The organism is Sphingobium sp. MI1205 (assembly GCF_001563285.1).
Lineage (GTDB): Bacteria > Pseudomonadota > Alphaproteobacteria > Sphingomonadales > Sphingomonadaceae > Sphingobium.
The window spans coordinates 401,323-512,417 of the sequence record NZ_CP005189.1 but is presented as its reverse complement, the minus strand read 5'-3'; the positions used below and the strand labels follow the sequence as shown (position 1 = coordinate 512,417).

General features: G+C 63.4%; 113 protein-coding genes, 1 pseudogene and 2 riboswitches (2 of these 116 only partly in view). Of the genes and pseudogenes, 27 read left to right on the top strand and 87 right to left on the bottom strand.

Translation table 11 applies throughout. From position 1 onward, the window contains the following. A protein-coding gene (gene ectB / locus K663_RS18900; protein ID WP_062121594.1) for a diaminobutyrate--2-oxoglutarate transaminase crosses the window boundary here: on the bottom strand, window positions 1–240 show its 5' end (the start). 1,068 nt of this gene lie to the left of the window's left edge; 240 of the gene's 1,308 nt are visible here — the first part of the coding sequence; it begins with the start codon at window positions 238–240; its stop codon lies beyond the left edge, outside the window. Next, window positions 237–773, bottom strand: coding sequence for a diaminobutyrate acetyltransferase (ectA, locus tag K663_RS18895; protein WP_083536046.1), 537 nt, complete (start codon window positions 771–773; stop codon window positions 237–239). The genes ectB and ectA overlap by 4 nt, the downstream gene beginning before the upstream one ends. A 283-nt stretch (window positions 774–1,056) precedes the next feature. Between ectA and K663_RS18890 the strand changes: the two genes are divergently transcribed. Next, a complete protein-coding gene (locus K663_RS18890; RefSeq protein WP_062121593.1) occupies window positions 1,057–1,545 on the top strand; it encodes a MarR family winged helix-turn-helix transcriptional regulator in 489 nt (162 codons plus the stop codon). A gap of 67 nt (window positions 1,546–1,612) precedes the next feature. Next, on the top strand, window positions 1,613–2,929 hold the full coding sequence (locus K663_RS18885) for a chloride channel protein (protein ID WP_062121673.1): 1,317 nt from the start codon (window positions 1,613–1,615) through the stop codon (window positions 2,927–2,929). A gap of 28 nt (window positions 2,930–2,957) precedes the next feature. On the opposite strand, the gene K663_RS18880 is transcribed toward K663_RS18885, so the two are convergent. The 7 genes from K663_RS18880 to K663_RS18850 form a co-directional block, all read right to left on the bottom strand. Then, the gene (locus tag K663_RS18880; protein ID WP_063619090.1) at window positions 2,958–3,263 is read right to left on the bottom strand and encodes a formate dehydrogenase subunit delta; all 306 of its coding nucleotides are present in this window, start codon (window positions 3,261–3,263) and stop codon (window positions 2,958–2,960) included. Next, complete coding sequence (fdhF, locus tag K663_RS18875; RefSeq protein ID WP_062121592.1) at window positions 3,260–6,121, bottom strand: formate dehydrogenase subunit alpha; 2,862 nt, start codon at window positions 6,119–6,121, stop codon at window positions 3,260–3,262. Before fdhF ends, K663_RS18880 begins: the two co-directional genes overlap by 4 nt. After that, window positions 6,118–7,710, bottom strand: coding sequence for an NADH-ubiquinone oxidoreductase-F iron-sulfur binding region domain-containing protein (locus tag K663_RS18870; RefSeq protein WP_062121591.1), 1,593 nt, complete (start codon window positions 7,708–7,710; stop codon window positions 6,118–6,120). The genes fdhF and K663_RS18870 overlap by 4 nt, the downstream gene beginning before the upstream one ends. Further along, entirely contained in the window at window positions 7,707–8,159 is a 453-nt protein-coding gene (locus tag K663_RS18865) for an NAD(P)H-dependent oxidoreductase subunit E (protein WP_062121590.1), read from the bottom strand. The genes K663_RS18870 and K663_RS18865 overlap by 4 nt, the downstream gene beginning before the upstream one ends. Before the next feature lie 95 nt (window positions 8,160–8,254). Continuing rightward, the gene (locus tag K663_RS18860; RefSeq protein ID WP_062121589.1) at window positions 8,255–9,157 is read right to left on the bottom strand and encodes a LysR family transcriptional regulator; all 903 of its coding nucleotides are present in this window, start codon (window positions 9,155–9,157) and stop codon (window positions 8,255–8,257) included. 156 nt (window positions 9,158–9,313) lie between these two features. Then, on the bottom strand, window positions 9,314–9,766 hold the full coding sequence (locus K663_RS18855; protein ID WP_062121588.1) for a YaiI/YqxD family protein: 453 nt from the start codon (window positions 9,764–9,766) through the stop codon (window positions 9,314–9,316). Window positions 9,767–9,842: 76 nt separating this feature from the next. Further along, on the bottom strand, window positions 9,843–10,544 hold the full coding sequence (locus tag K663_RS18850) for an arylesterase (protein WP_145902374.1): 702 nt from the start codon (window positions 10,542–10,544) through the stop codon (window positions 9,843–9,845). Window positions 10,545–10,561: 17 nt separating this feature from the next. Here K663_RS18850 and K663_RS18845 point away from each other — a divergent pair, with 17 nt between their 5' ends. The 3 genes from K663_RS18845 to K663_RS18835 all read left to right on the top strand — a co-directional run bounded on the left by K663_RS18845 (window position 10,562) and on the right by K663_RS18835 (window position 15,366). Next, on the top strand, window positions 10,562–11,251 hold the full coding sequence (locus tag K663_RS18845; protein ID WP_062121586.1) for an ABC transporter ATP-binding protein: 690 nt from the start codon (window positions 10,562–10,564) through the stop codon (window positions 11,249–11,251). Then, window positions 11,248–13,773, top strand: coding sequence for an ABC transporter permease (locus K663_RS18840; protein ID WP_062121585.1), 2,526 nt, complete (start codon window positions 11,248–11,250; stop codon window positions 13,771–13,773). The genes K663_RS18845 and K663_RS18840 overlap by 4 nt, the downstream gene beginning before the upstream one ends. Window positions 13,774–13,869: 96 nt before the next feature. Next, window positions 13,870–15,366, top strand: coding sequence for a CoA-acylating methylmalonate-semialdehyde dehydrogenase (locus tag K663_RS18835; protein WP_062121584.1), 1,497 nt, complete (start codon window positions 13,870–13,872; stop codon window positions 15,364–15,366). 16 nt (window positions 15,367–15,382) lie between these two features. Here K663_RS18835 and K663_RS18830 read toward each other — a convergent pair whose 3' ends face one another. The 3 genes from K663_RS18830 to K663_RS24970 form a co-directional block, all read right to left on the bottom strand. After that, window positions 15,383–16,720: an HlyD family type I secretion periplasmic adaptor subunit gene (locus K663_RS18830; RefSeq protein ID WP_062121583.1), complete on the bottom strand. Its 1,338-nt coding sequence runs from the start codon at window positions 16,718–16,720 to the stop codon at window positions 15,383–15,385. Between the two features lies 1 nt (window position 16,721). Beyond that, the gene (locus K663_RS18825; RefSeq protein ID WP_063619115.1) at window positions 16,722–18,467 is read right to left on the bottom strand and encodes a type I secretion system permease/ATPase; all 1,746 of its coding nucleotides are present in this window, start codon (window positions 18,465–18,467) and stop codon (window positions 16,722–16,724) included. Between the two features lie 594 nt (window positions 18,468–19,061). Next, window positions 19,062–19,340, bottom strand: coding sequence for a hypothetical protein (locus tag K663_RS24970; protein WP_235589588.1), 279 nt, complete (start codon window positions 19,338–19,340; stop codon window positions 19,062–19,064). A gap of 241 nt (window positions 19,341–19,581) precedes the next feature. On the opposite strand from K663_RS24970, the gene K663_RS18810 reads away from it, so the two are divergent. Then, window positions 19,582–20,397, top strand: a complete 816-nt coding sequence (locus K663_RS18810) for a DUF1206 domain-containing protein (protein WP_158511235.1) — start codon at window positions 19,582–19,584, stop codon at window positions 20,395–20,397. Between the two features lie 20 nt (window positions 20,398–20,417). Here K663_RS18810 and K663_RS18805 read toward each other — a convergent pair whose 3' ends face one another. The 6 genes from K663_RS18805 to K663_RS18780 all read right to left on the bottom strand — a co-directional run bounded on the left by K663_RS18805 (window position 20,418) and on the right by K663_RS18780 (window position 28,327). Continuing rightward, window positions 20,418–20,693: a hypothetical protein gene (locus tag K663_RS18805; RefSeq protein ID WP_062121579.1), complete on the bottom strand. Its 276-nt coding sequence runs from the start codon at window positions 20,691–20,693 to the stop codon at window positions 20,418–20,420. Next, a complete protein-coding gene (locus tag K663_RS18800) occupies window positions 20,690–22,276 on the bottom strand; it encodes a PepSY-associated TM helix domain-containing protein (protein WP_062121578.1) in 1,587 nt (528 codons plus the stop codon). Before K663_RS18800 ends, K663_RS18805 begins: the two co-directional genes overlap by 4 nt. Next, on the bottom strand, window positions 22,273–22,578 hold the full coding sequence (locus K663_RS18795; protein ID WP_062121671.1) for a hypothetical protein: 306 nt from the start codon (window positions 22,576–22,578) through the stop codon (window positions 22,273–22,275). Before K663_RS18795 ends, K663_RS18800 begins: the two co-directional genes overlap by 4 nt. 97 nt (window positions 22,579–22,675) lie before the next feature. Then, on the bottom strand, window positions 22,676–24,037 hold the full coding sequence (locus K663_RS18790) for an efflux transporter outer membrane subunit (RefSeq protein ID WP_443019026.1): 1,362 nt from the start codon (window positions 24,035–24,037) through the stop codon (window positions 22,676–22,678). Continuing rightward, window positions 24,037–27,174, bottom strand: a complete 3,138-nt coding sequence (locus K663_RS18785) for an efflux RND transporter permease subunit (RefSeq protein ID WP_062121576.1) — start codon at window positions 27,172–27,174, stop codon at window positions 24,037–24,039. Before K663_RS18785 ends, K663_RS18790 begins: the two co-directional genes overlap by 1 nt. Window positions 27,175–27,181: 7 nt before the next feature. Beyond that, the gene (locus tag K663_RS18780) at window positions 27,182–28,327 is read right to left on the bottom strand and encodes an efflux RND transporter periplasmic adaptor subunit (protein WP_201026711.1); all 1,146 of its coding nucleotides are present in this window, start codon (window positions 28,325–28,327) and stop codon (window positions 27,182–27,184) included. Between the two features lie 261 nt (window positions 28,328–28,588). Here K663_RS18780 and K663_RS18775 point away from each other — a divergent pair, with 261 nt between their 5' ends. Together K663_RS18775 and K663_RS18770 are read left to right on the top strand one after the other, a co-directional pair. Beyond that, complete coding sequence (locus K663_RS18775) at window positions 28,589–29,323, top strand: response regulator (RefSeq protein WP_062121575.1); 735 nt, start codon at window positions 28,589–28,591, stop codon at window positions 29,321–29,323. After that, a complete protein-coding gene (locus tag K663_RS18770; protein WP_062121574.1) occupies window positions 29,320–30,690 on the top strand; it encodes an ATP-binding protein in 1,371 nt (456 codons plus the stop codon). The genes K663_RS18775 and K663_RS18770 overlap by 4 nt, the downstream gene beginning before the upstream one ends. Here K663_RS18770 and K663_RS18765 read toward each other — a convergent pair. The 13 genes and pseudogenes from K663_RS18765 to yaaA form a co-directional block, all read right to left on the bottom strand. Beyond that, window positions 30,671–31,306 carry an ATP-binding cassette domain-containing protein gene (locus K663_RS18765; RefSeq protein ID WP_062121573.1) on the bottom strand — a complete coding sequence of 212 codons (636 nt, stop codon included), beginning with the start codon at window positions 31,304–31,306 and terminating at the stop codon, window positions 30,671–30,673. The two genes, K663_RS18770 and K663_RS18765, sit on opposite strands and share 20 nt — an antisense overlap. Then, window positions 31,296–31,994, bottom strand: a complete 699-nt coding sequence (gene modB, locus K663_RS18760; RefSeq protein ID WP_062121572.1) for a molybdate ABC transporter permease subunit — start codon at window positions 31,992–31,994, stop codon at window positions 31,296–31,298. The genes K663_RS18765 and modB overlap by 11 nt, the downstream gene beginning before the upstream one ends. Before the next feature lie 5 nt (window positions 31,995–31,999). Next, complete coding sequence (modA, locus tag K663_RS18755) at window positions 32,000–32,764, bottom strand: molybdate ABC transporter substrate-binding protein (protein ID WP_062121571.1); 765 nt, start codon at window positions 32,762–32,764, stop codon at window positions 32,000–32,002. Window positions 32,765–32,856: 92 nt separating this feature from the next. Further along, entirely contained in the window at window positions 32,857–33,402 is a 546-nt protein-coding gene (locus K663_RS18750; RefSeq protein ID WP_062121570.1) for a septal ring lytic transglycosylase RlpA family protein, read from the bottom strand. 337 nt (window positions 33,403–33,739) lie between these two features. Continuing rightward, on the bottom strand, window positions 33,740–33,925 hold the full coding sequence (locus K663_RS18745) for a hypothetical protein (protein WP_062121569.1): 186 nt from the start codon (window positions 33,923–33,925) through the stop codon (window positions 33,740–33,742). 117 nt (window positions 33,926–34,042) lie between these two features. Further along, the gene (locus K663_RS18740; protein WP_062121568.1) at window positions 34,043–34,270 is read right to left on the bottom strand and encodes a hypothetical protein; all 228 of its coding nucleotides are present in this window, start codon (window positions 34,268–34,270) and stop codon (window positions 34,043–34,045) included. Next, entirely contained in the window at window positions 34,260–34,475 is a 216-nt protein-coding gene (locus K663_RS18735; protein ID WP_062121669.1) for a hypothetical protein, read from the bottom strand. Before K663_RS18735 ends, K663_RS18740 begins: the two co-directional genes overlap by 11 nt. A gap of 304 nt (window positions 34,476–34,779) precedes the next feature. Next, window positions 34,780–35,427, bottom strand: a complete 648-nt coding sequence (locus tag K663_RS18730; RefSeq protein ID WP_062121668.1) for an NAD-dependent dehydratase — start codon at window positions 35,425–35,427, stop codon at window positions 34,780–34,782. 142 nt (window positions 35,428–35,569) lie between these two features. Further along, a pseudogene (locus K663_RS25160) lies at window positions 35,570–35,824 on the bottom strand (pentapeptide repeat-containing protein); the annotation flags it as partial. A 231-nt stretch (window positions 35,825–36,055) separates the two neighbouring features. Beyond that, complete coding sequence (locus K663_RS18715) at window positions 36,056–36,379, bottom strand: hypothetical protein (protein ID WP_062121565.1); 324 nt, start codon at window positions 36,377–36,379, stop codon at window positions 36,056–36,058. A 280-nt stretch (window positions 36,380–36,659) separates the two neighbouring features. Then, window positions 36,660–36,800, bottom strand: a complete 141-nt coding sequence (locus K663_RS25325) for a VOC family protein (RefSeq protein WP_158511234.1) — start codon at window positions 36,798–36,800, stop codon at window positions 36,660–36,662. A gap of 85 nt (window positions 36,801–36,885) precedes the next feature. Next, window positions 36,886–37,596, bottom strand: a complete 711-nt coding sequence (locus tag K663_RS18710) for an SDR family NAD(P)-dependent oxidoreductase (RefSeq protein ID WP_062121564.1) — start codon at window positions 37,594–37,596, stop codon at window positions 36,886–36,888. Beyond that, entirely contained in the window at window positions 37,593–38,345 is a 753-nt protein-coding gene (gene yaaA, locus K663_RS18705) for a peroxide stress protein YaaA (protein WP_062121563.1), read from the bottom strand. Before yaaA ends, K663_RS18710 begins: the two co-directional genes overlap by 4 nt. 250 nt (window positions 38,346–38,595) lie before the next feature. Between yaaA and K663_RS18700 the strand changes: the two genes are divergently transcribed. After that, window positions 38,596–39,372 (top strand): transglutaminase-like domain-containing protein, encoded by a 777-nt coding sequence (locus K663_RS18700; RefSeq protein ID WP_062121562.1) that lies wholly within the window; start codon window positions 38,596–38,598, stop codon window positions 39,370–39,372. Window positions 39,373–39,397: 25 nt separating this feature from the next. On the opposite strand, the gene K663_RS18695 is transcribed toward K663_RS18700, so the two are convergent. Together K663_RS18695 and K663_RS18690 are read right to left on the bottom strand one after the other, a co-directional pair. Next, window positions 39,398–40,834, bottom strand: a complete 1,437-nt coding sequence (locus K663_RS18695; protein ID WP_062121561.1) for an alginate export family protein — start codon at window positions 40,832–40,834, stop codon at window positions 39,398–39,400. Between the two features lie 65 nt (window positions 40,835–40,899). Beyond that, window positions 40,900–42,240, bottom strand: a complete 1,341-nt coding sequence (locus K663_RS18690; RefSeq protein ID WP_083536044.1) for a dicarboxylate/amino acid:cation symporter — start codon at window positions 42,238–42,240, stop codon at window positions 40,900–40,902. Window positions 42,241–42,442: 202 nt separating this feature from the next. On the opposite strand from K663_RS18690, the gene K663_RS18685 reads away from it, so the two are divergent. Together K663_RS18685 and K663_RS18680 are read left to right on the top strand one after the other, a co-directional pair. Beyond that, complete coding sequence (locus K663_RS18685; protein WP_062121560.1) at window positions 42,443–44,194, top strand: sensor histidine kinase; 1,752 nt, start codon at window positions 42,443–42,445, stop codon at window positions 44,192–44,194. Next, window positions 44,191–45,504: a sigma-54-dependent transcriptional regulator gene (locus tag K663_RS18680; RefSeq protein ID WP_062121559.1), complete on the top strand. Its 1,314-nt coding sequence runs from the start codon at window positions 44,191–44,193 to the stop codon at window positions 45,502–45,504. Before K663_RS18685 ends, K663_RS18680 begins: the two co-directional genes overlap by 4 nt. A gap of 30 nt (window positions 45,505–45,534) precedes the next feature. Here K663_RS18680 and K663_RS24455 read toward each other — a convergent pair whose 3' ends face one another. Genes K663_RS24455 through K663_RS18660 form a run of 4 tightly spaced genes read right to left on the bottom strand, consistent with a single transcriptional unit; the run spans window position 45,535 to window position 49,796 of the window. Continuing rightward, complete coding sequence (locus tag K663_RS24455; protein ID WP_062121558.1) at window positions 45,535–45,864, bottom strand: DUF3325 family protein; 330 nt, start codon at window positions 45,862–45,864, stop codon at window positions 45,535–45,537. Continuing rightward, window positions 45,861–47,381: a PepSY-associated TM helix domain-containing protein gene (locus K663_RS18670; protein ID WP_062121557.1), complete on the bottom strand. Its 1,521-nt coding sequence runs from the start codon at window positions 47,379–47,381 to the stop codon at window positions 45,861–45,863. The genes K663_RS24455 and K663_RS18670 overlap by 4 nt, the downstream gene beginning before the upstream one ends. Further along, window positions 47,381–47,665, bottom strand: a complete 285-nt coding sequence (locus tag K663_RS24450) for a hypothetical protein (RefSeq protein WP_062121556.1) — start codon at window positions 47,663–47,665, stop codon at window positions 47,381–47,383. The genes K663_RS18670 and K663_RS24450 overlap by 1 nt, the downstream gene beginning before the upstream one ends. Before the next feature lie 4 nt (window positions 47,666–47,669). Further along, window positions 47,670–49,796, bottom strand: a complete 2,127-nt coding sequence (locus tag K663_RS18660) for a TonB-dependent receptor (protein ID WP_062121555.1) — start codon at window positions 49,794–49,796, stop codon at window positions 47,670–47,672. A gap of 221 nt (window positions 49,797–50,017) precedes the next feature. After that, window positions 50,018–50,265, bottom strand: a riboswitch (cobalamin riboswitch). 205 nt (window positions 50,266–50,470) lie between these two features. Between K663_RS18660 and K663_RS18655 the strand changes: the two genes are divergently transcribed. Further along, the gene (locus K663_RS18655; protein ID WP_062121554.1) at window positions 50,471–50,848 is read left to right on the top strand and encodes an SDR family NAD(P)-dependent oxidoreductase; all 378 of its coding nucleotides are present in this window, start codon (window positions 50,471–50,473) and stop codon (window positions 50,846–50,848) included. Between the two features lie 56 nt (window positions 50,849–50,904). Here the strand turns inward: K663_RS18655 and K663_RS18650 are convergent, their stop codons facing one another. Then, on the bottom strand, window positions 50,905–52,500 hold the full coding sequence (locus K663_RS18650) for an isocitrate lyase (protein ID WP_062121553.1): 1,596 nt from the start codon (window positions 52,498–52,500) through the stop codon (window positions 50,905–50,907). Between the two features lie 91 nt (window positions 52,501–52,591). Continuing rightward, window positions 52,592–52,762 (bottom strand): hypothetical protein, encoded by a 171-nt coding sequence (locus K663_RS24700; RefSeq protein ID WP_201026710.1) that lies wholly within the window; start codon window positions 52,760–52,762, stop codon window positions 52,592–52,594. 144 nt (window positions 52,763–52,906) lie between these two features. Between K663_RS24700 and K663_RS18645 the strand changes: the two genes are divergently transcribed. Beyond that, window positions 52,907–54,310, top strand: coding sequence for a helix-turn-helix domain-containing protein (locus tag K663_RS18645; RefSeq protein WP_062121552.1), 1,404 nt, complete (start codon window positions 52,907–52,909; stop codon window positions 54,308–54,310). A gap of 37 nt (window positions 54,311–54,347) precedes the next feature. After that, window positions 54,348–54,494, top strand: coding sequence for a hypothetical protein (locus K663_RS25155; protein WP_158511231.1), 147 nt, complete (start codon window positions 54,348–54,350; stop codon window positions 54,492–54,494). Window positions 54,495–54,777: 283 nt separating this feature from the next. Here K663_RS25155 and K663_RS18640 read toward each other — a convergent pair whose 3' ends face one another. The 15 genes from K663_RS18640 to K663_RS18575 all read right to left on the bottom strand — a co-directional run bounded on the left by K663_RS18640 (window position 54,778) and on the right by K663_RS18575 (window position 67,633). Beyond that, entirely contained in the window at window positions 54,778–55,407 is a 630-nt protein-coding gene (locus K663_RS18640) for a glutathione S-transferase family protein (protein ID WP_062121551.1), read from the bottom strand. Window positions 55,408–55,541: 134 nt separating this feature from the next. Next, on the bottom strand, window positions 55,542–56,240 hold the full coding sequence (locus K663_RS18635) for a spermidine synthase (RefSeq protein ID WP_062121550.1): 699 nt from the start codon (window positions 56,238–56,240) through the stop codon (window positions 55,542–55,544). A gap of 76 nt (window positions 56,241–56,316) precedes the next feature. Next, window positions 56,317–56,526 carry a hypothetical protein gene (locus tag K663_RS18630; protein WP_062121549.1) on the bottom strand — a complete coding sequence of 70 codons (210 nt, stop codon included), beginning with the start codon at window positions 56,524–56,526 and terminating at the stop codon, window positions 56,317–56,319. A gap of 60 nt (window positions 56,527–56,586) precedes the next feature. Next, entirely contained in the window at window positions 56,587–56,730 is a 144-nt protein-coding gene (locus K663_RS24960; RefSeq protein WP_235589587.1) for a hypothetical protein, read from the bottom strand. 283 nt (window positions 56,731–57,013) lie between these two features. Continuing rightward, a complete protein-coding gene (locus tag K663_RS18625) occupies window positions 57,014–57,220 on the bottom strand; it encodes a cold-shock protein (RefSeq protein WP_037468133.1) in 207 nt (68 codons plus the stop codon). Between the two features lie 257 nt (window positions 57,221–57,477). Then, complete coding sequence (locus tag K663_RS18620; protein ID WP_062121548.1) at window positions 57,478–57,762, bottom strand: hypothetical protein; 285 nt, start codon at window positions 57,760–57,762, stop codon at window positions 57,478–57,480. Beyond that, on the bottom strand, window positions 57,759–57,983 hold the full coding sequence (locus tag K663_RS18615) for a hypothetical protein (RefSeq protein WP_145902372.1): 225 nt from the start codon (window positions 57,981–57,983) through the stop codon (window positions 57,759–57,761). The genes K663_RS18620 and K663_RS18615 overlap by 4 nt, the downstream gene beginning before the upstream one ends. Window positions 57,984–58,097: 114 nt before the next feature. After that, the gene (locus K663_RS18610) at window positions 58,098–58,367 is read right to left on the bottom strand and encodes a DUF6894 family protein (protein ID WP_062121546.1); all 270 of its coding nucleotides are present in this window, start codon (window positions 58,365–58,367) and stop codon (window positions 58,098–58,100) included. A gap of 118 nt (window positions 58,368–58,485) precedes the next feature. Continuing rightward, on the bottom strand, window positions 58,486–58,674 hold the full coding sequence (locus tag K663_RS18605) for a hypothetical protein (RefSeq protein ID WP_062121545.1): 189 nt from the start codon (window positions 58,672–58,674) through the stop codon (window positions 58,486–58,488). A gap of 145 nt (window positions 58,675–58,819) precedes the next feature. Continuing rightward, window positions 58,820–59,518: a CDP-alcohol phosphatidyltransferase family protein gene (locus K663_RS18600; protein ID WP_062121544.1), complete on the bottom strand. Its 699-nt coding sequence runs from the start codon at window positions 59,516–59,518 to the stop codon at window positions 58,820–58,822. 729 nt (window positions 59,519–60,247) lie between these two features. After that, a complete protein-coding gene (locus tag K663_RS18595; protein ID WP_062121666.1) occupies window positions 60,248–61,672 on the bottom strand; it encodes an efflux transporter outer membrane subunit in 1,425 nt (474 codons plus the stop codon). 10 nt (window positions 61,673–61,682) lie between these two features. Continuing rightward, window positions 61,683–64,868 carry an efflux RND transporter permease subunit gene (locus tag K663_RS18590; RefSeq protein WP_062121543.1) on the bottom strand — a complete coding sequence of 1,062 codons (3,186 nt, stop codon included), beginning with the start codon at window positions 64,866–64,868 and terminating at the stop codon, window positions 61,683–61,685. Between the two features lie 163 nt (window positions 64,869–65,031). Continuing rightward, window positions 65,032–66,288: an efflux RND transporter periplasmic adaptor subunit gene (locus tag K663_RS18585; RefSeq protein ID WP_062121542.1), complete on the bottom strand. Its 1,257-nt coding sequence runs from the start codon at window positions 66,286–66,288 to the stop codon at window positions 65,032–65,034. After that, a complete protein-coding gene (locus tag K663_RS18580) occupies window positions 66,285–66,680 on the bottom strand; it encodes a hypothetical protein (protein WP_062121541.1) in 396 nt (131 codons plus the stop codon). The genes K663_RS18585 and K663_RS18580 overlap by 4 nt, the downstream gene beginning before the upstream one ends. Window positions 66,681–67,024: 344 nt before the next feature. Beyond that, window positions 67,025–67,633, bottom strand: a complete 609-nt coding sequence (locus K663_RS18575) for a TetR/AcrR family transcriptional regulator (RefSeq protein WP_062121540.1) — start codon at window positions 67,631–67,633, stop codon at window positions 67,025–67,027. A gap of 142 nt (window positions 67,634–67,775) precedes the next feature. Between K663_RS18575 and K663_RS18570 the strand changes: the two genes are divergently transcribed. Next, the gene (locus K663_RS18570) at window positions 67,776–69,098 is read left to right on the top strand and encodes an Hsp70 family protein (protein WP_062121539.1); all 1,323 of its coding nucleotides are present in this window, start codon (window positions 67,776–67,778) and stop codon (window positions 69,096–69,098) included. A 23-nt stretch (window positions 69,099–69,121) separates the two neighbouring features. Here K663_RS18570 and K663_RS18565 read toward each other — a convergent pair whose 3' ends face one another. The 3 genes from K663_RS18565 to K663_RS24440 form a co-directional block, all read right to left on the bottom strand. Next, a complete protein-coding gene (locus K663_RS18565; protein WP_062121538.1) occupies window positions 69,122–69,373 on the bottom strand; it encodes a hypothetical protein in 252 nt (83 codons plus the stop codon). Window positions 69,374–69,583: 210 nt separating this feature from the next. Beyond that, on the bottom strand, window positions 69,584–71,140 hold the full coding sequence (locus tag K663_RS18560) for a hypothetical protein (RefSeq protein ID WP_062121537.1): 1,557 nt from the start codon (window positions 71,138–71,140) through the stop codon (window positions 69,584–69,586). A 101-nt stretch (window positions 71,141–71,241) separates the two neighbouring features. Beyond that, entirely contained in the window at window positions 71,242–71,412 is a 171-nt protein-coding gene (locus K663_RS24440) for a hypothetical protein (RefSeq protein ID WP_158511230.1), read from the bottom strand. 144 nt (window positions 71,413–71,556) lie between these two features. Between K663_RS24440 and K663_RS18555 the strand changes: the two genes are divergently transcribed. Beyond that, window positions 71,557–71,958: a hypothetical protein gene (locus K663_RS18555; RefSeq protein WP_062121536.1), complete on the top strand. Its 402-nt coding sequence runs from the start codon at window positions 71,557–71,559 to the stop codon at window positions 71,956–71,958. Here K663_RS18555 and K663_RS18550 read toward each other — a convergent pair. Beyond that, window positions 71,955–72,506, bottom strand: a complete 552-nt coding sequence (locus K663_RS18550) for an rRNA large subunit pseudouridine synthase E (protein ID WP_062121535.1) — start codon at window positions 72,504–72,506, stop codon at window positions 71,955–71,957. The two genes, K663_RS18555 and K663_RS18550, sit on opposite strands and share 4 nt — an antisense overlap. Before the next feature lie 4 nt (window positions 72,507–72,510). Then, window positions 72,511–73,659: a cupin domain-containing protein gene (locus K663_RS18545; RefSeq protein ID WP_062121534.1), complete on the bottom strand. Its 1,149-nt coding sequence runs from the start codon at window positions 73,657–73,659 to the stop codon at window positions 72,511–72,513. Window positions 73,660–73,793: 134 nt separating this feature from the next. Here K663_RS18545 and K663_RS18540 point away from each other — a divergent pair, with 134 nt between their 5' ends. Continuing rightward, the gene (locus K663_RS18540; protein ID WP_443019011.1) at window positions 73,794–75,848 is read left to right on the top strand and encodes a TonB-dependent siderophore receptor; all 2,055 of its coding nucleotides are present in this window, start codon (window positions 73,794–73,796) and stop codon (window positions 75,846–75,848) included. A 54-nt stretch (window positions 75,849–75,902) separates the two neighbouring features. On the opposite strand, the gene K663_RS18535 is transcribed toward K663_RS18540, so the two are convergent. Beyond that, the gene (locus K663_RS18535) at window positions 75,903–76,502 is read right to left on the bottom strand and encodes a TetR/AcrR family transcriptional regulator (RefSeq protein WP_062121533.1); all 600 of its coding nucleotides are present in this window, start codon (window positions 76,500–76,502) and stop codon (window positions 75,903–75,905) included. Between the two features lie 164 nt (window positions 76,503–76,666). On the opposite strand from K663_RS18535, the gene K663_RS18530 reads away from it, so the two are divergent. Then, window positions 76,667–80,059, top strand: a complete 3,393-nt coding sequence (locus K663_RS18530; RefSeq protein WP_235589586.1) for an acyl-[ACP]--phospholipid O-acyltransferase — start codon at window positions 76,667–76,669, stop codon at window positions 80,057–80,059. Between the two features lie 16 nt (window positions 80,060–80,075). On the opposite strand, the gene K663_RS18525 is transcribed toward K663_RS18530, so the two are convergent. Continuing rightward, the gene (locus tag K663_RS18525) at window positions 80,076–80,546 is read right to left on the bottom strand and encodes an Lrp/AsnC family transcriptional regulator (protein ID WP_062121663.1); all 471 of its coding nucleotides are present in this window, start codon (window positions 80,544–80,546) and stop codon (window positions 80,076–80,078) included. 94 nt (window positions 80,547–80,640) lie between these two features. Between K663_RS18525 and phhA the strand changes: the two genes are divergently transcribed. Both phhA and hppD read left to right on the top strand, forming a co-directional pair. Continuing rightward, a complete protein-coding gene (gene phhA, locus K663_RS18520) occupies window positions 80,641–81,513 on the top strand; it encodes a phenylalanine 4-monooxygenase (RefSeq protein ID WP_062121532.1) in 873 nt (290 codons plus the stop codon). Beyond that, complete coding sequence (gene hppD, locus K663_RS18515; RefSeq protein ID WP_145902371.1) at window positions 81,510–82,547, top strand: 4-hydroxyphenylpyruvate dioxygenase; 1,038 nt, start codon at window positions 81,510–81,512, stop codon at window positions 82,545–82,547. The genes phhA and hppD overlap by 4 nt, the downstream gene beginning before the upstream one ends. A gap of 15 nt (window positions 82,548–82,562) precedes the next feature. On the opposite strand, the gene K663_RS18510 is transcribed toward hppD, so the two are convergent. Then, window positions 82,563–83,216, bottom strand: a complete 654-nt coding sequence (locus K663_RS18510; protein WP_062121530.1) for a glutathione S-transferase family protein — start codon at window positions 83,214–83,216, stop codon at window positions 82,563–82,565. A 130-nt stretch (window positions 83,217–83,346) separates the two neighbouring features. Further along, window positions 83,347–83,880, bottom strand: a complete 534-nt coding sequence (locus tag K663_RS18505) for a hemerythrin domain-containing protein (RefSeq protein WP_062121529.1) — start codon at window positions 83,878–83,880, stop codon at window positions 83,347–83,349. Window positions 83,881–84,218: 338 nt separating this feature from the next. On the opposite strand from K663_RS18505, the gene K663_RS18500 reads away from it, so the two are divergent. Together K663_RS18500 and K663_RS24435 are read left to right on the top strand one after the other, a co-directional pair. After that, on the top strand, window positions 84,219–84,779 hold the full coding sequence (locus K663_RS18500) for a CC0125/CC1285 family lipoprotein (RefSeq protein ID WP_062121662.1): 561 nt from the start codon (window positions 84,219–84,221) through the stop codon (window positions 84,777–84,779). Window positions 84,780–84,857: 78 nt separating this feature from the next. Next, the gene (locus K663_RS24435) at window positions 84,858–85,016 is read left to right on the top strand and encodes a hypothetical protein (protein WP_158511229.1); all 159 of its coding nucleotides are present in this window, start codon (window positions 84,858–84,860) and stop codon (window positions 85,014–85,016) included. On the opposite strand, the gene K663_RS25105 is transcribed toward K663_RS24435, so the two are convergent. The 13 genes from K663_RS25105 to K663_RS18440 form a co-directional block, all read right to left on the bottom strand. Then, a complete protein-coding gene (locus K663_RS25105) occupies window positions 85,009–85,137 on the bottom strand; it encodes a hypothetical protein (protein ID WP_256382209.1) in 129 nt (42 codons plus the stop codon). The genes K663_RS24435 and K663_RS25105 overlap by 8 nt on opposite strands. An 11-nt stretch (window positions 85,138–85,148) precedes the next feature. Then, window positions 85,149–85,535 carry a TadE family protein gene (locus K663_RS18495; protein WP_235589584.1) on the bottom strand — a complete coding sequence of 129 codons (387 nt, stop codon included), beginning with the start codon at window positions 85,533–85,535 and terminating at the stop codon, window positions 85,149–85,151. Between the two features lie 61 nt (window positions 85,536–85,596). Then, window positions 85,597–85,779 (bottom strand): Flp family type IVb pilin, encoded by a 183-nt coding sequence (locus K663_RS18490; protein WP_062121527.1) that lies wholly within the window; start codon window positions 85,777–85,779, stop codon window positions 85,597–85,599. Window positions 85,780–85,845: 66 nt separating this feature from the next. After that, entirely contained in the window at window positions 85,846–87,603 is a 1,758-nt protein-coding gene (locus tag K663_RS18485; protein ID WP_062121526.1) for a TadG family pilus assembly protein, read from the bottom strand. After that, window positions 87,600–87,815, bottom strand: a complete 216-nt coding sequence (locus K663_RS18480; protein ID WP_062121525.1) for a hypothetical protein — start codon at window positions 87,813–87,815, stop codon at window positions 87,600–87,602. Before K663_RS18480 ends, K663_RS18485 begins: the two co-directional genes overlap by 4 nt. After that, window positions 87,815–88,432, bottom strand: a complete 618-nt coding sequence (locus K663_RS18475) for a tetratricopeptide repeat protein (protein WP_062121524.1) — start codon at window positions 88,430–88,432, stop codon at window positions 87,815–87,817. Before K663_RS18475 ends, K663_RS18480 begins: the two co-directional genes overlap by 1 nt. After that, window positions 88,429–89,322, bottom strand: coding sequence for a type II secretion system F family protein (locus K663_RS18470; RefSeq protein ID WP_062121523.1), 894 nt, complete (start codon window positions 89,320–89,322; stop codon window positions 88,429–88,431). Before K663_RS18470 ends, K663_RS18475 begins: the two co-directional genes overlap by 4 nt. Beyond that, window positions 89,322–90,224, bottom strand: a complete 903-nt coding sequence (locus K663_RS18465) for a type II secretion system F family protein (RefSeq protein ID WP_062121522.1) — start codon at window positions 90,222–90,224, stop codon at window positions 89,322–89,324. The genes K663_RS18470 and K663_RS18465 overlap by 1 nt, the downstream gene beginning before the upstream one ends. Then, window positions 90,218–91,552, bottom strand: coding sequence for a CpaF family protein (locus K663_RS18460; protein WP_062121521.1), 1,335 nt, complete (start codon window positions 91,550–91,552; stop codon window positions 90,218–90,220). The genes K663_RS18465 and K663_RS18460 overlap by 7 nt, the downstream gene beginning before the upstream one ends. Further along, on the bottom strand, window positions 91,549–92,709 hold the full coding sequence (locus K663_RS18455) for an AAA family ATPase (RefSeq protein ID WP_062121520.1): 1,161 nt from the start codon (window positions 92,707–92,709) through the stop codon (window positions 91,549–91,551). The genes K663_RS18460 and K663_RS18455 overlap by 4 nt, the downstream gene beginning before the upstream one ends. Window position 92,710: 1 nt before the next feature. Next, window positions 92,711–93,844 (bottom strand): pilus assembly protein N-terminal domain-containing protein, encoded by a 1,134-nt coding sequence (locus tag K663_RS18450; protein WP_062121519.1) that lies wholly within the window; start codon window positions 93,842–93,844, stop codon window positions 92,711–92,713. Between the two features lie 17 nt (window positions 93,845–93,861). Continuing rightward, window positions 93,862–94,743 (bottom strand): Flp pilus assembly protein CpaB, encoded by an 882-nt coding sequence (cpaB, locus tag K663_RS18445; protein WP_335339099.1) that lies wholly within the window; start codon window positions 94,741–94,743, stop codon window positions 93,862–93,864. A gap of 302 nt (window positions 94,744–95,045) precedes the next feature. Beyond that, complete coding sequence (locus K663_RS18440) at window positions 95,046–95,861, bottom strand: universal stress protein (RefSeq protein WP_062121518.1); 816 nt, start codon at window positions 95,859–95,861, stop codon at window positions 95,046–95,048. Between the two features lie 253 nt (window positions 95,862–96,114). On the opposite strand from K663_RS18440, the gene K663_RS18435 reads away from it, so the two are divergent. The 4 genes from K663_RS18435 (at window position 96,115) to K663_RS18420 (ending at window position 101,314) form a co-directional block, all read left to right on the top strand. Continuing rightward, entirely contained in the window at window positions 96,115–98,058 is a 1,944-nt protein-coding gene (locus tag K663_RS18435) for a PrkA family serine protein kinase (protein WP_062121517.1), read from the top strand. A gap of 36 nt (window positions 98,059–98,094) precedes the next feature. Next, window positions 98,095–99,405 (top strand): YeaH/YhbH family protein, encoded by a 1,311-nt coding sequence (locus tag K663_RS18430; protein WP_062121516.1) that lies wholly within the window; start codon window positions 98,095–98,097, stop codon window positions 99,403–99,405. Continuing rightward, window positions 99,402–100,943, top strand: a complete 1,542-nt coding sequence (locus K663_RS18425) for a SpoVR family protein (protein ID WP_062121515.1) — start codon at window positions 99,402–99,404, stop codon at window positions 100,941–100,943. Before K663_RS18430 ends, K663_RS18425 begins: the two co-directional genes overlap by 4 nt. 164 nt (window positions 100,944–101,107) lie before the next feature. Continuing rightward, the gene (locus tag K663_RS18420) at window positions 101,108–101,314 is read left to right on the top strand and encodes a hypothetical protein (protein WP_062121514.1); all 207 of its coding nucleotides are present in this window, start codon (window positions 101,108–101,110) and stop codon (window positions 101,312–101,314) included. A 7-nt stretch (window positions 101,315–101,321) separates the two neighbouring features. Here K663_RS18420 and cobF read toward each other — a convergent pair whose 3' ends face one another. From cobF to K663_RS18395, 5 genes are read right to left on the bottom strand one after another with little or no spacing between them, the layout of a single operon-like run. Then, window positions 101,322–102,083, bottom strand: coding sequence for a precorrin-6A synthase (deacetylating) (gene cobF / locus K663_RS18415; protein ID WP_062121513.1), 762 nt, complete (start codon window positions 102,081–102,083; stop codon window positions 101,322–101,324). Continuing rightward, a complete protein-coding gene (locus K663_RS18410) occupies window positions 102,080–103,387 on the bottom strand; it encodes a cobyrinate a,c-diamide synthase (RefSeq protein WP_062121512.1) in 1,308 nt (435 codons plus the stop codon). The genes cobF and K663_RS18410 overlap by 4 nt, the downstream gene beginning before the upstream one ends. Next, window positions 103,384–104,169 carry a precorrin-4 C(11)-methyltransferase gene (cobM, locus tag K663_RS18405; protein ID WP_062121511.1) on the bottom strand — a complete coding sequence of 262 codons (786 nt, stop codon included), beginning with the start codon at window positions 104,167–104,169 and terminating at the stop codon, window positions 103,384–103,386. The genes K663_RS18410 and cobM overlap by 4 nt, the downstream gene beginning before the upstream one ends. Beyond that, window positions 104,166–104,522, bottom strand: a complete 357-nt coding sequence (locus tag K663_RS18400; protein ID WP_062121510.1) for a cobalamin biosynthesis protein — start codon at window positions 104,520–104,522, stop codon at window positions 104,166–104,168. Before K663_RS18400 ends, cobM begins: the two co-directional genes overlap by 4 nt. Continuing rightward, complete coding sequence (locus tag K663_RS18395; RefSeq protein ID WP_062121509.1) at window positions 104,519–105,721, bottom strand: bifunctional cobalt-precorrin-7 (C(5))-methyltransferase/cobalt-precorrin-6B (C(15))-methyltransferase; 1,203 nt, start codon at window positions 105,719–105,721, stop codon at window positions 104,519–104,521. Before K663_RS18395 ends, K663_RS18400 begins: the two co-directional genes overlap by 4 nt. Here K663_RS18395 and K663_RS18390 point away from each other — a divergent pair. Continuing rightward, window positions 105,720–106,469: a cobalt-precorrin-6A reductase gene (locus K663_RS18390; RefSeq protein ID WP_062121508.1), complete on the top strand. Its 750-nt coding sequence runs from the start codon at window positions 105,720–105,722 to the stop codon at window positions 106,467–106,469. The two genes, K663_RS18395 and K663_RS18390, sit on opposite strands and share 2 nt — an antisense overlap. Here the strand turns inward: K663_RS18390 and cobJ are convergent. From cobJ to cobO, 6 genes are all read right to left on the bottom strand, one after another. Next, window positions 106,445–107,194: a precorrin-3B C(17)-methyltransferase gene (gene cobJ / locus K663_RS18385; RefSeq protein ID WP_062121507.1), complete on the bottom strand. Its 750-nt coding sequence runs from the start codon at window positions 107,192–107,194 to the stop codon at window positions 106,445–106,447. The two genes, K663_RS18390 and cobJ, sit on opposite strands and share 25 nt — an antisense overlap. After that, the gene (cobI, locus tag K663_RS18380; protein ID WP_062121506.1) at window positions 107,191–107,913 is read right to left on the bottom strand and encodes a precorrin-2 C(20)-methyltransferase; all 723 of its coding nucleotides are present in this window, start codon (window positions 107,911–107,913) and stop codon (window positions 107,191–107,193) included. The genes cobJ and cobI overlap by 4 nt, the downstream gene beginning before the upstream one ends. Continuing rightward, complete coding sequence (locus K663_RS18375; protein ID WP_062121660.1) at window positions 107,910–108,539, bottom strand: precorrin-8X methylmutase; 630 nt, start codon at window positions 108,537–108,539, stop codon at window positions 107,910–107,912. Before K663_RS18375 ends, cobI begins: the two co-directional genes overlap by 4 nt. Next, window positions 108,539–109,588: a cobalamin biosynthesis protein CobG gene (locus K663_RS18370; protein WP_062121659.1), complete on the bottom strand. Its 1,050-nt coding sequence runs from the start codon at window positions 109,586–109,588 to the stop codon at window positions 108,539–108,541. Before K663_RS18370 ends, K663_RS18375 begins: the two co-directional genes overlap by 1 nt. 210 nt (window positions 109,589–109,798) lie before the next feature. Beyond that, a riboswitch (cobalamin riboswitch) is annotated at window positions 109,799–110,024 on the bottom strand. Between the two features lie 105 nt (window positions 110,025–110,129). Further along, window positions 110,130–110,768, bottom strand: coding sequence for a 5,6-dimethylbenzimidazole synthase (gene bluB / locus K663_RS18365; RefSeq protein WP_083536030.1), 639 nt, complete (start codon window positions 110,766–110,768; stop codon window positions 110,130–110,132). 1 nt (window position 110,769) lies between these two features. Continuing rightward, window positions 110,770–111,095, bottom strand: partial view of a cob(I)yrinic acid a,c-diamide adenosyltransferase gene (cobO, locus tag K663_RS18360; RefSeq protein ID WP_062121505.1) — the 3' portion only. Its footprint extends 280 nt past the window's final position; 326 of the gene's 606 nt are visible here — the last part of the coding sequence; the start codon falls outside the window, past its right edge; its stop codon occupies window positions 110,770–110,772.

Genomic DNA, 111,095 nt, shown 5'->3' with positions numbered 1-111,095 from the left:
CATCACATAATCAAGCAGCGCCTGCTTCAGAACCGGGTGGTTATGGCCATAGTTCAGCGTGGAACAACCGGACAGGAAATCCAGGTAACGGCCGCCCTGATTGTCGTGCATCCACACATTTTCCGCCTTGTTGAACTGGCGGGGCATGGATCGCGCATAGCTGCGGACCACGGACTCGCGCCGTTCATAAATGGCCGTGTCGGGTTTGCGGTTTGTCGGCTTGGGAAGGGTCGTAATCATATCGCCGTTTCTCCCTGTTTTGAATTGGTTGATGTCGCGCTGCCCGATGATCCGGGAAGTGAGCGGGGCAGCGGGCCGATGCGCGCCAGCCATTCGGTGGCATGGGCGCCGGCAAAATGAGTGTCGCGGTCGAACAGCGCGCTTTTGTCGAGCGGGGCGTTCCACCGTTTCGCGAGGCCTTCGAACAAGGCCCAGGACGCATCATTGTCGTCCGTGACTGTGGTGATCAGGTGGGTGACGCCCTGCGCCGATGGGCGGTTCAGCAGTTCCTCGATCATGCGGCCGCCCAGCCGCCGCCCGCGCGCGATCGGCGCGACGGCGACCTGCCAGACGAAGAAGCTGTCCGGCTCCGAAGGCGGGCGGTATCCTGAAACCCATCCCGCGATCGCGCCATCGCACTCGGCGATCACGCAGCTGTCGGCGAAATGCGTGCACTGAAGCAGGTTGCAATAGGCCGAATTGGAATCGAGCGGCGGACATTGCGCGATCAGCGCGGTGACGGCCGGGCCATCGGCGGCAACGGGCCTGCGCAGCTGGAAGCTGGATTGGCGCTCCGGCAAAGGATGCGCGAACGTCCGTGGCGGCGCGCTGGCCGCATCGGATTTTGACTCAAAGATGCTTTATCTCCCGAATTATAATTCTATGCAGATTATGGTCATCCCCTCGTTCTGCGCAGCTATTTAGGCTGTTTTTGTGCGTTTTTCAACCGCTGGCCGACGATTTTGATTCTTCATCGCATAAAGAACCCATAAAAATGCTTTGTCTATCAAAGGAATTTGGATGGCGTAAAACACCGATCTTTTCTATGTTTCTTTCATGAGTTCAGACATCGCTTCCCTCACGCTCCGCGCACTCCGCCGCGTCCTCCGCGCCACCGACATCGGCAGCCGCCGCCTCGCCACCGCGACGGGACTCACCCCTTCGCAATGGCTCGTCCTGCGTGAAATCGCCTCCCGCGATTCGCCAACGCCCGGCACGATCGCCACCGCGCTCAAATTCAGCCAGGCGACCATCACCGCGATCGTTGATAGACTTGAGGAACGGGGCTTCGTTCAGCGCCAGCGGAGCGACAAGGACAAGCGGCAGTTCATTCTCTCGTCCCTCCCGCCCGGAGATGCCGCGCTGGCCGAAGCGCCGGACTTGTTGCAGACCAGCTTCACCAAGCGTTTCGCCAATCTGCCGCAATGGGAACAGGCCATGATCCTGGCGGCGGTCGAGCGGCTGGCGATGTTGCTGGACGCCCAGGACATAGACGCCGCGCCACTGCTCGACAGTGGCGCTATCGATCGATCCGAGCCTGTCTGACATGGCAGCGGCGCGGCTGGTGCGCATCGCCGCCGCGCTCACAGGCGCACCCGCAGAAGGATATTTCATGCCCCGGTCCAAGCTCTCCCTGCGTCGCCTGCGCGCGCTCCTGCGTCGGCATGGCCCGGAAGCATTGGTGTGGCGCCGTCGCATCGCCATTCTTAGCGGCGCAGTCCTGATCGGCCTTGTCGCCTTGTTGTTCGCCTGGATAGCGGACGAGGCCAGCGATCTGTTCGTCGACATCGCGACGCGCTGGCCGGGCGCGCCCCTGCTCATCACGCCGCTGGGATTTGCCGCCATCGTCTGGTTGACCCGCAAGCTTGCGCCCGCGGCCAGTGGATCGGGCATCCCGCAGGTCATGGCCGCCTCTCGCGATCCCGACCACGGGTTAAACCGGCTGCTGTCGGCCCGCATCGTGTGCGTGAAGTTCGTCATGACGATCTTTGGCCTGTTGTTGGGCGCTTCTGTCGGCCGGGAAGGGCCAACGGTGCAAATCTCGGCTTCCATCATGGCCTATGCGCATCGCGTGATGGCTATCCCCCTGCGCGCTTCGGTGTACATCGCCGGCGGCGCGGCGGGAGTGGCCGCTGCGTTCAACACGCCCTTGGCCGGCGTTGCCTTCGCCATAGAGGAACTTGCGGCAGCCTATGAACAGCGGATGGCCCTGCTGGTCATGGCGGCTGTCCTGATCGCCGGGATGGTCAGCCTGGGGTTGGCGGGCGACTATGTCTATTTCGGCGTGATGCATCAGACGCTCAATGTCCGCGAAGCGCTCATCGCCGCTCCCATTGCTGGCGTGATCGGCGGGCTTGCGGGGGGCTGCTTTTCCCGGCTGATGCTTTCAGCCGCAAGATCGACGACGCGGCCATGGCGCTTGCTGCAGAAAAGGCCGCTCCTGTTCGCGGCGGGATGCGGACTTGTGGTGGCCCTGCTTGGCACGGCAACGGGCCTGACCTGGGGCACCGGCTATCAAACCGCCAATGCGGTCATAACCGGTTCGGATGTGCCGATCTGGTTCGGAGCAGCGAAGTTCGTCGCCACCCTCGCTACGGCGGTGTCGGGCATTCCGGGCGGCATATTCGCGCCTTCGCTGTCGGTCGGGGCCGGGATCGGCGACGTTCTTCGCAGCATGTTGCCCAGCTATCCATCGGGCGCGATCATATTGTTGGGGATGGTCGCTTACTTCACTGGCGTCGTGCGCGCCCCGCTGACGGCAGTGATCATCATTTCAGAAACGACGGCGAGCCGTGGACTGATGCTGCCTCTGCTGGCTACTGCGCTGATCGCGGATTTTGCGGCGCAGTTCATCAGCAAGGAACGGCTCTATCATGGCCTTTCCCAGCGTTTTGTAACAGGGATGGAAAGCACTCAAAAAGCGCCTTGAACAGCTGCCGGTGCGGCCTCCCATCCGTTCAGCCTGCGTCGCAACGTCCCGCTTCACCCACCGCATTGAATTGCATCGCGCGCGTCTTGTGCTCCGGCGCGCCGTGCGCCATCAGCGCCACGGCCTGCGCCACGACCGGCGAAAGCCGTTCGGGTTCGTCACGGGCGATCGCGATGATCTGCGCCTTCATCCGGGGGTCCCAGAAGCTCGTGAGATGATCGGCAACCGCTTCAATTGCCGCCGTTTCGCCCAGGGTCGCCAGGTTACGGGCGATCTGATGCGCCATATAGACCAGCCGGTCGGTGGTGGACATGACGTGCGTGTCATCGCTCATCTGGACTGCCTCTTATCCGCCGCTTCGGCCGCAGCGATCCGGCGACTGCGCCGGGCCTGCTCGGCGTAAGCCTGCTGCCACTCGCTAGGGCCGTTCGATGCCGAAACCTGTACCGCCGTCACCTTATATTCAGGGCAGTTGGTGGCCCAGTCCGAATAGTCGGTGGTGATCACATTCGCCTGCGTTTCAGGGTGGTGGAAGGTGGTGTAAACGACGCCCGGCGCGACCCGGTCGGTAATGAGTGCACGCAGCGTGGTCTCGCCAGCCCGGCTACGCAGCGTCACCCAATCGCCGTCCTTCAGGCCGCGATTTTCCGCGTCGCTGGAATGGATTTCCAGACGATCCTCGGGATGCCAGGCGGTGTTGTCCGTGCGCCGCGTCTGCGTCCCGACATTATAGTGGCTCAGAATGCGTCCGGTGGTCAGCAACAGCGGAAAACGCGGGCCGGTCTTTTCATCGGTCGGCACATAGTCGGTGACGACAAATTTCCCCTTACCCCGCACAAATCCTTCGATATGCATGATTGGCGTGCCGGCAGGCGCGGTGTCGTTGGCCGGCCATTGCAACGACCCTTCCTGTTCCAGCCGATCATAGTGAACGCTCGCGAACGTCGGGGTAAGCGCGGCGATCTCGTCCATGATCTGTGATGGGTGGGCATAGTCCCACTCAAGGCCCATGGCGTTCGCCACCTGTTGCACGATCTCCCAATCGGCATAGCCGTTGAGCGGGGCCATCACCTTGCGCACGCGCTGGATGCGGCGTTCGGCGTTGGTAAAGGTGCCATCCTTCTCCAGAAAGGTAGAGCCGGGCAGAAAGACATGGGCGTAATTGGCGGTTTCGTTGAGGAACAGGTCCTGCACCACCACACATTCCATCGCGGCCAGCCCCGCCGCGACATGATGGGTATTGGGGTCGGACTGAAGAATGTCCTCGCCCTGGATGAAGATGCCCTTGAACGTCCCGTCAGTCGCGGCGTCGAGCATGTTGGGAATGCGCAATCCCGGCTCGGGGTCGAGCGTTACGCCCCATGCTCGTTCGAACAACGACCGGGTGGCGTCGTCGGACACATGGCGATAGCCGGAAAATTCATGTGGAAAGCTGCCCATGTCGCAGGCGCCCTGGACATTATTCTGTCCCCGCAGCGGGTTCACACCCACGCCCTCGCGCCCAATATTGCCGGTCGCCATGGCGAGATTGGCGATGGCCATGACGGTGGATGACCCCTGGCTATGTTCGGTTACGCCCAGACCATAATAGATGGCAGCATTGCCCCCGGAGGCGTAGAGCCGCGCAGCGGCGCGAACATCCTCCGGCTTTACGCCGGTCAAGGGCTCGATCGCCTCGGGGGATCGGCTGGTTTCGGCAGCAAACTCCGCCCAGTCGGCAAACTCGTCCCAATCGCACCGTTGCCGGATGAAAGCCTCGTCATACAGCTTCTCGGTGACGATCACATGCGCCATCGCCGTCAGCATCGCGACGTTGGTGCCAGGACGCAGCGGCAGGTGATGCTCCGCCTCCACATGGGGCGACTTCACCAGATCGATGCGGCGCGGATCGATGACGATCAGCTTTGCACCCTGCCGCAATCGCTTCTTCATGCGCGATGCGAACACCGGATGGCCATCGGTTGGGTTGGCGCCAATGACCAGGATGACATCGGCCTGGGCGACGCTGTCGAAATCCTGCGTGCCCGCCGATGTGCCGAAGGTGGTCTTCAGGCCATAGCCGGTCGGCGAGTGACAGACGCGTGCGCACGTATCGACATTATTGTTGCCAAAACCCTGACGGATCAGCTTCTGGACCAGGAATGTTTCTTCATTGGTGCAGCGGCTGGACGTGATGCCGCCGATCGACCGCGTGCCGTATTTCGCCTGGATGCGACGGAACTCAGCTGCGGTATGCCCGATCGCTTCCTCCCACGATACTTCACGCCATGGCTCATCGACAGACGCGCGGATCATGGGTTTCAGGATGCGATCCTGATGCTGGGCATAGCCCCAGGCGAAGCGGCCCTTGACGCAGCTATGGCCACGATTGGCCTTGCCTTCCTTCCACGGCACCATGCGCACCAATTCTTCGCCCCGCATTTCTGCGCGGAAGGTGCAGCCAACGCCGCAGTAAGCGCAGGTGGTGACCACCGCGCGGTCCGGCGTGCCGACCTCCACGACCTTTTTCTCGATCAGCGACGCGGTAGGGCAGGCCTGCACGCACGCGCCGCACGACACGCATTCCGATCCCAGAAAATCCTCGCCCTGCGACGGCGCGACCCTGGATTCAAAGCCCATATTCTCGATCGTAAGTGCGAACGTGCCCTGCACTTCGTCACAGGCGCGCACGCAGCGCGAACAGACGATGCACTTGCTGGGATCGAAATCGAAATAGGGGTTCGACTGGTCCTTCGCCTGCCCCATGTTCGTCGCGCCGTCATAGCCGTAGCGCACATCGCGCAGACCGACCGCGCCCGCCTGGTCCTGCAGCTCGCAATCGCCGTTTGCCCCGCAGGTCAGGCAGTCCAGCGGATGATCGGAGATATAGAGTTCCATAACGCCGCGCCGCAGTTGCTTCAACCGCTCGGTCTGGGTGCGTATCACCATGCCTTCGGCGATCGGCGTGGTGCAGGATGCGGGATAACCGGCGCGCCCCTCCACCTCCACCAGGCACAGCCGACAGGAACCGAAGCTTTCCATGCTGTCGGCGGCGCAAAGTTTCGGGATGGAACAGCCCGTCAGCGACGCCGCGCGCATGATGCTGGTGCCTTCGGGCAGGGTGACGCGCTGGCCGTCGAGGGTGAAGGTCACGGACCTGCCGGTGGCGACGACGGGCGGGGTGCCATGGTCGATTTCGCGGGTGAAGGTCATTGGGCAGCCTCTTTCACCGGCGTCATCGCGTCGAAATCTTCGGGGAAATGATCAAGCGCGCTTAACACCGGGTAGGGGGTGAAGCCTCCCAGGGCGCAGAGAGAGCCGAACTTCATCGTGTCGCAAAGGTCGCGAAGCAGTTCAACTTCCTGATCGAGCGAACGCTCCGCAGCGCTGGGTGCACGGGAATAAAGCGCCTTGCTAAGCCCTGCCGGAAGTGAAGCATCCGGGCGCACGACATCATGATCGCGATCTGCGATGATCCGGTCCATCAACTCCACGCCGCGCGTCGATCCGATACGGCAGGGCGTGCATTTGCCGCAGCTTTCCGCCGCGCAGAATTCCATGGCGAAGCGCGCCATGTGGGCCATGTCCACGCTGTTGTCGAAAACGGTGATCCCTGCATGGCCGATAAGGCCGCCCGCCGCCGCGAAGGTTTCATAATCGAAGGGCAGGTGAAACATCGAAGGCGGGAAATAGGCGCCAAGCGGTCCGCCAACCTGCACCGCCCGCACTGGCCGGCCGCTGGCCGTGCCGCCGCCGATCTCGTTCACCAGTTCACCGAGCGTGATGCCGAAGCCAATCTCGTAAAGGCCGCCATTCTGCACATTGCCCGCAAGCTGCACCGGCATGGTGCCCCGCGACCTTCCGAACCCCACCGCCGCATAGGCGTCCGCACCCTCGGCGAGGATGAAGGGCACTGCGGCCAGGCTCAGCACGTTGTTGATGACCGTTGGCTGGCCGAACAACCCTTGCAGCGCGGGCAAGGGCGGCTTGGCCCGAACCTGGCCACGCTTGCCCTCAATACTGTCGAGCAGCGCGGTTTCCTCGCCGCAGACATAGGCGCCCGCGCCCTCGCGCATCTCCAGCGTGAAGGGCGCGATCCTGCCCGCGGACACTTCGATTGCCGCCCGCATCGTCGCGATCGCAAATGGATATTCCGACCGGATATAGACATAGCCATGCCCCGCACCCACCGCATGAGCGGCGATCGCCATTCCTTCGATAAGGCAATAGGGGTCGCCCTCCATCAGCATCCGGTCGGCAAAAGTGCCGCTGTCGCCCTCATCAGCGTTGCAGACGATGAACTTCTGCCCTGCCGCCGCGTCCAGCACGGTTTGCCACTTGATGCCAGTCGGGAACCCCGCTCCGCCACGGCCGCGCAGGCCCGACGCCTTGACCTCATCGACCACGGCCCGCGGCGTCATGCCCCGCGCCGCATCGAGCCCCTTCCAACCGCCATGGGCGGCATAGTCGGTCAGGCTCAGCGGGTCGGTGATGCCGCAGCGGGCAAAGGTAAAGCGTTGCTGACTGGTGAAGAAAGGCAGATCCTCGATCCGCCCAAGTCGCGAGGAATGCGTGCCGTCCAGCACGGCCGCGACATCCTGAGGCCCGACCGGGCCATAGCCCACGCGGCCATCGACTGTCTCTAATTCGACAAGCGGCTCTATGCTGAAAAGGCCGCGCGAACCGGTGCGTATCACTTCGCACCCCGCCTCTGCGAAAGCGCGCGCGACCGCATCCGCGCCCAAGGCGACCGAAGCCATGTCGCGACTAATATATATCTTGATTTTGGGGGCCGGGTTCATGCCGCCACCTCCGCCGCGATCCGCTCCAGCGCGGCGGCGTCGATCCTTGCCACCGGTCGCCCATCGACCAGCGCATTGGGGCCGATCGCGCAAAGACCAAGGCAATAGACCGGCTCCAGCGCGATCTGGCCGTCCCTGCGCGTTTCGCCCATGGCAACGCCCAGCCGCTGCTCTGCCTGACGCTCTATCGCAGCGCCTCCGCGCGCCTGGCAGCTTTCTGCCCTGCACAGCTTCACGACATGACGACCGGGAGCCGAGCGGCGGAAGTCGTGATAGAAGGTGACGACTCCATGCACATCGGCGCGGCTGAGGTTCAGCGCTCTCGCGATGGCTGGCACGAGTGCATCGTCGATATGGCCGGCTTGCTCCTGCAAAGCGTGAAGCAGCGGCAACAACTGGTCCCGCGTCGCCCCATAGCGCGCAGTCCATGCGACGATAAACTCTTCCATTTCACCCTGCCTTCAGCGCTTTTGTGCCAATAATGGTGAAGCGAAGTCCCCCGTCGGTCAAATCGAAGCACTACATGTTTGATAGATATTCCCTATCAGACTGAGCGGAAGCCCGGCGGCAACCGCAGGTCGCGCGCGACGCTCAGCACGGCCTGTGCAAGCGGCCCCATCGGCGCACTGTTGGACACGATCACCCCCACGCGGCTGCCTTCCTCCATATTGGGCAAGGGCTGCGTCCGGGCCCAGCTCAGGCCTTGCAGCAAGGTCGCATGGCTGTCCGGAATGATCGAGCAGAGCCGTCCATGCTGCACCAGCCCAAGCAAGGCTATATAGCTGTCCGCCGTCACCAGCGGGCGGAGCGCAAGGCCCCGCTCGGCCAACCGCGCGTCGAGTATGCGCCGGTTCTGCATACCCTGATGCAGCAGGCAGAGCGGCAACCGCGCCAGGTCATCCCAATCGAGGGGATCGGGAATCGTCAGTTCACCCAGGGCGCTCACCAACATCGTGCGTTCGACATAAAGCGGGACGGCCAGGGCGTGAGCCGGTGGTTCAAAATCCAGGTAGGTCAGGCCAGCGTCAAGCTCGAACGCGGCAAGATCCCGCTCGATCTGGCGCGACGTCAGGGCGCGGACGGAAATGTTCAATCCCGGATGCCGCGCTAGCATTGCTTCCGCGAGGCAGCCGATGGCGGGCATGGCGGCAGGGATCGAACCGAGCCGCAACTCGCCCTTCAGCGGGCCGCGTGCGGTTTCTGCCGCCTGCCCCAGCGCTTCTGCCGCCGCGACCAATTGCCGCGCCCATGGCAATATCGCCTCGCCCTCGGCCGTCAGCCCCCCATATTTGCGGTCCCGCCGGATAAGTCGCTTGCCCAATTGCGCCTCCAGCATGGCAATGCCAGCGGAAAGCGTTGGCTGCGACACATTGCATTGCGCGGCTGCACGCGCGAAATGGCGTTCGCGCTCCAGCGTCAGAAAATATTCGACGAGGCGGGTCTGCATGTCGGCCGTATAGCAGTGGAGCAACAAATCTCATAGAGAAGTGCTATCTATTCCAACGGTTGCTCCGGCTGGTGAAAGCGCTGGTGGGTTAGGTTGAAAACAGGAAAGGGCAAGAAATCAGCGTCTTTGTGACCGGCTCAGGCCACTTCGGCGATGTTACCGGAGCCGCACGACGGTTTCATCCAGAACCGAAAGAAAACGCGACCGATCCGCCTTGCCAAAAGGTGCTGGTCCACCCAACCCATCGTTGATCGCCCCTGCACGCAAATCCGCCATGATGGCCCGAACCGCGACGGCGTTGCCGATGGAGGCTTTAGTGAACGGCTTGCCCGTCGGCGCGATCACCGCTCCGCATCCGGCCTTCAAGCATCGGTCGGCCAGCAATATGTCGGCGGTCACGACGATGGATTTCGCGTCCACATGCTCGACGATCCAGTCGTCCGCCGCATCGAACCCGTCGCTTACCACCACGCGGGAGACGAGCGGGTGGGCTGGCACCCTTATGGGGCTGTTGCTGACGACAATGACAGGCACGTCGTAACGCCATGCGACCTTGTAGCTTTCTTCTTTCACCGGGCAAGCGTCGGCATCTATCAGTATCTGGGGCATGCTGGCGATGTAGACAGGAACTCTGAAGAAGGGGAGGGGTCTTGTCCCAGCGGGGCAAGAGACAGCGCCAAATGCTTTAATTTCGCGAGGCGAGGCTATCGAGGACCAGCGGCGCGACTTTGCCGACGATGACGTCCACGCCAGCCGGATTGGGGTGGAGCGAGTCCGGCTGCATATATTTGGGATCGCCAACCACGCCATCGAGGAAGAACGGGTATAGCGGAACGTCATAATCCTTGGCCAATGCCGGGTAGATGGCGTTGAAACGGGCGGCATAGGGTTCGCCCATATTCGGTGCGGCAAGCATGCCCGTCAGCACGACCGGCAGCTTCCTCTCGGCCAACATGCCCAGCATCGCTCGCAGGTTTTTCTCGCTCTCGGCCGGGTCCAGGCCACGCAGCATGTCATTCCCGCCCAGCCCCAAAAGCACCAGATCGGGCTTCCTTGGCAAGCCGTCCAGCGTAAAGGCCAGTCGTTGAAGGCCGCCCTGCGTCGTTTCTCCCGATACGCCCGCATTGCGGACCTCGACCGCGCCGCCCTTCGCCCTCAGGGTCTTTTCCAGTTCATGGGGAAAACTTTCATTCTGGGCGACGCCATAGCCAGCATACAGGCTGTCGCCGAACGCCAGGATCAGCTTTTCATCGGCGTTGGGCGTAGCGTGGCGTTCCTCCCGCACCGTTGGCGCGGCGGCGCTGTTGGATGCCGGTTCATCGGAACATGCGGCAAGCATTTGCACAATCAGTCCACAGACCACATATGTCGGCCACTGTCGCGCCATCAGGATCTCCTTCATTCATGCACGGTTCGTCCGATCCCACCCATATCGCCATCGTGGCGCGCCATGTCACCCTGTCGCTGGGCCAGACGGAAATATTGAAGGGTGTCGATCTGTCGATCCGGCAGGGAGAAAGCCTCGCGATACTTGGACCATCCGGGTCGGGCAAGTCGTCGCTGATGGCGATCCTGTCGGGGCTGGAGCGCGCAAGCGGGGGCGAGGTGCTGGTTGCGGGCATAGATTACGGCCCGCTGGACGAAGACGGGCTGGCGCGGGCGCGGCGCGGGCGGATCGGCATCGTGCTTCAGAGTTTTCATCTGCTACCCACGATGACGGCCATCGAAAATGTCGCTGTCCCGCTGGAACTGGCAGGAACAGCTGATCCGTTCGCGCGGGCCGCGACGGAACTGGAGGCCGTGGGGCTTGGCCACCGGCTGCATCATTATCCCACGCAATTGTCGGGCGGCGAGCAGCAGCGCGTCGCCATCGCCCGCGCGGTCGCGCCCGGACCCGATATCCTGTTCGCCGATGAACCCACCGGCAACCTTGATGGCGGAACGAGCGAGGCGATCATCGACCTGCTCTTCGCGCGGCAGGCCGCCAATGTCGCGACGCTGGTCATCATCACCCATGATCCTGCGCTCGCCGAACGGTGCGACCGCATCGTCGAAATGCGCGACGGCCTGATCGTCGCCGAACGGCTGCCATGAGCCAGAACCTCGACTGGCGCGGCTGCTGGCGGATCGCCCGGCGCGACCTTCACCGTGGGCTGCGCGGCCTGCGGCTGCTGTTCATCTGCCTGTTCCTGGGCGTCGCGACATTGGCGACGATCGGCAGCCTGACGGCGGCCATCACGGGCGAGATCGCCAGCAAGGGGCAGTTGCTGCTGGGCGGCGACGTCGAAGTCGCGATGTCGCAACGGCAAGCGAGCGAGGATGAGAAGGCCGCCTTTCGCCGTGCGGGGCAGATGAGCGAGACCATCCGTCTGCGCGCCATGGCGCAAGGGCCGGGCAGGGATAGAGGCCCCGCCGCCGTGTTGACCGAATTGAAGGGCGTTGACCGCGCCTATCCGCTTTATGGCAGGTTGATGCTGCAATCCGGTATCGCCGGATCGCTCAGCGCAGACGAACTGGTGATCGGACAGGCGCTGGCGGACAGGCTGGCGCTGAGGCCGGGGCAGCATCTGCGCTATGGCAATGCGGATTTCCGCATCCGGGATATCATCGTCGATGAGCCGGACCGCGTCGGCGAAGGGTTTACGCTTGGCCCCGTGGCGATCACTTCGCTGGAAGCCCTGCGACGCACGGGGTTGATCCAGCCTGGCAGCCTTTATGAAAGCAAATACCGCATCCGGGTGACGCCTGGCACGGATGTCCGCGCGACGGGCGAGGCGCTGAAGCGCGCCTTCCCGGCCGGAGCGTTTGAGATCAAGGATCGCGATCGCGCGGCGCCGGGAACAAGCCGCTTTTTCGAGCGCATGGGACAATTTCTCTCGCTCATCGGGCTGAGCGCCCTTGCCATTGCGGGGATCGGCGTCGGCAATGGCGTCACATCCTATCTGGCGATCAAGCGGGACGGCATTGCGACGCTGAAGATTCTGGGCGCGTCGGCAAGCGACATATCACGCATCTACCTGATGCAGGTCGGCATGGTCGCGCTATTGGCGACGGGCTGCGGTTTACTGGTGGGCGCGGCATTGCCCGCGTTGCTGCTGGCGGCGGTGGGCGACCTGCTGCCCGTCCAGCCCGCCTTCGCGTTGACCCCATGGCCCTTCCTGACGAGCGCGGCTTATGGGTTGCTGGTCGCCTTCATCTTCATCATGCCACCGCTTGCGCATGCGCGCGCCTTACCCGCCGCAGTCCTGTTTCGTGAGACGGTCGACCGGCGGCGCGTGATCGACAGGCGCAGCGGGATCGCCGTCGCGGTTGCAGCGTTCGCCATGGTGACGCTCGCCCTGGGAACGGCGCGCGAGCCGCTCTTCGCCGCCGCCGTGCTGGGCGCTGTGGGGGCGATGCTGCTGATCCTGCTGGGCATCGGCCTGCTCGTGCAAAGGATGGCGCGGCGGGTGCGCCGGCCCAAAGCGCCGCTGCTACGGCTGGCCGTCGCCAACCTCCACCGACCCGGCGCGCAGACGAGCGCGCTGGTCGTTGCATTGGGGCTTGGCCTCACCCTGTTCGTCACTCTGGCCGCGATCCAGTCGAGCCTTAGTGCTGAAATCCGCAACACCGTGCCGCGCACCGCACCCGACCAGTTCGTGCTCGATATTCCGATCGAACAGAAAGGCGCGTTCCAGCGCCTGATCGCGCGCGAAGCTCCCGGCGCGGAGGTCAACATCGTCCCAACATTGCGCGGCACCATCGTCGCCTATGACGACACGCGGGTCGCGGATCTCGATGAATTGCCGAAGGACGCATGGTTCCTGCGCGGTGAGCGCGGCGTCACCTACAGCGACAGCCTGCCCGAGGGGTCCCAACTGACAGAGGGCGAGTGGTGGCCGCGCGGCTATGACGGTCCGCCGCTCGTTTCGCTCGATCGGGACGCGGCGAAAATCATGGACGTCGGCGTCGGCGACCGGCTGGTCGTGTCCATTCTGGGCCGCGAGATCGAGGCACGCATCGCTTCCCTGCGACAGGTGAATTGGGAAACGATGGGCTTCAACTACATCATGGTCTTTTCGCCCAACAGCTTGGCGGGCGCGCCGCATAGTCTGGCGGCGACGATCACGACCAAGTCCGTCAATCCACCGGACGGACGGCTGTCCCGCTCGCTGCTGTCCGCCTTCCCATCAATCTCGATCATAGAAGTCGGCGAAGTGGTGGGCCAGGTCACATCCCTGCTGGGCCAGATGGCGACGGCGATCATCCTGGCGGGGTCCGTCGCGATCCTTGCCGGTATAGCGGTGCTGATCGGCGCGATCGCGGCATCGCGGCAGACACGCGCCTATGACAGCGTGATCCTCAAGACGCTGGGCGCAACGCGATGGCAGATATTGGGGAGCCAGGGGATCGAATATGCACTGTTGGCGACGGTGCTCGCCGCGGTGGCGCTGGGATTGGGTCTTGGCGCAGCCTGGTTCGTGATCGTGCAGATTTTCGAATTCAACTGGTCGCCGGATTGGCTGTTGGTAGCAATCACTCTGTCAGGTGGCGGGGGCCTGACGCTGGCGATAGGATTGTTGGGGTCAATACCGCTCATGTCCGTGCGTCCCGCCCGCGCGCTCCGATCGCTTTGATCTTGCGTAGGCGCCAACGGCCGCAAAGCCCATCTGGATGTTGAACGCCATATCGCATTCGGCCATAATATTGGCAAATTTGAGAGAGGCTTGCTGATGCGCGACATTAATCACAAACTGGCTTTTGACCATGACGGGAAAGCCCAGCGTTACAGCGACGTTTTTGATCCGAACAATGGCGGCGTTCAGGCCCGCGTGGCTTTGGGCGATGCCGCTCTGCTCGACAAGGCGGTGGAAGCCGCGAAGAAGGCGCAACCCGCTTGGGCGGCCGTCAATCCGCAGCGCCGCGCGCGGGTCATGTTTAACTTCAAGACCCTGGTCGAGAAGCATATGGACGAGCTGGCGCATCTGCTCAGCTCCGAACATGGCAAGGTGATCGCGGATTCGAAGGGGGACATTCAGCGCGGCCTGGAGGTCATAGAATTCTGCTGCGGCATCCCGCACGTGCTGAAGGGTGAATTTACCCAAGGTGCGGGCCCTGGCATTGATGTCTACAGCTTCCGCCAGCCGATCGGCATCGGCGCGGGCATTACGCCCTTCAACTTTCCGGGCATGATCCCGCTCTGGATGTCGGGCGTCGCCATTGCGACCGGCAACGCCTTCATCCTGAAGCCTTCGGAGCGCGACCCATCGGTGCCCGTCCGTCTGGCGGAGCTTTTCCTGGAAGCGGGCCTGCCGGAAGGCATATTGCAGGTGGTTCACGGCGACAAGGAAATGGTCGACGCCATTCTCGACCATCCCGACATCGGCGCGATCAGCTTTGTCGGTTCGTCTGACATCGCCCATTATGTCTACAAGCGCGGCGTCGACAACGGCAAGCGCGTGCAGGCAATGGGTGGGGCCAAGAACCACGGCATCGTCATGCCCGACGCTGATCTCGATCAGGTGGTGAACGATCTTTCGGGCGCGGCTTTCGGTTCGGCCGGCGAACGCTGCATGGCGCTCCCCGTCGTCACCCCGGTGGGTGAGAAGACGGCGATGGCGCTGCGCGAGAAGCTGATCCCCGCGATCGAGGCGCTGCGCGTTGGCGTTTCCACCGATCCCGACGCCCATTATGGTCCGGTCGTCACCGCCGCGCACAAGGCGAAGATCGAAAGCTATATCCAGATGGGCGTCGATGAAGGCGCGGAACTGGTCGTCGATGGACGCGGCTTTACGCTTCAGGGGCATGAGGAGGGCTTTTTCGTCGGCCCGACGCTGTTCGACCATGTGAAGCCGTCTATGCGCTCCTACAAGGAGGAGATTTTCGGCCCCGTGCTACAGATGGTGCGCGCGGAGAGCTTCGAGGAGGCACTCGCCCTCCCCAGCCAGCATCAATATGGCAATGGCGTCGCGATCTTCACCCGCAACGGCCACGCCGCCCGCGAATTTGCAGCGCGCGTCAATGTCGGCATGGTCGGCATCAACGTGCCGATCCCGGTGCCGGTCGCCTATCACACCTTCGGCGGATGGAAGCGGTCGGCCTTTGGCGACACCAACCAGCATGGCATGGAAGGCGTGAAGTTCTGGACCAAGGTCAAGACCATCACCCAGCGCTGGCCCGACGGCGGCGCCACCAGTGACAGCGCCTTCGTCATCCCGACAATGGGATAAGCTGGCGCGCAAAGGCTCAGTTATCCCGGAATGCCCGCTCGAACTGGTCGCGCAACGGCTTGGTAAGGTAGGAGATCATCATCCGGCTGCCGGTGTCGATGAATAAATCGGCCGGCATGCCGGGCTTTAGCGCCAGTTCGGGATATTTCCGCAGCTGGGCTTCGTCGATTTCCACCCGCACCGGGTAGAAGCTCAGCCTTCCTTCTGGATCGGCTGCCCTGTCGGCAGCCACGAAGGTCACTTTGCCCCGGATTTCGGGCGTGGCGCTGTTGTTGAAGGCGGTGAAGCGGATGCGCGCCGCTTGGCCGACATGGACCTGATCGACATCAGCGGGCGAAACCGCCCCTTCGACCAGAAGCCGGTCGCTGTTCGGCACAATTTCCATAATGATTTCGGCGGGGCGTACGACGCCGCCAATCGTGTTGAAGGCCAGCTTGTCGACTACTCCCTCATAAGGGGCGCGTACGACGCTGCGATCCCGCGCATCGATGGCGGAAACGCTGCGCACTTGCTGCTGGTTGAGCGCGCCGTTCAACTGGGCAAGGTCGGCTCCCGCCTGTGACCGGCGGCTTTCCCCGAGCTGAATCATCTGTTCACGCGCCTCGCTGATACGCGCCTCTGCCTGCGCTATGTTGGCGCGCAACGCGCCGATGCCGCCCTGCAGATCCACGGCGGTCCGCTCCAACTGATTGAGGCGGCTGATGGTAACTAGCCCCTTGTCCCACAGAGCCCTTACCCCCTTTCGTTCAGGTTCGATAAGGGCGGCCTGCTGCTGGAGCGCGCGGATTTGCGATTCATAAGCGTTGATCTGCTGGCGATACTGGCGGATGCGCGACTGGATCTGTGCGGCGAGCCCCGCCTGTTCGGACTGCCTGATCTGGAACAGATTGGCTTCGTCAGCCATCGCACGGCGCGCGGCGCCGTCAGCGCGCATCAATTCACTGGGGAAAGTGACGGAGCGAGCGCCCAGCCGTTCCGCTTCCAGACGGGCGCGTTGCGCTCGCATCTGATCGACGCTCAGGCTGGAATATTCCGCATCCGCCCCTGTCACCCTGTCGTCGAAGCGCATCAGCACCTGTCCCTTGCGGACAGGCGCGCCGTTTTCGACCAGTATTTCCTTGATCACGCCTCCTGAAGGATGGGCGACCTTCTTGATGTGCGATGCGAGGCCGATCTGACCGGCTGCAATTACCGCGCCCCCGATCGGGATCAAAGTGCCAGCCACGCCGAAACTCACAATGAGTATCGCCATGGCGATGAGGGCAGCGCGCACCTTGTTTTGGGCATGTTCGGCCGGGTCATAATCCACGGCGAAACTGTCATCGGCGATGAACGGGGCAAGATGAGTGTTCATTTCACGCTGTTCCAGTAGCGGTGGCTTGCATCGCCACGACATTTTCCCGGGGCACATTTTTTCTATGTCGTAAGCGCGTCATGACTTCCGCAGCCGGACCGAATATTTCCATGCGACCCTCTCGCATCAGCAGGACATGGCTGACCTGCCCCAGCGCCCGGTGAGAAATCACGACCACGATACCTCCGCGCTCGCGCACCGATGCGATCGCGGCGACCAGTGCAGCCTCCCCCTCGCTGTCAAGATTGGAATTGGGCTCGTCGAGCAGGACGAAGAACGGATCCTTGTACAAGGCGCGAGCCAAGCCGATGCGCTGCCGCTGCCCTCCCGAAAGCGCTTGGCCATCTGCGCCGACGCGGGTGTCATAGCCTTGCGGGAGGCCGGTGATCAGGTCGTGCACCGCGGCAACCCTTGCCGCCGCGACGATCGCTTCCGATGTCGCGGAAGGATCGAAACGCGCGATATTTTCCGCGATGGTGCCGTCCAGCAGTTCGATAGTCTGAGGCAGATAGCCGATAAATTCGCCGAAATGTTCGGGATCCCACTGGTCCTGCGTCGCGCCGTCGAGACGGATCGTCCCGCGTGACGGTCGCCAGGCTCCGACCAAGGCGCGGCCCAGCGATGATTTTCCCGCACCGCTTGGACCGATGACGGCGCAGGCGTCTCCTGCATTCAGGCGGAGCTCCACGCCGTTGACGGTAATCTGCCGCGTGCCGGGCGGCGCGACGACCAGCTTTTCCACTTCCAGCTTCTGTACCGGCGCAGGCAAACGCAGCGAAACGCCCGCCGTTGCCGGGACACATTTCAACATCTCCGTCAGGCGCATCCATCCAACGCGTGCGCTGATCAGGCTCTTCCAGTTCGCGATCGCCTGATCGACTGGCGCGAGCGCGCGTGCGGACAGGACGGATGCGGCGAAGATGACCCCGGCGCTTGACTTCCCTTCGATGACCAGCAGCGCGCCGACGGTCAGGATGATCGACTGAAGCGCCAGCCGCAATATCTTGCTCAGGCCGCCAAGCGCAGTGCCAGAGCGCGCCAGCTTGTTCTGAGCGGCGGTGTACAGGGCGTTCAGCCGGTCCCAGCGCTGCTGCATGCGCCCGGCCATGCCGAGCGCCGTCAGCAGTTCCACATGACGCAAATTGCTTTCCGCCGCGCCATTGCGATAGGCGGAAAGCTGCAAAAGCTGTTCGGCTGGCCGTTTCATGGCCCGGTTCGTGAACAGCGTCAGGGAAAACAGGATGATCGCGCCCACCAGCGCCGTGATGCCCAGCCAGATATGCAGTATGGACAATATGGCCAGAAAGAAGATGACCCAAGGCAGATCGAGCAGGGTCGCGACCCCGTTCGACATGAAGGCGCGGACGTTTTCGAGATCGTGCATGGGGCTGAGCCCATCACCGGGCATCTTCCGTCCGGCCAGCGCCAATTGGGACATCGCGTTCTGGACCCTGCCGGACAGTTCACGTTCGACGGAATTTGCAACATCCGCCAACATGCCTGCCCGCATATTTTCGAAGAAGCCCTGGAACAGGTACACGATCATCACCAGGATCATCAGCCCGGCCAATGTCGGGATGGAATGACTCGGCAGAACCGAATCATAAACCATCATCATGTAAAGGGATCCGCCCAGCAGCAGCACGTTGAGCGCTGCGCTGACGCACAGGACAACAATGAACACTTTCTTGTAGTTGCTGACAACTTCCAACAATTCGCTGTCACGTTCGCCGAACGCACTTGCCACCTGGAACCCCCTGGGTCTGCTGGACTCAAGCACACCGCCCAGCGTCAGATGAGGCATGCTGCTCGGCTGTTCACTTCTACAATGGATGTGAGGTGAAGCGTTTTAAAACATGGACGAGAAATGGGCAGGCGAGGGAACAAAATCGCATCTACGCTACACTATCGCCGCGCACGCCGAGGAAATTTATGGCGGCGCAGTTGAAGTCAAGGGGTAGCGAATATTGCTGGAACGCCAGGATATTTTATCGTAACATTAAGAATTTACAATAAAATATTCACCAACGGGCGTGGGGGCGAATGTTGGATAGACGGGCAGGCGTCGCTACGCGACATTGCCCGTCATACTTGCGGCAGCGACATCGATGGCCGAACCGGTAATATGCCGGCCTTCATCGGACAGGAGGAACAGGATACTGTCGCTGACGTCGGACGGCTCGACCCCAGGCGCGGCTTGCAGAGAGAAGGGATCGGCGCGTATCTTTGCTTTAAATATCGCTTGGGTGGGCTCAGGGTCTCCGGGAAGCACCCCCGTTTTCAGGCACTGGATTATTGAGCAACGGCGTGTTGACGGCGGTGGGGCAGACGCAATTTACCGTCACGCCGCTCCGGTGACGTTGAGCGCCGTTGCCTTCACCATCCCATGACGCCCCATTTGGACGCGCAGTAGGCGGCCGAGTTCATCCGGCCAGTCCGGGCGGCGAGCGATGCAATCGCGACGATACCGGCCCGAACGGCGCTCCACAATGCCGGGAAGGACCGAGCGAATGCTGTGAAGCAGCCGGATCCGTGTCGCGAGCGTCTTTGCGTCCGTCACCATCGGATTGTGGGAGGACCGTCTGTTGATCACCGGCGGCTTGCGACTCCAGCAGATCAAGACCCGATCATTCGCCTACGCCGACGGCTCGCCTCAGGGTGTCTAACAGAAGGATGCCATAACACCTGTCGTCGGCCTGGTTGTCAAACCTGTGGATGGCCTGTCGCCTTATGCCAACCGGATCGAGGGTCTGGCGACCGGTTCATCGACTTTGAACCATTTCGCTCAGTTCTGATTGCTTCTCGCCCCCATGGCAACTTCGTGGCCCCGTCCGCGTTTACGGCAGCGGAGGCGCGATTATATGATGAAGAGTTCCCCGGCGGGCTGGCTGACCGCTTTTGCCCGACTGGGCTTCGCCGCGCGCGGCCTGGTCTATTTGCTGGTCGGGGGCGTCGCGATAGACGCCGCTCTAAATGGCGGAAGGCCCAGCGATAATCAGGGGGTGATGGGAACATTGGCTGACAAGCCGGGCGGCCAGTTGTTACTGATACTCTGCGCCATCGGCTTTGCTGGCTATGCCTTCTGGCGGCTGACCGAAGCGGCGCTTGACCCCGAGCATCGCGGACGGACCATGAAAGGCAAGTTCGACAGGGTCGGCTATGCGTTCAGCGGTGTCATTCATATTGGCCTTGCTTTTGCGGCCTTGAGGCTCTCCACGCGCCAGGGTTCGTCGCCAAACGGCGCTCCGGGCGATGAAACCATGCGGGATTGGTCAGCTTGGCTGATGGATCAGCCTGCGGGTTTGGTTCTTCTGATGGCCGTAGCCGTGATGCTGTTAGCCACTGCAGGTGCGCAGGCCATCAAGGCCTATAAAGCAAACTTTGATGAACTCGGCGGCGATGTCCCCGCCCCGGATAAGGTTCGCCTGTTGGGGCGAATAGGCTATGCCGCGCGGGCGCTTGTCTTTGCCATGATGGCATGGTTTCTGGCGAATGTGGTGCTGCATCGCAATCCAGAAGAAGCAGGCGGATTGGGCGCGGCATTAAGGCAACTGCGGGCGGAGGACCAAGGGCCATTGTTGCTGCTCATCGTTGCTGCGGGGCTGGCACTTTTTGGCGTTTTCAGTATCGTGGAGGCGCGCTATCGCCGCCTCCATGTCGCCACGCCCTACATGTAGCATCTGACAAACCGATAGTTTTAGCGCTTGTGCAAAGGAAGGCTGGCGAGCCAGAGTGCGATAAGCCATCCTGCCACCGCACAGCCACCGAACCATATCAGCCACATTGCCGCGTCGCCGGACAGGGCGATGACTATGCCGGGTAGAATAGCGCCAATTAGATATGCGTGGCGCTTCACCTTACCAAGGCTGTTCGGCAAGCCATTAGCACGCCTTCGCTTGGGATCGCCGAGCGCGAGAAGGACGACGAAGAAGATTGAGGCCGCAGTGGCGGCCACGGTCAGCGCCGCTATCATTCCGCTGCCTGAAACACGATAGTTTGACCCGCGCTGCGGTCGCTTCGCTGCGAGGCGATCCGGGCAATTATCCAGCTCCCTGCCAACAGTAGGGCAATATCGACCGCTACTATTATCGGCTGCCCCTCGTTGAGTGCGACGCCCCAGCCCGGACCACCCATGAACAGGCGGAGCAGCGGAAGAATGAGCATCAGCACACCAGTCGCGGCCTCCAGAAGGGTGTTGAGCCTTAACCGGTCGGGTAAGAGAAGCCCGCCCAGGATGATCGCCGCCGCCGCGATCAGAAATCCGGCGGGTGTCCAGAACAACGCCTGTCCTGAGGATGTGGTCAGGAAAAACGCGACGGCGGTGCACAGGAGCGCGAGAGGTAATCCAAGGCCGATGATGGTCACGACACGATCCAGCCATCCCAACGATCGAGCCTCGGACGCTCGCCGCGCTACCCAAAGGCGAAGCCCAGTCAAGGTCACGTAACACATTGCAAATCCAAGGCCGAACCAGATCGCCTTTGACAACAGGCCAGCGAAGTTGCCGAAATGCAGGGGCGACATGATCGCCGCGAGGGTGCCCCCCGCGGAAGGTTTGGCGCCGATCAGCGGCTTGACCTGTTCAAAGCGACCGTCCGCGCCCTGATACAGCAGGCTGATTGGAACGATGCCGCCGTCTTCGGGGGGGTGAAAGGTCGTCACCTTGGCATCGGCCCGTGCGAAATTTTCGACCGTGACGAATGTTGGGATTTCACCCGTCCGCCGGATCGCGTCGCTGGTGATCCGGTCCAGGCCGCTTGTCGCTACGGGGCGGGGGTCCGCCTTGCCGGGATTGCCGAAGACGGTCTCGTTCAGCGCCTGAACATCCCCGCCAAATGCTGCCATCGCTACAATAGGAACGCCAACCGTCCCGAAAAAGGAGAAGAAGCTGCCCGTGAAGGCGAGGATGAAAGCGAAGGGCAGGCTCCAGGTGCCTGCAACGCTGTGACGATCCCGGTTGAAAAGCACGGGATTGGCCTTGCGTCTGAGGGTGAAGATATCCTTGAAAAGATGGCGGTGGATCATCAGCCCGGAGATCGCCGCGACCAGCATGGCGAGGCCCAATATCCCGGTCAGCAACAATCCCCAGGGATCGGGGACGTGCAGGCGGACATGGGTGTCCACCAGGAAATGGCTCAAAGCGTTGTCGTTGCGCGGGCCGAATACCTCTTCGCCCGTGCCAGCCCGGCGATCCACCACTCGCCCATCGCGATCTACCTGATAATAAATGCCGCGACTGACGAAGGTGCCATCGGGTTCGGTTTCGTGGCGATGGAAAAAGGCCCCGAGCTCATGGTCGCCGACTTCGAAAAGATCGACGCCTTCATGATATTTCGATGGCGTCTGAGCGCCCAACGCTTCCACCGTGGGTCCGATTGGTCTTTCGAAGGCTGAACTGGTCGAGACATGGCCGCCCGACCATATTCCGATCTCTTCCGCGAATACGGCCGCCGTTCCGGTCAGGATCACCGCATAGAGCACAAGACCAAGCAGGATGCCGGACCAGCCATGGACCGCCACCATCAGCTTCGTTTCATTTTTGGCGAGATGAATCATCTTCCTGCCACCTCCGTTGCCGATGGGCGATCGAGAAATTTGTGTGCAAGCAGCCCGCCATGGATCAGCAGAAGCGCGAGCGCGACGAGCGCAACACGTCCTATACGGCGGTCGAGACAGGCGTGAAAGAAGAGCACCGCCCAGATCAGCGGCGCCAGCACAAGCGGCAGGACCAGATTATCTATCCCCGCCCGACCCCCGGGCAGCCATAGCGCCATGCCAGCCATCATGATGATCGTCACGACGATCGCGCCCGGTCCTGCGAGGAGGATGCGAGCCCAACGGGCTTTGCGTCTGGCCATGGCTTTCCCTGTCATGAGTCCCTAATAAACACAGGTCATCATGATGCAAGTCATTAGCATTAAGCCCAGCTATAAGCCGTGTCCGAACGCGTGATCCTCAAAAATCCGCGCCGATGACGCGATAAAGCGTTATCCGGTTCTGGATAAGCGCCAGGTCCGTCGCGATTGCGCTGCGCCGCGCAGAGTAGAGCGAACGCTGGTTGACCAGGGTGGTCAGGAATGGGTCGATGCCTGCGCGGTAACGCTGCTCGGTCAGGACGTAGGCTTGCTCGTTGGCAGCTACGAGCGCCCGTTGCGCGCGCTGCTGGTCGGTGATCGTTCCCGCACGGGCCAGCGCGTCCGCCACTTCCCGGAACGCGCTCTGGATAGTGCTTTCATAGCTGGCGAGTGCGGCGTCGCGCTGCGCCTTGCTATACTGGACATTGGCCTGCACGCCGCCGCCAAAGATTGGCAGGCTGGCCGACGGCGTCGCCGACCAGCTGAAAGCATCGCCAGTGAAAAGGGAGGATAGAGCCGAACTGGCAACGCCGATTGCGCTGGTCAGGCTGATCTTGGGGAACATGGCTGCGCGGGCAGCGCCAATATCGGCATTGGCGGCCTGCAACCGATGTTCGGCCTGGAGCACATCGGGCCGTTGCAACAGAATGTCGGAGGACAGGCCTGCGGGCGCCTGCGCGGTGGACCCGATCAGCGCGTCCAACGATAGGGGCAGCAACGCGTCCTCGACGGGGGCCCCCGCAAGCAAATCAATGGCGTTGCGGTCTTGCGCCACCTGGGTGATGGCAGCGGCCACATCGGACCGCGCTTGTTCGACCAGGGTCTCGGCCTGATGGACGTCCAGCTTGCCAGTAAGGCCGACGCCATTAAGTGAGCGGGTAAGCGCTAATGTCCGCTCCGCACTGGCCAAAGTGTCTCGCGAAAGGGCGAGCAACTGCTGGTCGGCGGCAAGCGTTGCGTAAGCGCTCGCGGTTTCACCGACCAGCGCGATCCGGGCGGCGCGGGCGCCTTCCTCCGTCGCCAGATAGGATTGCAGCGCAGACTCTGACAAATTGCGCAGGCGGCCGAACAGGTCGATTTCGAATGCGGTGAAACCTATGTCGGCGCTGTAGCTGTCCTGACGCTGGCCATCGCGGCGCGCGAGCGCCCCGCCCGCATCACCCGTTATCGTAGGGAGCTGGGCGGCGCGCTGGATGCGATACTGGGCCCGGGCAGCCAGCACATTGGCCAGCGTGGCGCGCAGGTCGCGATTATTGGCCAACGCACGTTCTATAACGGTGCGCAGCCGATCGTCGTCGACTAAGGCGGTCCAGGCCAAGCCGCCTTTCTGTGCCGAATCGTTCCCCGAATAAGCGAGACCGCTGGGCCATGCGGGCGGCACGGGCGCCGTCGGGCGCTCATAGGCGGGGGCAAGGTTGCACGCAGTCAGCGCAACGGTGGCGCTCAGGGCGATAAGGCGCATCATGCCGGCACCTCGGTTCCGGTAGTGGGCGGGCCACTCTTGCGTGTGAAAATCCGCATGATCGTGAAGAAGCAGAGCGGGACGTAGAAGATCGCCAGCACCGTTCCTGTCAGCATGCCGCCCGCGACCGCGGTGCCGATGGCGAGGCGGCTCTGCGCGCCCGCTCCACTGGCCAAGGCGAGCGGCAGGACGCCCGCGATAAAGGCCAGTGATGTCATGATGATCGGACGGAAGCGCAGCTTGGCTGCTTCAATCGCCGCGTTCATTGCGTCCTTGCCTTGCCGGTAGGCAAGCTCGGCAAACTCGACGATGAGAATCGCGTTTTTGGCAGCCAGCCCCATGGTGGTGAGAAGGCCGACCTGGAAGAAAATGTTGTTTTCCAGCCCTCTGGCCCACACCGCGATGACCGCACCAACCAATCCGAGCGGAATGACGAACAATACCGCCAGCGGCACCGACCAGCTTTCGTAAAGAGCGGCCAGGCAGAGGAAAACGACCAACACCGACAGCGAGTAAAGCAGTGGCGCCTGCCCGCCGGAAAGCTGCTCTTGATAGGAAAGACCGCTCCAGGAATAGCTTGTTCCCTCAGGTAGTTGCTGTTGCAGGCGGATCATTTCGTTCATTGCCTCGCCTGAACTGGCTCCGGGTGCAGCCTGGCCCTGTATCTCATAGGATGATTGGCCGTTGAAACGGGCGACAGTCGCTGGCCCCATTCCCCAACGAGTTTTGGCGAAGGCCGAAAACGGCACCATCTCGCCGGTTGATGTGGACCGCACCTGCCAGTTTTGAATGTCCGTTGGCAGGGCGCGATAGGGCGCGTCGGCCTGAATGAAAACACGCTTCACGCGGCCTCGATCGACGAAATCATTGACGTATGTGCTGCCCCAGGCGGAACTCAGCACATCGTCCACATCGCTTTGCGCCAGACCCAGAACGGCTAGCTTCTCGCTGTCGATATCGACTTTAAGCTGTGGCGTATCCTCCAGCGTGGCGGCGCGTACGCCCGCAAGCAGGGTGCTTTGCGCCGCAGCCGCTAGTAATTGGTTGCGCAACGCAAGGAACCGTTCGCGGCTGAGGCCGCCGCTGTTTAGCAATTCGAATGTGAAGCCGTTCGATTGGCCCAGGCCGCGGATGGAAGGCGGCGTCATTGCCAATATCTTCGCGTCGCGAATGGCTGCAAGTTGTTTGGTGGCTCGAGCCGCGATCTCGCTTGCGCTGTTGACCTTGCCCTTGCGGTCCTCCCAAGGGGTCAGGTTGATAAAGCCCATGGCAGTGTTCTCACCTTGTCCGGCGAAGCTGAAACCCTGCGCGATGAATATGCTTTCGACATTCTCGGCTTCGTCATTCTGAAAATAATTGCGGACACTTTTGATGGTTTGAGCGGTGCGTGAGGATTTGGCGCCTGCCGGCAAGGTGATCTGCACCATCACCTGCCCCTGATCCTCCACGGGCAGGAAGCTGGTGGGCAAGCGTACGAAGAGCAGCGCTAGGATGCCGAGGATCAGTAGATAGACGCCCCAGAACAGCACGCGCCGGTGCATGATTTTTTCCAACCGCCGCATATAGCCGCTGGTCACACGTTCGAACCAGCGGTTGAAGCGGCCTGGCCATCCCTGCTGCCGTCTTTCTTCGCTGCTTGGCTTCAAGAGCGTGGCGCACAGTGCGGGAGAAAGGATCAGTGCGACCACCACCGACAGCAGCATGGACGAAACGATGGTGATCGAGAATTGACGGTAGATAACGCCTGTCGATCCGCCAAAGAAGGCCATGGGAAGCAGGACTGCCGATAGCACGAGCGCGATGCCGACCAGCGCGCCGCCAATCTCTCCCATGGACTTGATCGTTGCGGCGCGAGCGTCCAGCCCTTCCTCGTGCATCACCCGCTCGACATTTTCGACCACCACGATCGCATCATCGACCAGAAGGCCGATCGACAGCACCATGCCGAACAGGGTGAGCGTGTTGATGGAATAGCCGAACAGGGCGAGCACGCCGAAAGTGCCGAGCAGAACGACTGGCACCGCGATCGCGGGGATCAATGTCGCGCGCCAGCTTTGCAGGAACACGAACATCACGACAACCACGAGGCCGACCGCCTCGATCAGCGTCTGTATGACTTCCTCCACCGACAGGCGGATGAATGGGGTCGTGTCGCGGGGGAAAGCGATTTTATAACCGTGGGGCAGGCTGGCGGACAGTTCGGCAACCTTGGCCTTGACCAGTTCAGCGGTCTTCAGCGCGTCCGCAGCCGGTGCCAGCTGCAACGCCACGCCTGAGCCGGGATGACCATCAAGCGCCGCCGACGACGTGTAGCTTTCATTTCCCAGTTCGACCCGCGCAACATCTGAGAGATGAACCACCGATCCGTCGCTCTGCGTCTTGACGATGATGTTGCGAAACTGTTCGGGCGTTTCCAGCCGCGCACGCGCTCTGACAGTTGCGTTAAGCTGTTGTCCTGCTGGCGCGGGGTCTGCGCCGATCTGCCCGGCAGATACCTCTACATTCTGGGCCCGGATGGCGTTTTCCACATCCGATGGCATCAACTTGACCGTGGCGAGCTTATAAGGGTCGAGCCAAATTCGCATGGCATATTGAGATCCGAAGATCTGTACCGAGCCTATTCCTTCAATCCGGGAAATCGGGTCCTGGAAATTGTTGACCAGATAGTCCGAGATATCTGTCTGCGTCGATCGATTCGTACTGTCGTACAGGGCAACCAGCATGAGGAAGTCGGTCTGCGATTTTGTAACGGAAAGCCCCTGCTGCTGCACCGCATTGGGCAGGCGGCTCAATGCCTGTTGTACCTTGTTCTGCACCTGTACCTGAGCGGTGTCGGGATCGGTGCCCTTGGTAAAGGTCACCGTGATCCGCGACTGTCCGTTGGCAGTCGACGTCGATGAGAAATACATGAGGCCGTCTATGCCGGTCAGCTGCTGCTCGATGACTTGGGTGACGCTGGTTTCAACAGTGTCGGCTGACGCGCCGGGATAATTGGCGCTGATGTTGACGGACGGGGGCGCGATGTCGGGATATTGAGCGATCGGCAGCGAAAACATGGCGCCCAGGCCGGCGAGCATGATGCCGATCGCGATGACCCAGGCGAAGATGGGTCGTTCGATGAAATAGCGGCTGAGCATCTGAGGCCTACTTGCTCTGACCGATGGTGGCCGGACGCACCGTGTCGCCGGGCTGGACCTTCTCCGTCCCCTCGACGATCAACCTGTCGCCAGCCTTCAGGCCGGCCGTGACGAGCCATTTGTCACCGATCGCCTGGGCCGCGGTTACAGTTCGCAGCTCTACTTTGTTTGCTTTGGTGACGACGAGTGCGGTCGCATTTCCCTTGGGATCGCGGCTGATGCCCTGTTGCGGCGCCAATATGCCGCCCGGCACGACAGACTGCGGCGCAACGACGCGCACGAACATGCCGGGCAGCAGCAGGTTGTCGGGGTTGGGGAAACGTGCGCGCAGGGTGACCGTGCCGCTGTCGGGATCAACGATGGGTTCGGCGAATTCAATTCGGCCTTCCAATGGATAATCGCTGCCGTCGTCCAGTTTCAGACGGATAGTCGCGCTGGCCGGAAGCGCCTTGCCTGCGGCAAGGGCGCGGCGCAGCGCCAGAAGCTGTGCGCTCGACTGTGTGATATCCACGAAGATGGGATCTAGTTGCTGAATGGTGGCAAGGGGCGTGGCCTGGCTGGCCGTCACCAGCGCGCCGGGCGTCATCATCGAACGGCCGATCCGGCCACTGATGGGCGCACGGACTTCCGTAAAGCGCAGGTTTATGCCTGCGGTCTGAAGCGAGGCGCGCGCCTGCTGCACCGCTGCGCTTGCCTGCCGCGCCGCTGCCAGTACATCGTCCCGATCCTGCGCGCTCACCGCTTCCGTCTGCCCTAGCGCCTGATACCGGCGCGCCTTGGCCTGCGCGGCAACGGCGGTCGCCTGCGCATTGGCCAGCGCTGCCTGCGCCTCGTCGCGGGAAGCGCGGTAAAGCGAGGGGTCAATCTGATACAGCGGCTGGCCGGCTCGAACATATGAGCCCTCGGTGAAAAGGCGCTTCTGAATGATCCCAGTAATCTGCGGGCGGACTTCGGACATCATCGTCGATGCCGTGCGACCGGGCAGCTCGGTCGATACCGTCACATTCTGCGCCTGCAGCGTCACCACGCCGACTTCCACCGCCTTCCTTTCAGGCGGCTTGCTCTCGCCGCAGCCGCTGGCGAGCAGGCACAGCGCTGCTGCTGCTGGCGCATATCGCGATAGGGGGAAGGCAAGGACAAAGCGCAGCGGCATGGCGGCAGGCATTCCAGTAACAGATCAGCGACGGGAACTTCACCCGGCGCGGGGGAGGGGAGGGAGCGCCGGGTGAAGAACGCGCCCCTGTCTGACGATAGCCATACGGGTGGGACACGCCCACTTCTCTTCGCCGCATGCCAGGTGCCTTCATAGAGAAAAGATGTGCCGTTGTGCATCGCAACATGTCAAAATGTATCAGCACGTATCAAGCGGCGGCGGGGCGCAGACTTTTCGCGACGGAAACGATAGGACAGCCCGATGCCAGAATATATGAACAACCGTCAGCCCCGTTTGATCGTCGTCGATGACGATCCCGACATCAGGGACCTGATCGTTGAACAGCTCAGGCAAGACCATTACGAAGTCCGGGCGGCGGCGGGCGCGTCGGAACTCAAGGCCGCGCTTCTGGAGCAGCCGGTCGATCTTATCGTGCTCGATCTTAACCTGCCCGATGGCGACGGACTGGAACTATGCCGGGAATTGCGAGGGCAGGGCAATGATGTTCGGATCATCATGGTGTCTGCGCGGGGAAGCGCGATCGATCGGGTGCTTGGGCTGGAACTGGGGGCGGACGATTATCTGACCAAGCCGTTCGAGCCTCGCGAGTTGCTGGTGCGTATCCGTAATCTCTTGCGCCGGACGCAATCCGATGGGGGGGAGCGCCAGCGCCATGAGGGTGCGCGCGTCGCTCGCTTCGGGCCGTGGCGGCTTGACCTGTTTCAACGCAGGCTGATTGCCGATGATAATCGCCTGGTTATGCTTTCGTCCGCTGAATTCCGGCTGTTGTCGCGATTCATAGAGGAACCGAACGTCGTCCTGTCTCGCGAAAATCTGGTGCCAGAGCGGCGGGCTACCGCTGCGTTCGACCGGTCGATAGACCTTCAGGTCAGCCGATTGCGGCAGAAACTGGCAGGCGCGCCGGGTGGAGAGGAACTGGTCCTGACTGTTCGCGGCGAAGGCTATGTGCTGGCAACCCCGGTATCATACGAATGATCGCATCTATCGCTAACCGTGCCCGGACCTTCTTTCGGTCGCTGGCAGGCCAGATATTCCTGCTGCTCACGATTGGGATGTCGTTGGCGGCGATGATCGCGCTTTTGGTTGCCGAACAGAGCAGGAGCCACGATTTCCAACGCTGGCGGATGCAGCGCGTTGTTGCGAGTGCGGAGGACATAGCAAATCGCTTGCAGCGCGATCCGAAGCGGGTGGAAGCCATGCTCGCGGGGCAACAGATCATGGGCGCTACGATAGCCCCTGAAGGCATTGCAGTGGCAGAACCGGACACCGAACTGGCGCACGCGCTGAGGGAAAGGTTTGGCCCGAATTCAAATCCTGAAGCGAGCCAGGTTCCCATCGGTCTTTGCTATCCCAACATACATTATGCGCCATCGGAGAGTGCGGCGGGCGTCATTGATGCGCCAAGGCCGGATTGCTGGATCGTACGCTTCACCGACAGCACGGGCGCTCGTCGGTCGATGGCGCTCAATCTGCCGCGCGTGGTCCGGCCACCCAGCATGATTGCAAACCCGTTGTACATATTGCTGATCGTGATCGCGTCCGCGGGCCTTGCAATCGTGGTTGGCCGCATCGTGGCTGGGCCGCTGCGCCGGCTGGAACTGGCGGCTGAAGCTTTCTCCGTATCGAGCGACCCGGAGCAGATCCCCGAAAAAGGGCCGGAGGAGGTACGCGCCGCGCTTTCCACCTTCAACCTGATGCAGCGGCGGGTACGTGCGGGCTTTGCGGAACGGACGCAATTGCTCGCGGCGATCAGCCACGACCTTCAGACGCCGCTGACCCGGCTGCGGCTGCGGCTCGAACTGGTCGAGAATGAGGAATTGCGGGGCCGTCTGCTGCAGGATCATCAGGCGATGCAGACGCTGGTGAGGGAAGGGCTGGACCTTGCCGCCAGTGCCGAAGCGCAGGAAGATTGGTCGTTCATCGATATCGACTCCCTGTTGGAAAGTTTGGTCGAGGACGCGCAGGATCTGGGCGCGCCCTTGCGCTTTACCGGGGGATGTGGCGGAACCGTGCGCGTCAAACCGAACGCGCTTAGCCGCTGCATCAGCAATCTTGTCAGCAACGCCATCAAATATGGCGGCGGCGCAGAAATCGGGTGTTCGCGCAATGGTGGCCGTGTGTCGATCCATGTCCGGGATAGAGGCCCGGGCATTCCGCCAGATCAGCTTGACCAGATGTTCGAGCCATTTACGCGCGGCGCGGCGGGGCAACCGGGCGGCCGGCCCGGCACCGGGATTGGCCTTACCATTGCACGGTCGCTAGCGCTGACATTCGAAGGGTCGGTTCGGCTCGTCAATGCGGAGGATGGCGGCCTGATCGCCATCATAGAGATGAAGGGGTGATTTCGACCCGATGTGTGGCGAGGCGGTCGGCTTCCGCAGGATTATGCGTGACATAGACGATTGGAAGACCCAGTTCGTCGCGAATCCGCAGGATGACATCCATGATCTCTCCCCGGCGAGCGGGATCGATCGAAGCGAGCGGCTCGTCCAGCAGCAGCGCGCGGGCGCCTGACAACAGCGCACGGCCGATGGCTACGCGCTGCGCTTCTCCACCCGAAAGTCCGTTTGGCCAGCGGTCGAGCAGATGTCCGACGCCAAGGAAGGACACAACCTCTTCCAATGACATCCACCGGTCCTGCGGCCTCGCCAACCGATACCCGTAAAGCAGGTTTGCCCGCACACGGAGATGGGGAAAGAGCCGGCCATCCTGAAACACATAGCCCAGGCGGCGGCGATGCGCGGGCAAGTCGATGGCTTCGCGTGCATCGAACAGGATGTCCCCGCCTATGCTGACACGCCCTTCATCGGGTTTCAGCAGGCCAGCCATCATGTTGAGCACGGACGTCTTGCCGACTCCCGAGGGGCCTGAAAGGACCGTCAACCCGGCCGGCGCGGTGAAACGCGCATCGACGACATAGTGGCCCAGCGTCTTTTTGACATCGACGTCAAAGGACATGGCCGCTCCGTCCCGATCGCAGGCGGCGGCTGAGCGCTTCGGAAATCAGGAGCGCTCCGAGCGAAAGGCCGATGGAAATCAGCGCCAGGCGCCAGACCGCAGCGTCGGCGCCAGGAATCTGCAAGGCGCTGTAGATGGCGATGGACAAGGTACGCGTTTCGCCCGGAATGTTGGATACGAAGGTGATGGTCGCCCCGAACTCCCCAATCGAGCGGGCAAAGCCGAGGATGAAGGCTGTGGCGACGCCCGGCAGGGACAGCGGGAGCAATATGGTCCAGAAGCAGTAGGACGGACTGGCGCCAAGGGTGCGCGCCGCATCCTCTATGCGATGATCGACCGCCTCGATCGACAGGCGGATCGCGCGCACCATCAGCGGCAGCGCCATGATCCCCGCTGCAATCGCCGCGCCGGTCCAACGGAACATGACAGTGAGGCCAAGCCAGCGTTCCAGCACTCCGCCGACCGGGCCGGCTGGCCCAAAGGCGAGCAGGAGCATCCAGCCGATCACGACCGGAGGCAGCACCAGCGGCAAATGGACCGCTGCATCAAGCAGCAACTTGCCGGGGAAGCGCCCGCGCGCGAGCAGCCAGCCGAGCGCGAAGGCGAAAGGCAAGGTCATGAGGACGGCGGCCAGGCTGACTTTCAGCGACAGGCGCACGATGTCCCATTCGTCGGCGCTGAGCATCATGGCCGTTACCGCGCGCCGAAGCCGTAGCGGCGGAAGATCGCCTTGGCCTTGGGTGAGAGCAGGAACCGCCGGAAGCCTTCTGCTTCCGCATGGGTTGAGCGCGTCAGCAGCGCCAATGGGTAGGTGATTGGAGGATGACTGGCGGCAGGGAAAATACCGACGATCCGCACCGCCCGGGTGGCGCGAGCGTCGGTTTCATAGACAATGCCATATGGCGCCTGCCGCCGTTCGACCATGGCGAGCGCCGCCCGAACATTTTCGGCAGCCGCGATCCGGTTCGAAAGGGCAGGCCAGGCCCCAAGGGCGGCAAGCGCCGCTTTCCCATATTTGCCCGCTGGCACGCTTGACGGATCGGCCATCGCCAGCCGACCTGCGCCAAGCGCGCGCGCCAGCGGGAAGCCGCGCCGGATCGTTAGCCTGCCCTTGCTGGCCGCTGGCGCGACCAGGACAAGGCGATTGGTCAGCAGCGAAACGCGCGTGCCGCGTCTGACCAGTCCCTTGGCGGCGATGGCATCCATCCATGGTTCGTCGGCGGACAGGAAGAGGTCGGCGGGCGCACCCGCCTGAATCTGACGAGCGAGGGCGGACGATGCGGCGAAGGACAATATGGGGAGGGTGTGGCCCTGGACCGCCCAGGCATCGGCAGCTGCGGTCAACGCCTCTTGAAGGCTTGCGGCCGCCAGCACAAGTGGGCCGCGCTCACGTGCCGAAGCAGGCTGAGCCATGACAGCGCTGAGCAGTACGATCAGAAGCGAAAGAACGCGGCTCATGAGAATGTCCAGCTGACGGGTATATATGTCCCTATACAGCGCTTATGCGCGAAGGCGATGGCTAATTGCCGCCGCAGCAAAGCCAGAAACTGTCATCGGGGCGACGGGAGCCTCCGCCGTTGTGTCGCGAGCGCTTCGCCTGTCAGGGATGGCCGCTGCGCCGCGGGCTTGCCCTTGCGTAGCCGCTTGCGATCCCTTTCGTCCGATTTGGCCAGGCGGACGCGTACGGCGGCCTGCCCCTGCCGCTCGATGCCCAGTAACTTCGCCGCGCCGCGCGACAGGTCGATTATCCGGCCCTGGGCGAACGGGCCGCGATCGTTGACGCGGACGAGCAGGGTGCGGCCATTGGTCAGTTCCGTCACCTCGACATAGGAAGGCAGCGGCAGCGTCGGGTGCGCCGCGCTGATCCAACCCGGGCGAAATTTCTCTCCACGCGCGGTGCGGTTGCCAGACTCATGTCCGTACCAGCTTGCATAGCCGACTTGATCATAGCCGGGCTGTTCCGCAGGCACGTAAGTCGTGCCGCGTATCGTATAAGGCCGGCCGACCCGGACAGGCGTATCCGATACGGGCTGGTACGAGGCGCAGGCCGCGAGGCCCAGCAACATTAATGGCACAAGGCGGTGAAATACTGGCATGGCCGCCCCTTACCGCGACGGAGCGGGGCAGTACAACTGCCTCTCGCCATAAAGCGTTAGCTGGCGATTTCATGGGGATAGCTTTGGTTTGGCGTCAATCCTCCGAAAGGGGAAGGAGCCATTGCTCCTAATCGTCGCCCGCCAGCACAAAGCGCACTGGCGGGCGAAAGAGCACGGTATATGATGGTTGTCAGTCGCTGGCGCCCGGGGAACCAACGGCTTCCGCAGGTTCCACAAATCCTGCGGGTCCGGGTCCGGCTGCCCCGACCACCATAAGCCGAAGGCATACAGCCGGACCCAATAGCTGCAGGAAGGCTTTTGATGGGAGGTCGCCTAACTATGTCTTGGTGCGTGGATTCTTTTGTAAATCCCTTTGCTGTTCCGCCTCGTCAATCGCCCTGATCAGATCATCGAAGGCGCCATCCCTTGGCACCGGAAAGAGCCGGGAAAAATTCGCGCCTAGTCGTTGAACGTCATCCTCAGTCAACAGTCCGATTGCGACGATATGGTCATGGGTGTCCATTCAAGGCCCCTCCTGACTTTCGATAACGATGCAGAGGCCATCTGGTGCCAAGCCGCTGTGTCACAATGGCAAAAATCGGCTTGAGCTTTGGGGAAAGGGCGAACGGGGAGTGACTGGTTAGGCGCTGAGCAGTGGGTGGCGCATGCGCAAGTCATCCATCAGCGTTTCGATAAGGGCGATCTCCTGGACCGATCCGGTCGGGATGATCGCCCAGTTGCAATGGGGGTGGGTGGCGCGGCTGTAGAGGCGCACCGGGCCGATCGCCTTGCGCCAATGATGCTTGCTCCGGCCATGGTCGCGCACCAGGCGGGCGACGAGAAGGTCGGTCAGTCGGTCAGTTGTCATCTTCGGCTTTCATCGTCGCATTTTCCGGGCCGATCCAGCGGCCAGGCAGTTCAAGATAGGCTTCCAGCTCGCGCCAGTGCCGGTCCCAGCCGGGGCCGCGCCGTTCTTCGGGCACATAGGCTTCCACCATGCGGCGGGCGCGCGCGACGACATTGGCGGGCGGACTGCGCAGCCGGTCGAGAATGTGGCGGATGTCCTCGCTCATCCGCTGTTGATAGCCCGGCCCTTGGCGGCGCGCCAGTCGGGCGGGGCCGTGCCGGTATGGCGGGCGAAGAAGCGGGAGAAATAGGCGGGGTGCTTCCAGCAATGCGCGCTCGTCCAGCATGGCGGCGGGGGACAGGCCCGCGACCTGATGGATGCAGCACCGGGGCGCGGCCCCGGCTGGGACGGGCGCTGGCGCGGATATGGAAGGCGGAACGCTTTTCCTGGCAGTTGACGCCGTTGATGCACCGTTTCCCTGACAGCGATGCGTGGGATGCGGAGTGCGATGGCCGTGCGGTCAGGCGATATCAGCGGTGGCGCATCCGGGCGATGTCCCCAGAGGAAATGATCCGCGTGCCGTCCGGGTCGGTCAGTGCGGCTTCGACAAGCAGATGCGCGACGGTGATCGCCGGACTGATGCGGGCCGCAGGGGGGAGGATGGGGGCCGCGATGCGCAGCAGCCTTTCCATCGCCTGTTCCATCGGACGGTGTTCATCGCGCCGCCCGCCGAGCAGGCCGGGACGAACGACGGTGAGGGAAGGGAATCCGAGCCGGGATATTCCTGCTTCAACCTCGCCCTTTGTTCTTGAATAGAGCAGCGGGGAGCGCGGATTTGCGCCCATTGAGGAAGTAAGGGCGAAGCGGCGCGCACCCGCAGCTCGTGCGTGCCGGGCGATGGCCAGAACATAGTCACGATCGATTGCGCGAAAGGCGGCGGCCGAGCCGGCTTTCGCCCGCGTGGTCCCGATGGCGCAGACGACGCCATCGACGGCCCACCACGGCGCGTCGGACGGTAAGGCGTTGCTGTCGGTCAGCGGATTGTTCAGTTTCGGATGCGGCGGGAGGGGCCGGCGGGTGGGGGCGACAAGCTGGCTTACGCGATCGTCGGCCAGCATCAGGGCGAGCGCTTCGCCGCCGACCAGCCCCGTTGCGCCTGCGAGAAGGATTTTCGTCATGTCCGTCCCATAGCGCATGACAGGAGCAGGGATAAGTCGGCTGAGCCTGACCGGCTCGTCTCGCGCCGCGAAAGAGGGTGGCATCGACAAGGCGCAGGTCGCCCAGATCGGCTCCGCGCAGGCTGGATTTGATGAAGCTCGCCTGCCGGAAGTCGCATTTCCGAAGATCGGCCTGCGACAGGTCGATGCGGTTCACCGTCGTCCGGTAAAAAGAGAGGCCCGGCAGCTTGGCGTCGATCAGCAGCGTTTCATCGAGACGGAGGTTGATGGCGCGCAGGTCGGTCAGGTCAGCGCCGGCAAGCTTGCACTGTTCTAACGCGCGGCTTCCAGCGTCGCGCGTTTGAAGGACGCACTGTCGAAATCGCTGGCAAGGAAGGCAGCGTCGGCAAGATCGCATGCCGTCAGCTCCGCAACCGCCGCCCGGCATGATTGTCAGCGCGTGCGCTCCAGCGTGGCCCTGCTGAAATCCGCCTGCCGCGGATTGCAGCGGTCGAACGACCAATCTGACAGATCCACATAGGAAAAGCCCCCCTCCGCAAGGTCGCATTGGATCAGCGAATGGGGGCCTCCAAGGCGTTGGGGCGCCTCGCGGTCCAGCGTTTGATCGCGAAGGATCTGCCCGTTGGCGTCAGTTATCGCAATATTCCCAGCGGCCCGCATTGCAGGCGGCCACGGCGCGCCGCCATTCGGCCATGTCGCGCGCATGTTCGCGGCGCGCATTGGCATATCCATCGCCGCCGCTGCGCGCCTGGCGATAATCATTCATGATCCTGGCGTCGCGTTCGCGGACATAGGCCAGTTGCTGCTGGTTCATCCGCTTGATGATCGCCCGGTCGCGCGCCCGCGCCTGCGCGCTCTGCATCGACGGGTCGCGTGGGTCGTCCGCAAGCGCCGCCGATGGCGCAAGCGCGGCACAGGCCGCCAACACCGACATTGCCATACCGAACTTCATTGGCCGCACCCCCTGATCCCTTTGATCGAGCTATTCCCCGGCGGCTGGCGCGACGTCAATCGATTTGCGACGAGCGGCGGCAAGCCGGGGAATGCGGCCGTGCGCGCCGCCATTCTCGGTTTGGACGCGCCGTTCAGGGAGAGGGGGTACAGGAGAGATCATGGCTGATAATCCAGATAATTATCCCACCGCCCGCGATGCGTTGCGCGATATTGATCTGTCGGGCTATCGCATTGCCTCCTGAAACCCGGAGCATCTGGGCGCGCAGCTTGATATAGCTCTACCCGCACGCCATTCGGGCGCCCGCGGCGAAATGGGCACGGGTTTCTTCATGGACTGTCCCGCCCGCTTGAACGATGCGCGCCGCCCAGGCGTCGATGTCATCGACGTAAATGGAGAGATGTACGAGGCCATATTGCACCGTCGCGCGCCGCCGCGCGTTCCATCATCGGTATTTCAGAATCAGCTTCGTAGAGAACCGCGACCGGGGGAGCCAGCCTTCCCGTTCAGAACGGGACTTCGTCGCCCTGAAAATCGAAGAGCTTGCCGCTGTCGGGCGTCTTGAGCCCTTCGATCACGTCCAGCAGTTGCAGGGCAGCGCGTTCGACATCGAACAGGCGGCCATCGGGGACATTGGCCTGGAAGGGGCGTGACAGGGCGGTATTGACGGTGCCGGGATGCAGCGCCACGACGATCGCGCGGTCGTTGCGGCGGCGTTCCTCTATCGCGAGGGTGCGGACCAGCATGTTGAGCGCGGCCTTCGACGCGCGATAGCCGTGCCAGCCGCCGAGGCGGTTGTCGCCGATCGACCCCACCCGCGCCGACAGCGCCGCAAACACGGTTCGGCCCTGCCGGGGCATGATTGGCAGGAAACGCTTGGCGACAAGCGCTGGGCCGATGGCGTTGACGGCGTAAAGCTGCGCCAGCCAGTCGGGATCAAGATCGCGCAGGGCCTTTTCGGGGCCGCGTTCCCCGGCATGGAGCAGGCCCGTGGCGACGATCACCATGCTGGGCGCGGGGCCGGTGGCGACATGCGCGGCGGCGGCTGCGATGCTGGCTTCGTCGAGCAGGTCGAGATGCTGCGCGCCGTTTCGCGACCGTGCGAAGCCATGCACCACCGCAAAAGCGTCTTCCTCGATCAGCGCAGCCTCCAATGCTCCGCCGATCCCGCCGGATGCGCCGATGATGACGGCGGATGACGTGGCGGGCCCGCTCATATCCGGGTGAAGCGCCAGCGGTCCGCTTCGCTTTCATCGGCATCGAAGCGGTAGCCGTCGCTGTCGAAACCGCGCATCGCCTCTACGTCCGTAATGTGATGTTCGCACAGCCAGCGCGCCATCATGCCCCGCGCGCGCTTGGCGTTGAAGCTGACGAAACGGGGGCCGTTGGGGCCGGGTTCGCGAAAATCGACATCGATCACCCTTATGCCGGCCAGCCTGTCCTTGACGGCGGCGAAATATTCCTGGCTGGCGAGGTTGAGGATGACGCCCGATCCTTCTTCCGCCAACTGATCCCGGAGCAGTTGCGCGATCCGGTCGCCCCACCAGTCGGTCAGGCTTTTGTGACGCGGCGCCCAGCGCGTGCCCATTTCCAGGCGATAGGGGCGGATGGCGTCCAGCGGGCGCAGCAGGCCGTAAAGGCCCGACAGCATGCGGACATGATCCTGCGCGAAGGCGACACCCGCCTGATCGAGCGTGTCCACTTCGAAACCGGTATAGACGTCCCCGGCAAAGGCGAAGAGCGCGGGCCGTTCGGGCAGATCGTCAAAGTCGCGGAACCGATCGGCATTCAGCTTGGCGAGGCGCGAGGAGATATGCATCAGTTCCGACAGCCGTTTCTGCGTCAGATTGGCCGCCGAACGCGCAAGGGTGCGCGCTTCCTGCGCGAAATGCGGCGTCGATGCTTCGAGCGGGGGAAGCGGGCGCTCAAAGTCTAGCGTCTTGGCGGGGGAAAGCAGGGCGATCATGGCGGCGGCGGTAGCCTTAGCGGGGGCGGGCGTCAAACCGTCCGCGTGCCGGGGGATGCCTGCGGCGTCGCATCGGACCAAGGGAGCTAAGGCGCGCGAAAACTTTTCGGTCCGGCGCGTGCATGGCGCTTCTTTCAAGGAACCTTGGGCGGTGGTAATCGTCCCGCTTGCGCGACGTTCGCGGCCATTTGCTTTCCTGTTTTCCGATGCCCGGTTCGGGCACCCTTAACCTTTGTCAAAAGGATGATTGATGACGCTCTCGATCGCCGTGCATCTCGACTATGAATTGACGCGGCCGATGGACATCCTGCTTCAGCTGGAAGCCGCGCAGATTCCCGAGCAGGAGGTGGAGTCGCAGTCGCTGGACCTGTCGCCGTGCGCGCATGTGGCCAGCGTCGCGGCGCAGGACGGCGTGGGCGAGCGGATATGGGTGCGCGCCGAAGACAGGCTGATCGTCGATTATCGCGCGACGGTGGCCATCAACCGCATCCTGACGCCGTGCGGCCAGCTGGATCGTGTTCCGCTGCACCAGTTGCCGGGGGAAACGGTCCAATATCTGATGCCGTCGCGTTATTGCCCGGCCGATCGGTTCCATGACTTCGTGGATGGCACCTTCGCCGGGCTGGAAGGGGGCGCGATGGTTGTGGCGATGCGCGACTGGATACACGATCACCTGCGTTATGCGCCCGGATCAAGCAATAGCGACACGACGGCCGCCGACAGCTTCATCATGCGCAAGGGCGTATGCCGCGACTATGCCCATCTGTTGATCACCTTTGCCCGAGCGGAGGGCATCCCCGCGCGTATCGCCAGCGTTTACGCGCTGGGCGTCGATCCGCCCGATTTCCATGCGGTGGCGGAAGTGTTCCTGGGCGGCGAATGGCATCTGGTCGATCCGACCGGCATGGCGAGAGAGGCCGACATGGTGAAGATCGGCGTGGGGCGGGACGCCGCCGACGTCGCCTTTCTGACGGCGTTCGGCGAGGTGAAGTTCAACGCGCAATCGGTGACCGTCGAACGCGCGTGACGGCTGGCCAGGTTGCGTCGGCGGATCAAAATCGGAAGCTGAGCCAGGTTCCCAGGAAAGTGGCGTCGGTGTAGCCAGCGCGACGCAGCACCGTCCCCGCGCCGAGATATTCGGCGCGGGCGGTCAGCGTCAGGCGCGGCGCGATGCTGTAGATCAGTTGCGCGCGGGCAAGCCGGGCGACTGCCTTGCCCGCGACCAGTTCAGTGCCGACATAGGGGGCGTAGTTGGCGCGATAGACGGCGTCCTGCTGATCGTCGCGCCAGGTGAACTGATATTCCAGTGACGCGCGCAGATTTTTGGCGGGGTTGAATGTGACATTGGGCGCGACGGCGATCAGGTTCGTGGCGGTCAGGAACAGGCCGTAGCTGAAATAGACATTGTTGCCATAGGGGGCGTAGGCATTGCGCAGCGTGCCTTTGTCATATCCGCCGCCGCCGCTGCCATAATCCATGTGGATGCCGATCCGTGGAGCAGCCTTGTCCTCGCCCAGCCGCCAGTTCTGCGCGAAGAAAGCCTGCCATGCCTTGATCGGCCGGTCCTGAAACTCGCCATATTGATGCACCAGCGTCCAGTCGACGGCCAAGCGTCCCACATCGCCCCACAGCCGCGCACCGGCATAATGGCGGACCGCGGGCGCGACTATGCCGCCCCAGGTGCCGACACGATTGCGCCGCCGCCAGAGGAAGGGGTCGAAGAACAGCCTTGACCCGCCCAGCCAATGTTGGGGCAGGACGAAGCCAGCCGAAATGCCGCTGAACCGGCGGTTCTTGTCGGGCACGTCGTCGCCAAGGCCGCCATTGCCCAGATCGGTCGTTTCAAAGTCGAATATCGTCGCGCGCATCGTGGGGGTCCGCGCCCAGCCGCGCACGCCGTTGAGGACGAAGCGGATGGTGTTGTTGTCGCGCTGCGAGATCAGCAGGTTGGGGCCATCGGTAAATTCCTGGCGACCGTAGCGAACGCCGACATCGACACCAGCGACCCGGCCCGTGGCTTCGGCGAAATATTGCTGGCGCACGAAGCGGTTGTTGAGCGTGCCCGCCGGCGTCCCGATATTCTTTCCGTTGATGCTGCCATGCGCGACTTCTCCATAGAAGCGCAGATGGTCGCCCACATGCAGGTCGGCGCCAGCGACCAGCCGGACGATGTCCTGCCGTTGTTCCGGCCCCTCGATCAATTGCGGGTTGCTGGTGAGGTTCATGCGGACCCGCGCTTCTCCGCTGAGCGTAAGATAGATGTCTCCATCGTCGTCGAGCGGGAGATATTTCAGCCGGTCGAGAAAGTCGTCGCGCCTGGCCGGATCTCGATAGATGCTCCAGTCCTCCGCCCAGCGGGAGAGGTTGTAGCCGTTGATGGGGCCGTCGCCCCGCGCGGCGGCCGGATAGTCGGGCGCGGGGGTGTTCGCGAAGGCGGGCGTCGCACAGGCGAGCGCCGCCAATCCCAGGATTGGGCGTGGAGACATCATTTCCTCTCCGGCGGAGGGCGCTGTCCTCTTGGGGCGCGCCCTTCCTTGCTTATTTCAGGACGAGATCAGGCGGCAGCGAGCGTGGGGGCCGATTCCTGTTCGGGGTCTTCAGCCACGCGGCCAGCCAGCGCGTCGTCCAGCATCTGCCGGTCAAGCGCGCCTTCCCATCGGGCGACGACGATGGTCGCCACGGCATTGCCGATGAAGTTGGTAAGGCTGCGGCATTCGCTCATGAAGCGATCGACGCCCAGGATCAGTGCCATGCCCGCCACCGGCACGGTCGGCACGATGGAGAGCGTCGCCGCCAGGGTTATGAAGCCCGCGCCGGTCACGCCAGCTGCGCCCTTGGACGAAAGCATGGCGACCGCAAGCAGCAGGATTTCCTGCCAGAGGGTCAGCTCCACACCGGTCGCCTGCGCAATGAACAGCGCGGCGAGCGTCATGTAGATGTTGGTGCCGTCCAGGTTGAAGCTGTAGCCGGTCGGCACGACCAGCCCGACGACCGACTTTTCGCACCCGGCCCGCTCCATCTTGTCGATGAGGTTGGGCAGCGCCGCTTCCGACGAGGATGTGCCCAGCACCAGCAGCAGTTCGGCCCGCAGATAGCGCAGCAGGCGAAAGATCGAAAAGCCGCAAAGGCGCGCGACCGTGCCCAGCACGACGATCACGAACAGCAGGGAGGTAAGGTAGAAGGTCGCCACCAGCGCGCCCAGGTTCGCAAGGCTGCCGATACCATATTTGCCGATGGTGAAGGCAATGGCGCCGAATGCGCCGATGGGGGCGGCGCGCATCAGGATGGCCACCAGCCTGAACACGATCAGGCTGAGCCGCTCCATGAACTGCACGATCGGCTGGGCGGGTTCACCCACTAGGCTGATGGCGATGCCGAACAATATGGCGATCAGCAGGATCTGAAGGATGTTGCCGCTGGTAAACGCGCCGAGCAGCGTCGATGGAATGACGTCCAGCAGAAAGCCTGTCAGCGTCGATTCATGCGCCTTTGCCGCATAGTCGGCCACCGCGGCGCCGTCGAGCGTTGCGGGGTCGATATTCATGCCCGCACCGGGCTGAACCACGTTGGCGACGATCAGGCCGACGATCAGCGCCAATGTGGAGAAGGTCAGGAAATAGGCAAAGGCCTTGCCCGCGACCCGGCCCACCGATCCCAGTTCCTTCATGCCCGCGATGCCCGTGACGATCGTCAGGAAGATGACCGGCGCGATGATCATCTTCACCAGTTTGATGAACGCGTCGCCGAGCGGTTTGAGCGCTTCACCATGGGCGGGCCAGAAATGGCCCAGGATGGCGCCCGCCAGAATCGCGATCAGCACCTGCACATAGAGCTGCGACGTCCATCGCCGTTTGATGGATGGCGTCGGGCCGGAGGCGAAATTCTGGCTGATCATGCGACGCTCCATCTCCAAGGTCGGCTATGGCTACCAACGATTGTGCAGGGTCGCGCTTTCATGCGATGGAAACAATGGAGAAAGGATATTTTTATAACCAACTGTTGTTGAAGTATTTTTGATCGAAATACCGACAGCAGGGCCGCAAATCGGTGCGGCTTTCCACATCGCGGGATTATGGATTGTGTGATAATCCACACAAATGGCCGTCCGGCGATTCCCTTTCTGGTCGATGCTCATCCTGCTGGTGGTGGGCGTCGCGGCGTGCTGGGCCTTTGCGGTGCGTTACGAGGAGCAGGCGCGCCGGACGTTGATCGAGGACAAACGCGAGGACGTCAGTTCGCAGGCGCGCGCGCGCCTGAGGTTGCTGGAATCGGAGTTGCAGAAGTTCCGGCTGATCCCGGTCGTGCTGGGCGAATATTCCGACCTGCGCGATGCACTACGGTCTGGCCGCGCCGACATGGCGCTCAATGACAAGCTGGCGCTGCTGACGGGAAAGACGGGGGCGGCCGCCATCTTCATCCTGGATGCGACGGGGCGCACCATCGCCGCCTCCAATGCGCGCAATCCCGACAGTTTCGTGGGACAGAATTATGCCTTCCGTCCCTATTACCAGCTGGGCTGGCGCAGGGGTGGTGGCGAATATTTTGCGCTGGGCACCGTCAGCCGCCGTCCGGGCCTTTATCTTGCCCGGCGGGTCGATGGCCGGGATGGACCGATGGGCGTCATCGTCGTCAAGGTGGAGTTCGACGCGATCGAACGGGCATGGGCGGATGGGCGGACATGGACGTTCGTGGCGGACCATAATGGCATCCTGTTGCTAAGCAGCGATCCTGCGCGCCGGTTCCTGGCGCTAAAGCCGGTGTCACCCGCCCTGCGCCGCCAGATTCAGGACGCGCTGCAATTCGGTGGCGCGCCGCTGACGCCGGTGGGCCTGACCCTGAACGCGGATGGCAGCGCCCGTCTGCGCGGCGCGGGCGAGGCCATTGTCGCCGATCTGCCCGCCCCGGTTCCGGGATGGCGGCTTTACGAGGTCGCGCCGATCGGCGACGCGCTGGCGGCGGTGCGGCAGCGGACGCGGATCGCTACCATGCTATTCGCGATCTTCCTGGCGTTGCTGGGCGCGATCCTTGGGTGGTTCATGGCCCGCAGGCGGCGCGCCGTGCGGGATCGCGAAAGGCTGGAACGCGAAGTGGCGCTGCGGACCGAGGCGCTGGGCCATGAAATGGAGGCCCGCAGCCGCGCCGACCGGCGTTATCGCCAGGCGCGCGAAGAACTGGCCCATGCCAACCGGCTGGGCACTTTGGGCACGATTTCTGCCGGCGTGGCGCATGAGATCAACCAGCCTGTCGCCGCCATTCGCACCTTTGCGGAAAATGCCGGACTGTTCCTGGAGCGGCAAAAGCCCGAAACGGCCAGCGCCAACCTGCGCGAGATCGTCGCCATGACCGACCGGATCGGCAGCATCACCGCGCAACTGCGGCGCTTTGCCCGGCGCGGCGTGGGAGAGATCGGTCCCGTGCCGCTGGTGCAGGCGATGGAGGGCGTGCGCCTGTTGATCGCAGACCGTTTCCGGGGCGCGGGCGTCCGGCTGACCTTGCCCGATGTGGACCCCGGCGTGATGGTGCGCGCCGGGCGCGTCCGGTTGGAACAGGTGCTGATCAACCTTCTGAATAATGCGCTCGACGCCGTCAGCGGCGATGCGGACGCATGGGTCATGGTGACGCTGACCGACAGCGGGGACCGGCTGTGTCTCGACGTGCGGGACAGCGGGCCGGGCATCGATCCGGCGTTGCGCGACGATCTGTTCATGCCCTTCGCGACGTCAAAGCACGGCGGCCTTGGCCTTGGCCTCCACATCGCGCGGGACATCATGGTGGAGTTTGGCGGGGCGCTCGATCTGGTCGCTGGCGAACCGCATACGGTGTTTCGCATGACGTTGGTGAAGGCATGAGCGATACGCCGCATCTGCTGCTGATCGACGACGATGACGCGTTGCGCACCGCGCTGGCGCAGTCATTCGATCTGGCCGACCTGCCTGTCCGGTGCTTTGCCGATGCGGGGGAAGCGCTGGGGCAGCTCGACGCGAGCTTTGCGGGAGCCGTCATTTCCGACATTCGCATGCCGCGCATGGACGGGCAGGAGCTGTTTCGCCGTATCTCCGCTATCGACCACCAGATACCCGTGATCCTGATGACCGGGCATGGCGACATCGCGATGGCGGTGTCGGCGCTGAAGCAGGGCGCGTTCGACTTCATCGCCAAGCCCTTCGCCACCGATCACCTGATCGCGGCGGCGCGCCGTGCGCTGGAGATGCGGACGCTGGTGCTCGACAATCGGCGCTTGCGCGCCGCAGCCGACGAAGGCGCAGGGGGTGAACCATTGATCGGCGAAAGCGCCGCCATGGTGCGCCTGCGCGAACATATGCGGCAGATTGCCGACGCGGACGTCGATGTGTTGATCGAAGGGGAAACGGGGACAGGAAAGGAGCTTGTCGCGACCTTGCTGCACCGCTGGAGCCATCGGCGCGGGCGTCCCTTCGTCGCGATCAACTGCGCGGCCCTTCCCGACACGATCGCCGAAGCGGACCTGTTCGGGCAGGAGGGGCGCGCCCAGCTGACGCAATCCGGGCGCATCGCCCGCGCCCATCGCGGGACGCTGTTCCTCGACGAGATCGAAAGCAGTCCGGCGCGGTTGCAGGGGGCGCTGCTGCGCGTGCTGGAGGAACGAGAAATTCATCCGGTCGGCGCGGAGCAGCCGCAACCGCTGGACGTGCGGGTCATCGCCGCAGCGAAGCCCGGCATCGACAGCAGCGTTGCGGAGGGGCGGTTTCGCGCGGACCTGCTCTATCGGCTCGACATGGTGCGACTGCGCATTCCGCCCCTGCGCGACCGGCGCGAGGATATTCCATTATTATTTGGCTATCTGTTGCATCAGGCGGCCGACCAGCTGGGGCGGCAGGCGCCCGAAGTCGGCCCCGCCGTGCGGGCGAGGCTGACCACGCATGACTGGCCCGGCAATGTGCGCGAACTGGCCAATTACGCCAAGCGCATCCTGCTGGGCATGGAGGCCGACGATGTGGAGCAGGACGCCGGCCTGCCGCTCAGCCGACGGGTCGATCATTATGAGGCGTCCGTCATCCGTCAGGTGCTGGAGCGCGTAAAGGGCGACGCGCGGTCGGCGATGGCGGCGCTGCATCTGCCCCGCAAGACATTCTACGACAAGCTCAACCGCCATGGCATAGACATTGGCGACTATAGATAGACCGGCAGCGTGGCGTCGTCTGCCAGGCTTTCAGAACAACAGGCCCGCAATCGCAAAGGCGATGGGGGGCATGATGATCGCTGAGCGAGGGCGGTATGGCCACAAGAGTATCAGCGGCAATGCGGCTAGGGCCGAAACGCTGAACAGCCATGTGACGAGGCCGATCGGGATGGCCGCCGCGCCAAGGCTCCACATCATTGCCGATAGGGTCAAAAGACACACCGCCGTCCAGCGGCGCGACCTGACCGATCCCGGCAGCTTGATCCCGATGGTGTCGCGCGTGCCGTTCCCCAATGAAAGGCGCATGAGGGAAAAGGCGGAGCTTGCGATGGCGAGGCTGATGAAAAGCGCGCTGGTCATGCCGGTGTCGCCCGGCTGCGACGAAAGACAAGGCACGCGCCGGTAAGCAGGCCCATGCCGATGGCCAGCATCGTCAGGTCGCCGCCAGCGCGGATCCAGTCGCCCCGCATGGTCGTGACGGGCAGGCCGATGCCCACGATCCAGCTGGAGAGCGGCAGGGCGAGGGCGAGGAGGCCGCCGATCGCCAGCTGTTCTGTCCAGGCCGACGCGTAGGGCCGGATGCTCGCGTGACAGAGACAGGCAAGCCAGGACAAGAAATAGCAGCCCGCCAGCATCGACCTGCGGTCGAGCGCGTCCACTGGCACGATGCGCTCCGCCAGCAGATGGGCCGCGCAGGCGATGATGTTGCCCGCCACTGCCGCGACCGTGATTGTCCTTGCCATGGAGAGGAAGGGGGATGGCGTTGCCCGCCGGCCTTCGCGCTTGGTGATGAAAAGGACCAGCGCGGTGGCGACCATGCCCGCGCTCATCAGGCCAGTGGTGAAATAGAGCCAGCGCGCGGTTGCGCCGCCCCATTCGATGAAGTGCAGACCCGCCAGGAAGGATTGTGCATCCCGCGCCGGGGACCGTTTCGTCAGCACGCGCAGCGTCTTTCCCGACACACCGTCGAACGCGACGCGAGCGGGAAAGCTGGCGATGCGGTCGTCGCGCTGACGCCATATCTCGACAGCCGCATTGGCGCGGTCGGGATGGGTAATGTAGATGTTGACCGCGGGACCGCCGCCCCATGCGCTTTCCGCCCGCTTCACCAGAGGCATGAGGTTGGTCGTTCTGCGGGACGGGCCGGGGGCGGTCTGCACATCGGTATAGACGGACATGGCCGCATCGCGCTGATAGGCTTTGCTGTCGCCAGCGTAAAGCATGGCGACCCCGGCGGGGATATAAGCATAATAGACGAGGACAAGGCCGGTATAGGCCATCATCATGTGAAAGGGCAGCGGCAGCACCGACAGGATATTGTGCATGTCCATCCATGCGCGCTGGCGCGACGCGCGCGGACGAAAGGTGAAGAAGTCGCGGAAGATGCGCTTGTGGATAATGATGCCGCTGATGCAGGCGGCGAGCATCGCAAGGCCCGCCGCGCCGACGATCAGGAAGCCGACCGGGCTGTCCGACCGGCTGATCCCCAACGTATAATGATAACGCATGAAGAAAAAGCCCGCGTCCATGTCACGCGGGATCTGCGCGCCCGATTGCGGGTCGAGCCTGTGAGTGGTCGCCTTGCCGTCGCTGTCCGTCCAGACGAGGCGCAGGATCGGTTCGCGCGGCGTCGGGATGACGATGCGCCACCGCTTCGCGTCCGGGGCGTGACGCGTCAGATAATTGCGCCCCATTTCGACGGCATGAGCGCGGTCGATATGGATCGGCGCGCGGACTTCCGGTGCGGCCCACAGATTGAGTTCGGTGTAGAAAGCCGCAAGCGATCCGGTCAGCAGGATACCGAACAGCACCCATCCGAAAAGCAGGCCCAGCCAGGTGTGAAGCCATGCCATGGATTGCCGCAAAGCGTCCTTCATCACATGACTCCCAGGATGGTGACGGCGGGCAGCGCCGTCGCGCCTGCAATCTCCAGCCAGAGACGCGTGACGCTGCGAATGGCGAAGCTGCGCAGAATGATGCCGACGAACAGCAGGAAGGCGGCATTGGTGGCGAGGATATTGGCGTCCACCTTGTCCATGGGCAGGATCAGCACGAGCGCGCTGATCCAGGCGTAGCAGACCGCATAGGCCCCGATGCTGGCCGCCAGTACGCGCGGGAGGACCGCGCGCCATGCCGTTTTCGCTGCCTTCCTGCGCGCCATGGGATCAGAACCGCTGGTCGAATGTCAGCGCGATGCTGCGCGGCTCGCCCAGCACCCATTGCGAGGTGGAATAGCTGTTCTGGACATAGAGCGTGTCGAACAGGTTGCGCAGGTTGAGCGTGACGCTCGTCCTTTTCCCGATGTCATATCGGGCCGACGCGTCCACCAACGTGTAGGACGGTATCCGCCGCGTGTTTGCAGCGTCGGAATAGCGTTCGCCGACATGGCGCAGTCCGGCGTCGAAATGCAGCGGATCGATCGGTCCCCAGGACAGCCAGAGGTTCGCCGCCTTTTCCGCCACGCCGATGGGCATGTTGCCGTCCCGGCTGACAAGATCGGTCCCGACCAGTTCGGCGAAGTCGTCATATTTCGCCTTCAGGATCGTGCCGTTGGCCAGGATGTTGAGCTGCTTCGTTACGGCGAGGCCGAACGACGCCTCCACGCCGTAGGAGGATTGCTGGCCTACCTGCACCGACAGGGTGGGATCATTGGCCGAACGGGTCAGGATCTTTTTCTTCACGATCCTGTAGCCCGACAGGGTGAATTCGCCCCTGCCGCCAAGGAAGGTCGTCTTGACGCCTGCTTCCCACTGCTTTCCGGTCGACAGGTCGAAATCGGTCTGCGCCAGCGACGCCGTCAGCAATGCCGTCACCGGGTCGGCGGCGGCGGAATACTGGGCATAGAGGGACAGACTTTCGGCCGGTTGATAAACCAGACCCGCGCGCCAACTGGTGCTGGGATAGGTCGCGCGATAGTCCATCGTCGGATCGAGCGCGTCGTGACGTTTGGTCAGCGGGCGATCATGCCGCAGGCCGGTTACCAGCGACAGGCTGTCGGTGAAGGACAGGCGGCTTTCGCCGAACAGGGCGAACTGTTCGACATCGGTATGATATTTGTAGCGCGTGCCGAATGCGCCATCCAGAAAGACGCCGGGCTTATGGTCATAGGGGTCGATCAGGTCGGACTGGCTGTTGGGTGAACTGTCGGCGCGTTCCAGCCTGCCGACATTATATTCGCCGCCAAGGCTGAACCGGTGATCGAGGCCGAACAGCTTATGCTGATAGACGGCGTTGGTCCGGTTGCCCAACTGTTTGGTATCGTAGAAAATCTCCAGATAGCTGGAACGCCGGATCTGGTCCCCCGTCCAGGCATAGCTTTCCGCATTGCGCCAATGTTTGAACCCGGTCAGATAGTAAGTGACGTTGGTGATCGTCAGGTCGTCCGATGGGCTCCATTCGATCTTCGCCTGGGTCCATGCGTCGTCGAAGCGCAGGCTGCGGTCGGCGATATTATAATTCTTCCGCGCAATGTCGCGCACCAGCTTTCCGTCGCGCAGCGGCGTGCCGTACCAGACGGTCGGGTCGGTATCGGCGCGGTCATGGCTCAGCGTCAGCACCAGATTGTCTGTCGGCTGGTAGCGGAGCGCCGCAGAGAGGGCGAGGCTGCGCGAACGGCCCCGGTCCATCCAGCCGCCGGAGCGGTTATAGCTCGCGTCGATGCGGTAGGAGAACTGGTCGTTGATCGGCCCGCCAACGCCCCCGGCGGCGGCATAGGTGTCGAACGACCCGGCGCTCAGGCGGACCTCGCCTTCCATCCCTTCGGTGTTCGGCTGCTTGCGCACGACGTTGATCGCGCCGCCGATCCCGCCTTCGCCATAGAGGACCGACGCCGCGCCACGCAGCACCTCGACCCGCTCGGCCATCCACGGATCGGCCGAGAAGGTCTGCGTCGTCGTGGTATAGACGCGCATCCCGTCATAGAGCTGCATCACCGAGGTATAGCCGGTGAAACCGCGCGAACTGAGCGAGAAGCCGAAGGCCGATGTGTTGTTGATGATGCCGGGCGCACGCGCCGCCGCCGCGACGACCGTGCGGTCGCCCAGGCTGCGGATCATATCTTTCGTGATGACATCCACGCTGGCGGGCGTCTGCATGGGGGTAAGGCCGAGGCGGCTGGATGCTTCGGCAGGCTGGGCGAGTTGCAGCACGCCAGCCTTTTGCGCGGTGACGACGATGCTGTCGGCATCGGTTGGCGCGTCATCGGCGGCATGGACCGGCATGGCCAGCGCCAGCGCGAGGATGGACGCGCCAGCAGGCAGCAGGCGGCGAGCGGACAATAGGATGCGGTTCAAATGTCATTCCCCCGTTCGTGAATGCCGCCGCCTGCTCGGTCGTCGGCATGAGCTTCAAGTTACGAACGGTAGGTTCCGCATCGGCAACGTACCGAAACGGTTGCGACGCCGGAGGGCGGGCGCGCGAACGCGACCACCGGAGGCCCGGCGTTGCGGCCCCTGCCGCTCGTGCGTCGCTCAGACGGAGTTCACCGTGCCCCGGCCATCCCCTGGACCAAAGCAAGAGCGACCAGACGCCGGCAGGTCTCCTGGCTCACGGGTCATCACGTCGATGCACGGCCTTCCCAGGCCTCGCAGGATTTAGCGTCCGGCCCAGTGGCTGGCGGCATGGGCGCTGTGCCCGCCGCGCATGTACATCGCGCTCACCGCTTACAGTTGCAGGGACAGCCCCGGATTCAGGCAGCGTCCGCCACCTTCACCGCGTTCCCTATTAAGCCCCTTTCGGGACACCGGCGCGATCTGTGTCCGGTTTCCCGGACGGCCGACCCGATACAGCGGACGGCATGGCACTGCAAGAGGCGGGGAGGGGAAGGAGATGTCCGGGGCCTTTCCCCCGTTGTTCATGTCGATGCCATTAGACAAAGCCTTTGCGGCTTATGGTAGCGGCGTCACGCCTGCGACGTCGAAGTCCACGGATTTTTTTTTTTGCCGTAGTGCAGGCGGTGGTGCCGCACATGCGCGATCAGGGCGGCGGCAGTTTCGTGACGTTTGGATCGGCCGGGCATGGCTGGTGGCCCGCCCGCGACCGCATGTGGGTCGCCGTCAAGGCATCGAACGAACAATTGGTAAAGGGCGTCGCCAAGGAAGAGGGCCGTTACCGCATCCGCGCCAGTGCCGTGCTGGTCGGTGTGATCGACGCGAGCCAGCTGCACGAACTCATCGAGCTTGGCCAGATCGACCAGCGGTGGGTGGACAATACCTATCGCCTGCTGTGCTTGAAACGCTGGTGCACGGCAGAGGAAATCGGCCATGCCTGCGTGTTATTCGCTTCAGAGGAAGCTGCCTATGTGACCGGCCAGCATATTTCGGTTTTGGGCGGCTTCCGCGTTTAAACCAACGAGGCAGGCGACCCTGACAAGCGTCATGCGCAAGTCAGGGCCGCCAGCCGTCATGCAGCGAACTGGTTCATCGTGTTGTGCGCGCCGCCTGCCTTCAGCGCCGCTTCGCCCGCGAAATATTCCTTGTGATCATCGCCAATGTCGGAACCCGACATATTCTGATGCTTCACACAGGCGATGCCCTGGCGGATTTCCTTCCGCTGCACCCCGGCGACATAACCCAGCATTCCGGCATCGCCGAAATATTCCTTGGCGAGATTGTCGGTGCTGAGCGCCGCCGTATGATAGGTAGGCAGCGTGATCAGATGGTGGAAGATACCGGCGCGCGCCGCCGCATCCCTCTGGAAGGTGCGGATCTTCTCATCAGCTTCGGCAGCCAGTTCCGACTGGTCATAATCGACGCTCATCAGCTTTGCGCGGTCATAAGCGGCGACGTCCCGGCCTTCTTCGACCCAGCGGTCATAGACCTGCTGGCGGAAGTTGAGGGTCCAGTTGAAGGATGGCGAGTTGTTATACACCAGCTTCGCGTTGGGGACGACTTCCCGGATGCGATCGACCATCGACGCGATCTGTTCGATATGCGGCTTTTCGGTTTCGATCCACAACAGGTCGGCACCATTCTGCAAGGACGTGATGCAGTCGAGGACGCAGCGGTCCGCGCCCGTGCCTTCCCGGAACTGATAGAGGTTTGAAGGCAAGCGCTTGGGACGCATCATCTGCCCGTCGCGCACGATCAGCACGTCGCCATCCTTCGCCGTGTCGGTGGTCACCGGCTCGCAATCAAGGAAGCTGTTATACTGGTCGCCCAGGTCGCCCTTCTCACGAACGAAGGCGATCTGCTTGGTCAGCCCCGCGCCCAGCGAGTCCGTGCGAGCGACGATGATGCCGTCCTCGACACCCAGCTCCAGGAAGGCGTAGCGGCACGCACGGATCTTCGCCAGGAAGTCCTCATGCGGCACGGTGACCTTGCCGTCCTGATGCCCGCACTGCTTTTCGTCGGACACCTGATTTTCGATCTGAAGCGCGCAGGCGCCTGCTTCGATCATCTTCTTGGCCAGCAGATAAGTCGCCTCAGCGTTGCCGAAACCCGCGTCGATATCCGCGATGATCGGCACGACATGCGATTCGTAATTTTCGATGGCGTGGGAAAGGCGCTGGGCCTCGACCTCGTTCCCGGTTTCGCGCGCCTTGTCGAGGTCACGGAACATCATGCCAAGCTCGCGGGCGTCCGCCTGCTTCAGGAATGTGTAAAGCTCGCTGATGAGCGCGGGTACGCTGGTTTTCTCGTGCATCGACTGGTCGGGAAGCGGGCCAAATTCACTGCGCAGCGCTGCGACCATCCATCCCGAAAGATAGAGATACTTGCCCTTGGTCGATCCGAAATGCTTCTTGATGCTGATCAGCTTCTGCTGGCCAATGAAGCCGTGCCAGCAGCCGAGCGACTGCGTGTAGGCCGCCGGGTCGGCATCATAGGCCGCCATGTCCTGCCGCATGATGGCGGCGGTATAGCGGGCGATGTCCAGCCCGGTGCGGAACCGGTTCTGCAACTGCATGCGCACGACGGCTTCCGCGTCAATCGCGCTCCAGGGCGCGCCATTATTCTCGATCATCTCCGCCGCCGCAGCGACCTCACCCTGATAGGTCATTTACCATTCCTTCGTTTCAATTGGAGGCGCACCCCCTCAGGCGGAAGCACCCGCTTCCGCCTTCATCCTGTCTTCATTCCGCTTTGACCGTTCAGGCCTTCTCGCTCGGCGCCACCCGTCCCAGCCGGTGATAGAGATGGGCGAACTTGATCGATTCGGGCTTGTCCCTGATCTCGCTCAGATAATGGCCGACAGCCTCGCGGAGCAGCGAGAAGTCCTCTGTCGAAAAAACCGCGCGAGCGCGTGGCTGTTCATTATTCATGTCTGCGGCTCCTCATGCCTCAATCGCCTGTGAAAGGCTATGGAGCGGTAGTGACGCATCTTCACCGACAGCGGAACAGCTATAAGGGCTGTAAAGTCACAATTGACATTGATATGTTTGTGAAGATTTGACAGAGTGTCTTTCATGAAGATGCCCGTCGACCGCAAACTCTACCTCGGACCCAAATTGCGGCTGCTTCGCCGCGAACTGGGCCTCAATCAATCGCAGATGGCTGAGGAACTGGGCGTAAGCCCCAGCTACCTCAATCATCTGGAGCGCAACCAGCGGCCCCTTTCCGCCCAGATGCTGCTGCGGTTCGCGCAGACCTATGACATCGACATTCGTGAATTTGTGTCAGGAAGCCAACCGGACACGGCTGGCGGTCTCATGGAAATCTTTGCCGATACACTTGTCCGCGACATCGGCGTCCCGCGCGACGAGGTGAATGAAATTGCCGAGAATTATCCCGGCGCGACCGAAGCGATCACGCGGCTCTATCGCGCGATTACCGATCTGCGGCGTCTACCAGAGGCGATCAACCAGATTGGCGGCCATTCCCGCACCGGCACCGCTCTCGATTGGCTGCGTGATTTCGTGCATGAAAACAGCAATCACTTTGCCTCGCTCGACAGCGCCGCGGAAAAGCTGGCCGATGCACTGCCCGATGAGCCTGCCGAACTGTTCGTCGCCCTGCGGCAGCGGCTGGAGCGGGACCATGGAATCTCCACCCGCATCATGAATGACAAGGCGATGGCGGGCGGACGGCGATTCTACGATTTCCACAGGCGGCGGCTCATGATCTCCGATCGGCTGCCGGGGTCTGGCCGCCTCTTCGCGGTAGGCTTCCAGACCAGCATGATGGAAATGGCGCAGCCCATTGCGGAGATCATCGAACGAGCCGCGCCCGACAACGAAGCCCGTCCCTTGCTGCGCACCATGCTGACCAACTATGCGACCGCTTCGCTGATCATGCCCTATGGCCGGTTCCTGAAGGCGGCGGAGGAAAGCCGCTATGACATGGACCTGCTGCAACGCCGCTTCGGCGCGTCCTATGAACAGGCCGCGCACAGGCTGACGACCCTGGCGCGCAGCGGGGATCGGGGCCTGCCCTTCTTCCTTCTGAAGGTCGACATTGCCGGCACCATATCCAAACGCTTCGCGGGCGAGGGCATGCCGCTGGCGCAATTTGGCGGAGGATGCCCGCGCTGGGCCGCGTGGCGCGTCTTTCACACGCCGGAAAGAAGCGTGGCGGAGATTGTCGAAATGCCGGATGGAGAGCGTTATGTCACCTTCTCGCGCACGGTCCCGCATTCGCTTGATCCGCAAGCCAGGTCCGTGCAGGCGATCGCCCTTGGCTGTGACGTGAAACATGCGCCCCGTCTCGTCGCGGCGGACCTGCTTTCCGATCAGCCCAACCCTATCGGTCCCGCCTGCCATGTCTGCCCGCGCGAAGCCTGCCCGGATCGCGCCCTGCCGCCGATCACCCGCTCCCTCGCCATCAGCCAGTATCAGAGAGGCGCGACACCCTATCCTTTCCAGCAAGTGTGATCGGGGGCTAGCCTTACTCGCCGGTCAGCTCCGCGATATGGGCGGCCAGATCGGCCTGCCGGAACGGTTTGACCAGACGGACCAGATCCGCCACCACGCCTTCGGCTTCGGCATGGCCCTAAACGAGCAGAACCGGCAGATTGGGCCACCGGCCGCGCAGGTCCATCGCCAGATCGCCGCCTGACCTGCCGGGCATCAGATGGTCGGTAACGATCAGGTCCGGGGTCAGGCCATGAACCATGCTGAGGCCAAGCCCCGTGCCCTTGCCGATGCCCTTGGTTGCGTAGAAAGGGTCGATTGCGCGCGGAGCCGCTTCGGCTCGGACACCGCCGTGCCGACAAATGGCTCCCCGCTTTCACACACCTTGTCCAGCAGTTCGTAATAGCCCTGCCCTTCCAATTCCGGCAGGGCATCGCGAGCGGGCTTGCCGATGACATCGCCCCGACCGCTCCGTCTCCTATCCCAGTTTAGGCAGTCTGCGACGGCATTACCGGACCGCCCAGTTCGATGGCCTTCCGGTACGCCGGGCGCGCCTGCAAGCGAGACAGATATGCCGATAGATTGGGGTTGGCGTCGGCCAGCCCCGCCCCGTCCGCCAGCGCGACGAGATAGGCGAGTTGAATGTCCGCGATCGTGAAGTCGTCCCCCATCAACCATGGACCATCGCCGACACCCGCCGCGATATAGGCAAGGGTCTTATGCAGTTCCGGCTCGACAAAAGCGGCCAGATTTTCCTGCAACCCGCCAAACATGCCGCCGATCAGTGTCAGCATGACCGGCATTGCCGCAGATCCTTCGACATAGTGCAGCCATTCATCGTGCATTACTCGCGCATGGGTGCCGACTGGCGGGGCCAGGCGGCCGTCGCCATACCGGTCGTTCAAATAGGCGAGGATCGCGCCCGACTCCGCGATCACCAGTCCGTCATCCTCGATAACCGGCGCCTTGCCCAGCGGATGCACGGCTGACAGTTCAGGCGGCGCGCGGAAGGAAGGCGTGCGTTGGTGCACCTTCAGGTCATAGGGAATGTCCAATTCTTCCAGCGCCCAAAGGACGCGGGTGGATCGGGAAAATACGAGGTGGTGGAGCGTAATCACCGGAAATCCTTTCGGCCAAACGCCGACGCGCCATTTCCTGGCCCGACGACTGTCCAACGATAGCGGCTACGCCCTGAATGTCGAACGGGAAGGATTATGCGCTGGAAAAGAACCGGCCTGCCGCGCGGCCGCTGTCAATCCTGCCGGGCGGCGAGCCAGATTGTGTGGGTCAGGTCGTCGCCATCGACGATTGCGGGGACGCTGATCTCTTCCACAGCGAAGCGCGCCTGTTCCAGACGACCGACGAATTCATCATCGGGATAGGCCGACCAGATCGCCAATATGCCTCCGGGCTTCAATGCGGCATGCGCAGCGCGCAGGCCCCAGTTGCAGTAAAGGCGTTCGTTGGCGATGTGGATCAATCCATCGGGGCCATTGTCGACATCCAGCAGGATCGCATCAAATGCGCCGTCCGCCCTGTCGATGACGTCATGGACGTCCGCCATTGCAACGGTGACGCGGGGGTCGGCAAGATAGTCGTGGAAAAGATGCGCCAGCGTGCCATTGGCCCAATCTACTATTTCCGGCAGCAATTCGGCGACGGTTATCGTCGCCGTGACCGGCAGGGATCGCAGCGCAGCGCCCAGCGTAAAGCCCATGCCCAGTCCGCCGATGAGGATATGGCTATCGGGTCGGGACAGCCGCCCGCAGACAAGGGTCGCGAGCGCTTCTTCGGAATGACGGACCTGGTTGCCCATCAGTTCATTGTCACCGAAGCGGATCGAATAATCGTCCCCACGGCGAAGCAGTTGCAGCCGCCCGCCGTCAGGAAGATGCGCCGTGCCGATCAACTCGACCGGGATTGCCGCGCGGTCGTCGGGCGTCGCTAACATGCGCAAATGTCCATTGTTGCCGCCAAGCGGAAGCCATCGTCGGGCGAAAATAACCGGCGGTCAGGCCGCCAGCCATTCACTTGGTGGCATATTGACCGGGTTCAGCCTTGAATGCATCGCGCGCAAAGTTGCGCACGGCTGTCGCAGTCTTGAATATTTCATCCTGCAGATGAGAGGTAACAAGCGGATACCCTTGAGAATTATAGCGGGTTTCCCGGACTGTGAGCCGGAAATTACCATCCTCATCCTTGGTGATCAAATAGGGACGGATTACTTCTCGGCTCATGACTACTCCTGAATTCTATCAAAGGGGCGGCAGCAAAAAGGCGCTGCCGCAATGTTTGGATCAGCCCAGCATTGCCGCGACGATCCGTTTCAATTCGCTCGTCGACAGGGTCGCTGACCGGGTCGGGGATACAGATCTACCCTGTTCGTTGCAGCTGGACCGGCGGTCGCCGACATGTTTGTTCATAGTGGTAACGATATTCATTCTTAGTCCTCGCGGCTCATGCCGCATTCAATTTCAATAGTCTGTGATTGAACCAGCGCCGCGATACAGGATCGGGATAATCTTCCCCTTCTTGCGTCGGATAGGCGCATATTCATTTCGATGCCGGCGGCGTGTATCAATTGAACGCGCTCTTGCCTGGCATCACCTGGCCTCCACGAGGCCGTCGTTTCAACATATGGCGTGCGGTGCATTTCTTCAATCGGTTGCACTTCGCAAAGCCTTGGGCCGGGAGAGACCATATGGCCCTCCCCCGGCACGATCGTCAGGCTGCCTGAAGGTTGACCGCCGACATTTTGCCGCGCTGATCCTTTTCCAGCTCGTACGAAACGCGCTGGTCCTTTTCGAGCGTACGCATGCCAGCGCGCTCAACGACGGAAATATGCACGAAGGCATCGTTGCCGCCGGTTTCGGGAGCGATGAAGCCATAGCCCTTGTCGGCATTGAAGAATTTAACGGTTCCAGTGATCATGTTCGGTCTCCTTGTCACAAGTCTGCGGGAACGCGCGACGTCGCGCATCCCGGCTTAAAAGAGGCAATATGGGGACAGGGGAGAGCCGAAGCGGCCCGATATCCGTCAAAACGCGACGTTCAGCGGGATCGTGATAGCACAGTTACATCAAAATGCAAAATCGCGGCGGAAAGAGGCATGCCGATCCGGCGCGGACACAGGGCTAAAACCAGCGGGACGACGCATAAACCGGCGCATCCGTCGCGCATCAGCCCGACTTACTGCATCCCGCCAGCAGCGGGCCGGGACAGCAGCTTTATGGCGCTTTCCACCGTGGCATATCCCACAGAATCGGCGATCGCCAGATCAAGGGGCCGAGCGCCCAGTGAATCATTGTGCGTGTTCAGGAAGCGGATCGCTTCGGTATGACCCATAAGCACAAAGGCAAGATGCGTGATCAGCCCCTGCCGCCGCGCCTGGTCGGGCGAAATGCGCAATTCGACGTGACGATTGGTGAAGGCCCGCCTTCTGGGGCTGGGCGATGGAGCATTTTCCTCCTTCATGCCGAAACGGATCCTGCCGAACAGGTGGGCAGGCAGCGTTGGTCCGAACCGGCAATCCAGCTCGCGGAAGCAGCCGCGCCCCTGGAAGTCAGAAAGTCGAAAATCTGTTCGCTGACGACCTCGGCTACATTGAGATGCTTCATGCGCGTCGGTTCGCTAGTCGCGCCAGCCGCACGCATGAGCGAAATCTGATGCTGAAAGTAAAATTGATTGAGATCCATGTGCGCCTCCACAGTAAGCGGGAGCGCGTCGGTCTCTCAGTCAAGGGCGCCTACATAAACAAAGCCCTTGATGACCTCTGATATAGCCTTTTTCTACACTTATACAAGGACGGCTTAATCGGTCGAGAACTGGCTAGCGACCTTCGCCGATACCAGCGTAACAGCATCCTCGAACGGCAAAATCAGCAAAGTGCGGCTTTGGTCATCGGTGACCTGGATGGCTCCATTCAGGTCAAGCACGCCGTTGGCGACATCCTCGCTCATCAACGCGCGTGCGTTTGCAAGCGCGAGGCGGAGCACATCCGCCAGGCTGTCGAGCGCAACCCCCTCCTCGTCGGACAGCATGCCCGACCGATCGAGGAGATGAAAATGATAGCGCGCCATCCGGCGATTATATGCCCACCATCAGTTGGCTTGACCCCGGTCCTCACTAACTCAAGCGAGCGAAAATGCGTTTTATCGCCCCGCATTCGCTTTCTTGAACTGACAGTCCTGTTCGCCCTTATCCGACATCGGCGGATGCTGCCCGCGCCCGGCGCTCGCTGATCCTGCGGGCGCTTTCAGCTTCTCTCATCCAGGATTGTGCGGCGGTCAGGCATATCGCCCGGACGTTCGGCAGGTCGCTATCGTTGGCGCGGGCGATATGAGACGCCGCCTGGGCTTTGCAGAATTCGACAGAAGGCTGATCCATGGCAGTACCTCACTCATGAAAATGCCCGCCCCGTGGAGAGGCGGGCCTCAATGCGCCGGACTATCGCGGGGAGCGACGGAATATTTCGTCTGGCACATATCAACCATCGAGTGAGGCCAATGTTCCGTTCAGGCGCGCGCTGCCCTTATCCCAGCCTGCGCCGCAACGCTTCGCCATCGATCGCGGCCAGCCTGCGCCCGGTGACAAGCGTCTGGCCGACGAACAACAGGATCAGGATCGATCCGACAGTGCCCACGAAAATGTCGAAGCCAGACCATTTTCCGAACAATCCGGGGCCAGCGCCCAATATCATCATCATCAGCGTCAGCGCGATCAGCATGATCCGGAGCTCTGTCGGCCCCGCCGCAAGATAGGACAGTTTGAATTCGCCAAGCACGCGGGCGGACAGAAAGGCATGGATCGACAGCAACAGATAACCCGCCAGCGCGATCAACGCGACATCCATGGTGACGAAGGGGCTAAGGCCGATGCCCGCCAATATCAGCAGCGTCGCCAGTCCGTCGCAGCTATGGTCGATGAAATATCCATAGGACGGGCGTTCGATCCGCCGGTGTCGCGCCAGGCTGCCGTCCATGGAGTCCCCGAACCACTGCACGACATAGCCCACAATGGCGAGCACCAGCCAGGGATAGGCCAGATTGCTTCCCACATAGCCAAGGAAGATCATGACAGCGCCGACCATGCCCAATGTCGTCAGCTTGTCGGGCGTAACCCATGCGGGCATGCGGGCGCACAGCCAGTTGAGAAGGCGGCGCTCCTTCGCGGCGAGCCAGTTTTCCTGGATGCGGTCAAGCGGTTTGGGCGATTGGGGCAAGACTGTCATAATCTCTCAACAAAACTGCGAAATAAGTGGGCAGGACAGGGCGGCGCAAAGGGCTCCTGGCCTGAAGGTCATGGCTCTGCGGGGGCCTTGTCATCCATCTGTTGCAACCCCCCTCCCCTTGATCGCGGGAGCACATAAGTCTCTCTGTCGAGTTGCGCGAACCGGGAACTCGATCAGCCCCTCTATCAGCATGATGGCAGCGGGAACAGGCGTTTTCGGCTGCGTGGGGCGCGGCACCCGCAAGGCCGCGACAGCCTATGACCGCGCCGGTCAGACCTTGACCGTCCGAATTTGCCTCCCACCCTGCAAACCCTCACCCTACAAAGCGCGGCCAATGCCTTTGCAATAGCCGCATGCCCGGCGCGGGTAGGATGCCATGGCGCTCCCTGCTCGGATCATAATGTGGCCATTCCTCCATCGGCATGGACGTCAGATAACGCTGGTTGACCCGCGGTCCGGCCGCCCAGATCACCGCGTGAATGCGCCCGTGCTTCCTGTTCAACATTCAGGGGCCGACGCCAATCGGCGGTCCGCCGCATCTGAACGGCACCGTCTTTCGCGGTATGACAACGACTTCGTCCGCCTGCTGGCGGGGTCTATGACATTGGTGGCCCGGCGAACATCCTGGCCGATGCGATAGACGAAGCCGCCTGACGACATGTCCGGCAGGCTGCAAGCCTGACCTTATGAACAAGGCGCGCGCTTTCGGGTGCGCGCCTTGTTTCGTTTCTATGCTGCGGGCGCGTGATCCCCGGTCCAGCCGCCGCCGAGCGCCCTGAACAGGTCGATCTGGGCAAAGGCCACCGCACGGTCGGCGGTGGCAAGCTCGCTATCCGCCGCCGCCAGCGTCCGCTGCGCATCCAACACCGTGAGGAAGTCGATCCGTCCTTCGCGTTGCCGGGCCAGGCTGATGCGAGCAGCGCGGGCAGCGGATTCGCGCGCCGCCTTCAACGTGTCGCGGCGCTCGAGCGCGTGGGCATAGACCGACAAGGCGGTTTCCGTTTCCTCAAGCGCGCGCAGGACCGTACCGTCGAAGGTTGCGAGCGATGCGCTGGCGTCGGCCTTTGCCGCTGCGATGCGGGCCCGGTTCGCTTCCTGATTGGGAAAGGCCCAGTTGATGAGCGGGCCGAGCAGCCAGCGGAACGGGCCGCCGCCCAATATGTCGCCGCTGCCGATCGCCGTCGTACCGATCGACCCACCCAGCGTAATGCGCGGATAGAGGTCTGCGGTCGCGATGCCGATGCGTGCTGTGTCCGCCGCCAGCCGCTGTTCGGCTGCGCGCACATCAGGGCGGCGGGCGAGTAGCGTGCGGCCATCCCCTACCGGAATGGGTTGCTTCAGGTCCGGCGTCTTCTTCTGGTCGCGGATCGCGGCGGGCAGTTCCTGCGGCGTGCGACCGGTCAGCGTGGCCAGCCGGAACAGCGCGCTTTCTCGATCCGCGTTCAGGGCAGGGATCAGGGCGGCCTGGCTGTCGCGCAGCGACGTCGTGCGGATGACGTCCAGCCGGTCGGACCGGCCAACTTCGAACCGGGCATTGGTGATGCGGATGCTGTTGTCCAGCAGCGCGACCGTCTGCTGCGCTACGGCGATGCGTTCGGCGGAGCTGGTGGCATCGACATAGGCGCGCGCCGTGTCGGCGACGACCGCCACCCGCACCGCGTCTGCATCGCCCGCAGCGGCGCTGACATCGCCATTGGCGGCTTCGATGCTGCGCTTCACCCGGCCGAACAGATCGACTTCGTAGGAGACGTCCAGCCCCGCATCGACGGTCCAGTTTTCACGGTCCGTGCCGGGCAACGTCCGGGCGGCGGAGGCGCGGCCATAGCTGGGCTGGCCGCTGAGGCTCGTCTGCGGCAACCTGTCGGAACGCGCGCCGCGCAATTGCGCCCGCGCCTTTTCCAGCCGCGCCACTGCGACGCGTATGTCGGTATTGGCCGCCAGCGCATCCTGGATCAGTCCGTCCAGAACCGGGTCGCTATAAAGCCGCCACCAGTTGTCATCAGGCTGCGCCGTGCTGACCGCCGGGCTTGCCGCAGCGCCGATGAATGCGCCCGCAGCCGTGCTGGGCGTGGCGGGAGCCTGATAGTCCGGCCCGGTGGCGCAAGCGGTCAGTGCCGACGCGCCAAGGAGGAGGGTGATGAAAGTCCGTGTCATCTTGTCAGTCCTATTCGGCGGGTTGCAGCGCGGCGGAGCCTCCGCCCTTGCCCATGCGGGAAAAGCGGTCGCCCAGCGCGCGGCAAACGACATAGAAGGTAGGCGTGAACAGCAGGCCGAAGGCGGTGACCCCCGTCATGCCGAAGAACACGGCGGTGCCCAGCGCCTGCCGCAACTCCGCTCCCGCACCGCTCGCGATCACCAGCGGCACGGTGCCCAGGATGAAGGCGAAGCTGGTCATCAGGATCGGGCGAAGCCGGGTCTGCGCCGCCTGCACGGCTGCCTCGACCGGCGACAGACCCTGTTCCTCCTCCGCCTGCTTGGCGAATTCCACCACGAGGATGGCGTTCTTCGCCGCCAGCGCGATCAGCACGACCAGGCCGATTTGCGTGAGGATATTGTTGTCCATCCCCCGCAGGTTCACGCCCAGCATGGCCGCGAACAGGCACATCGGCACGATCAGGATGATCGACAGCGGCAATGTCAGGCTTTCATACTGCGCCGCCAGCACCAGGAAGACGAAGAAGACCGCCATGCCGAACACGATGCCGGCGGTGTTCCCCGCCATCACCTGTTGATAGGCGACGCCGGTCCATTCCTTGGCGTAGCCGGTGGGCAGGGTGGCGTCGACCAGCTTTTCCACGGTCGTCAGCGACTGGCCGGTGCTGTATCCGGGCGCGGTATTGCCATCGATTTCCACTGCGGGGAGCATGTTGTAGCGCACAACGCGATACGGCCCGGTCTTGTCCTGGAAGGTCGATACCGAACCTATCGGCACCATCTGCCCGCTGTTCGACCGGGTCTTGAGGTTGGCGATGTCCGCAACGGTCCCGCGATGGTCGGCGTCGGCCTGCGCGGTGACGCGATAGGTGCGGCCCAACAGGTTGAAGTCGTTGACGAAGGCGGAACCAAGATAGACCTGCATCGCCTCGAAAACGCGCTCCGGCGGCACGCCCAGCAGATCCGCCTTGCGGCGATCGACATCGGCAAAGATGCGCGGCGTCGCGTTGTCGAACTGGGTGTAGACCATGGACAGGCCGGGCGTCTGGTTCGCCTTGGCAATGAAGTCCTGTGCGACCTTGTTCAGCTGCGTATAGCCGCGTCCCTCCCGGTCCTGCACCAGCAGGCGGAAACCGCCGGACGGGACCAGCCCTGAAATGGTCGGCGGCGGTAGCAGCAGGATGCGGGCCTTTTCATATCCCGCAACCGCCTTTTGCGCCTGATCCATGATCCCGGCATAGGTGACGCCTTCCTTCTGGCGCTCCGCAAAGCTGTTGAAGGGGAAGTAGATGGCGGCGCTGTTGGGCGCCTGCGTTTGCGACGGGCCATGGAAGCCTGCAAACATCACCGCACCGCGCAGCCCCTTGATGGGCAGCAGCTTTTGCGCGACTTCCTTCGTCACTGCGTCGGTGCGTTCGAGCGACGCGCCGGAGGGAAGCTGGACGACGGCCAGGAAATAGCCCTGATCCTGTGAAGGCACGAAGCCGCCGGGCGTCACCCAGAACAGGGCGATGGTCGCCGCGATCAGGCCGGCGTAGGTCAGCAGCATCTTCTTGGGACGCAGCACCAGGAACCGTGTGAGGCGGGCATAGCCGACGCTCATGCGGTCGAAACCACGGTTGAACCCTGCGGCCGCCCGCGCGCCGATCCTGCGCCAGCGCGGCGCGTCGCTCAGGTCCTGCTCACCATGCCTGGCCTTCAGCAGCAGCGCCGCCGCCGCCGGGGACAAAGTGAGCGAAAGGATCAGCGAGATCACCGTCGCGGTGGAAATGGTGACCGCGAACTGCTGGTAGAAAGCGCCCGAAATGCCCGTGATGAACAATGTCGGCACGAACACCGCGCACAGCACCAGGACGATCGCGACCAGCGCGGCTGACACTTCGTCCATGGATGTACGGGCAGCCTCCAGCGGCGACATGCCATGTTCGATGTTACGTTCGACATTTTCGACCACGACGATCGCGTCATCGACGACGATGCCGATGGCGAGGACCAAGCCGAAGAGCGACAGGTTGTTGAGCGAGTAGCCAAGCGCGGCAAGGATCGCCGCCGTGCCGATCAGCGAAACCGGGATGGCGATGATCGGGATGACCGCCGCGCGCCAGTTCTGAAGGAATATCAGGATGACGAGCACGACCAGCACCACGGCTTCGAACAGCGTTTGATAGACGGCGTCGATCGACTGCCCGATGAACTCGGTGGGATTATAGATGACGCTGTATTCCAGCCCCTTGGGGAAGGTCCTGGACAGCTCGTCCATTTCCGCCTTCACCTTTCCCGCGGCGTCCAGCGCGTTGGACCCGGGACGCTGCATCACAGCGATGACGACGGTGGGCGTGCCGGAAAGATAGGTGTTGACGCCATAGTCCTGCGCGCCCAGCTCGACACGGGCGACGTCGCTGACGCGGACCTGACGCCCATCGGCATCGGTACGGATGACGATGTCGGCAAATTGCTTCGGCTCGGTCAGGCGGCCCTGCATTTCGACGCCCAGCTGGAATGCTTCGCCACGGTCATAGGGGGGCTGGCCCAGCGCGCCGGTGGATACCTGCACATTCTGCGAACGCAGGGCGGACACGATTTCGCCCGCGGTCAGGTCCAGCGCGGCGGCGCGATCGGGATCGATCCAGATGCGCATGGCATAATCGCGCGATCCGAACAGCCGCACATCGCCCACGCCATCCAGCCGCGCCAGACGGTCGCGAACCTGCGTCAGAGCATAGTTGGACAGGTAATCGCGGTCGAACGTGCCGTCGGGCGACTGGAGATTGACGACCATCAGGAAGTCCGGCGTCGTCTTGCGCGTGACCACGCCCAGCCGCTGTACCTCTTCGGGCAGGCGCGGGACGGCTACGGCGACGCGGTTCTGAACGAGAACCTGCGCGGCGTCCAGATCGGTCCCGACCTTGAAGGTGACGGTGATCGTCACCTTGCCATCCCCCGTCGACTGGCTGCTCTGGTACAGCATGTCATCGACGCCGTTGATTTCCTGTTCAATCGGCGCGGCGACGGTCGAGGCGACGGTTTCCGCCGAGGCGCCCGGATATTGGGCAGACACAGTTACCGTGGGCGGCACGATGTTGGGATATTGCGAAACGGGCAGCCCGACAAAGGCCAGCGCGCCGACCACCGTGATGACCACGGCGATGACCGCGGCAAAGATTGGCCGGTCGATGAAGAAGCGGGATAGGCGCATCGGTCGTTCCTCGATGGCGTGAATGGGTCGCGCGACATGGGGATCGCGAGATATTGGTTTAATTTTCGGTCCCTTCCGTTCGCCCTGAGCTTGTCGAAGGGCTCCACTGTCTTTGAAAAAGAAGTGAAGGGGCTCGACAGGCTCAGTCCGAACGGAGGCTGGCTTACCTGGCGAACGTAGCCTGCGCAGCGGCCGGAACGCTGTTCGCGTCAGCAGTTGCCGACGCAGGTGTCGGCTTGATCGCCGCTTTGCGCGTCGCGACCTTCGCGCCGGGCATCGCCGACTGAAGGTTCGTCACAACCACCCGGTCGCTGGGCGAAAGTCCCGCGCGAATGATACGCAGGCCATCGACGACCGGTCCCAGTTCCACCGGCTTGGCGGCAACGGCGTCATCCTTGCCGACGACCAGCACCGTCTTGCGCGCCTGATCGGATTGGATGGCTTCGTCCGGGACCAGTAGTGCGTTGACCTTGCCGCCGTCGGCGAGCCGCATGTTGCCGAACATGCCGGGGGTCAGGAACATGTCGGGATTGTCGAATATGGCGCGAACCCTGATGGTGCCGGATCGCGGATCAAGGCTGTTGTCCGTGAAGTCCAGCCGGCCCTTGTGCCGATAGTCGGCCTCGTCCTGCAACCGGACCTCGACCGCGCCCGCGCCATTCTTGTCCCGCTGGGACTTGAGGTAAAGCGCTTCGGAGGCATCGAAGTTAAAATAGATAGGGTTGAGCTTGTTGACGGTGGTGAGCAGGGTGGCTCCCGCGCCTTCGGCGCCCGAAACCAGATTGCCGATGTCCACGCGGCGGTCGGATACGCGCCCTGAAATGGGTGCGCGAACCTGCGTGAACTCCATATCCAGCGCACGCTGCCGCTCGCGCGCCTGCGCTGCCGCCAAGGCGGCCTGGGCGGCCTGGAACTGGGCGCGCAGGCTATCGACCTCACTGGCGGAGACAGCTTCGTCCCCCTTCAGTCGCTGGACGCGGCTATAGTCATTCTGTGCCAGAAGAAGCGCGCTGCGGGCGCTGGCGCTATTGGCGCGCGCTTCGGCCAGGGCGGCGCGGAAAGGACGCTGGTCGATCGTGAAGAGCAGTTGACCTGCCCGAACATAGTCGCCGTCCTTGAAATGGATCGCCGTTACCGAACCCGATACGCGCGGGCGTATGTCCACCGTCTGGCTGGGGGTGAAGCGGCCGACATAATCATCCCATTGGGTGACGGCGCGGCTGACCGGCGTCGCCACGCCCACGACAGCGAGCGCGGAGGGCGCGGCCTGCGCCTGCGGACGATCGACCAGTTTCCAGCCGAGGCCTCCGACGATGACCAGGCCAATGACCGCCAGCGCGGCGTGGCGCTTGCGTATCCTGCCGGGGTTAAACGACAGGGCGTTGCGGCTGTCGCTATCGATGGGCGTGTGCATGTTCATGCGAAACTCCGAAGCTTCGGGCTGCCGCGCATGGCGGCGATGGCGGCGAGCAGCCGTTCGAGATGGGCGTCGGTGAAACCGGCCGACAGAAAGGCAAGGATGCGGCGTGGGTGGACGTCATAGCTGCGGTGCCAGGCCTCGACCGCGATCTGGCGCAGCGCTTCAAGGCGCCTGTCCGCCAGCCGCGGGTTCGGTCTTTGGCCGAAGATCAGCCTTTGCAAGCGGGTCCAACGGCCCGGTTCCCTGAGCGTCGCCAGGCTGTCCTGCCGGGCAAGCTGCACGACTTGCCATTCCAGCGGTGAAAAGCTGGCGCTTTCGGTCTCGACCCGAGCGCTGCGAAGGTTGCCCCCGACGCCGCCCTCGGCCAGAAATGCTTCCGAACGATAGACCATTATCTCGTTCCCCTGTTTGGAAGGAACGCGGAGATGAAGGCGCAAAGCTATGCGCCGCAAAGCCCGTGCCTTCGCGGATGGACAACAGCCGAAGTCTGCCCGCGCGTGATTGCGTCACGGAGGACCGGCGTTGCTTGATGATGTGAAGGGGCAGCCTTCCTCTCCGAAAGGGCCGCGCCCATGCCGTCACCGACGGCAATCCCTGTCTTGCATTCGACCGCCTGCAAAGGACATGTCGAAATTAACTACCAGACGGTATATAATCGGCTGCATCGGCCCGTCAAGCCGGTTTGTGTACCGATCGGTCGTTTTTTATGCAAATCGGCAAAAATCGTTCGAATTAGTCACTTGCTTGGCCAAATGGCGAGCGTGGTATCGATAAGCTGAGACAACTGACTGACAGGAACGCCCGCACCCGCATGAACGGCCATGCCCTGGATCAGGGCCGTCAGATAACAGGCCAGGGCCTGCGGTTCGATGCCGGGAAGCAGATCGCCTTCGTCCTTTGCGCGCTGGAACCGCTCGATCAACGCCCGGTCGGAGGATGCGCGCCGGGCGAGCACTTCTTCACGAATGCACTCGGCATGGGCCGTGCCCGCGACGGAATTGATGACGCCCATGCACCCCTTGGGATCAGCGCTGTTACACTGAATGGCCAGTGCGCCGCGCAGCAACCGCTCCGCCACCGCCTTGGCCGTGGGCGCTTCGAGCGCCGTCTTCATATAACAAAGCTTGTCCCGCTCATAAAGGTCCAGCGCCTTGCGGAAGAGCGCTTCCTTGTTGCCGAAGCAGGCATAGAGGCTGGGCTTGGTAATCCCCATCGCCTCTGTAAGTTCGGCGAGTGAGGCTCCTTCATAGCCACGCCGCCAGAATATCTCTAGCGCGGCGGCGAGCGCCTTTTCCGGGTCAAATTCGCGCGGACGGCCTCTGACAGGAGCGGGGGCAGTTTCCATACCGATCAGTATATAGATATTATCGCCAATAGCTCAAGGGCCGCAGGCATAAAGTCGCCTGCCGGTTGCGCACCGCCCCCGCACCTGCGAAGAGGCGCTCGCCCGGATTGCTGGGGCTTTCCTGAAAACCAATGGATGATTGATGATTTCGTCTGCTCGCTCGATCGGCATCGACTTCGGTACCACCAATTCCGTCGTCGCGCTGGGCGGTCTGGACGGCGATGCTGACATGGTCGATTTCGCGGCCCCTGATGGCTCCGCATCCATCTTCCGCTCGGCCCTGTGCTTTTGGGAGGACGACGCGGTTCCGGGCGGTGTCGCGCGGGAAGCCGGTCCCTGGGCCATCGCCGAATTTCTGGAATATCCGCAGGGCAGCCGGTTCCTGCAATCGTTCAAGTCGGTTGCCGCCAGCCGCGCGTTCGAACATGCGACCATCTTCGAAAAGCGGCTGCGGTTCGAGGAACTGGGCGCGATCTTCCTTGAGCGCCTGCGGGCCCATGCCGGAGATCGGTTGAAGGCGCTCCCGCCGCGCGTCGTTGTCGGGCGGCCAGTGCGTTATGTGGGCCAGCGCCCCGACAATGTCCTTGCTCGGCAGCGTTACGATCTGATGTTTGCGGCGTTGGAGCGGGAGGTGCATTATGTCTATGAGCCGCTTGGCGCTGCCTTCAGCTTCGCTGCGCGCTTAGCCGAACCGGCAACCGTGCTGGTCGCCGACTTTGGCGGCGGCACCAGCGACTTTTCAGTGGTGCGGATCGCTGCTCCCGGTGTTGGGCAACGCTGCACGCCGCTCGGTTCGGCTGGCGTCGGCATAGCGGGCGACCGTTTCGACTATCGGATCATGGACAATCTGGTGCTGCCCATGCTGGGCAAGGGCGGAACCTATGAATCCATGGGCAAGCGGCTGGAAATACCCGCAGGCCATTTCACCGACTTTGGCGATTGGTCGCGCCTGGCGCTGATGCATAATCGCCGCACGCTGGCCGACCTGAACAAGCTCAAGCGGGCAGCGACCGATCCGGCGGCTATCGGCCGGATGATCGCGGTGGTGGAAAATGAGCTGGGTTATCCCCTCTATGACGCCGTCGCGCGATTGAAACGCGTCCTTTCCAGCGAAGACCGCGCGCATTTCCACTTCGATAGCGCTGGCGTGCGCGTGGAGGCTGACGTCAGCCGGGCGGACTTTGAGCGCTGGATCGCGCCCGATCTGGCGCGGATCGGCACGGCGGTCGATGCCGCGCTGGTCAACGCGGGGGTCAGAGCCGAGGCGATCGACCATGTTTTTCTGACAGGCGGTTCTTCACTGATCCCGGCCGTTCGCCGCCTGTTCGACGAGCGTTTTTCAGCAAGCCGGATCGCGAGCGGCGATGAACTGACGTCGATCGCGCATGGATTGGCGCTGATCGGGCAGGAAGCGGACATCGCCCAATGGACCGTGGATCAGGAGGCGGAAGCAGAAAGGGCATAGATGCTCGCCCTACCTGTCCGGGATCAACGATCCTTGTCCATCATGTCCATGAAGTCGCGCGCGGCCTCCCGATCCGCTGGATCATCGAAGGCATCGAGGTCCGGCGCAGCCCCGAGCAGGAACAGGAGCGACCAGAGCGCAAAGCGCCGGCCGCGATCCGTCTCCAGGCCAAAATCGACGCGCATCCTTTCGATGCCTGCTTCGATGGCAGGAGGCGGAACGGAGTCCAGCTTGTCCGACCCGAAATAGCGTCGAAGCTGATCGTCGAAATTCATGCGCGTCCAATCATCGGATTATCCATTTTCAGGTCGCCCTTATGCCGGGATGGCTGCGATGCCTGCGCGTGCGATCTGGGCATCCTGATCTGACTTGACGTCGGACACGCCGACTGCGCTTGGTCTTCATCGCTTCATCCATTTGGTCGGCGGAAGCGGCGCTTTACCATTTAGGGAACATCTTGCCAGTCCCATGCGAACCGCGCGCCTTCATGGCATGCCTTCCGCTTCGGCGGGAATGGTGATGACCGCCGGTTTTCCTCCGCCATGTGGTTGTATTGCGATACTGACTTCCCCCGGCGCGACAAGATCGGACAAGGGAATGTCGATCGAAAGCTGTTCGCCCTTCATCTGCCAGTCGGGGGTAAGATTGCGCCCGTCCGGTAGCTGAACGGAGATGCTTTTGACGCACGCCATGGAAGGGCCGCTCACCAGCACATTGTTTTTGCGACCTGTTTGCAGCCGCTGGCCGGGGGCGACCTGCCAACCATCATCCTGTGGAAATTGAACTGCAAATTCGGGGCCTTCAAACGCGTCGAACCCCCAAAAGCCGTGCAGCTGCGCCGCGACGGCGCCTTTCAACCCAGCCGGGTCGAACGATGGCGCGAATATATAGCCGCCCCTGTCCGCACGTGCGACCACGGGCGCCTCGACCACGCGCCCATCCTTATCTGTCATGCGCAATGCCATATTGTGCGCATAGTCGGTGGCAAAGACGAGTGGCGCTCCGTCGACCCCGAATACCGCGCCGGGCCGCGTCGCGCATATGGGCGCGTCGCCGCTCTTGCGCAGCGGAGGTGGTACATTCTTCTCGATCGCGGGCAGTGCGGCGACCAGCACCGACTTGGGCTTGCGAAAGGACGGCGCGCTGTTCAGCAACAAGGATATCGAATGGCCGTTCTGGATTCCCAGAGCGGGCAGATAGTTGAATTCAGGATTGTTGAATGCGCCGAACATGCGCGCAAGGTCGCGCACCACGCCGATATAGGGGCTGTAAAAGCCATATCCGCCCTCTCGGGTCGCGCTCAATTGCAGGGCAAGGTCGGTCGGCGCGCCGATGATCGTTTCGGTCAGCGAATTGCTGTGGATGTCGCCCAGCACAAGGCTGTCCCTGTTTTCCAGGAGGCAGGCGGCCTGAAATTCCACCACTTTCGCCAGGCAATCGGGGTTCAGCTTGACCGCAAGACTGGACGAAAGGACGGGCGCGACATTGCGCAGATATTCCGGGTGCGTATTTTCCTGCGATCGGATGCCCAGGATGAATGCGTTGAGCCTGGTCCGGTCGAGCGACGCCTTGTTGATGTCCTGCGTCACCCGGACGAATTCGCCCGGTCTGCCCCTTACAGCGTCGGAGATCGCACTGAAATCCCCCCGTGTGTCGGGCACCATGAACAGGACAAGCTGACGGGCATGGTTCGGGACGGTCAGCTTCAGCATCCGTTTCTTGTCTGCCTTTTGCCATGTCTCTGCGCTGGCGATCCATTTTTTGGGAGGCGGATTGGTGACTCCGCGCAGGAAAGCGGACACGAGCCGGTAACGGACAGCCTGATCCGGGGGCAGCTTGGCCTCGATACGGACGACGTCGCCGGCTGCAAGAGCCGGAACCTGACCGATCGGCAGGGTGCGTCCTCCCCGACTCACGCTGACAGACAGGTCGGGACCGGCCAGATCGAACGGCGCCGGGTCGGCCGCCGATGCGCGGACGGCCGTCAGGCATGCGGCAATGGCGACCAGGCAGAAACGGAGCGAAGGGATACAGCGACTCATGCTATCTCCCTGCCCCGGATACGGCTTTCGTCAAGACAGAAAGCCAGCTTTTCGGCTTTGCCGCTCTGCAAGAGGGACGGGGTGCGGCCGACGACCCTTTCCTATAACCGCTTGATCGCTGCCAATAGCCTGTCGGCGGTCTTTTCGATCCGAACGCCCGCCGCATCGACGGTTGCGCCGGGTGAACCATCCTCCGCCCGTTGCTCGCTGGCATGATTGCAGGCCGCAACGGTCAATCCAGCGGCAAGGATCGTCAGGGTGGTTCGGGACATGCAGCGCCTTCTCACAGGTTTTCGGCTCAACGCGCTGCAGATGCTCCCGTTCCCATATTCAATCGAGAGAATATAGGCGAGGGGAGGAACGCGCGCTAAAGGGGATGACCATCATTGGCCAAGACAATGGCAGGAGTTTCCCGAATGCTTCCCGCTCGCACCTACAGCGTGACGATCGACCATGACTGGCAGGCGCTCTACGAGTTGATCTGGCGGCCGGAATTTTTCCCGAAATGGGCGTCCGGCCTCGCGGAATCGGAACTTCGCGAAGAGGATGGATGCTGGCTGGCGAACGGGCCGGAAGGTCCCATTCGCATCCGCTTCACGCCACACAATATATATGGCGTGATGGATCATCATGTGGATCTGGGTAGCGGGGATGAGGTTCATGTTCCGCTTCGTGTCGTCGCCAATGGCAAGGGTGCGGAGGTCATGCTGACGCTATTTCGTCAGCCGGGAATGGATGACGATCGGTTCGCTGCCGACATCAAATGGGTCAATCGCGATCTGCGGGCGTTGAAAATGCTGATCGAGGGCGGCGCCTAGCCGCCCGTTGCCGCTTCGCGCCAGCTTCCCTGCGCAATGCCATCAAGCGTCCATTCGCCAATCTGCCACCGCACCAGCCGCAATGTCGGATGCCCCACCGCCGCGGTCATTCGCCGGACCTGCCGGTTGCGGCCTTCGCGGATCGTCAGTCGCAGCCAGCAGTCCGGCACGCTCTTGCGGAACCGAACCGGCGGATCGCGGGGCCAGAGCGCCGGATCGTCGATCCGTTCGACCAGCGCGGGCAAAGTCGGCCCATCCTTAAGCCGCACGCCGCGCCGCAATGCTTCCAGCGCGGCTTCGTCCGGCTCTCCCTCTACCTGCACCAGATAGGTTTTTGGCGTCTTGAACCGGGGATCGGCGATCCGAGCCTGCAACCGCCCGTCGTCGGTCAGCAACAGCAGTCCCTCGCTGTCCAGATCCAGCCGTCCGGCAGGATAGACGCCGGGCTTGTCGATGAACGCCGCCAGCGTGGGACGCAGCGGTCCCGTGCTTTCGTCGGTGAACTGGCACAGCACGCCATAGGGTTTGTTGAACAGGATGAGCGTCATGGCCTCAATCCTCCTCTTCGAACGCGAGACTGCCCTGATCGATCAGCGCCTTGATCAGCGCGGTTGCCTTATGGCTTGCGCCAAGTGCGGGATCGACCTTCAGGATAGCGGCCGCGCCCAATTGTTCCGCCAGACCTGCCGTTTCTTCCGCGCATTCAAAACAATGGCCATCGACAAACAGCAGGACGCCCGCGCCCTGGCGGATGAAGGAAAAGCGGCTGGCCGGATTGCGCTTCAATGGAATGCCTTGCGCCAGCAGCGACTGGACTTCCTCCTGATCGACCGGGTCTTCCGGCCGCCAGTCCGCCTCGGCATATTTTGGCAGGCTGTTATGCATGCCGAACCAGCGGGCGAAGGCGCCGCGGTCTGACAGGGCCTCCATCACCATCGCGTGCAGCCTGTCGAGGGCGGGGGCCGTGATCTCGCCGGGATTGGCCTGAATCGGCAAGGCCGGATCGGCATAGCGATCCTCTTCCGGTGCGGCGTCCGCCTGATGCTCGCACCAGCTTTCGATCAGCTCGGCACGGGACGGCGCGCGAAATCCGATCGAATAGGTCATGCAGTCATCGCCGACAGCCACCCCGTCATGCGCGAAGCAGGGCGGAACATACAGCATGTCGCCCGGTTCGAGTATCCACTCGTCTGTCGCCTCGAAATCGGGGATCAGGCGCAGATCCTCATGCGGCAACAATGGCGTCGCCGAACTGCATAGCGGCCCCACACGCCAGCGCCGCTTTCCCAGCCCCTGAATCAGGAAGACATCATATTGATCGAAATGCGGGCCGACACCGCCGCCGTTGGTTGCGTAGCTGACCATCACATCGTCAATGCGCCAATTGGGCACGAAGCGGAATGGCTCGACCAGCTCAGCGACGGCTGGCGCATGATGGTCCACCGCCTGAACCAGGAGCGTCCACGGGCTGTTCCCCAGTTCACCGAAGCGCGCTTCAGGCAGGGGGCCGCTTTCCATCTTCAGGGCGTCACCGTCCTTTGTGATGAGGCGGGACTCCACCGCTTCTTCACAGGCGAGCCCAGCCAGCTCGTCCGGCTCCAGCGGATTGCGCCATTCGGCCCATGGGTTTCGGATCAGCAACGGGCGTCGTTGCCAATAGTCTCGCAGGAACAGCTCTATGTCGAAATCGGCCAGATACATGCGTCGCCCATGCGCTCACCGCCTGCCGCTGTCAAAGCAGGCTGAAACCTCACGCACGAAAAACGAGTGAAATGCTATTGCTAATTCGTCGCAATATACTAAGGCCTTTCGGGAATTTGATAAGGGGATTTCAAATGAAATATGAGGGCATGATGAAGATCGGCGTCGCGCTTATGGCGTTGGCGGTGGTTCAGCCAGCATGGGCCGATGAAGCGGCATCCCCCGAAGGCGCGGAAGCCAGCAAGGACGGTATTGTCGTAACCGCGCGCTCGGGCACCAAGACTGAAACACCGCCGATCGAAGTTCCGCAGCCCGTCACCGTGATCAACGACCGGACTTATCTGTCGCAGGGCGCGATCAGCATCAGCGATACCGTCCGTTATGCCGCCGGTGTCACGGCAAATGCCTATGGCCGCGATACGCGCGTCGACAGCTTCGTCATTCGCGGCATCAGCGCGCTGCAGTTCCGCGACGGCATGCGCGATATTTTCAGCTATTACGCCAGCATCACGTCGGACCCCTATAATTTCTCGCAGGTGGAAATCGTGCGCGGTCCGGCTTCCGTGCTCTTTGGCCAGGGTTCGATCGGCGGGCTCGTCAACCTGGTTTCGAAGACCCCGACATTCCAGACCGGCGGCGAGCTTTCGGTGGTCTATGGCAGCTATGACCGCAAGGAAGCGATGGGCGATGTGAACGTCGCGCTGTCCGACACGCTTGCTGTCCGCGCCGTGGGCCGGGTGCGTGAAGCGGACACCTATGTCGATAATGTACCCGATGACCGCGTGTTCTTCTCTCCGTCGATCCGTTGGCAGCCGACGCCGGACACGGACATCACGCTGCTTGGGCTTTACCAGAAGGACAAGAGCGGTTCGACGTCCCAGTTCCTCCCGATCGTCGGCACGTTCCGGCCCAATCCGAACAATAGCGAAGCGCTCGATCCCTTCCTGTTCGTCGGCAAGCCGGGATGGGACCGCTATGACGGCCGCATGCTTCAGGGTGGCGGATCGCTGACGCAGCGTTTTGGCGACAATCTCGAGCTGAACGTGAAGGCTCGGTATATCGACAGCAATCTCAGCTATTTCACGCATTATACTGATAGCTACACCAATCCGACCAATCCTTATCTGGATCCCGCCGGGCGCACGATCGGATTATATAGCGACGGCAGCGAAGCTCGGATGAATGTCTTTTCGACCGACAATAATCTGCTGTTCAAGTTCAACACCGGATCGCAGATCGAGCATAAGTTGTTGGTCGGCGTCGACTATAGCTGGAACAAGGTGCGCAAGGTTGGCGGCTATGGCTATGAGGTGATCGACCTCTACGACATCGATTATGATGCGCTTACCATCCCGCTGCTCGACGATTATTCGACGCGGGAATCGCAAAAGCAACTTGGCATCTATGTGCAGGACCAGATCCGCATGTGGGACCGCGTATCAGTGGTGCTGGGCGCGCGGCGCGATCGTGTCACGACGGCAGGATCACCGGTGAAGGACAATGCGACGACATTCCGCGCAGGGATTATCGGAGAGATCGGCGCGGGCTTCTCGCCATTCTTCAGCTATACTGAAAGCTTCCTGCCGATCGCCATGACGGTTGACGGCGGCGGTCCGGCCAAGCCGCAGCGCGGCACGCAATATGAAGCGGGCGTCAAGTGGCAGCCGGAGCCGAACACGATGCTGACGGTAACCGCTTTCCATATCAAGGAAATCAACCGCATCCTTTATGGAGCGGGCAGTTCGGTTACCCAGTCGGGCGAAATCACCACCAAGGGTATCGAGTTTGAGGCAAGTCACAGGCTGCCCGAAGATTTCGAGCTGCTGGTGAATTATGGCTATAATAAGCTGGTGTCGCACGACACCGACTATTTCGACTATCTGCCCCGCCACAATGCGTCGGTATGGGCGACCAAGACCTTCGGGATGGACGACGGCGCGCAGCTTCGGCTGGGTGCGGGCGTCAACTATATCGGCAAGCGTGAGTCGATCGGCCCGGCCTGGACCATTGTGACGCCCAGCTATACGCTGGTGGACGCGCTGGCTGAGATAAACTGGAACAACTGGCGCTTTGCGATTAACGCGACCAACTTGCTGAACAACCAGTATTTCGCATCCTGCCTGTCTCGCGGCGACTGTTTCGTGGGTGCGCCGCGCAATGTCATGGGAACGGCTACTTTCCGCTTTTGATGAGAAGCGCCACGGCGTCGGAACATAGCCCGGCACCGTGGCGCTTCCGCGCTCCTATAGCCTTGCGCCCGCAGCGCTCAGGCATTCCTTCACGCGGGCGGTCGCGAGGCCAAGCGGATCGGTTTCGCCGAGCAGGGCGAAGCTGCCGTTGAGCGCGAAGGTGCAATGACCGTGGACCGTCGCGACCAGCGAGCGCGCCAGGCGAGGGGCGGCATCCCTATGATCCGTTGGCAGGACCGCCGCGACTTCGCGCACGACGATGTCGGTCAGGCGTGCGCGCCGCTGCGCATAATCCTCCGGCATGGGCACACCCTCTGGCAACCGATGGTCGTAGATCGCCATCCAGATGTTCCGGTTTTCCGACGCGAAGCTGAAATAGCCCTCCACCAGCGCAGCGATCCTGTCCTTCGGATTGCGCGCGAGGCGTTGTTCAAGCCAGGCGGCCCACAGGTCGAAGGTGCGCGTGTTGATCGCGGCGATTAGTCGGTCGTAGCTGATGAACAGATTATAGAGTGTACCGACGGAATAGCCGATGCGTTTGGCGACTTCGCGGGACGAGAATTTGGCGAAGCCGCCTTCGGCCATGTGGCGGTGACCCTCGGCCAGGATCAGGGCCTCCAGTTCTTCGCGGCTATGGTCGGATCGCCTGCCCATCCTTAGGTGATAAAACAGGAATTAAACACTGTCTAATTAATTTATTGAACAGTGTATAATTTTGCGTTATCCGGCGTGTCGCAGAATGCGATGCGGCTGCCGCGTGATCGGGTTAACAACGCATCGGAAATTGCGGCATAAGGCGCGAAGGACGGGGTAATCAAATGTCGGCACCTGATCTGTCTTTGCTGGGAAAGCGCCGCTTCGCGCCCCTGTTCGTGGTTCAGTTCCTGGGCGCGTTCAACGACAATCTGTTGAAGTTCGCGTTGCTGTTCCTCGCCAATTTCGGGCTGTATCGCGCAGAACCTGACAAGGCGGAAATATTGGCGACCATCGCCACTGGCCTGTTCATCCTGCCCTATTTCCTGTTTTCCGCGCTTGCCGGGCAACTGGCCGACGCGTGGGACAAGGCAAAGCTGGTGCGGGGCGTCAAGGCGGCTGAAGTCGTCATCATGGGGCTGGCGGTTACGGGCTTCTGGATGGAATCTGTGCCCCTGCTGCTGTCGTGCCTGTTTCTGATGGGGCTGCATTCGACCATCTTCGGCCCGGTCAAATTCTCAATCCTGCCGCAGCATTTGAAGCCCCAGGAAATCATGGGCGGCACTGGCCTGATCGAGGCGGGGACGTTCCTTGCGATCCTGAGCGGTCAATTGCTGGCCGGGGTGATCGCACCCCTGCAAGCCGGGCTGGTCGCAGTCACACTTGCGATTGTCGGCTTCCTTGCCAGCCTGGCGGTGCCGTCCGCACCCACGGTGGTGCCGGGCCTGCGGATCGAGCGCAACATATTCAAGAGCACCTGGCAGATATTGCGGGCGGCACGGCACGGACGCGGCGTGTGGCTGTCGATCCTGGGGATCAGCTGGTTCTTCGCCGTGGGCGCGGTCCTGCTGGCGGAGTTCGCCCCGCTGGTGAGCGGTGTGCTAAAGGCGCGCCAGGAGGTGGCGACACTGTTCCTGCTGATCTTTTCGGTCAGCGTCGCGCTGGGGTCGATGCTGGTGAACCGGTTGCTCGGTGGGCAGGTGTCGGCCCGGTTTGTGCCGGTGGCGGCGCTGGCGCTGGCGGGCTTCATGATCGACCTGTGGCTTTCAACGAGCGGTTATCTGGTGTTGCACCAGGCCGCCGGGATCACCGAATTCGTCCGGTCGGCCGGCAGTTGGCGGATCATGGCCGATCTGGCCGGCATCGCCTTTGCCGGTGGCATGTTCATCGTGCCGCTCTACGCCATACTCCAGACGCACAGCCCGCGAGAGGAGCGGTCGCGCACCATCGCGGCGAACAACATCGTCAATGCGGCGGTCACTGTCGCTGTGGTTTCGGCCGTGACGGCGATGCTGGCGCGCGGCGAAAGCGTGCCGGGCATTATCGGCGTCATGGGATTTGCGACGCTGGTCGTGGCGCTCATCAGTTGCTGGCTGTTGCCGGAAACGGTGATCAAGTCAGTTGTGCGCGGGCTGCTGCGGCTCTGCTACCGGGTGGAGGTGCAGGGCGCTGAAAACATGCCCGGCATCGGCCAACCGGCGGTCGTGGTGGTGAACCATGTGTCCTTCCTCGACGGGCTGCTGCTGGCCGCCTTCCTGCCGGGCAAGCCCACCTTCGCCGTGCATACGCGGATCGCGAGAGCATGGTGGCTGAAACCCTTCCTGCCGCTGTTCGACGCCTTTCCGGTCGATCCCACCAATCCGCTGTCAGCCAAGGCGATGGTCAAGGCGGTGCGTGAAGGGCGGACTTTGGTGATTTTCCCGGAAGGGCGCATCACCGTCACCGGCGCGCTGATGAAGATATTCGACGGTCCCGGCATGGTCGCGGACAAGGCGGACGCGCCGATCATTCCGGTGCGGATCGACGGGGCGCAGTTCACGCCTTTCTCGCGCCTGAAGGGCAAGGTGCGGCTTCGGCGCTTCCCCCGTATTCAGCTGACCGTTCTGCCGCCCCGGCGCTTCACGATAGAGGGCGAGATGACGGCACGGGCGCGGCGGGCGATCGCCGGGCGGCGGCTTTATGATGAAATGAGCCAGATGATGTTCGCGACGTCTGACACGGACAGGACATTGTTCGAGGCGCTGCTGGAGGCGCAGCATGTCCATGGCCGCGGCGCGCTCGTCGTGGAGGATGTGAAGCGCGAACCGCTGAGCTACGGCCGGTTGGTGACGGGCGCACTGGTGCTGGAACGGGCGCTGCGTCCCGCGACGCGGGAGGGTGAAGCGGTCGGATTGCTGCTGCCCAATGTTTCGACGGTGGCGGTGGCCTTCTTCGCTTTGCAGGCGGGCGGGCGCGTGCCCGCGATGCTGAATTTCACCGCTGGCCTGGCCAATCTGAAAGCGGCCTGCACGGCGGCGCAGATCCGCACGATCGTCGCTGCGCGCGCTTTTGTCGAGCAAGGCAAATTGGGCGATGTGGTGGCCGGGCTGGAGGCGGAAGGCGTCCGCTTCCTCTGGCTGGAGGATGTGGCTGCCGGGATCGGGACCGGGGCGAAGCTGCGCGGCCTGATCGCCAGCCGCTTCGTTGGGCGCGCGCATAAGTGGTTGAAGATTTCACCCGACGATGCAGCGGTCATTCTTTTCACCAGCGGGTCGGAAGGGCTGCCCAAAGGCGTGGTGCTGACCCATCGCAATCTGCTGTCCAACTGCCGCCAGCTTGCCGCGCGGATCGACTTCAATTCTTCCGATGTCGTGCTGAACGCGTTGCCGGTGTTCCACAGCTTTGGGCTGACCGGGGGCACGTTGCTGCCGATCTTCCACGGCGTGCGGACGCTGCTCTATCCCAGCCCGCTGCATTATCGGATTGTGCCTGCGCTGGCCTATGACGCCAATGCGACGATCCTGTTCGGCACCGATACCTTCCTGTCGGGCTATGCGCGCATGGCGCATGGCTATGACTTTTATTCGCTGCGCTACATTTTCGCGGGCGCGGAGCGGGTGCGGGACGAAACGCGAAAGGTGTACGCGGAAAAATTCGGGCTGCGAATATTGGAAGGCTATGGCGCGACGGAGGCGGGGCCGGTGATCGCCGTCAACACGCCGATGCACTACCGCGCCGGATCAGTCGGGCGATTGCTGCCGGGGATCGAAGCGCGGCTGGACGACGTGCCGGGCATCGGCGAGGGCGGGCGGCTGTCGATCCGGGGGCCGAACATCATGGCGGGCTATATGAAGGCGGACGCGCCGGGACTGCTGCAACCGCCAGAGGGCGGGTGGCACGATACCGGCGACATCGTGACCATCGACGATCAGGGCTTTGTGACGATCCGTGGCCGGGCCAAGCGTTTCGCCAAGATCGGTGGCGAGATGATCTCGCTTCCCGCCGTGGAGGGCTATGCTTCGGCGCTGTGGCCGGATGCCGATCATGCCGTGGTGACGCGGCCCGACCCGCGCAAGGGCGAGCAATTGGTGCTGTTCACGACCGCCCGCGACGCGAAGGCGGCGGCGCTCCAGGCCTGGGGGAAGGCGAACGGGGTGGCGGAACTCGCCATTCCGCGCGACATTCGCGTGCTGGACGCGTTGCCGCTACTTGGCACGGGCAAGACTGACTATGCGTCGATGACGCAATTGGCCGGCTGATCACCGACCTGCGGGGTCAGACCGGCAAGGCGGTTGTATATTTGGTCATCGACAGGGCGAAATGGGACGCGGCGTTGGCGACATCGGCTTGCCCCAGCAGCGTGTGCATCAGGAACAGATTATAGTCGGCGACATCAGCGACGACGATGCGGAGCAGATAGTCCCACTCGCCCGACATGGAAAAGCATTCGACGATTTCGGGACGGCTGTTCACAAACTCCTCAAAGGCCTGTCGCGCGTCACGAGCATGACTGCGCATGCGAATGTTGCACAGCACGTTCACGCCACGGTCGATCTTCTCCGGGTTGACGAGGCGCACGGAGCCGGTGAGGATCCCGGCGGCCTCAAGCGCCTTGATGCGGCGCCAGCAGGAGGCGGTGGACGCGCCTACCCTGTCAGCAAGCTCCGCATGACTAAGGGTTGCATCGCTTTGGAGCGCTGACAGGATTTTGCGGTCAATCTCATCGATCTGATTGGTGGATTTCATATTTTGTCCAATCACGATTACATCATGCCGAATAATCCGGGATTTCGCTGCATATTGAAACCCCTTTTCGCGGAGATCATGCGATAAGTTCATCATGTCGCAACCAGCCCCACAACGTCCGGCAGGAGCCGCTGAGGACTGGACGATCCCGCAGGATTGGGCAGCCTATACGGCGCAGGATCATGCGATGTGGGACCGGCTGTTCGCGCGTCAGGCAGCGATGCTGCCGAGTAGGGCGGTCAAGGAGTTCATGGACGGCCTTGGCGTCCTTCATATGACCAAGCCGGGGATTCCCGATTTCGACGAATTGTCCGAGCGGCTGATGAAGCTGACCGGCTGGCAGGTTGTGGCGGTGCCGGGGCTGGTGCCCGACCGCCTGTTCTTCGAGCATCTCGCCAATCGCCGCTTCGTGGCGGGGCGCTTTATACGGACCCCCGAACAACTGGATTATCTTCAGGAGCCGGATGTATTCCACGATGTATTCGGCCATGTCCCGCTGCTCGCCCATCCGGTGTTCGCTGATTATATGCAGGCTTATGGCGAGGGCGGCCTTCGCGCCGACAGTCTTGGCGCCATCGATCGTCTGGCCCGGCTTTATTGGTACACGGTTGAATTCGGGCTGATCCGGCAGGGCGAAGATCTCAAACTCTATGGCGCGGGAATCCTGTCATCCTACGGGGAATCGATATTCGCGCTGGACGATCCGTCGCCCAATCGCATCGGCTTCAACCTCAAGCGGTTGATGCGCACCGATTATCGCATCGACGACTATCAGCAGAGCTATTTCGTGATCGACAGTTTCGATGATCTGCTGCGGCAGACGGTCGAGATGGATTTCGCGCCGCTCTACGCGGAATTGCAGCAGGAAAGCGATGTAGGGACGGCAGATGTCCTTCCGCAGGACATAATCTTCAACCGGGGCACACAGGCATATGCCCGACGCAGGAAAGGAGCATGCCTCGCATGACCGCCAATCCGCTTGGCCTGAACGGCTTTGAATTCGTCGAATTTACGTCGCCCGATCCAGACGGGATGGCCGAACAGTTCGGGCGGCTGGGCTTTGTGCCGACGCATCGCCATCCGGTGAAGAACATCACCCGGTACAAGCAAGGCCGTATCAACCTGATGCTGAACCGCGACGACGCAGGGCGGGTCGCCGCCTTTCGCGGGGAGCATGGGCCATCGGCCAGCGCCATGGCCTTTCGCGTCGCCGATCCCGTTGCAGCGATGAAATGGGCGGTCGATCATGGCGCTAAACCAACCGAAGAGGATGACACGGTCATCCAGGGCATTGGCGGTTCCTATCTTTACTTCGTTCAGGACGGTGCGGACCTGTATGCCGACTGGGCGGAATTTCCCGGTTGGCGCGAGGCGGAGGCGGCGAACAGTGTCGGGCTGGACCTGCTCGACCACCTCACCCATAATGTGCGGCGCGGGCATATGCGGGTGTGGAGCCAATTCTACCGCACGCTCTTCAATTTCGAGGAGCAGAAATATTTCGATATCAAGGGGCAGGCGACCGGCCTGTTCAGCCAGGCGATGATCGCGCCCGACCGGGCAATCCGCATCCCGCTCAATGAAAGCCAGGATGACAATAGCCAGATAGAGGAGTTCATCCGCCAATATCATGGCGAAGGTATCCAGCATCTGGCCCTGACCACGGGCGATATTTACGACACGGTTGAAAAGCTGCGCGCGCGGGGCGTTCGGTTGCAGGATACGATCGACACCTATTATGAACTGGTCGACAAGCGCGTGCCCGGCCATGGCGAGGATCTGGAGCGGCTTAAGAAGAACCGCATCCTGATCGACGGCGATGCGGAGAAAGAGGGCATATTGCTCCAGATTTTTACCGAGAATATGTTCGGCCCGATCTTTTTCGAAATCATCCAGCGCAAGGGCAATGAAGGTTTCGGCAATGGCAATTTCCAGGCATTGTTCGAAAGTATCGAACTGGATCAGATCAGGCGCGGCGTCATCTCCGTGGATGAGCGAGGCTGATGTCGATGCCGCCGATCAGCCCGTCTGCTGTGCGCGCGTGAAAACCGCCAGTTGATCGGCGAAGGCACGCTGATAAGCAGGCCGGGCTTCGCCGCGCGCGATATAGGCGACGAGGTTCGGGTAACGCTCCAGCAGCCCTGATCCTGTGAGCCTGCGCAGCACGGTGACCATCAGCAAGTCACCGGCGCTGAACGCGCCATCCAGCCAGTCACTGTCCCCCAGATGATCGGAAAGCTCGCTCAACCGGTGATCGACCCGCTCATCAAGCATCGGCATCCGCGCTTCATACCAGCTTTTGTCGCGCTCCAGATATTTGGGGATTTCGCGCTCGACGATGGGCTGCTCAACGGTGTTGAGCGCGGCGAACATCCAACTGATCGCTCGCGCGCGTGCGTCAGCATCTTGGGGCAGCAACCCGCCATGCCGCTCTGCGACGTGGAATATGATGGCCCCGGATTCGAACAGGATGAGATCGCCCTCCTGATAAGCCGGGATCTGGCCGAAAGGGTGTAGCGTCCGATAGGCAGGTTGTTTGAGCGCGTCGAAAGACAGCAGCCGTACTTCGTATGGTTGGCCTGCTTCCTCAAGCGCCCAGCGGACCCGCATGTCACGCGCCATACCACGACCGCGGTCGGGCGACTGTTCGAAGGCGGTGATCGTGATGGTCATTGTTTCCGGCTCCGGACTGGTTGAACGCGAGCCTAATCCGACGGCCAGTCAATGTCGAACGACAGTCCGGTATAATGTCCAGAAGGCCAGCGCCGGTAACATCGCGGCGGGACCGGCGCTGGCGCCTGCTTTACAGTCCGCTGTTGTAGCGCGACATTTCCTCGCGATAGCGCGCCGTCATTCGGTCCTGATCCGGGGGAGGCAGTTCTTCCTTCAGGTGCAGGAAACGATCATTTTCCTCTTCATAGACGTGATGGGCGACAGCTCCGCGAATATGTTCCAGCTTCTCACGCCAATCCTGGCTGAGAGGATCAAGCGTTTCGAGCAGTGCCAACTGCACCTTGGCCGCCTGCTGCTCTTCATAGGCCATGGCCATATGCGTTTTGTGGCCGCTGGACAGTTGGGGGTAGATCACCGCTTCCTCGGCGCTCGAATGCCCGGTCAGCAGGGCGGCGAGTTTCCGCTGCGCCTGCGTGCGGCTCTGCGCATCGGTGGCGGCCTGCGCCTGTGCGAAGGCTGCTTCGATCTGCTCATGATGGTGCAGGATCTGGTCCAGCCAGTCTCCAGGCGCCGCCGCCGCGCGGGCTCTTTGCCGGGCCTTTATACGGTCCTGTTCGCTTTCGGGCGGTGTGACGGCTGCAACGATCCTGTCGAGTACGGACATGACATGCTCCTTTGCTGATCTGGTTGGCCCATGCCGGTGGACATGGGCCAGGCAAGTCAGCAATCGCCGCAAGGACATGAGGGTTCCCGGTGCGGCTTTTAAAGCGAACGGCCACTAACCCAGATTGCAAAACAACCCGCGCGAATGCCACGAATCGCCAATGGCCACCGCAGTGAGGAACAAATGATTACGGCACCGCTTCTTACCATGTGAGATGGAATTGAGGTGGCTTATCGATGTTGTCCTTCATCCCCTTAAATCTGTTCGACCCGGGCTGCTGGTGATCGGTGCTGGCTGGATATGTCGCGCCCTCTCACTGGAAAAAGGAGACCATGGCAATGACCGCAGGAAGAGGATGGACATTGGCAGGCGCCTGCATGCTTGCGCTTACGGCATGCACGACGGCTACCCCCTACCAGCCGTTGAACCAAGGGCGGACGGCGAGCGGCGGCTATTATGACGAGCAGGTGGAAGCCAACCGTTTCAAGGTGACTTTCGCCGGAAACAGCATGACCTCGCGCGACACCGTCGAACGCTATCTGCTGTATCGCGCGGCTGAACTGACCCGCCAGCGTGGTTATGACTGGTTCGTGATGGCCGACCGTGGAACGGAGCGGAAAAGCCGGACCTATGTGGACCGCCCCTTTGGTCCTGGCCTGTACGGCTATTGGGGTCCGTCGTGGCGCTATTATGGGCGCGGCTTTGGCTGGCGTAGCTGGGATCCCTTCTGGGGCGATCCGTTCTGGGACAGCAATATCGATGTGCGCACCGTCGATCGATATGAGGCGTCGGCCGAAATCGTCATGGGACGCGGTCCCAAGCCTGCCAATGATGTCCGCGCGTTCGATGCGGCGGATGTCCTTGCAAATCTGGGACCGAACATAGCGCGTCCGACCTAGGGCATTTTGGCAACAGCGTGTGGGAAGGGTCGGGAGCGAACCCGGATTATGGCTGGGTGATCAGGCGTCTACCGCCGGGTGATTGAGCAGTTGCCCGGTTTCACGCTGCATGGGGTATGCGCGACGCGTCAGGAAAGCGCCCGCAAGGCGGCCTGGCAGTTCAACGCGCCGCTGTGGTTCACCGATCATGAGTCGCTGACGCGACACCCCGATATCGATAACCCGATCTCTATCTGAATGGGTGGATGGGCAGCGTGGTCGGCGGTGGTTCGGGTGACAGGATAAGGTCGAGCGCTTCAATCGCGATGTTGTCCGAACAGATAGCGACGATCCCGCTATCGACGATCCATTGCATCACGATGCTGTCGTTCAGTAGCTGCCGTTGGTGACGACCACGCTCGCCCCCAGCGTCGTGGAGGGCAGCGGGATGAAGCCTCCGTAGCGCATCATGGGCGACCCGCTCATATCATAGCGCACCTGCACCTTGAACTGCCCGGTCCCGTCCGCCTGCGCCTGGATGTCCGGCGTGCCGCCAGACGACAGCAGCGCGCCATAGCCATCGATCACCGCCTGCGCCCGCGCGCGGGCAAGGGTCGTCCGCTCCGTCGCCGACAGACCAGCCATCGCGGCGCGCGCGCCTTCGGCTGCGGCATGGCGGACGCCCAGCAGCGCCGAAAACCAGAAGGAATAGATGATGATCGCGAAAACGAGCATCAGCAGCGCTGGAGCGATCAGGGCGAACTCCAGCGCCGCCATGCCCCGATCGCAGGCAAGGACCCGGCGGGTGCCAGCCCCTGGTTGAAGGGCAGGCATCCGATCAGCGGGAAACGCTGTTGAACAACGCGGTGAACGCACTGCTCAGGCCATTGGTGAATGTCCCCGCCAGGGCGGTGATCCCCGCCACGATCACGCCGCCCAGCACGGCATATTCCACGGCGGTCAGCCCTTGCTCATCACGCGCCAGACGCTTGATGAATTTACGCGCTGCATCAATAATCATCTTCAGTCTCCTCATCCCTCCGGTCGAAATGGGCGGCGCGCGGAGGGTGTTCGCGCCGCCTGTCTCCTAAATCAGCACAGGCACGCCGCAGCGCGCGCCCGTCACCCACACAGTCGCGTGGCCAAGCTGGATGCCGAGCGCGGCGAGCAGATTGTCGAGCAGCGGATCGACCGCCGTGCCCGCAAGGCCCCCGAGCGGAGCCACAATCCCGCCGAGCAATTGCGAACGCACCGCGCTGGCGTCGCATAGCGGCCAGACGCAAAGGTTCAGCGCCTTCACCTGAAGCCCGTCCGATGCCGTCAGGCTGCCGATCAGCGAGGACAGCAGCGGCCCGGTCTGCGATCCGTTGCCGATGCTGGCGGGACTGCCCGGCGTTCCCGGCCTGCCGATCGTGCCCTGCCCACCCGGCCCGAAGATCAGCGTTCCGCTATTCCCAGTCACCGGCTGCGCGACCGCGCGGGCGTCTGCGGTGACGAGGTTCAGGACGTTCAGGATACGGGCGGGCGCGATGTCATTCGCGGACAACGGCGGCATCGGGCGGCTCATGGCATTGGCGGGAGCCTGGCCGATATAGGCGTTCACAAGCCCGGAACTCGCCAGCACGCTGACCCGGCTGTCGCGGGCCTGTTCCGCCGTGCTGGCGCACTCTATGGCGGTGATGTCTGCGCGCGCGGCTGCGATGTCGATCAGGACCGGCACGGAATCGACGCTAACGCCCAGGATGGAAAGGTTCAGCCCCAGATTAAGCTGCAAGCGCAACGCCGATGTGCTGGCGCTCGTCTCGCCCGCCGGTCCAAAGGAAAAGCGCGGCCTGTCCACGGGGCCGGTGGCGACCGCCGCGATCCTGACCGTGCTGCCCGCCGCAACCCGGCTGACGGCGTCGGACAGGTCGATGGCGCCATTGCCCGCCTGCACGGCAAATGTGAAAAGCTGATAGGCGTTCAGCCCCGCGCGCAGGCCGGGCTGCTCGTCCGCCTCGCTGACCGGCATGTTCTTCCACACGCCCAGCCCGAACAGACCCTGCAACGGCACGGAATAGCCGTTGCTCACCAGCCCTGCGACAAGGGTGAGCGTTGTCGCGGTGGCCGGTTGGTCAGCCGCGCTCGCCGCCGCGAGCAGCAAGTCGCGCAATCCCACGCTGCGGTTGGTCAGGTCATCATAGGTGCCGCTTTCCCCGACCCGGCTCGCCAGCGCGTCGAAGAAGCGGCCCGCATCGACATGGCCGTCCATCAGCGTCTGGATGTCGCCGCTATTCAGCCGCAACTGAATGCCGAGCAGCGCGCCGAGCAGGTCGTTCACGCTCGTAACCAGCGAATTGGTGACAGTCAGCACGCCTGAACTGACGCCCACCCCCGCCTCATCAATACGTGCCGCCGTCGCCGTGGCGGCAAGGTCGGGAATGGGGCTGGCCGCGCCCAGCACGCGGGTCAGGAACTGGCGGCTGGGCTTGCCCGTGCGGAGGCGCACGGCGTTCACCACGCCGTTGCCGGGACAACGGGCAAGGCTGGGGTCGAAGCGCTGCTGGCTCGTCAGCCGCGCGTCGGGGCAATAGCGTCCCAGTTCGACCGATTGCAGAATGGCCGGGTCATATCCGTTACGGCCAAGGCTTTGCTGCGCGCGCGCCGTTGCCTGCGCCGGATACATGGCAGCCGCCAGCGCGGCCGCTTCGGTTGCCGCCCGGAGGTCGCGGTTCGATGTATAATACAGCCCTGCGTCCAGCGCCAAACCCGTCGCTCCGACCAGCGAAGCGCCCAGCACGGCGATCATCGGCGCGACCACGCCCTGCCTGTCGCGCCAGAGGGAAGAAAGGCGCCTGTGCGTCATTGCCCCGCCACACCGTCCTGATCCGATGGCCGGGGCGGCCGCTGCCCGATGGATTGCAGATAGCGGGTGCGGACAATCGCCGCCTCTTCCGCGCTCAGGCCAGTGCTGCCCGGCTCACGCGGCGGCGAGCGGAGCTGCGCTTCAACAACGTGGCGGGCCTCATCCTGCATTGGCGGCACGGGGGTGGAGGCGAGGAGGAAAAGGCAAAGCATCAGCGTTCCTTCCTGATGGACAGGCGGGTGGCTTCGGCGACGATCTGGCGGCGGATCATGTCGCGCTCGCGCCCATCGCGAATGTGATTCAGCAGGGCTTGGGCCTGTATTTCCCGGCCGTCAGCCATGAGCGCGAGGATCAGATTGTTGCGAACGACCGGTGCTGCGGGCGCCAGGTCCAGAGCGCCGCGCAGGCTTTCGATGGCATCGTCGGCAAAACCCGCGCGCATCTGCGCATAGCCCAGCGCGTTGCGCAGCATCGGATCGGCGGGGCTTGCCGCCACCGCCTGCCGATAAAAGCCGATGGCTTCCGGCCAGCGTTCACGCGCGGCCAGTAGGTGCCCGCGCACCGCGCCGCCACCGCCATCGGGCAGCGCCGCCGCAGCCGCTTCCGCCCCGTCCAGATCGCCAAGGTCGAGCAGCGCGTTCACCCGCAGCACGCGCGCATCGACGTCGCCCGGATAGCGGCGGTCAAAATCGTCGAGATAGGCGATGGCGGCGCGCGGGCGGCCATCGGCCCGCGCCTGATGGATCAGTTGCAGGTACAGGCCGCGCGTCGATCCCGGCATATCGGCGGCGGGGGCGGCGGCCAGCATCAGGGGGATAAGCCAGATCATTGCGCGCTCGCCCGCAGCGTGTCGAGGATCGCGACCACCGGCGGCCCGCCCAGCACGATGAACAGCGCGGGCATGAAGAACAGGATCATCAACACGACCATCCGCACCGTGATGCCGCCCATTGCCTCGCGTGCGCGGGCTACCCGCCGCTGGGTAAATTCGCGCGCAAATTCACGCAACGCCGGGGCCAGCTCGATGCCCTGGAACATCGCCTGACTGAACAGCGCGGCCAGTTCCTTCGCACCGTTTACCGCCACCCGCGCCGCCCAGCGGTCGAGCGCCAGTTCATAACGCATGCCCCGATCGAGATCGGTGACCAGCAGGCCGATCAACGCACCATGATGCGGCACGGCAATCTGCTCGTCGCGGGCGATGGAGCGGAAACATTGATCCAGCGACACGCCGCTTTCCAGCATCATCAGCATCAGGTCGATCAGGAACGGAAATTCCGCCGTGATCCTGCGCGCCCGCGCCGAAGCCATCATCGTCAACACCTGCCGCGCGCCGACAAAGACCAGGCCCGCAGCGATCAACACCAGCAACGGACGCGCCAGCCATTCACCCCAGACAAGGCGGCTGACCAGCATCATGGTCAGTGCCGCCGCGCCTGTAGCGCCAAGCCGCAGCCACAGGAAATGATTGACCGCCCGCGCATCCTGATAGCCTGCCAGTTGCAGCTGCCGTTCAAGCGTGGACCGATCGCGCCCTTCCGCACCCAGCAGCCGGGGCAGGCGGATCGCCGCCTTGCCCGAACCGGCCGTGGCGGGCGCCAGTCGTCCAAGCCGCGCTTCCAGCCGCCGGTCGGTCACCAGCATGCGCGCGCCCGCCACGGCAATGCCGACGCCAAGCAGGGCCATGATCAGGCAGGACAGAAAAATGACCGGGGGCATCAAAAAGCCAACCGCATGACGCGGCGCATGACCAGCATGCCGACCGCCTGCAAAACGACCGCGATGATCGCCATCTGGTGCCCCCGCGCATCCGACAGGAAGAAATCAACGTAAGTCGGATTGGACGCCATCAGCAGCGCCATCGCCACCAGCGGCATGGCGATCAGCACGCGGGAACTGACCTTGGCCTCCGATGTCGCGGCCTTCAGTTCGCGCGCGATGCGCACCCGTTCCCGCAGGATCGCCGACAGGTTCGACAGGACCGCACTGACCGAACCGCCATAGCGGATATTGGTGCGTATCGCCGCTGCCAGCATCGACATTTCGGGAACGCGCAGCCGGTCGGCAAGCTGCTGCATCGCCTCGCTGACCGGAGCGCCCAGTTCAAGGCGGCGGGCGGCCGGAGCCAGATAGCTGCGCACGATGCCGGGCGCTTCGGGCAGGGATCGTTCCAGCGCCTGCGACAGCGAACTGCCGACCGCCTGCATCTGGCGCACCGCGTCGATATAGAAGGGCAGCGCCTCCACCAGCGCATCGACCCGCCGCTGCGCACGCCGCCTGATCCACCAGAACAGGGCCAGCGGGGGCAATGGCAGCAGTATGATCGTCATCACCGGCCCGCCGAGCAGCAGCAGGAACAGCATGTATAGCGCCATCGCCCCGGCGAAGATGCCGATCGCGCGGGTGGTGATTTCAACCTGCGCGCGGGCGAGCAGCGGCGCGGCGAGGCCGGGCGCGGACAGGCGCTTGCTATGTTGGACCAAAGGCGCGCTGCCGGGCGCGAGTGCCGCCAGCCGGCGGTTGAGCCGTGCCCGCTCGCGCGCCCGCAGCACCAGCACAGGCGTCGCCGCCGCGATCATCGTCAACAACGCGAGCAGCAGGAACGCCACGCCCTTCAGCATGATGCCCGCCCTATGACGCCCGGCACATAATCGCGCAGGCGCGCCGCGAAATGGGGGCGGGGGGAAAGGGTGCGGAATTCGCCCAGGCCCGACATGGCGGGCTGCTCCTGAAAGCTGAAAAGCTCGTTGAAGGAATAGGCTTCCCCTTCGATCCCCGTAACCTCGGTGACGCCGACGATGCGGCGGCTGCCGTTGGACAGGCGCTGGATATGCACCACCAGATGCACGCTGCTGGCGATGAAGCGGCGGATGGCGCGGATGTCATTCTGCAACCCCGCAAAGCCGAGCAGCATTTCCAGCCGGGCAAAGGCGTCGCGCGGCGAATTGCCGTGCAGCGTCGCCATCGAACCGTCATGGCCGGTGGACATGGCCTGCAACATCTCCACCACCTCCACCCCGCGCACCTCGCCCAGGATGATGCGGTCGGGCCGCATCCGCAGCGCATTGCGCACCAGTTCGCGCGCGCTGATCTCGCGGCTGCCATCGACATTGGGCGGCCGGGTTTCCAGCCGCACGACATGATCCTGCCGCAACTGCAATTCGGCGGCATCCTCTATGGTAATCAGCCTTTCCCGGTCGCTGATGAAATGGGACAGCATGTTGAGCAACGTCGATTTGCCCGCGCCCGTGCCGCCGCAGATCAGGATGTTGAGGCGCGACCGCACGGCGGCGGCGAGGTAGGCGGCCATATCGACGCTCATCACCTGCCGGTTGATGAAATCCTCGATCTTGAGCGCCTGCATACGGAACTTGCGGATCGACAGCATCGGGCCGTCCAGCGCAACCGGCGGGATGACGATGTTGACCCGCGATCCGTCCGCCAGCCTTGCGTCCACATAGGGGCTGGCCTCATCGACGCGACGCCCGATCGGCCCGACGATGCGCTGGATGATGTTCATGAGGTGGGCGTCGTCGCGAAAACGCCGGTCTGCCTTTTCGAGCAGCCCGCCGCGCTCGACATAGATGGTGCCGGGTCCGTTGACGATGATGTCATCCACGCCGGGGTCGCGCAGCAACGGCGCGAGCGGGCCAAGCCCCGCGACCTCATCTTCCACATCTTCGATCAGCAACAGACGTTCCGCCGCATTGAGCGCCAGCTGGCCTCGCCTGCTGCGGCTGGCGATCACCTGCTCGATCTCCTCGCGCAGCGCCCGCGCACCCAGTTTTTCCGCCGTGCTGCCGCGCGCTTCCAGTTGTTCGATCACCTGGGCGCAAGTCTGGGCCTTCACCGCCTGATAACTGTCGCTCATCCGCTGCGTGGCGGGCTGGGCAATCGGTGCTGCGCGCGTGGGGGCACGGGACGGGCTGTCCTCGAAAAGCAGGCTCATGCCGTCCGCTCCAATGGCCGCTGGAGCAGTCGGCGCAGGCGATCGAGGCTGGTTGCGGATGGCCGCGCCTCCACATCGCAGGCTTGCTTGATCGCGCGCATATAACGGTCCGCGCCTCCCTCCATGGCTAGCGGTCGGCCCGAATTGAGCGCGTTGCGCACCCGTACCTGATCGACTGGAAGAGGCAGGACGCTACCGGCCTGAAGCACATCGCCCATGCGACGGCTGTCGAGCAATATGGCGGGCTGGTGATCCCACACCAGCAGGCGCGTCTTGGTCAGCACCGTTTCATCGCTACCCATCCGCTCCAGCAGGCGGCGGCACGCCTCCATCTCGCGGATCGACTGGGCGCAGAGCAGTTCGATACGGTCGGCCAGCCCCGCCAATGTCCGCAGCAGCCCGCTATGCCGCAGGCTTCCTGCGCACAGCACCACATCGCCGCAACAGGCGCGGAGCAGGCGGATCAGCGCGGCGATGTCGGCAGGCGCAATTCCCGCAGGCTCGGTCCCCGAACCACCGTCCAGCGTCAGCAGCATCAGCCCGCTCGGCTCATGCCGCGCCAGCGTGTTGGCCAGCAGGCTCGCGTCCAGCCGCTCTATATCGGCAATGGCCGACGCCAGCCCATATGTCACCGGCAGGTCCAGATAGGCTTCGGCGGCGCTGGTCGGCATGGTGCAGTCGATCAGCAGCGTCGATGAACCCGCCCGTGCGCGCGTTACCGCCATGTCGGTGGCCGCCATCGCCGCGCTTTCCGGGTCCGCGCCCAGCACCAGCGTCAGGCGGCCTCCACGGCCATGGTCGGCGACGGACTGGTTGAGCAGCCGGCCCAATATCGCCGCGATCTCCGCTTCCCCTGCGGCGCGCGCGATGACATCGGCAGCGCCGGAGCGGATGGCATGCAGTATCTGGTCCGCGCCTGTCTCGTCGGTGACAAGGACTATCGGCCGCCCGCCTGCGTTCTCCCCCACGGTGCCCAGCGCGGCGGCGAGCGACCTTTCAGGCGGGATCGCCTCGCGGTCCATGACGATCACGCATGGCCCGTCCAGCATGTCCGGCGCGATCGACTGGACCAGTTCGACGGTTGCGCGGCCCTGCATGGCGTCGCCGATGCGCTGGGCCAGGCTGCGGTCGATGGACAAAAGGATGATGCGGTTCATGTCAGGGCCTCACCACGCCAAAGGGAACGACCGGGTCCTTGGTGTCGAGCAGCGATCCGGGGAGCGCGGGCAGGTCCTTCGGCTGGACCGGCCCGACGAGGCGCGGCGTGGCGACGATCACCAGTTCCTGCCTTTCCTTCTGCGTCTGCTGCCGCCGGAAAAACGCGCCGATCACGGGGATGTCGCCCAGGATCGGAGTCTTGTCGCGCGTGGTCGACTGGCTCGAATAGCTGAGGCCAGCGATGACGAAGCTCTGCCCGCTGCCCAGCTCCACCGTGGTCTCGGCGGAACGGCGGCGCAGCCCCGGCACGACATAGCCCTGCAACTGCACGCCGCTGCCATAGTCCAGTTCGCTGACTTCCGGCGCGATCTTCAGCACGATCTGGTCGGGCGACAGCACATAGGGCGTCACCGACAGGCGGACGCCGAATTCCTTATACTGGATCGAAATGGCGTTGCCGGTCCCCGACGCCTGCGGCACCGGCACGGGTATTTCCCCGCCCGCCAGGAAACTGGCCTGCTCCCCGGAACGCACCAGCAGCGTGGGCTGCGCCAGCAGTTCTGACAGGCCGTTGGACGACAGGGCGCTCAGCACCGCGTTGATCCCCCGATTGGGCGCGGACAGGAACAGGTTGAAGGCGTTCTGGATCGGCACGCTCGCATCGATGGATGATGCGCCCGATCCGAAACTGGCGCTGTTGAGGCTGCTGGGCGAAATGACAGCGCCCTGGATGTCGCCGCTCAGTTTGGAAAAGTTGAAGCCCAGCGCCTTGAGCGTGGAGGCGGAGACGGCGGCGAATTGCACATCGACGGCTACCACCTGTTCGCCAGCGATGATGCGGGGACCGGTCATCGTGCGGGCATCGCCGCCCACCGCATCGGTCACACTCAAAAGTGTCTCGGACATCAGCGCGCCGTCACGGCCAAAGACGCTGACGGCCGCCTCCCCCGCGCCGATGCCAGTGACGCGCAGCGAGTGGGGGGTCGGGGCCGCGACGGCGATCACATGGTCGCGATCCACCTCGATCCGGCCGATGGGACGGGGATAGGTGAGCGTGCGCGTCTGCCGGATCGACAGCGGCTTCTGGTCCTGCGCCAGAGCCGATGGGGAAGTGGCCGCCGCGATCAACGCCACGGCGATGACAAGGGGTCTCAACGCGTGCCGCTCCCGGAATAGAGGGTTTCGCGCCTGTCGCCGACGACCAGCTCGATTGGCTGACGGGCAGGTGCGGACACCCGCGCCTGCACTGAACGTGGCGCGGCCCGGGGGGGCTGTGCCGACGCGTTGGACGCGGGATCGGGACCGCGCGAGGCGGCGGTCGCCACCGCAACCTGTGCGCTGTCCACCGGGTTGCGAAGTGAAAGCGTGAGCGCGCCGGTGCTCTTGGCCAGCGACAGGATGGAAACCTGTTCCGGGCTGAGCGCCAGTGTCACCGTCCGTGCGGGCGGCGGCGGCGCGGACAACTGGCCCTCGCTGTTTGATGCCGGTTGCGTCCCCAGCACCGCGTCGCCGACGGCCAGCACCTGCACCAGTTGCAACAATGTCTGGGCGCGGCTGCGGCCCGATCCCCGTGCCCCGCTGATCGCGTCGGCGCCCGGATAGACGACCTGCACATCGACGCGGTCACCGGGCCGGACCAGCCCGGCGACGGCAATCTCCGCCGTCGTGTCGATGCTGATTGCCCGCATGCCGACAGGCACCCGGATTGCGAGCTTTTCCTCCCCGCCAACGGCCTCGCGCGGGATCAGCGCGCCAGCGGAGATGGTTCGGGTCGCGACCTTGCCGATCAGTTCAGCAGGGGTCGCTACCGATGGGTTGCGTGCGGGATCGGCGGCGGCGTTGCGGATCATCGCGGCGGTGATCGTTTCACCGGTCTGGATCGGGCGCGCGGCGGCGGCCAGTATGACCGCCTGCGCCTGCGGCTTCATCGCCTCCGACGATGCGGGCGGCACGGCGGCGGCGGACGAGCGTTCCATCTCGCGCAGGCCAAGCAGCAGGAACAACAGGGCGGCCAGCGTCCCTCCCACCATCATGATCCTGGCTTTCCACCCCAATTGCATCATTCCCCCTGGTCTTGCGTCCACGCAAAGCCGCCCCACCTCCGAGGCGGATGAGACCCGTTCGGCCGAAATTCCTATATGTTCCGGGCGGATGAGGGGATCGAAGATGAAACCGAAATGACGGGATCGGTCGGCAAATATTGCCGACTATTAACCTGTTGGCCGTGGCTTTGCGCGCAAGTCCATCCGCAACGGCTTTTCCTGCGCGCCGCCGATCAGGTCGGAATGTTCAAAATGGTGCGAAATCTTTGCGCAGGGCCTTCAATTTGCTCCAGTCAGTGGGCCAGCAGCAACGGAATATGAACGTCACGCAGCATGGAACGGGTGACGCCGCCAAATACCAGTTCACGCAGGCGACTGTGGCCAAAAGCGCCCATCACCATCCAATCCGGCTTTATCACGCCGATGGCCGCCTTCAGCGTCGCTTCCACCGTACGCCCGTCCTGCGGCCAGCTGTGAAATTCCGTCTTGATGCCATGGCGGGCCAGATATTCCGGCGCGCCGGTCGCGGGGAAGGGGAATTTCCCGGCTTCCTCGACTGTTACCACATGCACCTCTTCCGCCTGTTTCAGCAGCGGGACCGACAGGCGCAGCGCCGTCGATGCTTCCTGCGACCCGTCCCACGCGACCAACGCCCGGCCCATAACCATCATTCCGCGCGCGCCCTGCGGCACGGCCAGCACCGGGGTGCGGCCTCCCAGCGCCAGGTCGGCGGCGATATGCAGCGGATCGTCCATTTCCCGGCGCGGGCCGGCGGGCAGGGTCACGACCATGAAGTCGCACAGCGCCGAAGCGGACAGCAGCCCGTTGACGACGTCGCCGTCCACTTGCCGCCAGTCCCAACTGACGTCCTCGCGCTGCAATCGCTGCTCCATCCGCGTCCGCATCCGCGCATCTATCTCGTGTAGTTCGGCCATCAGCGTGGGCGCCATCGACATTCCGCCATAGATGTCGCCCGTCATCAGGTTCGGCATGGCCGTCACCTGGACGCAATGGATGTGGGCAGGCGCCGAACGCGCAATATCGCAGGCGGCCTGCAACCGGCTTTCCATGCCGCTGTCGTCGTGGATGTGGAGCAGAATGGATGTCATCGCACGTCTCCATGACCTGTTGCTTGCCTATCCTTATATCCCATTTTGGGTGAAGGCGGGACATGCCATTTATGTCCAGAGCAGCGGCGCCGTGGCCGGGAGCGGCCCGAATATCCTGCCCTTTGGGGGCTTATTGCGCGCTAATCCAAAAGTGCTGCGATAAAAATTTTGTAATTGTCCAATAAGATGGGCCTGTTTTTGCCGGCTCGTGCGTATTATATTCAGATCATGGCTACTGCGGCGGGAGTCGTCAGTGACGAAAAGCGAACTGTTTTCGAGTTTCACGCGGAATTATGACGAACGGCGACAAGCCGAGATGTCAGTCGAGGATTATTTGCTGGGATGCCGCAATGATCCTCTGATGCACGCATCGGCGCCGGAACGCCTGCTGGCGGCGATCGGCGAGCCGGAAATCATAGACACCTCCCGCGACCAGCGGCTTGGGCGGATCTTCATGAACCGCACCATCCGCCGGTACAAAAGTTTCGCCAATTTCTACGGCATGGAATCGACGATCGAACATATCGTCAGCTTCCTGCGCCACGCCAGCCAGGGGCTGGAGGAACGCAAGCAGATCCTCTACCTCCTCGGCCCGGTCGGCGGCGGCAAATCCTCGCTCGCCGAACGGCTGAAGGCGTTGATGGAAACGCACCCCATCTACGCTCTGAAGGCGGGCGATGAAATCAGTCCAATCTTCGAAAGCCCTCTCGCGCTGTTCGACGCGGAAACGCATGGGACCATGATCGAGGACGGCTATGGCATCCCCCGCCGCTGCCTGACCGGCATGATAAGCCCATGGGCGCGCAAGCGGATGGACGAGTTTTCCGGCGACATTTCCCGGTTCAAGGTGGTCCGCCTGATGCCCTCGCGCATGCGGCAGATCGCCATCGCCAAGACCGAGCCGGGCGACGAAAACAATCAGGACATCAGTTCGCTGGTCGGCAAGGTCGACATCCGCAAGCTGGAAATGCTCTCGCAAAATGATCCCGACGCCTACAGCTATTCGGGCGGGCTTAACCGCGCGAACCAGGGCATGCTTGAATTTGTCGAGATGTTCAAGGCGCCGATCAAGATGCTCCATCCGCTGCTGACGGCGACGCAGGAGGGCAATTATATCGGGACCGAAAATATCGGCGCGATCCCCTTCAACGGCATCATCATGGCGCATTCCAATGAATCGGAATGGTCGAATTTCAAGAACAACAAGAATAACGAAGCCTTCATCGACCGTATCTACGTCATCAAGGTGCCCTATGCCCTTCAGGCGACCGAGGAACGGCATGTCTATGAAAAGCTGCTGCGGGAATCGGACCTGAGCAAGGCGCCCTGCGCGCCCGGAACGCTGGACATGCTGGCCCGCTTTTCCGTGCTGACGCGGCTGCGCGAGCATGAGAACAGCAATCTCTATTCCAAGATGCGCGTCTATGACGGCGAAATGCTGCGGGAAATCGATCCGCGCGCCAAGAGCCTTCAGGAATATCGCGACGCCGCTGGCGTGGATGAAGGCATGTCGGGCACCTCGACCCGCTTCGCCTTCAAGGCGCTGTCCGCGACCTTCAACCATGACGGCAGCGAGATCGCGGCAGACCCCGTACACCTCATGTATGTGCTGGAAGGCATGGTGCGGCAGGAACAGTTCCCGGCCGAGACGGAAGCCAAATATCTGGAGTTCATCAAGGGCGAGCTGGCGCCCCGCTATGCCGAATTCATCGGTAATGAAATCCAGAAGGCCTATCTGGAATCCTACCATGATTATGGCCAGAACCTGTTCGACCGTTATGTCGCCTATGCCGATGCGTGGATAGAGGATCTGGACTTCAAGGATCCCGATACCGGGCAGTTGCTGGACCGCGAAGTCATCAACCAGGAACTGACCAAGACCGAAAAGCCCGCGGGGATCGCCAATCCCAAGGATTTCCGCAACGAAGTCGTCAAGTTCGCCCTGCGCATGCGGGCGAGCAATGACGGGCGCAACCCCAGCTGGACAAGTTACGAAAAGATCCGCGAGGTCATCGAAAAGCGGATGTTCAGCCAGGTGGAGGATCTGCTGCCGGTCATCAGCTTCGGGTCCAAGAAGGACGGCGACACCGCAAGCAAGCATGACGAATTCGTCGCGCGCATGATCGAGCGGGGCTATACCGAACGACAGGTCAGGCGTCTGGTCGAATGGTATATCCGCGTCAAGCAGGCCGGATAAGGGAGGCGCGCTCTTTTTGGAGGTGTTTTGGCCGCAATGCACATAGTCGACAGACGGCTGAACCCCGGCGGCAAGAGCCTGGTAAACCGGCAACGGTTCCTCAGAAGGGCGAAAGCCTATGTCAGCCAGGCGGTGCGCGACAGCCTGAAGGACCGCAGCATCAAGGATCTCGCCGGGGAGGGGGAAATCACCATCCGGCGCGACGCGATCCACGAACCGACCCTCCATCGCGCATCCCAGGGCGGCAATCGCGAACGGGTATTGCCGGGCAATCGCGAATTTCTGGAAGGCGACCGGATCAAGCGCCCGGACGGCGGCGCTGGCGGCGGATCGCAGGCGGGGGAGGGTGAAGATCAGGATGATTTCCGCTTCGCGCTCAGCCGCGAAGAGTTTCTGGATCTCTTCCTTGAAGATCTGGAATTGCCCGACATGGCCAAGAAAAAACTGGTCGCGGGCAAGGTCGAAGGGGTCAGGCGCGCGGGCTATTCCACCATCGGCAACCCGTCCAACCTCTCCGTCCCCCGCACGATGCAAAAGGCGATGTCCCGCCGCATCGCGCTGCGTCGCCCCAGCGGCGCGGACCTTGATCGCATCGACGAAGCCATCGCCGAGATAGAGGCGCGCGCGCCGCCGCTGCCCGATGATGCCGTGGCGCTGGAAAAGCTGCGCGAAGAGCGGGCGCATATCATCCGCCGCCGCAACGTCATCGCTTATATCGACCCCGTCGATCTGCGCTTTCGCCGTTTCGAACCCGTGCCGCGGCCCGTGGCGCAGGCGGTGATGTTCTGCCTGATGGACGTGTCCGGTTCCATGACCGCGCATATGAAGGATCTGGCGAAGCGCTTCTTTGCGCTGCTCCATCTGTTCCTGTCGCGCTGTTACGAACATGTCGATGTCGTATTCATCCACCATACCGACCGCGCGGCGGAGGTGGATGAGGAAACTTTCTTCTACAGCACGGTGACCGGCGGCACATTGGTATCCAGCGCGCTCGACAAGCTGCTGGAGGTGGTGAAGGACCGCTACAGCCCCGCCGACTGGAATATCTATGTCGCGCAGGCGTCGGATGGCGACACGCTGGCGTCCGACAATGCGCGCGTCGTCGGCCTGATGCAGGACCAGATCCTGCCCTTTTGCCAATATTTCGCCTATCTTGAGGTCGGGCGGGAGGAATTCGTCTCGATCGAAACGGCAACCTCCAGCACGGGTCTGTGGGAAGCCTATGCACCCGTAAGTGAAAGCCACCGCCATTTCGCCATGCGCAAGGTGTCGCACCGCCGCGAAATCTATCCCGTCTTCCGCGAACTGTTCCAGCGGCGCGGCGTCGGTGAAAGGGCCGGCGCTTGACCGGAGCGCTCGCCCCGGCGCCGCTGTTCACGGGCAGCGATTGGGATTTTCCCCTGATCAACCGCATCTATGAAACGGTGGAGCCGATCGCGCTTCAGGAAATGAAGCTCAATATCTATCCCAACCAGATAGAGATCATCAGCGCCGAACAGATGCTGGACGCCTATTCGTCGATCGGCATGCCGCTTTTCTACAAACACTGGTCCTTCGGAAAGCAGTTCGTCACCAATGAAATGCTGTATCGAAAGGGGTTGCGCGGCCTTGCCTATGAACTGGTGATCAACAGCGATCCCTGCATCAACTATCTGATGCAGGAAAACAGCGCGACGATGCAGACGCTGGTCATCGCCCATGCCGCGTTCGGCCATAATCACTTCTTCAAGAATAATTATGTCTTCAAGCAATGGACCGATGCCGAGGGCATTCTGGATTATCTGGAGTTCGCAAAACGCTACATCACGCAATGCGAGGAGCGTCATGGCCAGCTCGCGGTGGAGCGGGTGCTGGACGCGGCGCACGCGCTGATGAACCAGGGGGTGCATCGCTATCCCCGCGTCCGCCCGCGCGACATGAAGGAGGAGGCCGAGCGCGAGGCCGAGCGGCAGGCCTATCGCGACCGCATCTATGACGACCTGTGGCGCACCGTGCCGGTCGGCGCGAAAGCAGCGTCCGTGCCCCGCGACCAGCGCCGCGCCGCCCTTGGCCTGCCACAGGAAAACATCCTCTATTTTCTGGAAAAGACCGGCCCCCGGCTGGAAAGCTGGCAGCGCGAGATATTGCGCATCGTCCGCCTGATCGCCCAATATTTCTATCCGCAGCGCCAGACCAAGGCGATGAATGAGGGCTGCGCCACCTATACCCATTACCGCATCATGACGATCCTGCACGACCGTGGCTGGCTGACCGATGGCGCGTTCATGGAATTCATCCAGTCGCACACCAATGTCGTCTACCAGCCGACATATGATTCAGGACATTTTGGCGGCTTCAATCCCTATGCGCTCGGTTTCGGGATCATGTCGGACATAGAACGGATCTGCATGGACCCGACGGACGAGGACCGCGACTGGTTCGGTGACATTGCCGGGTCTCGCGATCCGGTCGAGGTATTGAAGGACATCTGGGCCAATTATCGCGACGAAAGTTTCGTGTCGCAGTTCCTCAGCCCGCATCTGATCCGGCAATGGCGCCTGTTCCAGTTGCTCGACCGGGAAAGCGAACCGGACCTGCGGGTAGAGGCGATCCATGACGAGCGCGGCTATCGTCGCATCCGCCGTGCGCTGGCGCGCGAACATGATATAGCCCGGCAGGAACCGGATATTCAGGTGGTCGATGTCGATCTGGCCGGAGACCGCACCTTGATGCTGGAGCATGCCGTCACCGACGGCGTGGTTCTGGACGCATCGGATGCGACGCTGGTGTTGCAAAGCCTCGCCAACCTGTGGGGCTATGAAGTCGCGCTCAGCGAAGTGGATGTGGAAAGCCGCAAGGAACTGAAAAGCCATCGTTGCCAGCCGCAACTAGGATGGATCGGCTGAACCGGTACGCCCTGTCGGCAGGCCATCGGGCGCGGTGAAGATTCCATTTCCAAAGTGGTGGCGAAAAGCGTAAATTCTGCCCGGTTTTCGCGAGCGGTTCCGGGCTTGGTCGCAGCTCAAGCGGTTGGACGGGAAGGCTCGCTTGAGAGCAGGAGAGCATTTTCATGACGCATGCCCTCAATGCACAGGAATGTCTCGAACGGGCCCGGATGCATGAACAGCTTGCGGCGACGACCGCCGATGCTTCCGCCCGGATGATGCACCAGGCCATGGCCGCCGAATTCCGCCGTCGCGCGGCGATGGGCGGGATGGACATGGCGCGTCAGGTGGTGAACAAACCGATCATCGAACTGTGCCCGCCGGTGGCGTGACGGCGCTTCAGGCCGGCGGCGAAAACGCCTCGCTCAGCCGCAGCAGATAGACGTCCATGATCCACCCATGACGCTGGCGCAGCAGCGCGCGGCGTTCGATGATGTCAGGCCCCACCGTCGCCAGCGGACCGTGGGCAAGCGCCTGATGCTCCATCCCCAGATATGCGCCCCACCAGATGTCTATCCCTTCGGTCGCCAATGTCTGAAACGCGCAATGCCCGTCCAGCATCACGACAATGTCGCGCACGCCCTTGGGCCATCCCTGCTCGCGCAATTGCCTGCCCGTGGTGATCAGCACCGGGTCGGCCAGGCGGTTGAGGCAGATGCCGTGCGCGGCGGTCAGCGCCTGGATGCTGGTTATCCCCGGAACGACGCTGATCTCGACCGAATGGCCCAGCCGCTGCGCGATCCGCAGGCTGCTGTCATAAAGCGAAGGGTCGCCCCACACGAGCAGCGCCAGCGTACCGCTCTCCGGCAAATGAAGCGCAATCTGTTCCATCCAGATCGCGGCAATAGCATCATGCCAATCGACCACCGCCTCGATATAGGCGGGCTGGTCTGCGCGCCTGGGCATGTCGAACTCAACGATGTGCGTCCCGCCCGTCAGCACATCGGCGCAGATGGTCCGGCGCAGGTCGATCAGGTCCGATTTCGCCTCGCCCTTGCGGGGCAGCAGGATCAGGTCTGCCTCGTTCATCGCCCGGATGGCGGCGCGGGTCAGATGATCGGGATTGCCCGTGCCGATGCCGATCAGGGAAAGCCGGATCATGCCGCACCCGCGACAAGGTGGAAGAAGCTGCCCGTCACCAGCCCCCGGCGCGACCCCGTGGATGCGACGGCGTCTCCTGCCGCATCCGTCACATGGGCAAGCGGCTGGTCGGGCTGCTCGACCACCGTCGAATAATGAAATTCATGGCCGCGAAGGTCCGCCCCTTCGCCATAGCCGCCCATCGGAGCCAGCAGCCGCGCGCGGCGATAGCCCAGATGCAACCGGCGCTCGGCAAAGCTGCTGACGAGGCCCAGCAGCCCCGCCATCGCATGCGTCTGTCCCTGCGCGTCGATGATCGCCTGCCCCAACACCATATAGCCACCGCACTCCCCATGGACCGGGCGATCCTGTGCGTGACGCCGCAGCCCGTCGATAAAGCGCGTCGCCTCTGCAAGGCGCGGCGCATGCAGTTCGGGATAGCCGCCGGGCAGCCAGACGGCGTCCGCATGCGGATCGGGCGCTTCGTCAGCCAGCGGCGAAAAGCGCAAAATCTCCGCACCCGCCGACTGCCAGCCCGCCAGCATGTGCGCGTAGGTGAAGGAGAAGGCGGCATCCTGGGCCAGGGCGACGCGTTGTCCTGGTGGCCGCCACCCTGTGCCGCACGATGCCGCGCAGGGCAGGGCGCCCGCGCATGCCAGCAGCGCGGACAGACCCACATGGGCCTCCACCACATCGGCAATGGCATCGATCCTCTCGTCCGCCCGCTCCTGCTCGCCCGCCTGCACCAGACCCAGATGGCGTTCGGGCAGCGACAGCGCGGCCGAACGCGGAACCGCACCCAGCACAGGCAGCGCGATCTCCTCCATCGCGCGACGGATCATGGCGTCATGACGGGGGCTGGCGACGCGATTGAGGATCACGCCCACGACGCGCAGGTCAGGCCGCAGGGTGCGAAAGCCATGCGCCAGCGCTGCCGCCGACTGGCTCTGCCCCGAAACGTCGATGACCAGGATGACCGGCCAGCCCAGCGCGGCGGCTATGTCGGCGCTGCTACCATTGCCGCTCGCGCCCGTCGCCGCTGCGCCGTCGAACAGGCCCATCGCCCCCTCGGCCAGCGCCAGATCTGCGGTCACGGCCTGCGCCGCGAGGCCCCGGATCATCGCGCCGTCCATTGCCCAGCTGTCCAGATTGAACGCGGCGCGCCCGCTCGCCAGTCGATGATAGCCCGTGTCGATATAATCCGGCCCGCATTTATAGGGCTGCACCCGCACGCCCCGTCGCGCCAGCGCCCGCAGCAGGCCCAGCGTGATGACCGTCTTGCCCGATCCTGAACGGGGTGCGGCGACAAGTATCCCCGGCGTCATTCTTCCGACCCGGCGAAGCGCGATTGCGTGGAGGCGGGGCGGAAACGCCGGTCATATCCGGGCGCGTAAAGCTGGCTCTCGGCAAAATCTGCGTCGCCCAGCACTGGGCCGACCAAAATCAACGCCGTGCGCTCCGGGCCATCCGCTGCCTGTCTCGCGACCGTCGATAGCGTGCCTCGTTCGATCCGCTGGTCCGGCCAGCTTGCGCGCCAGATGATCGCGGCCGGACAATCGGGGCCATAAAGCGGCGACAGGTCGGCCACGACCTGCCCGATATTGTGGATCGACAGATGGATGGCCAGCGTCGCGCCGGTCGCCCCAAAGCCGCTCAGCGTCTCGCCCGGCGGCATCGCGCTCGCCCGCCCCGGCGTGCGGGTGAGGACCAGCGACTGGCCAATACCGGGCAGCGTCAGCTCCGTCCCCAGCGCCGCCGCCGCTGCCGCAAAGGATGGCACCCCCGGCGTCACCGTATAGTCGATCCCCAGCGCCTTCAGCCGCCTGATCTGCTCGCCCATCGCTGACCAGACGGACAGGTCGCCCGAATGGAGCCGCGCGACATCCTGCCCCATGGCGTCCGCCTCCGCGATAATGGCGATGATCTCGTCTAGCGTCAGCGGCGCGCTGTTCACGATGCGCGCGCCGGGTGGGCAATGATCCAGCACCGCACGCGGCACCAGCGAACCGGCGTAGAGGCACACAGGCGACGCGGCGATCAGGTCGCGGCCGCGCAGCGTGAGCAGGTCGGGCGCGCCCGGCCCCGCGCCGATGAAATGGACAGTCATGCGAAAACTCCCTCGGCCAGCGCACAGGTGGCCTGCCCATCGGCGGAAATGATGCGGGCCGCGATCAGCCGCGCGCCACGGCCCGCAGCGGTGAGCGCAACCGCTTCGGCGACGCTGCCGGTGCCGTAGGCGGTCAGGCTGGCGGCGGATTGCGTGGGCGTCGCGACGCCTCTTATCGCGGCAGGATCGATCAGGATCAGCGGCAGCGCCAATGCATCGGCGAGCGGTTCGAGCAATCGCGCCTTGTGGGTGAGCGTCGCGAGCGCCGACACAGTCCGGCCATGCCCCGCCAGCGCCGCCCGCATCACCGCATCATCTGCCTCGCTACGGCATCCAAAGCCCGCCACGATCATAGCGTCACGCTCCACTGGACCAGCGGATAGGCCGCCTTCCATCCGCGCCTTGTCCCGATCGCCGCGACGCTCGCCATCTCGATCCGCAGCAACTCGCCGCCCATCCGCGCGTGGCACTGCGCCAGCAGCGCTTCCGATTCCAGCGTCACCGCATTGGCGACCAGCCGGGTCCGCCCGCCCGGCAGGCGCAGGATCGCCTCCAGCAACCCCTCGCTCAAACCCCCGCCGATGAAGATAGCGTCAGGACGCGTGCGGCCCTCCAGCACGGCGGGCGCGCGCCCCTCGACCATGCGCAATCGATCAGCCCCCAGCCGCGCCGCATTGGTGCGGACCCGCGCGGCGCGTAGGGGATCAGCCTCGAAAGCGACCGCCTGGGTTGACGGATGGCTGAGCAACCATTCGATTGCGACCGATCCCGACCCCGCGCCAATGTCCCACAATGTCTCGCCCGGACGCGGGGCGAGCGCGGACAGGGTGAGCGCGCGCGCTGGCCTTTTCGTGATCTGGCCGTCATGTTCGAACCAGCTGTCGGCCAGCCCGCTGGCGCGTGGCATTACCGCGCCGTCGCCTGCCATCTCGATCCCTACCGCCACCGGATGCGCGACGTCATCCAGTTCAAAGCCATCGGCGCGCACCGCCCTGATCCGCTCGCGCGGCCCGCCCAGCGCCTCCATCACATGCAGCGTTGATGCGCCGAAGCCGGACTCCTCCAGATAGGCGGCCAGATCCGCCACTGCCTTCCCGTCCCTCACCAGCAGGATCGCCCGCTCACCGGGCGCAAGGTCTTGCCTCAATCGGGCCATGGGCGCGGCATGCAGGCCATGGCAGGCGACATGCTGCAACGCCCAGCCCAACCGCGCCGCCGCGATCGAGAAGGTGGACGGTGCCGGGTGGGCGACCCACTCGCCCGGCGCAAGATGCCCGGTGATGCTCGCCCCCGCGCCGAACCAGAAGGGGTCGCCCGACGCCAGCAGCACCACCGGTTCCCCCCGCCGGGCGAGCAGCGGGGCGACGCCATCCTCAAAGGGCACTGGCCACGCCAGATGTTCGGCCTTAAGGGGGGGCAGCAACGCCAGCTGGCGCGGCGCGCCGGTGACGATGCGCGCATGATCCAGCGCGGCGCGTGCGGCGCTGGACAGGCCGTCCGCGCCATCCTCGCCAATGCCGATGATCGTCAGCCAGGGACCGTCAACCGCCATGCGCAACATCCTGATCCTTGGCGGCACCACGCAAGCAAGCGTGCTGGCAAAGGCGCTGGCCGAGCGGGGCGATCGCGCGGTGTTGAGCTATGCCGGGCGCACAGACAGCCCCCGCGCCCAGCCGGTGCCGATCCGTGTCGGCGGCTTTGGCGGCGTCGCTGGCCTTGCCGCCTATCTGGAGGCTGAGGGCGTCACGCATTTGATCGACGCGACCCACCCCTTTGCCGCCATCATGAGCGCCCATGCGGTGGAAGCCGCGCGGCTTGCGAACATCCGCCATGCCATGCTGACCCGCCCCGCATGGGAAGCGGGGGAGGGCGACCGCTGGACCCATGTCCCCGACATTGCGGGCGCCGTGCAGGCGTTGGACGGGCCGCCCCGCCGCGTCATGCTGGCGCTCGGCCGGATGCATGTCGCGGCCTTTGCCGTCCAGCCGCAGCATCATTATCTGCTGCGCTTCGTCGATGCGCCGAACGCGCCGCCTGCGCTGCCTCGCCACCATCTGGTCGTCGATCGCGGACCTTTCACGCGGGAGGGCGATCTTGCATTGATGCGCGCGCACGGCATCGATCTGATCGTCGCGAAAAATGCCGGTGGAGACGGCGCGCGGGCAAAGCTGGACGCCGCGCGCGCGCTTGGCCTGCCAGTCGTCATGATCGACCGCCCGCCGCTGCCCCAGGCGCATGTGCTGGAGCAGGTGGGCGAAGTGCTGGCGTGGATCGATCATGCCGCCCATCGCGGCGTGTAGAGGATCGGGTGGCCTGGCCGTTCGATCAGCCGCGTGCGGCTTGACCCGACAATGACCATGGTGCGCATGTCCGCCATGTCCGGGGCGGCGTCGCCCAGACGCACGACATGCAATTGTTCATCAGCCGTCGATACGGCGCGCGCGAACAGGATCAGCCGGTCAGGCCCGCATTCCTCGCGCAGAACGTCCAGCGTGCGGGCAAAGCCTTCCGGCCGCGCCCTGGACCGGGGATTGTAGAAGGCCATGGCGAAATCCGCCTGCGCCGCCAGCCGCAGCCGCCGCTCGATCAGCGCCCAGGGTTTCAGATTGTCCGACAGGTTGATCGCGCAGAAATCATGGCCCAGCGGCGCGCCAGCCCGCGCCGCGGCGGCCAGCATGGCGGTAATGCCGGGCAGAATGCGAATGTCGATGCCGCGCCACGCTTCAGGCCCGGCCTCCAGTGCCTCGAACAGGGCGGACGCCATGGCGAATACGCCCGGATCGCCCGATGATGCGACCACCACCCGCTTGCCCGCCGCCGCCAGTTCCAGCGCATGCGCCGCGCGTTCCAGCTCAACCCGGTTATCGGACGCATGACGGGTCAGCCCATCGCGATCCGGCACGCGCGCGACATAGGGGATATAGCCGACCAGATCGGTGGCTTGGCCCAGCGCCTGCGTCACTTCGGGCGTGACCAGCGCGTCCGCGCCAGGCCCAAGTCCCGCCACCGCTACCCATCCACTCATGGTCGCCGCCCCTGTCCATGGACCAGCAGGATCGAAAAATAGCTGGTGACCGCCTGCGCCTGTCCCAGCGGCGTGATCTTCTGGTCCGCCATGGTCGCATATTCGACCAGCCAGGCGCAGTCCTGCTTTCCCGCCGCCTCCACCGCGCGGCGCAGCTTGGCCAGGTTGCGGCCGATCTTCATGACGACCAGCGCGTTGGTGTCGTGGATGCGGTGGGCCAGTTCCTCTTCGGGCAGCGTCGCCATCAGCACGGTCAGCACATCGTCGCCCCAGCTGATCGGCGTGCCGCTGGCGGTCCAGGCGCCTGACATGCCGGTGATGCCCGGCACGATCCGCACCGGCACCAATGGCGCGAGGCGGCTGTGCAGGTGCATGAAGCTGCCGTAGAAAAATGGATCGCCCTCGCACAGCACGACCACATCCTCGCCCGCGGCGGCAAGGGCATGAAGATGCGCCGTGCAATCGGCGTAGAATGCCGACAGTGCCTGATTATAACGCGGGTCGCTGACCGGGATTTCGGTCGTCACCGGATATTCCATCGGAAACTCGACGGCGTCGGGGTTTAGCAGGCCATCGACGATGCGCCGGGCATGGCCGTGACGGCCGGGCTTGCGGAAATAGGCGATGTGGCGCGCGGTGCGTATCAGCCGGTCGGCGCGCACGCTCATCAGGTCCTGCGCGCCGGGGCCAAGGCCCACGCCATGAATGACGCCGCTCATTCCGCCGCACTCGCCAGCGCGTTGACGGCGGCGACGGTGATCGCGCTCCCGCCCAACCGGCCCTCGACGATGCAGCAGGGGGCCGGCTGTACCTGCCACAGCGCCTCCTTGGACTCCGCCGCGCCGACGAAGCCGACCGGGCAGCCGATGATGGCGGCAGGGCGGGGGCAGGCCGGGTCCTCCATCATATTGAGCAGGTGAAAGAGCGCTGTCGGCGCATTGCCGATGGCGACGACCGCGCCCGCCAGATGCGGCCGCCACAGTTCCAGCGCTGCCGCCGACCGGGTGTTGGCCATGTATCGCGCCCGTTCGGGCACGGTCGCGTCATGCAGCGTGCAAAGCACTGGATTGGCGGCGGGCAGGCGGGCGCGGGTGATCCCTTCCGACACCATGCGCGCGTCGCACAGGATCGGCGCGCCCTTTTGCAGCGCGGCGATGGCGGCAATCGCAAAGCCGGGCGAAAATCGGATATGCGGCGCCAGGCTGACCATGCCCGCCGCATGGATCATCCGCACCGCCACCCGTTCCTCTTCGCGCGAAAAGCGGGTCAGCTCCGCTTCCTCACGGATCATGCGGAAAGACTGGCGATAGATTTCCGCCCCGTCGGTTTCATAGGCATGCGGCATCATTCGGCTCCGAAAAGGGCGAGTATCTGGGTGGGAGACAGGTCGGTGCGTTCAGGCTGGCCGCCCGCGCGGGCATCGCGAGCAAGGTCGAAGCGGCCATCGCGTCCGGTCAGCACGACCGCAGCCTGCTTGGGCCGCGCGCATCCCTTGGCGCATCCCGATATGTGCAGCCCCGCAACATGGGGCGCGAGCCGGGCGGCAAGGTCTCGCGTAGCGACGCTCGCCTGCGGACAGGCCGGTGCGCCGGGACATGCGTCCACGCTCAGGCGGGGGTCTGCCGGATCATCGGATGGCGCGTTGCTGCCCTCCAGGATCAGCCCGCGCCACGGCGTCAGGCGGATCGCGCGAGTCTCGTCATCCATGGCGGTCAGCAGCGCTTCCGCCTCGATCCGGCCAAAGGGCGCGGCATGGTAGCGCCCCGGAACGGCGGCCAGACAGTTAACGCGCGAACGTGGCGGGGCCGGGGCCTCGGACGGCGTGATGGGAAGCGGCGCGCCATGCCGCGCCATCCGCCCGGCGCTCGCGCCGCCGCTCGCCATGAACCAGTGGGCGATCGCGATGATCTCGCTGACGGCTTCGCTCACCTTCACCGGCACGCCTCTATCACGCCCGTCGCAGCGCAGGATCAGGCCGCCGCTCATCCCCCGCTCGATCCGGAAATCGGCGGGGGCGTCGGTCAGCACTGGCGCAGGGCCGGCATCGACGGCAAAGCCGATCTTTCCGGGCATATCCGGCAATTCATCGGCGCGGGCGATCAATTCGCTTGCAATGCGGTCCGTTGCGTCGCCGGGCGCCCAGTCGGGATTGACGATCAGCGGCGCGGGCATGTCCCCGTTGCGCCTTGCCAGACCCAGCGCGACCAGCCTCTCCATCAGCGCGTCATGCTCATCCGCGCCGACGCCCCTGATCTGCAACGCCGCGCGATTGGTGAGGTCGATATGCCCATTGCCATGGCGCAGCGCCCCCGCGCACAGACCTTCGGCCTGCGCCCTGCTCATGCGCCCGAGCAGGGGACGAAGCCGCACTAGCAGCCCGTCGCCCGCCATCATCGGCCGCCAGGCCGTGGGGCACCAACCGCGCACGGCGGCGGCGCGTTGCGCCTGCTCCTGCATTGCTCCGTCCTCCACGTCCGCGCCACGACACACGGCCGGGACGCGCGCCAGGCGAACGACAGGCGCACGCCAGCGCGGCCACGACCGCACCCAAAATTCGTCGCTCAAACGGAGAACCGAGCCGTGACCATCCCCTGGATCATGGCAAGAGCGACCTTTGCTCCGGCAGGTCTCCTGGCTTGCGGGTCATAGCTTTGGCATGGGCCTTCCCGGATCGCTCCAGTGGCTTGGCCGTCCCTTGGCAAAGGTCCGGCCTGTCCATGCCTCGCTCGCCGCTCACAGTTGCAGGGACAGCCACGGATTAGGGAGCAAGGCTCCCGCACCGCGTTCCCATTTAAGTCCCTTGCGGGACACCGGCGCGATCGTTGAACCGGGCATGACCCGGCTCGCCGCGCTTCATAGGGCGGATGCAGGCGGAAGGGAAGTGGGGATGCGGACCGCGGCGCTTGTGGCCGCCGGGGCTGAATGTCGATACCGCCTAGCGGCGCAGCACGACCGAATGCCAGTCGGTGCGCTGCTCCCATCCGCGCCTTTCCAGTTCCGGTACATCTTCTTCGCTGATCGGCCTGCCGAGGCAGAGCAGGCCCAGGCAGGCCCAGCTTTCCGGTATGTCCAGCATGGAATCCACGCCCGCCGGCTCCAGGATCGAAACCCAGCCCATGCCGATGCCGCGCGTACGTGCAGCGAGCCAGAGCGTGTGGACGGCCATGACGCAGCTATAGCGCCGCGCTTCCGGCATGGTGACGGCGCCCAGATGATGACCCGTCTCGGTCCCGTCATCGCAATAGACCGCGAACAGCACCGGCGCCTCACGCAGGCCATGCAGCTTCAGGCTGCGGTACAGCCGGTCCTGCTCGCCCGCATAGTCCTTTCCGGCCTGCTTCACCTGGGCATCGACGTGACAGGCAAGCCGCTCGCGATATTCGGGCGTATCAATGCGGACGAACCGCCATGGCTGTGACAGGCCGACAGACGGCGCGCGATGCGCCATGCTCAACAGCCATTCGACATCCGCTTCGTCGATGGGATCGCTGCGGAAATGGCGAATGTCCCGCCGCGCCCTGACCAGCGCTTCGAACCGGGCGCTGTCGATCGGGGTGATGGCGGGCGCGCTCATATCAATATTCGATCCCCGCCTGCGCCTTCACGCCGCTGCGAAACGGGTGCTTGACCAGCGTCATTTCGGTCACGAGGTCGGCGGCTTCCATCAACGCTTCGGGCGCATTGCGGCCGGTGATGATGACATGCTTCATCTCATCGCGATCGGTCACGGCCGCCACCACTTCGTCCACGGGCAGATAGTCATAGCGCAGGACGATATTAAGCTCATCGGCCAACACCATAGCATAGGCCGGATCGGCGATCATCCGCTTTACCTCTTCCCATGCTTCGCGGGCGAGCGCGATGTCGCGGGTCTTGTCCTGCGTGTTCCATGTAAAGCCTT

Excerpts from the sequence above, each read along its gene's own strand:
- K663_RS18740 (WP_062121568.1), bottom strand. The coding sequence starts at position 34,270 with ATGACAACTGACCGACTGACCGACCTTCTCGTCGCCCGCCTGGTGCGC.
- K663_RS18670 (WP_062121557.1), bottom strand. The coding sequence starts at position 47,381 with ATGAAGGACGCTTTGCGGCAATCCATGGCATGGCTTCACACCTGGCTG.
- K663_RS18460 (WP_062121521.1), bottom strand. The coding sequence starts at position 91,552 with ATGAGCCTGCTTTTCGAGGACAGCCCGTCCCGTGCCCCCACGCGCGCA.
- K663_RS18620 (WP_062121548.1), bottom strand. The coding sequence starts at position 57,762 with ATGAAGGAGGAAAATGCTCCATCGCCCAGCCCCAGAAGGCGGGCCTTC.
- K663_RS18600 (WP_062121544.1), bottom strand. The coding sequence starts at position 59,518 with ATGACAGTCTTGCCCCAATCGCCCAAACCGCTTGACCGCATCCAGGAA.
- K663_RS18735 (WP_062121669.1), bottom strand. The coding sequence starts at position 34,475 with ATGAGCGAGGACATCCGCCACATTCTCGACCGGCTGCGCAGTCCGCCC.
- K663_RS18400 (WP_062121510.1), bottom strand. The coding sequence starts at position 104,522 with ATGATCGTGGCGGGCTTTGGATGCCGTAGCGAGGCAGATGATGCGGTG.
- K663_RS18570 (WP_062121539.1), top strand. The coding sequence starts at position 67,776 with ATGATTTCGTCTGCTCGCTCGATCGGCATCGACTTCGGTACCACCAAT.
- K663_RS18470 (WP_062121523.1), bottom strand. The coding sequence starts at position 89,322 with ATGCCCCCGGTCATTTTTCTGTCCTGCCTGATCATGGCCCTGCTTGGC.
- K663_RS18780 (WP_201026711.1), bottom strand. The coding sequence starts at position 28,327 with ATGCCGCTGCGCTTTGTCCTTGCCTTCCCCCTATCGCGATATGCGCCA.
- K663_RS18605 (WP_062121545.1), bottom strand. The coding sequence starts at position 58,674 with ATGGATCAGCCTTCTGTCGAATTCTGCAAAGCCCAGGCGGCGTCTCAT.
- K663_RS18550 (WP_062121535.1), bottom strand. The coding sequence starts at position 72,506 with ATGACGCTCATCCTGTTCAACAAACCCTATGGCGTGCTGTGCCAGTTC.
- K663_RS18855 (WP_062121588.1), bottom strand. The coding sequence starts at position 9,766 with ATGCCCCAGATACTGATAGATGCCGACGCTTGCCCGGTGAAAGAAGAA.
- K663_RS18655 (WP_062121554.1), top strand. The coding sequence starts at position 50,471 with ATGCGCGATCAGGGCGGCGGCAGTTTCGTGACGTTTGGATCGGCCGGG.
- cobF (WP_062121513.1), bottom strand. The coding sequence starts at position 102,083 with ATGATCCGGCTTTCCCTGATCGGCATCGGCACGGGCAATCCCGATCAT.
- K663_RS18690 (WP_083536044.1), bottom strand. The coding sequence starts at position 42,240 with ATGATCAGCCAGAATTTCGCCTCCGGCCCGACGCCATCCATCAAACGG.
- K663_RS18845 (WP_062121586.1), top strand. The coding sequence starts at position 10,562 with ATGCACGGTTCGTCCGATCCCACCCATATCGCCATCGTGGCGCGCCAT.
- K663_RS18440 (WP_062121518.1), bottom strand. The coding sequence starts at position 95,861 with ATGACATCCATTCTGCTCCACATCCACGACGACAGCGGCATGGAAAGC.
- K663_RS18390 (WP_062121508.1), top strand. The coding sequence starts at position 105,720 with ATGCGCAACATCCTGATCCTTGGCGGCACCACGCAAGCAAGCGTGCTG.
- K663_RS18775 (WP_062121575.1), top strand. The coding sequence starts at position 28,589 with ATGCCAGAATATATGAACAACCGTCAGCCCCGTTTGATCGTCGTCGAT.
- K663_RS18840 (WP_062121585.1), top strand. The coding sequence starts at position 11,248 with ATGAGCCAGAACCTCGACTGGCGCGGCTGCTGGCGGATCGCCCGGCGC.
- K663_RS18610 (WP_062121546.1), bottom strand. The coding sequence starts at position 58,367 with ATGGCGCGCTATCATTTTCATCTCCTCGATCGGTCGGGCATGCTGTCC.
- K663_RS18505 (WP_062121529.1), bottom strand. The coding sequence starts at position 83,880 with ATGTCCGTACTCGACAGGATCGTTGCAGCCGTCACACCGCCCGAAAGC.
- K663_RS18860 (WP_062121589.1), bottom strand. The coding sequence starts at position 9,157 with ATGCAGACCCGCCTCGTCGAATATTTTCTGACGCTGGAGCGCGAACGC.
- K663_RS18490 (WP_062121527.1), bottom strand. The coding sequence starts at position 85,779 with ATGATTATTGATGCAGCGCGTAAATTCATCAAGCGTCTGGCGCGTGAT.
- K663_RS18585 (WP_062121542.1), bottom strand. The coding sequence starts at position 66,288 with ATGAACATGCACACGCCCATCGATAGCGACAGCCGCAACGCCCTGTCG.
- K663_RS18560 (WP_062121537.1), bottom strand. The coding sequence starts at position 71,140 with ATGAGTCGCTGTATCCCTTCGCTCCGTTTCTGCCTGGTCGCCATTGCC.
- K663_RS18525 (WP_062121663.1), bottom strand. The coding sequence starts at position 80,546 with ATGAAATCCACCAATCAGATCGATGAGATTGACCGCAAAATCCTGTCA.
- K663_RS18455 (WP_062121520.1), bottom strand. The coding sequence starts at position 92,709 with ATGAACCGCATCATCCTTTTGTCCATCGACCGCAGCCTGGCCCAGCGC.
- K663_RS18650 (WP_062121553.1), bottom strand. The coding sequence starts at position 52,500 with ATGACCTATCAGGGTGAGGTCGCTGCGGCGGCGGAGATGATCGAGAAT.
- K663_RS18790 (WP_443019026.1), bottom strand. The coding sequence starts at position 24,037 with ATGCGCCTTATCGCCCTGAGCGCCACCGTTGCGCTGACTGCGTGCAAC.
- phhA (WP_062121532.1), top strand. The coding sequence starts at position 80,641 with ATGTCGCAACCAGCCCCACAACGTCCGGCAGGAGCCGCTGAGGACTGG.
- K663_RS18700 (WP_062121562.1), top strand. The coding sequence starts at position 38,596 with ATGACGCTCTCGATCGCCGTGCATCTCGACTATGAATTGACGCGGCCG.
- K663_RS18635 (WP_062121550.1), bottom strand. The coding sequence starts at position 56,240 with ATGTTAGCGACGCCCGACGACCGCGCGGCAATCCCGGTCGAGTTGATC.
- K663_RS18540 (WP_443019011.1), top strand. The coding sequence starts at position 73,794 with ATGAAATATGAGGGCATGATGAAGATCGGCGTCGCGCTTATGGCGTTG.
- K663_RS18555 (WP_062121536.1), top strand. The coding sequence starts at position 71,557 with ATGCTTCCCGCTCGCACCTACAGCGTGACGATCGACCATGACTGGCAG.
- K663_RS18695 (WP_062121561.1), bottom strand. The coding sequence starts at position 40,834 with ATGATGTCTCCACGCCCAATCCTGGGATTGGCGGCGCTCGCCTGTGCG.
- K663_RS18565 (WP_062121538.1), bottom strand. The coding sequence starts at position 69,373 with ATGAATTTCGACGATCAGCTTCGACGCTATTTCGGGTCGGACAAGCTG.
- K663_RS18800 (WP_062121578.1), bottom strand. The coding sequence starts at position 22,276 with ATGATTCATCTCGCCAAAAATGAAACGAAGCTGATGGTGGCGGTCCAT.
- K663_RS18420 (WP_062121514.1), top strand. The coding sequence starts at position 101,108 with ATGACGCATGCCCTCAATGCACAGGAATGTCTCGAACGGGCCCGGATG.
- cobI (WP_062121506.1), bottom strand. The coding sequence starts at position 107,913 with ATGAGCGGCGTCATTCATGGCGTGGGCCTTGGCCCCGGCGCGCAGGAC.
- K663_RS18500 (WP_062121662.1), top strand. The coding sequence starts at position 84,219 with ATGACCGCAGGAAGAGGATGGACATTGGCAGGCGCCTGCATGCTTGCG.
- K663_RS18710 (WP_062121564.1), bottom strand. The coding sequence starts at position 37,596 with ATGAGCGGGCCCGCCACGTCATCCGCCGTCATCATCGGCGCATCCGGC.
- K663_RS18890 (WP_062121593.1), top strand. The coding sequence starts at position 1,057 with ATGAGTTCAGACATCGCTTCCCTCACGCTCCGCGCACTCCGCCGCGTC.
- K663_RS18590 (WP_062121543.1), bottom strand. The coding sequence starts at position 64,868 with ATGCGCCTATCCCGCTTCTTCATCGACCGGCCAATCTTTGCCGCGGTC.
- K663_RS18480 (WP_062121525.1), bottom strand. The coding sequence starts at position 87,815 with ATGCTTTGCCTTTTCCTCCTCGCCTCCACCCCCGTGCCGCCAATGCAG.
- K663_RS24700 (WP_201026710.1), bottom strand. The coding sequence starts at position 52,762 with ATGAATAATGAACAGCCACGCGCTCGCGCGGTTTTTTCGACAGAGGAC.
- K663_RS24440 (WP_158511230.1), bottom strand. The coding sequence starts at position 71,412 with ATGTCCCGAACCACCCTGACGATCCTTGCCGCTGGATTGACCGTTGCG.
- K663_RS18795 (WP_062121671.1), bottom strand. The coding sequence starts at position 22,578 with ATGGCCAGACGCAAAGCCCGTTGGGCTCGCATCCTCCTCGCAGGACCG.
- bluB (WP_083536030.1), bottom strand. The coding sequence starts at position 110,768 with ATGAGCGCGCCCGCCATCACCCCGATCGACAGCGCCCGGTTCGAAGCG.
- cobM (WP_062121511.1), bottom strand. The coding sequence starts at position 104,169 with ATGACTGTCCATTTCATCGGCGCGGGGCCGGGCGCGCCCGACCTGCTC.
- K663_RS18495 (WP_235589584.1), bottom strand. The coding sequence starts at position 85,535 with ATGGCGGCGCTGGAGTTCGCCCTGATCGCTCCAGCGCTGCTGATGCTC.
- K663_RS18595 (WP_062121666.1), bottom strand. The coding sequence starts at position 61,672 with ATGACACGGACTTTCATCACCCTCCTCCTTGGCGCGTCGGCACTGACC.
- K663_RS18395 (WP_062121509.1), bottom strand. The coding sequence starts at position 105,721 with ATGGCGGTTGACGGTCCCTGGCTGACGATCATCGGCATTGGCGAGGAT.
- K663_RS24450 (WP_062121556.1), bottom strand. The coding sequence starts at position 47,665 with ATGGCGCGCAGGAAGGCAGCGAAAACGGCATGGCGCGCGGTCCTCCCG.
- modB (WP_062121572.1), bottom strand. The coding sequence starts at position 31,994 with ATGATGCTCAGCGCCGACGAATGGGACATCGTGCGCCTGTCGCTGAAA.
- cpaB (WP_335339099.1), bottom strand. The coding sequence starts at position 94,743 with ATGATGGTGGGAGGGACGCTGGCCGCCCTGTTGTTCCTGCTGCTTGGC.
- K663_RS18750 (WP_062121570.1), bottom strand. The coding sequence starts at position 33,402 with ATGCCAGTATTTCACCGCCTTGTGCCATTAATGTTGCTGGGCCTCGCG.
- K663_RS25155 (WP_158511231.1), top strand. The coding sequence starts at position 54,348 with ATGGGCGGCCAGATCGGCCTGCCGGAACGGTTTGACCAGACGGACCAG.
- K663_RS18625 (WP_037468133.1), bottom strand. The coding sequence starts at position 57,220 with ATGATCACTGGAACCGTTAAATTCTTCAATGCCGACAAGGGCTATGGC.
- K663_RS18410 (WP_062121512.1), bottom strand. The coding sequence starts at position 103,387 with ATGACGCCGGGGATACTTGTCGCCGCACCCCGTTCAGGATCGGGCAAG.
- K663_RS18530 (WP_235589586.1), top strand. The coding sequence starts at position 76,667 with ATGTCGGCACCTGATCTGTCTTTGCTGGGAAAGCGCCGCTTCGCGCCC.
- hppD (WP_145902371.1), top strand. The coding sequence starts at position 81,510 with ATGACCGCCAATCCGCTTGGCCTGAACGGCTTTGAATTCGTCGAATTT.
- K663_RS18730 (WP_062121668.1), bottom strand. The coding sequence starts at position 35,427 with ATGACGAAAATCCTTCTCGCAGGCGCAACGGGGCTGGTCGGCGGCGAA.
- K663_RS18535 (WP_062121533.1), bottom strand. The coding sequence starts at position 76,502 with ATGGGCAGGCGATCCGACCATAGCCGCGAAGAACTGGAGGCCCTGATC.
- K663_RS18865 (WP_062121590.1), bottom strand. The coding sequence starts at position 8,159 with ATGGAAGAGTTTATCGTCGCATGGACTGCGCGCTATGGGGCGACGCGG.
- K663_RS18745 (WP_062121569.1), bottom strand. The coding sequence starts at position 33,925 with ATGGACACCCATGACCATATCGTCGCAATCGGACTGTTGACTGAGGAT.
- K663_RS18375 (WP_062121660.1), bottom strand. The coding sequence starts at position 108,539 with ATGCCGCATGCCTATGAAACCGACGGGGCGGAAATCTATCGCCAGTCT.
- K663_RS18685 (WP_062121560.1), top strand. The coding sequence starts at position 42,443 with ATGGCCGTCCGGCGATTCCCTTTCTGGTCGATGCTCATCCTGCTGGTG.
- K663_RS18680 (WP_062121559.1), top strand. The coding sequence starts at position 44,191 with ATGAGCGATACGCCGCATCTGCTGCTGATCGACGACGATGACGCGTTG.
- K663_RS18645 (WP_062121552.1), top strand. The coding sequence starts at position 52,907 with ATGAAGATGCCCGTCGACCGCAAACTCTACCTCGGACCCAAATTGCGG.
- fdhF (WP_062121592.1), bottom strand. The coding sequence starts at position 6,121 with ATGACCTTCACCCGCGAAATCGACCATGGCACCCCGCCCGTCGTCGCC.
- K663_RS18785 (WP_062121576.1), bottom strand. The coding sequence starts at position 27,174 with ATGCTCAGCCGCTATTTCATCGAACGACCCATCTTCGCCTGGGTCATC.
- K663_RS18630 (WP_062121549.1), bottom strand. The coding sequence starts at position 56,526 with ATGAGCCGAGAAGTAATCCGTCCCTATTTGATCACCAAGGATGAGGAT.
- K663_RS18880 (WP_063619090.1), bottom strand. The coding sequence starts at position 3,263 with ATGAGCGATGACACGCACGTCATGTCCACCACCGACCGGCTGGTCTAT.
- K663_RS18485 (WP_062121526.1), bottom strand. The coding sequence starts at position 87,603 with ATGACGCACAGGCGCCTTTCTTCCCTCTGGCGCGACAGGCAGGGCGTG.
- K663_RS18545 (WP_062121534.1), bottom strand. The coding sequence starts at position 73,659 with ATGTATCTGGCCGATTTCGACATAGAGCTGTTCCTGCGAGACTATTGG.
- K663_RS18370 (WP_062121659.1), bottom strand. The coding sequence starts at position 109,588 with ATGATGGCGGGCGACGGGCTGCTAGTGCGGCTTCGTCCCCTGCTCGGG.
- K663_RS18850 (WP_145902374.1), bottom strand. The coding sequence starts at position 10,544 with ATGGCGCGACAGTGGCCGACATATGTGGTCTGTGGACTGATTGTGCAA.
- K663_RS18580 (WP_062121541.1), bottom strand. The coding sequence starts at position 66,680 with ATGGTCTATCGTTCGGAAGCATTTCTGGCCGAGGGCGGCGTCGGGGGC.
- cobJ (WP_062121507.1), bottom strand. The coding sequence starts at position 107,194 with ATGAGTGGATGGGTAGCGGTGGCGGGACTTGGGCCTGGCGCGGACGCG.
- K663_RS18770 (WP_062121574.1), top strand. The coding sequence starts at position 29,320 with ATGATCGCATCTATCGCTAACCGTGCCCGGACCTTCTTTCGGTCGCTG.
- K663_RS18465 (WP_062121522.1), bottom strand. The coding sequence starts at position 90,224 with ATGCTGAAGGGCGTGGCGTTCCTGCTGCTCGCGTTGTTGACGATGATC.
- K663_RS18830 (WP_062121583.1), bottom strand. The coding sequence starts at position 16,720 with ATGAACACTCATCTTGCCCCGTTCATCGCCGATGACAGTTTCGCCGTG.
- K663_RS18810 (WP_158511235.1), top strand. The coding sequence starts at position 19,582 with ATGATGAAGAGTTCCCCGGCGGGCTGGCTGACCGCTTTTGCCCGACTG.
- K663_RS18575 (WP_062121540.1), bottom strand. The coding sequence starts at position 67,633 with ATGGAAACTGCCCCCGCTCCTGTCAGAGGCCGTCCGCGCGAATTTGAC.
- K663_RS24455 (WP_062121558.1), bottom strand. The coding sequence starts at position 45,864 with ATGACCAGCGCGCTTTTCATCAGCCTCGCCATCGCAAGCTCCGCCTTT.
- K663_RS18885 (WP_062121673.1), top strand. The coding sequence starts at position 1,613 with ATGCCCCGGTCCAAGCTCTCCCTGCGTCGCCTGCGCGCGCTCCTGCGT.
- K663_RS18510 (WP_062121530.1), bottom strand. The coding sequence starts at position 83,216 with ATGACCATCACGATCACCGCCTTCGAACAGTCGCCCGACCGCGGTCGT.
- K663_RS18615 (WP_145902372.1), bottom strand. The coding sequence starts at position 57,983 with ATGGATCTCAATCAATTTTACTTTCAGCATCAGATTTCGCTCATGCGT.
- K663_RS18475 (WP_062121524.1), bottom strand. The coding sequence starts at position 88,432 with ATGATCTGGCTTATCCCCCTGATGCTGGCCGCCGCCCCCGCCGCCGAT.
- yaaA (WP_062121563.1), bottom strand. The coding sequence starts at position 38,345 with ATGATCGCCCTGCTTTCCCCCGCCAAGACGCTAGACTTTGAGCGCCCG.
- K663_RS18430 (WP_062121516.1), top strand. The coding sequence starts at position 98,095 with ATGCACATAGTCGACAGACGGCTGAACCCCGGCGGCAAGAGCCTGGTA.
- K663_RS18805 (WP_062121579.1), bottom strand. The coding sequence starts at position 20,693 with ATGATAGCGGCGCTGACCGTGGCCGCCACTGCGGCCTCAATCTTCTTC.
- K663_RS18835 (WP_062121584.1), top strand. The coding sequence starts at position 13,870 with ATGCGCGACATTAATCACAAACTGGCTTTTGACCATGACGGGAAAGCC.
- K663_RS18870 (WP_062121591.1), bottom strand. The coding sequence starts at position 7,710 with ATGAACCCGGCCCCCAAAATCAAGATATATATTAGTCGCGACATGGCT.
- K663_RS18715 (WP_062121565.1), bottom strand. The coding sequence starts at position 36,379 with ATGAAGTTCGGTATGGCAATGTCGGTGTTGGCGGCCTGTGCCGCGCTT.
- modA (WP_062121571.1), bottom strand. The coding sequence starts at position 32,764 with ATGAGCCGCGTTCTTTCGCTTCTGATCGTACTGCTCAGCGCTGTCATG.
- K663_RS18765 (WP_062121573.1), bottom strand. The coding sequence starts at position 31,306 with ATGTCCTTTGACGTCGATGTCAAAAAGACGCTGGGCCACTATGTCGTC.
- K663_RS24960 (WP_235589587.1), bottom strand. The coding sequence starts at position 56,730 with ATGAATATCGTTACCACTATGAACAAACATGTCGGCGACCGCCGGTCC.